Origin of the sequence: Snodgrassella sp. ESL0323 (assembly GCF_013346865.1) — a bacterium.
GTDB lineage: Bacteria > Pseudomonadota > Gammaproteobacteria > Burkholderiales > Neisseriaceae > Snodgrassella > Snodgrassella alvi.
In genome coordinates, this window is the sequence record NZ_JAAEDT010000020.1 from 230685 (window position 1) to 324008 (window position 93324).

74 protein-coding genes and 2 pseudogenes (1 of these 76 cut by a window edge) are annotated in these 93324 nt (G+C 42.8%); 26 read left to right on the plus strand and 50 right to left on the minus strand.

Annotation, left to right across the window (positions count from 1 at the left end; all coding sequences use genetic code 11):
• On the minus strand, positions 1 to 339 hold the start of the coding sequence (locus GY065_RS09700) for a 3'-5' exonuclease (protein WP_174833942.1). The gene continues 459 nt to the left of window position 1, outside the view; 339 of the gene's 798 nt are visible here — the first part of the coding sequence; it begins with the start codon at positions 337 to 339; the stop codon falls past the left edge of the window.
• Positions 340 to 672: 333 nt separating this feature from the next.
• Here GY065_RS09700 and GY065_RS09705 point away from each other — a divergent pair, with 333 nt between their 5' ends.
• Positions 673 to 1521, plus strand: coding sequence for a DsbC family protein (locus GY065_RS09705; RefSeq protein ID WP_174833943.1), 849 nt, complete (start codon positions 673 to 675; stop codon positions 1519 to 1521).
• Positions 1522 to 1747: 226 nt separating this feature from the next.
• The gene (locus GY065_RS09710; RefSeq protein ID WP_174833944.1) at positions 1748 to 2095 is read left to right on the plus strand and encodes a DUF488 domain-containing protein; all 348 of its coding nucleotides are present in this window, start codon (positions 1748 to 1750) and stop codon (positions 2093 to 2095) included.
• Between the two features lie 108 nt (positions 2096 to 2203).
• Here the strand turns inward: GY065_RS09710 and accD are convergent, their stop codons facing one another.
• From accD to GY065_RS09755, 9 genes are all read right to left on the minus strand, one after another.
• The gene (accD, locus tag GY065_RS09715; protein WP_174833945.1) at positions 2204 to 3076 is read right to left on the minus strand and encodes an acetyl-CoA carboxylase, carboxyltransferase subunit beta; all 873 of its coding nucleotides are present in this window, start codon (positions 3074 to 3076) and stop codon (positions 2204 to 2206) included.
• A gap of 67 nt (positions 3077 to 3143) precedes the next feature.
• Positions 3144 to 3929: a tryptophan synthase subunit alpha gene (gene trpA, locus GY065_RS09720; protein WP_174833946.1), complete on the minus strand. Its 786-nt coding sequence runs from the start codon at positions 3927 to 3929 to the stop codon at positions 3144 to 3146.
• A gap of 156 nt (positions 3930 to 4085) precedes the next feature.
• On the minus strand, positions 4086 to 5447 hold the full coding sequence (locus tag GY065_RS09725; protein WP_078475379.1) for a PFL family protein: 1362 nt from the start codon (positions 5445 to 5447) through the stop codon (positions 4086 to 4088).
• Between the two features lie 9 nt (positions 5448 to 5456).
• Positions 5457 to 5732 carry an ACT domain-containing protein gene (locus tag GY065_RS09730; protein ID WP_025331370.1) on the minus strand — a complete coding sequence of 92 codons (276 nt, stop codon included), beginning with the start codon at positions 5730 to 5732 and terminating at the stop codon, positions 5457 to 5459.
• Positions 5733 to 5821: 89 nt separating this feature from the next.
• Positions 5822 to 7000, minus strand: a complete 1179-nt coding sequence (locus tag GY065_RS09735) for an MFS transporter (RefSeq protein ID WP_084548352.1) — start codon at positions 6998 to 7000, stop codon at positions 5822 to 5824.
• Positions 7001 to 7018: 18 nt separating this feature from the next.
• Complete coding sequence (gene trpB, locus GY065_RS09740) at positions 7019 to 8221, minus strand: tryptophan synthase subunit beta (RefSeq protein ID WP_174833947.1); 1203 nt, start codon at positions 8219 to 8221, stop codon at positions 7019 to 7021.
• 707 nt (positions 8222 to 8928) lie between these two features.
• Positions 8929 to 9552, minus strand: coding sequence for a phosphoribosylanthranilate isomerase (locus tag GY065_RS09745; RefSeq protein WP_174833948.1), 624 nt, complete (start codon positions 9550 to 9552; stop codon positions 8929 to 8931).
• A 37-nt stretch (positions 9553 to 9589) separates the two neighbouring features.
• Positions 9590 to 10441, minus strand: a complete 852-nt coding sequence (truA, locus tag GY065_RS09750) for a tRNA pseudouridine(38-40) synthase TruA (RefSeq protein ID WP_174833949.1) — start codon at positions 10439 to 10441, stop codon at positions 9590 to 9592.
• A 469-nt stretch (positions 10442 to 10910) separates the two neighbouring features.
• The gene (locus GY065_RS09755) at positions 10911 to 13190 is read right to left on the minus strand and encodes a FimV/HubP family polar landmark protein (RefSeq protein WP_174833950.1); all 2280 of its coding nucleotides are present in this window, start codon (positions 13188 to 13190) and stop codon (positions 10911 to 10913) included.
• A gap of 388 nt (positions 13191 to 13578) precedes the next feature.
• Between GY065_RS09755 and GY065_RS09760 the strand changes: the two genes are divergently transcribed.
• Genes GY065_RS09760 through GY065_RS09780 form a run of 5 tightly spaced genes read left to right on the plus strand, consistent with a single transcriptional unit; the run spans position 13579 to position 16400 of the window.
• Complete coding sequence (locus tag GY065_RS09760; RefSeq protein WP_174833951.1) at positions 13579 to 14115, plus strand: septation protein A; 537 nt, start codon at positions 13579 to 13581, stop codon at positions 14113 to 14115.
• Positions 14115 to 14408 carry a YciI family protein gene (locus tag GY065_RS09765; protein ID WP_174833952.1) on the plus strand — a complete coding sequence of 98 codons (294 nt, stop codon included), beginning with the start codon at positions 14115 to 14117 and terminating at the stop codon, positions 14406 to 14408. Before GY065_RS09760 ends, GY065_RS09765 begins: the two co-directional genes overlap by 1 nt.
• Complete coding sequence (locus GY065_RS09770) at positions 14401 to 14676, plus strand: BolA family transcriptional regulator (protein ID WP_100117225.1); 276 nt, start codon at positions 14401 to 14403, stop codon at positions 14674 to 14676. Before GY065_RS09765 ends, GY065_RS09770 begins: the two co-directional genes overlap by 8 nt.
• Positions 14677 to 14717: 41 nt before the next feature.
• Positions 14718 to 15584 (plus strand): SurA N-terminal domain-containing protein, encoded by an 867-nt coding sequence (locus GY065_RS09775; RefSeq protein ID WP_174833953.1) that lies wholly within the window; start codon positions 14718 to 14720, stop codon positions 15582 to 15584.
• 54 nt (positions 15585 to 15638) lie between these two features.
• Positions 15639 to 16400 (plus strand): peptidyl-prolyl cis-trans isomerase, encoded by a 762-nt coding sequence (locus GY065_RS09780; RefSeq protein WP_037474436.1) that lies wholly within the window; start codon positions 15639 to 15641, stop codon positions 16398 to 16400.
• Positions 16401 to 16484: 84 nt separating this feature from the next.
• On the opposite strand, the gene GY065_RS09785 is transcribed toward GY065_RS09780, so the two are convergent.
• From GY065_RS09785 to rlmD, 3 genes are all read right to left on the minus strand, one after another.
• Positions 16485 to 16940, minus strand: a complete 456-nt coding sequence (locus tag GY065_RS09785; RefSeq protein WP_174833954.1) for a GNAT family N-acetyltransferase — start codon at positions 16938 to 16940, stop codon at positions 16485 to 16487.
• 332 nt (positions 16941 to 17272) lie between these two features.
• Positions 17273 to 17848, minus strand: coding sequence for a YceI family protein (locus GY065_RS09790; RefSeq protein ID WP_174833955.1), 576 nt, complete (start codon positions 17846 to 17848; stop codon positions 17273 to 17275).
• 161 nt (positions 17849 to 18009) lie between these two features.
• Positions 18010 to 19323, minus strand: a complete 1314-nt coding sequence (gene rlmD, locus GY065_RS09795) for a 23S rRNA (uracil(1939)-C(5))-methyltransferase RlmD (RefSeq protein WP_174833956.1) — start codon at positions 19321 to 19323, stop codon at positions 18010 to 18012.
• Positions 19324 to 19440: 117 nt separating this feature from the next.
• Between rlmD and GY065_RS09800 the strand changes: the two genes are divergently transcribed.
• Positions 19441 to 20457 (plus strand): L,D-transpeptidase, encoded by a 1017-nt coding sequence (locus GY065_RS09800; protein WP_174833957.1) that lies wholly within the window; start codon positions 19441 to 19443, stop codon positions 20455 to 20457.
• 37 nt (positions 20458 to 20494) lie between these two features.
• On the opposite strand, the gene GY065_RS09805 is transcribed toward GY065_RS09800, so the two are convergent.
• Together GY065_RS09805 and GY065_RS09810 are read right to left on the minus strand one after the other, a co-directional pair.
• Positions 20495 to 20815 (minus strand): GIY-YIG nuclease family protein, encoded by a 321-nt coding sequence (locus tag GY065_RS09805; RefSeq protein WP_174833958.1) that lies wholly within the window; start codon positions 20813 to 20815, stop codon positions 20495 to 20497.
• A 103-nt stretch (positions 20816 to 20918) separates the two neighbouring features.
• Positions 20919 to 21128, minus strand: a complete 210-nt coding sequence (locus GY065_RS09810) for a hypothetical protein (protein ID WP_174833959.1) — start codon at positions 21126 to 21128, stop codon at positions 20919 to 20921.
• Between the two features lie 64 nt (positions 21129 to 21192).
• Between GY065_RS09810 and GY065_RS09815 the strand changes: the two genes are divergently transcribed.
• Positions 21193 to 21612: a DUF4124 domain-containing protein gene (locus GY065_RS09815; protein WP_174833960.1), complete on the plus strand. Its 420-nt coding sequence runs from the start codon at positions 21193 to 21195 to the stop codon at positions 21610 to 21612.
• Positions 21613 to 21931: 319 nt separating this feature from the next.
• Here the strand turns inward: GY065_RS09815 and GY065_RS09820 are convergent, their stop codons facing one another.
• The 5 genes from GY065_RS09820 to GY065_RS09840 all read right to left on the minus strand — a co-directional run bounded on the left by GY065_RS09820 (position 21932) and on the right by GY065_RS09840 (position 30174).
• Positions 21932 to 22879 (minus strand): hypothetical protein, encoded by a 948-nt coding sequence (locus GY065_RS09820; protein ID WP_174833961.1) that lies wholly within the window; start codon positions 22877 to 22879, stop codon positions 21932 to 21934.
• A gap of 110 nt (positions 22880 to 22989) precedes the next feature.
• Positions 22990 to 24555: a glycine betaine/L-proline transporter ProP gene (proP, locus tag GY065_RS09825; RefSeq protein WP_174833962.1), complete on the minus strand. Its 1566-nt coding sequence runs from the start codon at positions 24553 to 24555 to the stop codon at positions 22990 to 22992.
• A 193-nt stretch (positions 24556 to 24748) separates the two neighbouring features.
• The gene (gene yccS / locus GY065_RS09830) at positions 24749 to 26905 is read right to left on the minus strand and encodes a YccS family putative transporter (protein ID WP_174833963.1); all 2157 of its coding nucleotides are present in this window, start codon (positions 26903 to 26905) and stop codon (positions 24749 to 24751) included.
• Positions 26906 to 27033: 128 nt separating this feature from the next.
• Complete coding sequence (locus GY065_RS09835; protein WP_174833964.1) at positions 27034 to 28725, minus strand: glutamine--tRNA ligase/YqeY domain fusion protein; 1692 nt, start codon at positions 28723 to 28725, stop codon at positions 27034 to 27036.
• Positions 28726 to 29367: 642 nt separating this feature from the next.
• Positions 29368 to 30174 (minus strand): DUF3304 domain-containing protein, encoded by an 807-nt coding sequence (locus tag GY065_RS09840; RefSeq protein WP_174833965.1) that lies wholly within the window; start codon positions 30172 to 30174, stop codon positions 29368 to 29370.
• Positions 30175 to 32797: 2623 nt separating this feature from the next.
• Here GY065_RS09840 and rnz point away from each other — a divergent pair.
• On the plus strand, positions 32798 to 33715 hold the full coding sequence (rnz, locus tag GY065_RS09850; protein ID WP_174831613.1) for a ribonuclease Z: 918 nt from the start codon (positions 32798 to 32800) through the stop codon (positions 33713 to 33715).
• Positions 33716 to 33978: 263 nt separating this feature from the next.
• On the opposite strand, the gene GY065_RS09855 is transcribed toward rnz, so the two are convergent.
• Positions 33979 to 34539, minus strand: coding sequence for an NAD(P)H-dependent oxidoreductase (locus tag GY065_RS09855; protein ID WP_174833967.1), 561 nt, complete (start codon positions 34537 to 34539; stop codon positions 33979 to 33981).
• A gap of 114 nt (positions 34540 to 34653) precedes the next feature.
• On the opposite strand from GY065_RS09855, the gene GY065_RS09860 reads away from it, so the two are divergent.
• Complete coding sequence (locus tag GY065_RS09860; RefSeq protein ID WP_084563288.1) at positions 34654 to 35001, plus strand: helix-turn-helix domain-containing protein; 348 nt, start codon at positions 34654 to 34656, stop codon at positions 34999 to 35001.
• Positions 35002 to 35938: 937 nt separating this feature from the next.
• Here the strand turns inward: GY065_RS09860 and mqo are convergent.
• The 3 genes from mqo to uvrB form a co-directional block, all read right to left on the minus strand.
• The gene (gene mqo / locus GY065_RS09865) at positions 35939 to 37450 is read right to left on the minus strand and encodes a malate dehydrogenase (quinone) (RefSeq protein ID WP_174833968.1); all 1512 of its coding nucleotides are present in this window, start codon (positions 37448 to 37450) and stop codon (positions 35939 to 35941) included.
• Between the two features lie 398 nt (positions 37451 to 37848).
• Positions 37849 to 38283, minus strand: coding sequence for a hypothetical protein (locus GY065_RS09870; protein ID WP_174833969.1), 435 nt, complete (start codon positions 38281 to 38283; stop codon positions 37849 to 37851).
• A gap of 162 nt (positions 38284 to 38445) precedes the next feature.
• Positions 38446 to 40473 carry an excinuclease ABC subunit UvrB gene (uvrB, locus tag GY065_RS09875; RefSeq protein ID WP_084553346.1) on the minus strand — a complete coding sequence of 676 codons (2028 nt, stop codon included), beginning with the start codon at positions 40471 to 40473 and terminating at the stop codon, positions 38446 to 38448.
• Positions 40474 to 40968: 495 nt separating this feature from the next.
• Between uvrB and GY065_RS09880 the strand changes: the two genes are divergently transcribed.
• Positions 40969 to 42384 carry a P-loop NTPase fold protein gene (locus GY065_RS09880; protein WP_174833970.1) on the plus strand — a complete coding sequence of 472 codons (1416 nt, stop codon included), beginning with the start codon at positions 40969 to 40971 and terminating at the stop codon, positions 42382 to 42384.
• A 133-nt stretch (positions 42385 to 42517) separates the two neighbouring features.
• Here GY065_RS09880 and GY065_RS09885 read toward each other — a convergent pair whose 3' ends face one another.
• The 9 genes and pseudogenes from GY065_RS09885 to GY065_RS09920 all read right to left on the minus strand — a co-directional run bounded on the left by GY065_RS09885 (position 42518) and on the right by GY065_RS09920 (position 52806).
• The gene (locus GY065_RS09885; protein ID WP_174833971.1) at positions 42518 to 43066 is read right to left on the minus strand and encodes a hypothetical protein; all 549 of its coding nucleotides are present in this window, start codon (positions 43064 to 43066) and stop codon (positions 42518 to 42520) included.
• Positions 43067 to 43340: 274 nt separating this feature from the next.
• Positions 43341 to 44165 carry an amidohydrolase gene (locus GY065_RS09890; protein WP_174833972.1) on the minus strand — a complete coding sequence of 275 codons (825 nt, stop codon included), beginning with the start codon at positions 44163 to 44165 and terminating at the stop codon, positions 43341 to 43343.
• Between the two features lie 22 nt (positions 44166 to 44187).
• Entirely contained in the window at positions 44188 to 45456 is a 1269-nt protein-coding gene (locus tag GY065_RS09895; protein ID WP_174833973.1) for an MFS transporter, read from the minus strand.
• A 1110-nt stretch (positions 45457 to 46566) separates the two neighbouring features.
• Complete coding sequence (locus GY065_RS09900; protein WP_174833974.1) at positions 46567 to 47484, minus strand: lysine exporter LysO family protein; 918 nt, start codon at positions 47482 to 47484, stop codon at positions 46567 to 46569.
• Positions 47485 to 47596: 112 nt separating this feature from the next.
• Positions 47597 to 48373: a ferredoxin--NADP reductase gene (locus tag GY065_RS09905; RefSeq protein WP_025329998.1), complete on the minus strand. Its 777-nt coding sequence runs from the start codon at positions 48371 to 48373 to the stop codon at positions 47597 to 47599.
• Positions 48374 to 48642: 269 nt separating this feature from the next.
• A pseudogene (locus GY065_RS13635) lies at positions 48643 to 48753 on the minus strand (SEC-C metal-binding domain-containing protein); the annotation flags it as partial.
• A 65-nt stretch (positions 48754 to 48818) separates the two neighbouring features.
• A pseudogene (secA, locus tag GY065_RS09910) lies at positions 48819 to 51312 on the minus strand (preprotein translocase subunit SecA); the annotation flags it as partial.
• A gap of 353 nt (positions 51313 to 51665) precedes the next feature.
• Positions 51666 to 52202, minus strand: a complete 537-nt coding sequence (locus GY065_RS09915) for a hypothetical protein (RefSeq protein ID WP_037474998.1) — start codon at positions 52200 to 52202, stop codon at positions 51666 to 51668.
• Positions 52203 to 52389: 187 nt separating this feature from the next.
• The gene (locus GY065_RS09920; protein ID WP_037475000.1) at positions 52390 to 52806 is read right to left on the minus strand and encodes a DciA family protein; all 417 of its coding nucleotides are present in this window, start codon (positions 52804 to 52806) and stop codon (positions 52390 to 52392) included.
• Between the two features lie 501 nt (positions 52807 to 53307).
• Here GY065_RS09920 and GY065_RS09925 point away from each other — a divergent pair.
• Positions 53308 to 53682, plus strand: a complete 375-nt coding sequence (locus GY065_RS09925) for a CHAP domain-containing protein (RefSeq protein WP_174833976.1) — start codon at positions 53308 to 53310, stop codon at positions 53680 to 53682.
• Between the two features lie 81 nt (positions 53683 to 53763).
• Here the strand turns inward: GY065_RS09925 and GY065_RS09930 are convergent, their stop codons facing one another.
• From GY065_RS09930 to GY065_RS09940, 3 genes are read right to left on the minus strand one after another with little or no spacing between them, the layout of a single operon-like run.
• A complete protein-coding gene (locus GY065_RS09930) occupies positions 53764 to 54540 on the minus strand; it encodes a ferredoxin--NADP reductase (RefSeq protein ID WP_174833977.1) in 777 nt (258 codons plus the stop codon).
• Positions 54541 to 54587: 47 nt separating this feature from the next.
• Positions 54588 to 55370, minus strand: coding sequence for a J domain-containing protein (locus tag GY065_RS09935; protein WP_037475008.1), 783 nt, complete (start codon positions 55368 to 55370; stop codon positions 54588 to 54590).
• Positions 55371 to 55390: 20 nt separating this feature from the next.
• Positions 55391 to 56548 (minus strand): PLP-dependent aspartate aminotransferase family protein, encoded by a 1158-nt coding sequence (locus GY065_RS09940; protein ID WP_174833978.1) that lies wholly within the window; start codon positions 56546 to 56548, stop codon positions 55391 to 55393.
• Between the two features lie 256 nt (positions 56549 to 56804).
• On the opposite strand from GY065_RS09940, the gene folE2 reads away from it, so the two are divergent.
• Together folE2 and dsbD are read left to right on the plus strand one after the other, a co-directional pair.
• A complete protein-coding gene (gene folE2 / locus GY065_RS09945) occupies positions 56805 to 57578 on the plus strand; it encodes a GTP cyclohydrolase FolE2 (protein WP_037475470.1) in 774 nt (257 codons plus the stop codon).
• 148 nt (positions 57579 to 57726) lie between these two features.
• A complete protein-coding gene (dsbD, locus tag GY065_RS09950) occupies positions 57727 to 59589 on the plus strand; it encodes a protein-disulfide reductase DsbD (RefSeq protein ID WP_174833979.1) in 1863 nt (620 codons plus the stop codon).
• A 77-nt stretch (positions 59590 to 59666) separates the two neighbouring features.
• On the opposite strand, the gene GY065_RS09955 is transcribed toward dsbD, so the two are convergent.
• Positions 59667 to 60038: a hypothetical protein gene (locus GY065_RS09955; protein WP_037475473.1), complete on the minus strand. Its 372-nt coding sequence runs from the start codon at positions 60036 to 60038 to the stop codon at positions 59667 to 59669.
• 247 nt (positions 60039 to 60285) lie between these two features.
• On the opposite strand from GY065_RS09955, the gene recC reads away from it, so the two are divergent.
• The 6 genes from recC to GY065_RS09985 all read left to right on the plus strand — a co-directional run bounded on the left by recC (position 60286) and on the right by GY065_RS09985 (position 72465).
• Complete coding sequence (gene recC, locus GY065_RS09960) at positions 60286 to 63510, plus strand: exodeoxyribonuclease V subunit gamma (protein WP_174833980.1); 3225 nt, start codon at positions 60286 to 60288, stop codon at positions 63508 to 63510.
• Entirely contained in the window at positions 63510 to 67136 is a 3627-nt protein-coding gene (gene recB / locus GY065_RS09965; protein ID WP_174833981.1) for an exodeoxyribonuclease V subunit beta, read from the plus strand. Before recC ends, recB begins: the two co-directional genes overlap by 1 nt.
• Before the next feature lie 54 nt (positions 67137 to 67190).
• Positions 67191 to 67592 carry a hypothetical protein gene (locus GY065_RS09970; RefSeq protein ID WP_037475481.1) on the plus strand — a complete coding sequence of 134 codons (402 nt, stop codon included), beginning with the start codon at positions 67191 to 67193 and terminating at the stop codon, positions 67590 to 67592.
• Between the two features lie 482 nt (positions 67593 to 68074).
• Positions 68075 to 68704 (plus strand): hypothetical protein, encoded by a 630-nt coding sequence (locus tag GY065_RS09975; RefSeq protein WP_174833982.1) that lies wholly within the window; start codon positions 68075 to 68077, stop codon positions 68702 to 68704.
• A 257-nt stretch (positions 68705 to 68961) separates the two neighbouring features.
• Positions 68962 to 70278: a DUF445 domain-containing protein gene (locus tag GY065_RS09980; RefSeq protein WP_174833983.1), complete on the plus strand. Its 1317-nt coding sequence runs from the start codon at positions 68962 to 68964 to the stop codon at positions 70276 to 70278.
• Positions 70279 to 70383: 105 nt separating this feature from the next.
• Positions 70384 to 72465, plus strand: a complete 2082-nt coding sequence (locus GY065_RS09985) for a TonB-dependent copper receptor (protein WP_174833984.1) — start codon at positions 70384 to 70386, stop codon at positions 72463 to 72465.
• Positions 72466 to 72545: 80 nt separating this feature from the next.
• On the opposite strand, the gene GY065_RS09990 is transcribed toward GY065_RS09985, so the two are convergent.
• The 3 genes from GY065_RS09990 to GY065_RS10000 all read right to left on the minus strand — a co-directional run bounded on the left by GY065_RS09990 (position 72546) and on the right by GY065_RS10000 (position 77266).
• Complete coding sequence (locus tag GY065_RS09990) at positions 72546 to 73067, minus strand: Spy/CpxP family protein refolding chaperone (protein WP_174833985.1); 522 nt, start codon at positions 73065 to 73067, stop codon at positions 72546 to 72548.
• Between the two features lie 170 nt (positions 73068 to 73237).
• Positions 73238 to 75646: a membrane-bound PQQ-dependent dehydrogenase, glucose/quinate/shikimate family gene (locus tag GY065_RS09995; RefSeq protein ID WP_174833986.1), complete on the minus strand. Its 2409-nt coding sequence runs from the start codon at positions 75644 to 75646 to the stop codon at positions 73238 to 73240.
• A gap of 444 nt (positions 75647 to 76090) precedes the next feature.
• Positions 76091 to 77266 carry a phosphoglycerate kinase gene (locus GY065_RS10000; protein WP_174833987.1) on the minus strand — a complete coding sequence of 392 codons (1176 nt, stop codon included), beginning with the start codon at positions 77264 to 77266 and terminating at the stop codon, positions 76091 to 76093.
• A gap of 253 nt (positions 77267 to 77519) precedes the next feature.
• Here GY065_RS10000 and GY065_RS10005 point away from each other — a divergent pair, with 253 nt between their 5' ends.
• The 3 genes from GY065_RS10005 (at position 77520) to GY065_RS10015 (ending at position 79005) form a co-directional block, all read left to right on the plus strand.
• Positions 77520 to 77903: an MAPEG family protein gene (locus tag GY065_RS10005; RefSeq protein ID WP_025329980.1), complete on the plus strand. Its 384-nt coding sequence runs from the start codon at positions 77520 to 77522 to the stop codon at positions 77901 to 77903.
• A gap of 55 nt (positions 77904 to 77958) precedes the next feature.
• Positions 77959 to 78378, plus strand: a complete 420-nt coding sequence (locus GY065_RS10010; protein WP_174833988.1) for a GFA family protein — start codon at positions 77959 to 77961, stop codon at positions 78376 to 78378.
• Between the two features lie 156 nt (positions 78379 to 78534).
• Positions 78535 to 79005: an ester cyclase gene (locus tag GY065_RS10015; RefSeq protein WP_174833989.1), complete on the plus strand. Its 471-nt coding sequence runs from the start codon at positions 78535 to 78537 to the stop codon at positions 79003 to 79005.
• 118 nt (positions 79006 to 79123) lie between these two features.
• Here the strand turns inward: GY065_RS10015 and GY065_RS10020 are convergent, their stop codons facing one another.
• The 6 genes from GY065_RS10020 to GY065_RS10045 all read right to left on the minus strand — a co-directional run bounded on the left by GY065_RS10020 (position 79124) and on the right by GY065_RS10045 (position 84842).
• Positions 79124 to 80305 (minus strand): acetyl-CoA C-acetyltransferase, encoded by a 1182-nt coding sequence (locus GY065_RS10020; RefSeq protein ID WP_084552787.1) that lies wholly within the window; start codon positions 80303 to 80305, stop codon positions 79124 to 79126.
• A gap of 30 nt (positions 80306 to 80335) precedes the next feature.
• Entirely contained in the window at positions 80336 to 81001 is a 666-nt protein-coding gene (locus tag GY065_RS10025; RefSeq protein ID WP_037392084.1) for a 3-oxoacid CoA-transferase subunit B, read from the minus strand.
• 13 nt (positions 81002 to 81014) lie between these two features.
• On the minus strand, positions 81015 to 81668 hold the full coding sequence (gene atoD / locus GY065_RS10030) for an acetate CoA-transferase subunit alpha (RefSeq protein ID WP_025329975.1): 654 nt from the start codon (positions 81666 to 81668) through the stop codon (positions 81015 to 81017).
• 123 nt (positions 81669 to 81791) lie between these two features.
• Complete coding sequence (locus GY065_RS10035; RefSeq protein ID WP_025329974.1) at positions 81792 to 82094, minus strand: hypothetical protein; 303 nt, start codon at positions 82092 to 82094, stop codon at positions 81792 to 81794.
• A 2-nt stretch (positions 82095 to 82096) separates the two neighbouring features.
• Positions 82097 to 83434: an acyclic terpene utilization AtuA family protein gene (locus tag GY065_RS10040; protein ID WP_037475501.1), complete on the minus strand. Its 1338-nt coding sequence runs from the start codon at positions 83432 to 83434 to the stop codon at positions 82097 to 82099.
• Between the two features lie 43 nt (positions 83435 to 83477).
• Entirely contained in the window at positions 83478 to 84842 is a 1365-nt protein-coding gene (locus tag GY065_RS10045; protein ID WP_037475502.1) for a CitMHS family transporter, read from the minus strand.
• Between the two features lie 230 nt (positions 84843 to 85072).
• Between GY065_RS10045 and GY065_RS10050 the strand changes: the two genes are divergently transcribed.
• Complete coding sequence (locus tag GY065_RS10050) at positions 85073 to 85960, plus strand: LysR family transcriptional regulator (RefSeq protein ID WP_084550722.1); 888 nt, start codon at positions 85073 to 85075, stop codon at positions 85958 to 85960.
• A gap of 22 nt (positions 85961 to 85982) precedes the next feature.
• On the opposite strand, the gene GY065_RS10055 is transcribed toward GY065_RS10050, so the two are convergent.
• Positions 85983 to 86303, minus strand: coding sequence for a ComEA family DNA-binding protein (locus GY065_RS10055; protein ID WP_244895671.1), 321 nt, complete (start codon positions 86301 to 86303; stop codon positions 85983 to 85985).
• 324 nt (positions 86304 to 86627) lie between these two features.
• Between GY065_RS10055 and tkt the strand changes: the two genes are divergently transcribed.
• Positions 86628 to 88613, plus strand: a complete 1986-nt coding sequence (gene tkt / locus GY065_RS10060; RefSeq protein WP_174833990.1) for a transketolase — start codon at positions 86628 to 86630, stop codon at positions 88611 to 88613.
• Between the two features lie 62 nt (positions 88614 to 88675).
• Here tkt and GY065_RS10065 read toward each other — a convergent pair whose 3' ends face one another.
• From GY065_RS10065 to GY065_RS10075, 3 genes are all read right to left on the minus strand, one after another.
• The gene (locus GY065_RS10065) at positions 88676 to 89962 is read right to left on the minus strand and encodes an MFS transporter (protein WP_174833991.1); all 1287 of its coding nucleotides are present in this window, start codon (positions 89960 to 89962) and stop codon (positions 88676 to 88678) included.
• 40 nt (positions 89963 to 90002) lie between these two features.
• Positions 90003 to 91190: a M20 aminoacylase family protein gene (locus GY065_RS10070; RefSeq protein WP_174833992.1), complete on the minus strand. Its 1188-nt coding sequence runs from the start codon at positions 91188 to 91190 to the stop codon at positions 90003 to 90005.
• A gap of 479 nt (positions 91191 to 91669) precedes the next feature.
• Positions 91670 to 92869, minus strand: a complete 1200-nt coding sequence (locus GY065_RS10075; protein ID WP_174833993.1) for an MFS transporter — start codon at positions 92867 to 92869, stop codon at positions 91670 to 91672.
• Between the last annotated feature and the right edge of the window lie 455 nt (positions 92870 to 93324).

Genomic DNA, 93324 nt, shown 5'->3' on the forward strand with positions numbered 1-93324 from the left:
TACTGGTAAATCAAAGCCGCCACCGTTCCAGCTCACCAGCTGAGGTGTATGGGTTTCAATCAGCTCAAAAAAACGCGCAATTAAAGTTTCTTCGCTGTCTTCCGGCGTTCCGATACTACCCACATGAATTTTATCTGCGCCCCAGCGCATACAGCAGGAAATAGCCACTACCTGCTGCAAATGCAGCTGCATAAAATCGTTACCGTTTTTGGCTCGTCGCTGCTGCAAGGCAAATTCCACCACATCAGCATCACTGACCTCTGCCGGCAAATGATTCAGAATACGAATGCCGGCTACATCCGGCACAGTTTCTATGTCGAAAGCCAAAATCGGAGTCATAGCAAGAATTCACATTAATTATCGGATTAAGTATTGTGGCATGAAGCCATTGCCTGCGCTAGCCGTTTAATCGCAAAACACTATTACACTTTGCACATGATTGCTTTATACTAACAAGTAGCCAGACAGGTCTAAGATAAAAAACAGATTATATAGACCACAGATTCCGTTGTATTCATGCAGCAACTTTTTCAGTTCTGCCTGTTTCATTCTGTTTGGTGGCAAAACAGCAGAATTTTCTACTTAAACACTTTTATGCTTTTCTCAGCTTAGGCATAATAACAACATATGAATCCGCAATAATTGATTAACAAACAACAAAAGAATTCTAATATGAAAAAATCTTACTTATGGCAATGGCTTGCTCCTTTGCTGACCATACCATTAATCACATCCTGCGACGGCACTCCTGTACACAATGCTGATTCTGCAGCAAGTTCAGCCTCTGGTACTACAACCTCTATATCTGCTAAAAATGTGGCTGAATCCGGTAGTTCTGCTAATGCAGATATCAGTAAAAAAATAAGTACCAATCTGGCCAGCAAAATGCGTAAAATGCTCAAGGGTGCTGAATTAAATATTCAAGGTGTTTATACCACGCCGTTACAAGGTATTTATGAAGTAGTAATTACCGGTAATCAGATTATCTATACCGACGAAAATGCCAGCTATATTATGATTGGTAATTTAATTGATCTGGAACATCAGAAAAATCTGACTGAACTGCGTGTCAGTGACTTATCAAAAATAGACTTTAAAGAATTGCCTTTAGATAAGGCAATTAAAGAGGTTCGCGGTAACGGACAGCGAGTACTGGCTGTATTCTCCGATCCTGACTGCCCATTCTGCAAAAAACTTGAAGAAGAAATTGCCCAGATTGACAATATTACCATCTATACTTTCCTGATGCCGGTGCCTGATCTGCATCCGAACGCACAGAAAAAAGCTGTACAGATATGGTGTCAGAAAGATCGTACAACCGCATGGACCGAGTGGATGCGCAATGGGAAAGAGCCGGCTGCTGTGGCCAATTGTGACAACCCTGTAGCAGACACTATGAAGCTGGGCAATAAATTTGGTATTGATGGTACACCGACTTTAGTTTTCCCGAATGGCAAAACCATTTCCGGGCTAATGCGTAAAAATGATCTAGAGCAGGAACTGAGCAAAAATCAGAAATAATTATCATCCATATCTATAGTCAAAAGCAGCCGTACCGGCTGCTTTTTTATATTTTTTCATAATAATACTGCCCATTACATTACAATCACCATACTGATTAAAATAAATCATACTATTTTAATACTACATCAGCATACATATGTAGTTACGGGTTTACCGACATGCCTGCCGATACAATTATTAAAAATTTATGATTGATAATTTATTATAGTTAAGCTCAATCGCCATGTATAACATTCAACGTGTATATACCTATCAGCATCAGCAGCCGGCAGTATTAATAGACCGCCTGTGGCCACGCGGTATCAGTAAAATCAGACTAAGCGGAGTTGAGTGGATTAAAGCTGTTGCCCCGTCCGGCCCGCTCAGAAAATGGCTGCACCAGAATCCTGAAAATCATTATCAGGAATTTTGCCGGCTGTATCAGCAGGAACTCAGCCTGCCACAACAACAGGAAGCATTGCGCACACTGAAGCAACTGCATGAGCAGCATCAGCAACTATGGCTGCTTACGGCGGCCAAAGATATTGCTCGCAGCCATGTACCAGTATTACTGGCACAATTACAGGCATAGCTCAAAATTAACTGATGTATCCTTTTAGTATCTATCAATAAAAATGCCCTGAAAAATATATCAGGGCATTGCTATAACCATTATTCGATTATACAGATACAAACTGTGTCAGGCGGCATCCGCATTGGCTTCTGAGCGTAACAAACCAATCAGTCGAACAATTCGATTTTTTAATTCACGCCGGTCAACAATCTGATCGATTGCCCCTTTATCCAGTAAAAACTCCGAACGCTGGAAGCCTTCCGGTAAAGTTTCACGTACAGTTTGTTCAATCACCCGCGGACCGGCAAATCCAACCAGAGCATTCGGCTCAGCCAGAACAACATCACCGATAAACGCAAAGCTGGCAGACACACCGCCCATAGTCGGATTGGTTAATACTGATATGAAAGGCAGTGATTTATCAGCAAGCAAATGTAATGAAGCACAGGTTTTAGCCATTTGCATTAATGAATTGAGACCTTCCTGCATGCGTGCACCACCGGAAGCGGCCACACAGATAAAGGTACAGTTATGTTTTACCGCCTCACGTACGCCGCGAACAAAGCGCTCACCCACAACAGAACCCATTGAACCGCCGATAAAATTGAATTCAAAAGCGGCCACAACCACAGGTACACCATTCATGGTTCCGCGTACCACCAGCAGCGCATCATCTTCCTGCGTCAGCTTACGGGCAGCACTTAAGCGGTCAGTATATTTCTTGCTGTCACGGAATTTGAGAATATCAACTGGTTTGATGTCTTTACCAATTTCATACAGTTTGGTTTCATCCAGCATCATACTGATACGTTCCCGTGCTGACACCGGATTATGATATCCGCACTTCGGGCACACTTCCATATTCTTTTTCAAATCCGTGGCATATAAAGTTGCCGCACAGGACGGACATTTCTGCCACAATCCCTCAGGGATACCTGCGGATTTAACCGCTGCATCTTTTTTAATCTTAGGCGGCAGGATTTTATCTAACCAACTCATTCTTTTATTCCCGGTTATTGCCGGCAGCCGGAACAGGCCGCCATACAGAATTAGGATGTTACACAGATTATTCCAGAGCCTGTCTGAGCTCAGCGACAACAGGAGCCAGAGCTTCGGCCTCATGACCAGTATGCTCGGCTATTGTCTGCACAAAGCGGCTGCCAACGATTACAGCATCCGCTACTGCTCCGATACGGCGGGCACTGTCGGCATCGCGAATACCAAAACCCACACCGATAGGCACCTGTATAAACTGGCGTAAATGATCAATTTTACGCGAAACTTCGGCCGTATCCAACCGTGATGAACCGGTCACTCCCTTAAGTGATACATAGTAAACAAAACCACTGGCCTTACTGCCAATCAGTTTAATCCGCTCATCTGTAGTAGTAGGGGCAATCAGAAAAATGCAGTCAAGCCCGTATTTCCTGAGCTGCTCATGCAAATCATCAATCGTTTCGGCCGGACAGTCTACTGTCAGCACACCATCCGCACCAGCCTGCGCAGCAGCACTGGCAAAACGTTCATAACCCATATGATAAACCGGATTCAGATAACCCATGAGCACCACTGGTGTTGTCTGATTTTCCTGCCGGAACTGACTAACCACCTGAAATATATCACTCAGAGACACATTCTGGCGTAAAGCACGCTCGGCAGCTGACTGAATCACCGGTCCGTCGGCCATCGGATCAGAGAAAGGCACACCCAGTTCAATAATATCTGTACCATTGGCTACCAGCGTTTTCATCAGCTGTACTGTTGTAGCCAGATCCGGATCACCACAAGTGATATACGATACCAGAGCAGTCCGTCCATGCAGCTGCTCAAACGTATGTTGAATTCTACTCATTATGTTCTCAACTCATTTCCGAACACTTTAGCAGTGTATTGATTCAGCCAGCCATCATCCTGCCGCTCCCTGCGGACAGTCAGATTTTATCTGCCTGCAACACTGCCAGTGCTGATTATCATAGCCTGCATCATACCATGCGGTACAGCACATCCCTTAATTTTTCATTGACTGCACTGGTGCCGGTACTCGTCCGCCACGATTAATAAATACCTCACAGGAACCGGATTTCACCGGCATAACTGGAGCTCGGCCGAGTAAACCGCCAAACTCTACGTAATCACCGACATCCTTACCGGTAACCGGAATCACCCGCACTGCTGTAGTTTTACTATTAATCAGGCCGATAGCAGCTTCATCCGCAATAATTCCCGCCAATGTGCTGGCCGGAGTGTCGCCCGGTACAGCAATCATATCCAGCCCGACCGAACATACCGCCGTCATAGCTTCCAGTTTATCCAGCGTCAGCACACCGGCTTCTACCGCTGCTATCATACCTTCATCTTCAGATACCGGAATAAACGCACCGCTTAATCCGCCTACTGCGCTGGAAGCCATCATACCGCCCTTTTTCACAGCATCATTCAGTAATGCCAGCGCCGCAGTCGTGCCGTGCGTTCCGCAGACACTCAACCCCATCGCTTCCAGAATCCGGGCAACACTGTCCCCCACTGCTGGAGTAGGTGCCAGAGATAAATCCAGAATACCGAACGGAATACCCAGCATTTTACTGGCTTCATGGCCGATCAGTTCACCCACACGGGTAATCTTGAATGCGGTTTTTTTCACCAGCTCGGCAACTTCGGTCAGGGACAGCCCTTGTGTATTCTGCAACGCAGCACATACTACGCCCGGTCCGGATACACCAACATTAATGACGCAGTCTGCTTCTCCCGCACCATGAAAGGCACCGGCCATAAACGGGTTATCTTCTACCGCATTACAAAAAACTACCAGCTTGGCACAGCCAAAACCTTCTGGCGTGATTGCCGCAGTCTGGCGGATGGTTTCCCCCATCAGCCGTACAGCATCCATATTAATGCCGGCACGGGTAGAACCGATATTTACCGAGCTGCATACGACATCTGTGCAGGCCATAGCCTCAGGAATTGATCGGATTAATATCTCATCAGCAGCACTCATTCCTTTGTGCACTAATGCAGAAAAGCCGCCGATAAACGAAATACCAATGGCTTTTGCTGCTTTGTCCAGTGTCTGTGCTATCGATACATAAGAATCAGCACCGGTAGCAGCACCAATCTGAGCAATAGGTGTTACAGCAACGCGCTGATTCACAATTGGTACACCATATTTAGCCGACAGCTCAGTTGCCGTCTGTACCAGATTTTTACCGACACGGGTAATCTTGGCATAAATTTTTTCATTCAGGCGCTTGATATCTGTATCAATACAATCATGCAAATCAATGCCAATAGTTATCGTACGCACATCGAAATGCTGGTCGGATACCATTCGTACAGTTTCCAGAATTTCATTATTCTGAATAGAAAAAGACATAAATAACTCCTAAATCCGGTGCATGGCATTAAACAATGCTTCATCCTGCACACGGATGTGCAATCCCCGTTTTTCGCCTTCACTATCCAGAAATTTACTGAACTCTAAGCGCGGTAAAGTACATTTTTCCGCATCCAGCAAAATAATCATAGTGAAATAATCATCCATTAACTGCTGACTGATATTCACAATACTAACCTGATGCTCTGCCAGCAGCGTGGCTACCTCAGCAACTATACCAATACGGTCTTTACCAATCACTGTCATCACAGCATGATTAGACATAAATAATCCTATTCACAATAATAATTATTACCAACCACAGAAACTAATCCGTCGCCAGCCGGCAGCCAGATCAGTTCAGCAGCACAGATTTAAGATATACGTTCACATTTAAAGAATAGTGCACACAGCAAAATCAGCGTTGCCACTCCTCCGCCCAGTAACGAAACCCCGTTCCAGCCATAATGTGCATAAGCCATAGCAGAAGCAAGTGAGCCGAGTACACCACCGATAAAATACATACTCATATAACCGGAAGTAATCCGGCCTTTGAGCGCCGGATCAGAACGATAAATCAGCGACTGGTTACTGATATGCAATGCTTGAATCGCAAAATCCAGCAAAATTACCCCGCCGATCAATGCCCATAAATGCACCCCTCCGGCATACAGCAGTGACCAGCTAAGCAAAAACAGTAAGGCACAAACTATTGTCATCGCATAAGTGTGGCCTTTATCCGCAGCCCAGCCCCCCACATTGGAACCAAAAATCCCCAGCGCACCAAATAAACCAAATAAACCAATTGTACTCAAACTGAAATGATAAGGTGCATGGCTGAGCAACAACGTCAATGGTGTCCACAACACTGAAAACAAACAGAAATCCAGCGCCCCGAGCACACCACGTTGCCGCAATAATGGTGTACGCCATAATAACGACCAAACCGATACCAGCGTTTTCCAGTAACCCAGAGTACTGTGTTCACGCTGCACATGAGGCAGTTTGCATTGCAAAATCAGTGCCATTAACAGCAGCATTGCCGCACCGAGCATATATACTGTACGCCAGCCCCACCAATGGGCAACCATACCGGAAAAAGTACGTGACAACAGAATACCCAGTAACAGCCCGCTCATCAGCGTACCGATTACCCGCCCGCGCTGTTCGGGTTCTGACAGACTGGCGGCTAGCGGCATCAGCACCTGAGCCACCGTACAAAAGGCACCGACCATCACCAGACCGGCAATAAACAGCCATAAATCAGGAGCAAATGCTATCAGCAGCGCACTGATACCCACTACAACATACAGCGATACAATTAGCTTTTTGTTATCGAGCAAATCACCCAGCGGTACCAGAAAAATCAGCCCCAGCGCATAAGCAAGCTGCGTCAGCGTAATCAGCATGCCGCTACTGGCAACATTCATACCAAAATAGCGTGCAGTTACTTCTATCAGCGGAAAGACAAAATAATTACTGGCTACGGCCAGACCGATGGCCAGAGCCATCATAAAAATCTGACCGGAAGACAGTTTAATACTCTTATTCATACATACAACAAATATTTACTACAAACTAATTCCGTCCAGCCGGGCAACCGTATTAATATCTTTGTCCCCTCGGCCGGACAGATTCACCAGAATGACTTCATCTGGACTCATTTTCGGTGCATTGGCTACTGCCCATGCCAGCGCATGGCTGGATTCAAGTGCAGGAATAATACCTTCCTTATGACACAGTAAATGAAACGCTTCCATAGCAGCTTCATCACCCATGGCTTCGTACTCTACCCGGCCAATATCATGCAGCAGACCATGCTCTGGCCCCACACCGGGATAATCTAGACCGGCGGAAACAGAATGAGTATTCATCACCTGTCCGTTTTCATCCTGCATCAGATAACCCCGGAATCCGTGCAATACCCCCATCGGGCTGTGCGAGCTGATAGGCGCGGCATGCTGAGAACCGGATAAGCCCAGACCACCCGCCTCAACCCCTACCAGACGAGTTTCAGTCACATTAATATAAGGATAAAACAAACCAATCGCATTCGAACCGCCGCCGACACAGGCTACTGCTACATCAGGCTGACGACCGATGGCTTCCTGCATCTGCTGTATTGCTTCATTTCCGATAACACACTGAAAATCTCGCACCATTTCCGGATAAGGCATCGGACCGGCTGAGGTACCAATAATATAATAGGTATCATCTACCCGTGCCACCCACTCACGCAATGCTTCATTCATGGCATCTTTCAGCGTACATGAGCCGGAATCCACCCCAACCACCTGAGCACCAAGCAGCTTCATCCGGTACACATTTGGTGCCTGACGGCGGATATCCTCAGTACCCATAAACACCGTACATTCCAAACCGAAACGCGCGGCTACCGTAGCAGAGGCCACACCATGCTGACCAGCACCGGTTTCAGCGATAACCCGCTTTTTACCCATTCGCTGTGCAAGCAAAGCCTGACCAATCGTGTTGTTAATTTTATGTGCACCGGTATGATTTAAATCTTCCCGTTTCAGATAAATCTGCGCTCCGCCCAGATAGTCAGACAAGCGCCGTGCATAGTAAACCGGACTGGGACGGCCTACATAATATTTTAAATCCTCATGATACTGTGCCCAGAATGCCGGATCAGCTTTCGCTTCATAATAAACCTGTTTTAATTCAGCCAAAGCTGCAATCAGTGTTTCCGATACAAACAGCCCGCCGTGCTCACCAAAAAAACCCTGTTCGTCAGGATAGTGATAATTTTTCATATTTTTTTCCATTGAGCGACAATTTACCCGCAAAGTAAAACTATCCGGCCATATTATCACCTTTTAAATCCATTATCCCGTTATCTATACTTAATCCGGAATAAATAAAAGAGTTCTGCTTCTGTGCCAATAAAAAATGCAGGTTATTAATTTCACAAATAAGAGCTGCTTAAAATAACAACATGAATTTTGATTACATACTTATTGTTATATCTGTCATCATTTAAAAAACCTAATCTTAATAAATCAATATTGGCTGTCAGATAATCTAGCGCCAGCATCAATGACATTACTTCCAATAAAAATCTGAGAAAATAGAATCACTTTGCAAAATTTACTTTTATACCTCTGTTTTAAAACAGAAAAAACAAATCATTCATACTGATTAGTATTATTTTTTATCGGGTCTGTTATGATGATCTGTCAATAAAACGTAAAATAGCTAGTTTCAGCTCCAGAATATCCACAAGCTCAATCATTTCAGCCATATTTGTTTGAGTACAAAAATAATATTCAAACAGAATAATTTCACTTTCCGGCTTTTCATCTTCAAAACCAGAACCACTCTTATTTTATAAATATATTTTTATTGCCCAGTAATAAACTAGATAAAATTCAGGCTTGCAGATATTGCTTTCAGTTTCTATGCCAAAATAATAAATACCGCATAAAAATTCTTATTTTTTATTATAAAATCAGATTATTACTTATTCAGAAAACTGATTAACAGCCGCCATCAGAGCCCGCATTTTTCGCTCATCTTTAATTCCGGGCGATGCTTCCACACCACTGGATACATCAATAGCCATAGCTTTGCTTTGTCTGATAGCCAAAGCAATATTTTCCGGCTTCAGACCACCAGAAAGTATCCATGGAATATCCAGCCTGTCTGGCAGCATCTGCCAGTCAAAAGTCTGACCTGTACCGCCATACTGCCCGGCAACAGCTGCATCAAACAGCAAAGCACGGGCATCTGTATATGTAGCTGCTGCAGTTTCAATATCAGCTGTTTCACCTACTCTTATTGCCTTAATATACGGACGTTGAAACTGACGGCAGAATTCAGCATTTTCATCCCCGTGAAATTGCAGTACATCCAGAGACACATGCCTCAGCACTTCCTGTACTTCAGTTGTAGCAGCATTAACAAACAACCCGACTATTGTTACAAACGGAGGTATACACTGAGTAATTGCCTGCGCCTGTTCAATAGAGACACAGCGTTTACTGCCAGAAAAAAATATCAGTCCGATTGCATCTGCCCCAAGCCGGGCAGCGAGTATTGCATCTTCAGCACGGGTCATCCCGCAAATCTTGCTTCGAATTTTCATCCTCGGCCCCTTTTCAAACTTGCCCGCAATATTGGCATTAATCCAGATATGGCCAGAGCCACACGGGTAAAGTAGCTGTTTCCACACCCCATTGCTGCGGATAATCAATACCAGTCAGATATAATCCGTCCGGCATAAATGTTGGCGGTGCCAGCCGCCGGCTTCTGGCTGCCAGCAACTGAGCAAAACCGGCCACACTCAATTTACCTGCACCCACATACACCAAAGCACCGACAATATTACGTACCATATTGTGTAAAAACGCACTGCCATAAAAATCGATTGCCATTAATTCCGGACTACCGACAAGGTTTAGTTTATATAAAGTTTTTACCGGTGATTTAGCCTGACAGTCACTGGAGCGGAAACTGGAAAAATCATGTTCTCCCACCAGCATTGCCGCAGCTTCACGCATTAGCGCCATATTCAACGGATAGTGAGTCCAACCGACACGACCACGCAGTTGCGGCATACGTACCCGGCTGGATTCAAGCATATAACGATAACGTCGCCCGAATGCGTCAAAACGGGCATGAAATTCAGCAGCCACCGGTTGTGCTTTGATAATACGAATATTTTTATCCATCGCTGTATTCGTACCGCGCAACCATGCTTCGGCACTTCGCAGCGCACACGTATCAAAATGTACCACCTGCCCCGTTGCATGAACACCGGCATCGGTACGTCCTGCTACCACAACATTGATTTGTTCAGCGGCAATGGAACTCAAAGCATCTTCCAGAACCGACTGAATAGTATACAAACCATCCGGCTGCTTTTGCCAGCCATGAAAGGCACGCCCATCATAAGCCAGAGTTAATGCCCAGCGCTGTACAGGCAAACCACCTTCATGCGTAATCACCTGATTTTCTTCTCTGTTAGCAACCATGCCTGTTTCTAATCCAAATAAATCACATCAACCACATTCATTATTATCGCATAGCCGTTAACTGCCTTCATATTTGAAAACTATGTAACTGCTCATTGCAAAGCAGCAATAAAAAATAGCCTGATAATAGACTCGCTTACATTATTAATAGACCTGTCAAATCAGAATATATATTAGTTCAGAATGATTTGATCTGGCTGCAATGCCCGTTTCTGCACGCCATTACGCACCACTATCCTATTTCTTAACAGTTACATTCAGCTTGTTTCATAAGCTGATACACCTTAAAAGCAAATTTATAACCTGCAATAAAATCAATTAATAACTGAAATTTATATGCGTAATATATTAAAAAATACGACAAATTTACAGCAAATAAAATAGCCGAATTCCATAAACAGAATTCGGCTATTTAGTGTTTCAAATACAGAAATTAATGCACCTGACAATTCAACCAAAGCAAGGAGAATCAGCCACCTAATTGCTGTAACAGATTTTGTGCCTCTGCCAGTATCGTGCCATTAGCTTCATCAACCAATTCACGCAACGTCTGACGAGCAGTAACTGCATCATCCATTTCCAGATACATTTTTGCCAGTTCCAGCTTAGCTTGTAATGGAATAGCCTGCTGTTCAGGAGTCAGAGGTTTATCAACCTGCTCAGGTTCGGCTGATTGTTCCAGCCAGTCCTGCCCACCATCACCGGTGGCAAATGAAGAGATCGGTCCTGTTGGTGCAGAAGTTGCATTAACAGCTGGTGCCGGTTCAGATTTATTCTCTTCCAGAGCAAAATCCAAGGCTGAAATATCTGTTGCATCTTCATCAGCGGCAACAGGGGATACAACAGGCTGAACTACTGAATCATCATCACTTATTCCTAATGAATCCCAATCAATATCTGTGGAAATAGCATCATCTTCTGCTGCAAATGCATGCTGATCGTGTGGTGCTAAAGTCTGCTCAATAGATGAAATTTCATGCTCCGCAGCAGAAGTTTCATGTTTGGTTTCATCATCAAATTTGAAGTCATCGTCCCATTGCAAATCAGACAGATTATTTAACGTATCGTCTTCCGATGCAGCCACAGGTTCAGATTGCGGTGCAACCTGAATGGTATCTTGACGTGTTTCAGCAGACTGTTGCTCATCTGCAACTACCCACTCCAAATCGGCATTATCTGCAACCTTTTCCTGAGCCGCAGCTGCAACCGGCTCTTGTGAAGCCAATACCTCCGGCTGCTCAGTGTCATCAAGCTGATCCAGCCAGGATAAATCATCTTCACCATTTTGCTCAGCAGCTGCCGGAGTTGCCGTATTTGTGTGTTCCTCTTCAGTGAAATTGAAATTGAGCCAGTCAGTATCTGTTTCTTCCTGTTTTGTTTCTGTCGCTTTATTATCAGAAAGCAGAGCTACAGATTCTGTTTTCACATCAGCAGCAGGTTTATCATCGGCTTTAGCTGGTGTATCTGACACCCCGGCATCATTCAACCATGACCAGTCATCATCTTCTTCTGCGGCCTCAGTGGCTGTAGTCGCCGCCACCGGAGCTGCCGCTGTTTTAGTCTGAACAGGTACAGTTTGTCGGACCTCAGGCGGCTCAGAGTTAAATACAACATCATCTTCATCCTCGTCATCATCAGATGAATAATCCTCATCATCCGCACTATTTTGTTTTTTACTTCTTTGCCAGAGTAACGCGGCAATTAACAGCACACCGGCAAAACCAGCCAGAGCATAAAGCCACCATGAAGGCAGGAAAGATTCTTTTTCGGGCTCTTCTGCCGGTTGTGTATTATTGACTTTAGGTTGTATGGGCTCAGCCTTAACCACTGATGTCGCACTTGCTGCAGGAGCTGAAGCCTGAGCAACTTCTGAAGCCTGAATAGTGGCTGAAGCCTGAGCAGGAACTGAAGACGCTGCTGATGTTTCTGCTTTAACAGTGCTTTCTTTAGTTTGAACTTCCGACGCAGCCGTATCTCCGGTATTAGCTGCTACTTTGGGATTTTCTTTTGTTACTGCCGGTGTTGTATTTTGTGTCACTTCCGGTTTTACAGCTGTTTTAAGTGGTACTTTGGATAATTTTTTCAGTTGTGAAGTAGAAGGAATATCCAGACTGATATTGCGATACATCAAATCAGGATTACCGTTACGAAAAGCATTCGGATTGGCTACCTGTATAGCATGCATGGTCTGCTCTAAACTCAGCCCTTGCGGCCGTACCTTACGTGCAACATCCATCAGGGTTTCATTATTATCGACATTATATTTCACTACCGCATTTTCGGAAGCAAGACCGTTTTGTAATGCGACAGTAGCCCGTGCTGCAGATTTTTCTTTTACAGAACGTGCCGGTGCAGGATGTACAGGTCTGTGCTGTTTGCCGGTTGCTCTGTTTTTACCGGCTGAGCGATTGCGTTCAGGAGGATCCAGCAACGCAGTATACTGTCGCCCCTGACTACCGGCAGTAAGACTGAAAGTCAGCATCGGATCATGCACAGGTTTACTGGAACGCAAATGAATCACAGCATTTTGTCCTTGTGCGGTTACACGTACCTGCAATGGTGCTCCTGCAACAGCCGGACGTCCTTTTAACGCTGCCCTAGCTTCGTCCCCTGTCACCACAACGCTACCTGAAAACGGTTCACCCAGTGCCGAACTAACTTGTAAGCTACCTAGCCCTGCCCAGGCAGGTGCACTGGCTAACATACATAAAGACAATGCGATGATTTTTAAATTATTTGCGTTTTTCAATCCCGTACCCTCATCGGTAATGCACCAATGCCGTCAGGCGTATGTGCCTATTTACTATGAAAATTTTACAAGTACTTTTAAAAAATAAATGCAATTGGTGTTTAACGTTTACTAAACCTGTTTTTATATTATCTCACGCTATAATAGCTTTTGCGACACTTTAATGCCAAGTATCCTTTACTTAACTTTCATTCAAATCCGGTTTATCTGTGGACATTTTCAGACGAATCATCATTCAGAAAGCCTGAATCCAATATACAACAATAGTTAAATTTTGTTTATTAGCTTACTTTAACACGTGCCAAGTGTAAAAACTCAGGGTATTATGGCACATATATATCCCCTTAATTACTTGTTAACCAGAAAATAAAGATATCTATTCCCGATAATGAAAGCAGTATTTGAATTCCTGGTAGTCATTCTTTTCTTTACTACCTATGCCTTAACCAAAAATATTATCCTTGCCACCGAAGTAGCCATCGCAGCAGGTATTATTCAGGCTGTGTGGTGTCTGTTTAAATACCGGCGCCTGCAAACAATGCAGTGGGTTAGTCTATTACTGGTCGTCATACTGGGCGGAGCGACTATAATCTCAAAAAATGCGCACTTCATTATGTGGAAGCCGACCGTCCTGTTCTGGGTTATGTCGGCAGGTCTGCTGATTTCACACCTGTGCGGCAAAAATGTTCTGAAAAGTACCATTGGAAAAGAAATCAGTATGCCCGACCCTGCATGGCGTAAACTAACCTATATCTGGGTTATATTCCTGCTGGCACTAGGTGCACTTAATCTCTGGGTTGCTTACACCTTTACCGAACCACAATGGGTTAATTTCAAACTCTTTGGCAGTACCACAATATTATTTTTATTTCTTGTTGGACAAACAGTATATATTAGTCAATATACTAAAAAGGATGAGTTGTAATGCTGTTTATGCTAATGGCCACTGATGCCGATAACAGTCACGAAGCGCGTATGCAAGCACGGCCAAAACATTTGGCGCGTTTAGAAGAACTAAAGGCACAGAAGCGTCTGGTTCTGGCCGGTCCTAACCCTTTACCCGAAGATGACAGTCATTTTTCCGGCAGTCTGATTGTTGCCGAATTTGATTCTCTGGATGAAGCGCAAGCATGGGCCGAACAGGATCCTTACGTTGATGCTGGAGTATTTGAAGAAATTCTGATCCGTCCTTTTAAAAAAATTCTGCCAAATGACTGATATTCAGACTATTATTCAAACGCGTCTGCAAATACTGGCTCCGCAGCAATTGGAACTGACCGATGACAGTCATTTACATGCAGGACATAAAGGTCATCGTGGTGGTGGACATTACAGCCTGCTGATTGTCAGTGATGCTTTTACTGGTTTATCTCGTCTTGCCCGGCAGCGTAAGGTTCATCAGTTACTTGAAGATTTATTCAGAACAAATACTATTCATGCCTTAAGTATCAGAGCATGCACACATAGCGAATACTTAACCAGATAATAATCTATTTTTATCTACTTAAACTAAAAAGAGAGTTAACCATGAAAAAACAATTTATTGCTGCTGCCATCATGTTCGGACTAACCGGCATTGCCGCAGCCCAGACTGTAGTTACTGTTAACGGAACCAAAATTGACAGCAAAGAAGTCGATAATCAGGTAGCCTTACTGGTACAGGAAAGCCAGAATCAGATTCAGGATTCCGCCGAATTGCGTAAAAATATCACTGACCGCCTGATTACCCGTACTTTGCTAATTCAGGCTGCAAGAAAACAGAATCTTGACAAAGATCCTGAGTATTTAAAAGCACTGAGTCAGGCTGAGGCAGAAGCCAAACGCCTGGGCGATGATAAAAAACCGGGTTTCAAGGAAGAATGGACGCTCTTCAAAGACGATCTGCTGACTCAGGCCTACCTGGTCAGCGTAGCAAAAAACAATCCGGTAAAACCTCAGGATGTAAGTAACGCATATAACGACATGGTAAAATACTACAATGGCACACAGGAAGTGCAACTAGGCGAAATTCTTACCCGTGATACAAACACAGCAAATCAGGCTATTGCTCAGTTAAAAGCGAAAAAAAGTTTCAGTACTGTAGCCAAAGAATATACGATTGATCCTGCCGGACGCGATAATGGCGGTATTGCTAAAGGTTTCGTTTCCCTTAAAGATCTGCAGGAAAGTGCTACCCCAGTATATAATGCCATTAAAGATCTGAAAAAAGGTCAGTATACTGCCACGCCGGTACAGGGTAACGGCAATATATATGCTGTGTTCTATGTAAATGATAAGCGCAATGTTAAACTACCGAGTCAGAAAGAAATGGAGCCTATTCTGTCACGTCGCTTACAAAGTGCCTTAATAGCCCAGCATATTGACCAACTGTACAAAAGTGCTTCTATCAAATAATAATTTAATTCTGAGTTATTTTATTAATCAGAACAGAAATAAGGAATACTCAACATGAAAAAAAGCATTCCTTGGCTAGCCGGCTTAAGTATCATGGCAGCCGGACTCGCTTTTGCTGATGCGCCCAAAATTGACAGCCAGCGTATTGACGTTATGCTGAAACAGTTTGAGCGTCAGATGCAGGCTCAGCCAGGTGCTCCGGTACCGGATAAGGCAGAAATTCAGAAAGAAATTACCCTGCGCCTGCAAACAGCTGATTTATTAAAAGCTGAGGCCATTAAAGCAGGACTGGATAAACAACCCGAAACTCAGGCAGCATGGCAAAATGTGCAGGCACAATTTTATGCCGCCCAATACGTAGATTATCTGGCTGCTAACATTGAAATAAAAGACAGTGATCTGCGCCGGCAGTATAGTCAGGTCAGTCAGGAAATAAATTTACTGCCAATTGTTTTTCCAAGCAAAGAAGCGGCTGAAGAAGGTTTAACCAAACTGAAAAAAGGCCTGGCTTACGAAACACTGTACAAACAGGTTAATCCGGAAGCGCCAGCCAGCAACTGGGTGAATCCTCAGCAATTGCCGCCTGAATTTGCCCAGTTAGCTTCTCAATTGAAAAATGGTCAGATTTCAGCAAATGTCATTACTATTGATGGTCATTACATTTTGCTGAAACTGGCCGGTATGCGTCAGGCACCTAACGCACCTGCATTTGACCAGATTAAAGAGCAATTGCGTGAACAAGCCAAACAGCAGAAAGTACAGGAACAAATTAATCAGCTTTTGCAAAAAAACGGTATTAATCTGGATCCGCAATAATTTTACTGAACAAAAACCGGTACACAGTACCGGTTTTTTATGGATAAAGACAAATCACTCTGTCGATCAGTCTCTGAACAATTCTCAATCTGTATTCGCCTGCTTATTTTGTGGCGGATACAACATCTCTACATAGGGTATTCCGTCAGTAATATAAGGCGCTCCCTGTATCTGAAAATTATGTCGCTGATAAAATTTAAGAACCTGCCGGTACGCCTCTATTTTGACCGGATATTCAGCATAATGATTCCTAGCATAATGCAGAATCAGATTAACAAGCTGGTCTCCGAGTCCGGTGCCGCGTACGGATGGATGCGTTACAAATCGACTAAATGTAAAATGCTCTCCTGCCAGAAACATCCTTGCATATGCCAATATCTTCCCGTCGCGCTGGTAGTAAACATGTTTAGCCTGCAAATCCCAGTCATCCAGCTCAGAACAAACGCGTTGTTGCTCCACGATAAAAGTATCAATACGCAAGCGGGCAATGTGAAAAAAATCATGTGATGAAATCTCATCAAAGTTTTTAATACACCACATAACTACTTCCATCCCTTCATATTAATAATGAATAAATGATTATTCACGCCTTAGCCTTAATCACAAAATCTAAAATACGCTAACGTAACATACTCAAATTAGCTTCTTAACAATACCACAGTTCCCGCTCCCTAATCCCGACTTCTGCTCTTTTACTTTTATCGAAAGAAGTACCTGTTTAATGAATAATTAATCCCAAAAACCAGAAAAATTCAATGATTTAAATAATCATATGAATCAAAATATGAGATATTTAAAATATGTCTGCTATAAATCAAAAACGGATTATCTGCAGCAAAGCAGATAATCCGCGTAAATTTTTTTCAATTCACTTACTGTATGGCTGCTTCAATCTGAATGTTAAGTTTAACATAACGACTGGCCGGCATAGCAGTCAGATATTCATTAATTCCCCATTGTGAGCGATCAATAATGGCCTCAAAATCACCGCCACATACCTGGGCCTGATTCATAGGGCTTTTATAACAATTAAATTTAGTCGCTCTGAGCGTAACAGAATGGGTTTGCCCGACCATCATTAACTGACCGCGCAAGGCTCTGACTTTACCCTTATTATCAAAAACCCAGTTATTCGAAACAAAATGCAGATTCGGATATTGTGCAGCATTAAAAAAAGCTTTGCTTTGCAGATGTTTTGTGAATTCACTGCGACCAGTATCCAGAGTACTGAGAGGAATAGTAATATCTACAAAACCTGTCTTCGAAGCTGCATCATATTGAAGTTTGCCATTAAGATTATAAAAACCGCCTACATTACTGGAAGTCGCAAAGTGATCAAGCGTAAAACGGGCATTGGTATGCAACGGATCAATTTTATAATCCGCAGCAACCGCCGGTACAGTTATTCCAAGCAGAGCTGCCATCAAAATACTGGCTAATTTATTCATCAATAAACTCCTCTAAATATTTGTCTGACGGCTGCAATATTAACGTGAATATTCAAACAAAAAAATCCCGAAGAGTAAAAATATTATTTCTTAATGGGAAAGAATTCCGATATATGAATATATCTTTAACCGGATAATTTTATCTATTTTACAATTAATAATTACCGGTCAAAGACTGCGATAGATTCAACATGTGCAGTTTGCGCAAACAGATTCATAATACCGCCGGCACGATAATAATAACCGCGCTTAACGAGTAAACCCGCATCTCGTGCCAGAGTAGCCGGATCGCAGGAAATATACACAATCCGTCGTGGCAACATCCGCTCTTCAATTTCATTTAAAGACTGTATCAGAGCCTGAGCGCCCGCGCGTGGCGGATCAAGCAACCATTTATGTGCATAACCTAAACTGCGTAAACGCCGTCCGTTCATAGCAAAAATATCAGCCTGCTGAAAACGCACAAGCCTGGCCAAACCATTATGCTTGGCATTACGCGCAGCACGCTGACACATGGCAGCAACACCCTCAATACCCAACACCTCTGCCTGCATCCGTGCAATCGGTAAACTGAAATTCCCCAAACCACAAAACCAGTCAATAATCCGCTCGCCGGCACATGGCTGCAACCATTGCATTGCCCGCTGTACCATAAGCGCATTAGTTGCATGATTAACCTGAGTAAAATCTTCCGGCTGATATGGAATCTCAATTTGATATTCGGGCAGACGATAAGCAAGAACCGAAGTCGCAGATGAAGATATTAAAGTGGTTTTATTACCTTTTTGTAACCAGCACTGCCACACATAACCGCTTTGCTGCTGTAACTGTTGCAGCAGACTATCAATCTGCATACACTTGGCCTGGTTTAACTCATCAGCCTGTATAGTAAGTGCAATAACATCATTACCCTGATGCAGCATAATGCCCTTAACCGTATTTGCAGACCAGTTTTGTAAAAAAAGCTTAATTGGTTTTAAAGCTTTCGATATTACCTCGGGTAATACCAGACAATAATCAATATCTACAATCGAATGGCTTTGCCTGGCCTGAAAACCGAGCTTTAACCGGCCTTTATCATAGACTGCATGCAATCGCACTCGTTGGCGATAATGCCATGCTAAGCCATAAACAGGCGGCACCAATTCATCAGGCAAAACCTTGCCCAGACGCTGCATCTGACTTAACCACGCACGCTGTTTTAGTGCCACCTGCGCAGTAAATTCAATATGCTGGCTATTACAGCCCCCGCAATCAGCATAATAATGACAAGGTGGTTGCACACGAGCAATACCGGGCATCAGTATTCGGCTGATTCTGCCTTCAGTATAGGATTTTTTTATCCGTACCGGCTGCCACTCCACCACTTCACCCGGTAATGCCTCCTCAATAAAAACCGCCTTACCGTCAACACGGGCAACACCACGCCCTTCCTGATTCCAGTCAGTAATCTGTGCCGTAAACTGCTGTTCCAAACTATAACCTCAAGCCGGATAATGGCCATAAATAAATTTAATTGTAATTAATTTATCACATTACAGACAAATTACGTTATTATTATATTCATATTGCCACACTGGATTGTCAGAATAATGTTAAAACCAATACTTTATGCGCTGACCACTACTTTGATCACTACAAGTGCATATGCTGCAATTCCTATGCCGGACTATGCTGTGCCCAGTCAGGGGCAGCAGGTTATCCTGAATGTTCCGCAACTGCGGCTATTTTTGTTTCAGGACGGAGAATTAATTAAAACTTACCCTATAACAGTAGGTAAAGCCAGTACACAAACACCATTGGGTGAATACAAAATTGGTGCCAAAGTAAACAAGCCTACCTGGAGTGTTCCGCTCAGTATCCAGAAAGAAATGGCAGCCAGCGGTAAAGCTGTACAGAAATCCGTACCACCCGGCCCGAATAATCCACTCGGACCGGTATTTGTTCGTCTTGGTGAACCACGACTCGGGCTTGGCATTCATGGTACTAATGTACCCAGCAGCGTGCCCGGTGTGCGCAGCCATGGCTGTGTGCGTTTACGCAGTCCGAATGCACTGGATTTTGCCGCAGCAGTACAAAGCGGCGCCGATGCAGCAGTTATTTACCAGCAGGCATCAGTCAATACAGATGAACAAAATGATATCTGGATTGCTGTTTACCGTGATCCTTATAACAAACGTAATCTGAATAGAAAATTGCTCAACCAAAGCATTAGCTCTTGGGCACAACAACATCAGCTGCACATCGATCAGCAACGCCTGAATAACGCTCTGAGCAAACCGGCCAATACATTGATTTGCCTCACCTGCAGTGCCGGAAAAACCAAAGTCAGCGGCAAACTAAGCTCACTGCAATGGACTAGTGGTCAAGGCAAAATTGTCGGATTCAAACACGTTAACCCAGCAAATAATAAGCCTAAACAAGTAATCACCCCAGAAAACAATAATATTGAAGTGGATGAAGATGCGGATGAATCACCCAGGCAAAATATTACCCCGTTACAGCCATCCGCTACCACACCGGCCAGAGAACAATCTGCACCGGCACAGCGGGTTCCGGTCAAAACTATTCCGCCCTCTTCCGAGCCGGGCTTTGATGCATTAATGTAACAAAATACCAGATAGTTTAATCATATCTGTACTTAATTCAGGGAAAAAAATCTTCCAGTAGCTGCCATAAAACTGCTTTGTCTGCAGCCTTAAGCCGCTTTAGCCGATATTCACATCGTGCTGCAGCGGCTTTATTAATATTCTGGCAAACCAAACGCATCCGAAGTGGCGGATACATGCGTGTATATCTGGCTCCTTTTCCGGCACAATGCAACTGCCAGCGCTGTAACGGCCGGTTAGTTATACCGCAATAAAATGCACCATTAGTACAATACAGTAAATACACCGCCCAATCAGCCCTTAGCTGTGGTAAAGGAGGTAATACAGCCAGAACACAATCAGGTAACACTAATTTCATCTCTCTGAATAACCTGCAATCTAATATCTGAGAAAAATCATTTCAGACAAAATCAAACCATCACCTGTAAGCGGGCAATTTCTGCATCAATATCGTCCACACTCTACTCAGTATGCTGATAAATCTTCACCTGCAGCTCACCCGCTTCCTGTTTATTCGAAGCAGAAGGAGACATACCGTGCAGCGGGCGGTTGGCCGTTTCTTTCAGGCAGATACCGGTAACAATACCGATAATTCCCACCAGCATCAGATAATAAGCCAGAATAAACAAATCATTAGTAGCATCCACCAGCGCAGCGGCAATAGTCGGCATTAAACCGGCAATAATAATCGCTGCACTGACCAGAGCAATGTAACTGATACACAGGTAGAAAACAATGCCGGCAGCTACTTATTTGTGTACTCTGATAAGCACTTCTGCACTGGCACAGATATATGAATGCACCGACAGCCGGGGGAATCACAGTTACAGCGAAGTTCCGAAAGGTAAAAACTGCCATTCTGTCAGCAATCTGGGCGGGAATTTCTCAACCACTTCTGCCTACAAACCTGTCGTAACCACTCCTGATACCAATTTCAAAGATGCAGATTCAGCCGCCCGCAACCAGCCTGATCAGGCCGCGATTTCTGCTGCCCGTAAAAACCTTGCCGATGCCAAAAAAGCACTGGAAGACGGTAAAAAAATTCGTATGGGAAATGAACGCAACTACGTGCGCTATCAGGAACGCATAAAAGGTCTGGAAGATGCCGTAAAATCCCGGCGGCAGGATTTGGATAAAGCTCTGAATGGCAAATAAAATCTGCTTAGAATTTACCGGCTTAAAATACTTTTTAGCCGGTAAATAACTTGAATGATTCATTAAAAGTATATATCTGAGAATTAACTCTATTATTCAGGCAGTATTATCAATTATAAATCGTAGATAAAACCATATAAAAGCATTTCTGATATAAAGTAATAACATCATCCTCAGCCTCAACGCATCAATCAAATATCTGTTAAAACTACTATCAATATTGATTAAATAATAGATAAGCATCACTATCAGTACAAAAAGATTTTTCTTTTTCTGATTAATCAATCTACGTCTGATGATTCTTTTCTCAAATTCTAACTTAATTACTTTGCGAATAATCCTTTAGATTTAATTTTATCGCACTGTTTGGTAACTCCATACGTAAACCTTTTGTCTTATTCTCTATTGACGGAATAAAAATTAAAGTTTTAGAACCAACATTAGTAAATAGAATATCTATATGTTCTAATTCGCACATGTTATCATCACATGGATTTTTTAAATCGGATTCAGACTTTTGGGAATTTAATTTATTTATTTTTTTTTGCAGTACTAAGTTGAAATAATTTTTATCTACATATAACGAAACATCAGTTTGCCTTATACCACAAAAGGCAAGAGAATATTTAATTAAATTATTTGAAAACTGACCTACTACTAATGGAGTGAAAAATAAAAGCAATATAAACATTAAATTAAATTTAACTTTTTCGTTTTTTTCTGGTTTCTTTTTCTCAATATTTTGATTTACTGTTCTTTTTGTTTTTATAATAATATGATTATTATAAAAAAATTTTCCAGCATATATTAGCAACATCAAAAATTGTATAAAAATTATTTTTGGAAAAGAAAAAACTTCTGAGCACACGCTAAAAAGTAAAATTATTTCTGCTATTACTCCATAAATATATATTATTATCCTATCACTCAATGACGGAATTCCTTTTAATTTATAATTTTTAAACTTATAAGATTTTATTTTATTATAATAAATATTAGGCCGTGATTTTACTCTTGATACATAAAGAAAAAAGAAAATTGCTAAATTTGCCCAATATAGTAAACCCACAAGTAACACATAAAGCATTCCAAAACTTATAGCTATTAATATAAATACTAACGTTTCACTAATTTGTACATCTGGAGGAATAAAATGTACCTCAATGCAGTAAAAAGTAAAAATAATAATCCCAATAGTTGGACATGTAATACCTATAATCTTAAATATATTTAGTATTAATTGAGTAATTTCTTTAATTTTTTCCATAAATAAATTTTGACATATCATCATGTTATATCAACAAAAAATCCACCAATATTAACATACACTAGTTAACATTAGTGGATTTGATTTTATTCCATCTTTTAAATTTTTATTCACTCCAGCTTCGGATGTAAATCAATATATTGCTGCTTACGCTTTTCCAGCTCACCTATCTGCTCCTGTAAGCGGGCGATTTCTGCATCAATATCATCCACACTCTGCTCAATATGCTGATAAGTCTGCACCAGCAGCTCTCGCGCTTCCTGCTTATTCGAAGCAGAAGGAGACACACCGCGCAGCGGACGATTGGCTGTTTCTTTCAGGCAGATACCGGTAACAATACCGATAATTCCCACCAGCATCAGATAATAAGCCGGAATAAACAAATCATTAGTGGCATCCACCAGCGCAGCGGCAATAGTCGGCGTTAAACCGGCAATAATAATCGCAATATTAAATGCACTGGCCAGAGCACTGTAACGAATACGGGTAGGAAACAGTGCCGGCAGCGTAGAAGCCATAACACCGGTAAAAGAATTCAGAATCAGCGCCAGAATAAACAGCCCGAGAAAAATCAGCCCTACTTTGCCACTGGTAATCAGCTGAAAACACGGAATAGCCAGAATCAGCAATGCAATTGAGCCGCCAATCACAAATGGCTTACGTCCGATTTTATCGCTGACAAAACCAATAATCGGCTGCATAAACATCATGCCAATCATAATCGCAATAATAATCAGCACACCGCGATCTTCACCATAATGCAGATTATGCGACAAATAGCTAGGCATATAAGTCAGCAGCATGTAGTAAGTGATATTTGTGGTTAACACCAACCCGACACTCACCAGCAATGTAGGCCAGAAACGCTGCACAATTCTCTTAAACGAAACTTGAGGCCGGTTACCAACGTCTTCCTGCTCGGCCTTTTCCATCATATCCAGATGTTGCTGAAAAGCCGGAGTTTCCTCCGCAGCATGGCGCAAATACAAGCCCAGCAGACCTAAAGGAGCAGCCAGAAAAAACGGTATGCGCCAGCCCCACGAGAGAAAATGTGCCGAACCCATAATATTTTCCAGCAATACCACCAGCCCTGCCCCAAGCACAAACCCGCAGATTGAACCAAAATCCAGAAAACTGCCCAGAAACCCGCGCTGCCGGTCGGGAGAATATTCTGCGACAAAAATAGCCGCTCCGGTATATTCACCGCCCACAGAAAACCCTTGAGCCAGCTTACATAACAGCAACAGCAAAGGTGCCCACATACCAATACTGTTATACGATGGAATCAGACCAATACAAAAAGTACTGAGTGCCATAATAATAATGGTAGTCGACAATACTTTCTGCCGGCCGAAGCGATCGCCAAGAATCCCGAAAAACACACCACCAAGCGGGCGCACCAGAAATGGTACAGAAAAAGTACCCAATGCGGCGATTATCTGCACACTAGGCGAAGCAGACGGAAAAAATACCTGTCCCAGCGCATAAGCCACAAAGCCATATACCCCGAAATCAAACCACTCCATGGCATTACCCAATGCAGCGGCAGAAATGGCCTTTTTAAGCTTATTCTGGTCAACAATAGTGATATCGTGTAATTCCAGCGTTCCGTTCTGAGTAGGAATCAGTGGTGGAACATGAGAAGAAGCCTCATTTTGTTCATTAACAGCTGTCATGATAATCCTCTCATTATTAATATTTAAATGATATTTCAATTATAACATGCGTCTGAAAAACGCTTTGTAATTGAATTTTAAAGAAAACTATCTACAGCATAATCGATAAAAGAGCGCTTGTGCTACAATTATTTTATTCCACACCGATTTTTTCAAACTTTTATTAATTCACTTTCACAGCCTGTTTGCCGCATTACTGAGCCGCTATCCTGCCTGCTCCGGCATCAGCCCGCAAAGCCTGTCTGTACAATGGCAGCTGTACATGAATCTGATGCAATTGCCGCCATAATACCTTTTCAACCACATCATCATCCGGCAGCGGCCTGCTCACTTTTAACAGCTCTGCCAAAGCCTCCCACTTAGTTTGAAAAAGTGCGGAATCAGGTTTCTGCTCCATCAATTCTGCCAGACTGCCGGCAATCGTCATCCAGTATTGCACCTGTTCCGGCGTCAGTTGTGGTCGCAGGCGATCCACCTGAGCACGAATCGCACCCAGTGCAGAAATACAGCTTAGCAATACATAATTCAGTTGCAGCAAGGTCTTACCCTCAGCCAGATGTTGCCCATAACGTTTTGGCTCCATCGACATATCAGCTACAGTATTACTCAGCGTAACCGCCAGCTCGTGTGCATTGCGTCGCGCCGAACGATAAACAACATCGTCGCTCAGCCCGTTCTGTAACTGCTGCGCTACCTGTCGCAGATAGACACCGTCACTGCTTAAGGCGCGCCCGGCAATCCGTCCCAACGTCAGATAACGCCAGTCCGGCCACAAATACGATACCGCACACCACGCCAGCACTGAACCAAGAATCGTATCCGTAAAGCGTGACAGCATGGCTGACTGCGTATCCATACCGATAATCGCAAAACCCACCAGCACCTGAACCGTAATAAAAAACGTGGAGAAACTGTAGCGACGAACCCTGAATGCAAAAAACAGCACCGTACTAACCACCACAATTATCAGCCTGCCAGACAGCGTAGGCACAAAATAGGGCAATGCCGAACCGACTACTACCCCCAGCAGCGTACCCACAATTCTTTGTTTCAGCCTGGCTGTTGTTGCCGAATAATTCGGCTGACAGACAATAACCCCAGTCAGCAAAATCCAGTAACCCATTTTCAGATGGAAACTTTCAACCACCACACAGGTAACAGCAGTCAGAATGGCCAAACGCACAGCATGGCGCAACACATTCGACTGAAAAGTAAAATGTGCTTTTAACGCTGGCAGAATATCGCGTATCCGGTCAACATCCAGCCCGGCAATCTGCAAATCACCGATGTTTTGTTCTTTACTGTTATTCTTTACCTGTTCCAGCCACAACAGCTGCTCATTAATCGCCAGAATATTAGCCGTTAGCTGCTGTAAACCCGGTAAATCCTCATCACTGCCATGTTCTGCACAATAACGTGCCACAGCCTGCTGCACACCTTCACCGGCACGCAGAAGCATCAGATTAAATGCATACGGCTTATCTTCCTGCAGGCATTCACTCATCTGCCGGCAAGCCTGCGCTTGTAATACAATCAGGCGCTGAATACGGTAAATTAAATCAGAGTGTGCCAGCTTGTGCGCCAGTGCCGCATAATCAACATGACGCGAACTGATACGTTCATGGATATTCTGTGCAGTCAGATAATATTGCAGCAGCATGCCAATACTACGCTGCCGGTGCTGCCGGCGCAGACGATAAAACAAAGCAGTACGGCACTGATTAAAACCATTAATCACCGCCGTATTTTTCATTGCCAGCTCAAGTTCCCTTTCTGCAAGCAAATCCACCTCATCCGGGTCAAAAAACTGAGCTTTTACCAGCATATAATCGGCCAGTCTGGCAAAAGAGCCGGCCAGATTGTCCTGCACCGGCCGGTTGGGAAACAGCAGATGCAGCACTAGCGTACACAGACTAAACAAACTGGTACCGCAAACCAGCATAATCGGATTGGTATACCAGGGTAAAAGCGGCGAATAAGTCAGCACCGTATACAGCATCACCAGCAGCGTACCAAAAGCAATCGTACGGTATCGCACATCAATAGCACCCATCATCGTCATACTGAATGCTGCCCACACCATCAGCAACGAAAACGCCAGCGGATGCCCGAATGTCCACTGCACCGCAGTAGCGGCCAGAGAAAAATGTATCAGCGTAAAAAACAGATTGCGTAAACGGCCGGTAAATCCATCATCCAGATCCACCAGCCCGCCGGCAATAATTCCCAGAAACAGCGCCGTACTTTCTGCCGTATTGCCCGTATACCATACCCACAGTGCTGCCAACATCATACTGAGCAGCATTGGTAAATTGGCCAGATAACCTGCACGTACCGGAATTGTTCGCATCAAACCGCCTCTAATGACCAGAAAACACAATCTGCTCCATTTTAGCAAGCTGCCGGATAAACCGGACAGATTATTTACAGCATAAAAAAACCGGCTTCAAAAAGCCGGTTTTCCATATACAGACACAATTATTTCTTCTCAGCCTGTGCCTGCCAGGTATCACGTAAAGTTACAGTACGGTTAAATACCGGATTTTCCGCAGTATGGTCATAGCGGTCAGTCACAAAATAGCCCAGACGCTCAAACTGATAGCGCGTTTCCGGTGCCAGCGTATTTGCTACCGGCTCCACCAGTGCATCAATTTCTGTTACCGAGGCCGGATTCAGAAACTCAGTAAAATCACGATACTGACCATCATCACCGCGTACTGCATCCGGACGTTCCACAGTAAACAGCCGGTCATACAGCCGCACTTTAGCCGGCACAGCATGGTCAGTAGACAGCCAGTGAATAACACCTTTCACCTTACGTCCTTGCGGCTTAGAAGCCAGCGTGTCATGGTCTATCGAGCATTTCAGCGATACCACCCGTCCAGACGCATCCTGCACCACTTCCTCACACTTAATCACATAGCTGTAACGCAGGCGCACTTCACCGCCCGGCGTTAAACGCTGCCAGCCTTTAGGCGGCTCCAGCGCAAAATCGTCTGCTTCAATATAAATCGTTTTCGTCAGCGGTATCAGACGTTCGCCCATTTCCGGATGATGCGGATGAAACGGTGCTTCACGGCTTTGCGTTACCGCCTCATCAAAATTAATCAGCTCAACTTTAATCGGATTGAGCACAGCTATCATTCGTGGTGCCACACTTTCCAGATCTTCACGAATAGCACCTTCCAGAACACTCATATCCACCACATTTTCGCTCTTGGAAATACCTACCCGTTTGGCAAACAGACGCAGTCCTTCCGGCGTATAACCACGGCGGCGCATACCGGAAATAGTTGGCATACGCGGGTCGTCCCAGCCGGACACATGGTCTTGCACTACCAGCTGATTCAGCTTGCGTTTGGAAGTAATCGAATACAGCAGTTCCAGCCGTGAAAATTCATACTGATGCGGCTGATGCGCAATCGTAATATTCTCCACCACCCAGTCATACAGCGGCCGGTGTGATTCAAATTCCAGCGTACACAGCGAATGGGTAATATTTTCAATCGCATCCGAAATCGCATGCGTATAATCATACATCGGATAAATAACCCATTTATCACCAGTGCGATGATGATGCACACGGCGGATACGGTAGATTACCGGATCACGCAGATTAATATTGCCCGCAGCCATATCAATTTTCAGCCGCAGCGTTTTACTGCCGTCCGGAAACTCCCCATTACGCATACGGGCAAACAAATCCAGATTTTCTTCTATCGTACGTTCACGATACGGGCTGTTTTTACCCGGCTCCGTTAACGTACCGCGATACTGACGCATTTCCTCAGCATCCAGATCATCCACATACGCCTTACCTGCTTTAATCAGCTCCAGCGCATACTCATACAGACGCTCGAAATAATCTGAAGCAAAACGTTCCTCATGCCACTGGAAACCCAGCCACTGCACATCTTCCTTAATTGAGCGCACATACTCATCCGATTCTTTCTCAGGATTCGTATCATCAAAGCGCAGATTACACAAACCATCATAAATATAAGCCAGACCAAAATTCAGGCAGATTGATTTAGCATGGCCGATATGCAGATAACCATTAGGTTCGGGAGGGAAACGCGTAATTACCTGCCGGCATTTCCCGCTTTGCAGGTCTTCCTCAATAATAGAGCGTATAAAATGATTATCGGCAAACTGATCTTTATTAAGCATAGTTCTTCTGAATATGTGCAAATGTGTTTTGCAGAATAAAAACGCCTGAAAACACCAACTAAAAGGTAATAATTATATACCCAATTTATATAAGCAATATACAATTATACTAACCAAAAACGTATCAATTAAACAGTTTAGTAATAATTAAGCAAATACTAAACCAAATCAGATGAAATACAAACAATAATTTACCGATTACCTGTATTCAGTATGCCTGTCTGCTAAAACATCCGTGTCTCATGCCCGCAAGCGGGCACCACACAATGACATAAAATATCCGGCATGAGCCGGCCGAAGCCAAAGGACTGCCATCATGTAAGAAAATAAATCAGCAAGAAAGTTTAAACTATATCTTGAGTATAATGGCTATAATAATCAATCCGTTATCAATAGCCCGCATACTTCGCCGCAAGCCGTATGAAAACATCAAACGTTATAAACAGGCACAACAGCAGTACAGCATTTCCGTATACAGCGTATAAATTGCATAATCAGCTCAGTATATTATCCGTTGTGCAGATACAATAATCATATCGTCTGCCTTCGATAAATATTTTTCTTCCGGACATTTGCTTCTCACTTTTTTTGTTTTTCAGCACACAGCCACAGATAAAAAATTAAAGTCTGCTAGTTGTTGTCCTATTTACCAGTAACCGGCAGTTTTCCCTGCTGCTCCAGTTCCTTTATATATTCCGGCAGGATTACCTGCTTAATATTAGCCCGTTCCTGCTTGATTGCATCCATCCTAGCTTTATTGCGCCGGTAGTCCGCCATGGATTTGATGGATGGGCGCGGGGTACATAATTTCTGGCTTTTCGCAAATAGTTCAAACTGTTTTTTCACCACTTCCGGTGCTCTTTCCTTCCGGGTTCCGTAATCAATCAATATCTGATTACAGGCCAGAAAATGGATGGTGATATTTTTTGCCTTACCAGAATGATTTCCTGCAAATGCCGATGGAGGTGGCAACGGTATTACTTCTGAATAGTTTTCATCATACTGATTAAGAATAGCTGCTTCTTTAGGATCTGAAAGATTCAATCCTCTGGCATGCCATTCTGGATATGGTGACACCCTCCAATTGATACGCACCATCATTCCCGGTTTCCATTTCATCGGAAGATAAGCTGCTCCACAAGAACCGCCACCATAACGTTTTTTACCTACTTCATCATCATCAACACCATTGGTATTCGGAATACAGCCATCATTGGTTGAATCACTGAAAAAATTTCTCGTTGAGCCGCCGGAAATAATTGAACCGCCGGAAATATTTTCGTCAGTGTATACAAGAACCTCAACCGGCACGGAATAGGATTGTTTTTTACCGGTCATGCCTACATAAGGGTCAACGTATTCTCCGCAGGAGGTGATCGCAGTTGCTGACAGCAGCAATAAACTCAGCCGGATAACGCGGCTTACAGTAAATATTTTTCTTCTACACATTTGATTCTCACTATTCTCAGATTAAACGCTGTGATTACTGCATTGTTGTATTTAATAATTGATTTCATAGCTGCATCTGTACCTTCCCCCTTTATTCCGGTTTTTGTTATCACCCTGTTGACGGTACCGCTTACATCTGTCAGTTTTTATGCAATGATATTACCAATATCTGGCGCAGAAACGAGAATTTTTTATTATTCAAACCGATATTTATACTGCGAATAATAAAACGCCACTGCACAATAGAGGAACAATGGCGTTATTTTCAGGAGATTCCGGCTATGGCTAAATCAGCCAGCTTTTTTACAAATGGAACAGTTCAGGATTGCATGTGCAAGCTTATTTGCATTGGTAAAATACTAGCCGGCGACTACAGCTAGCCTGCAAAACTTATTTACTGCGAACCGGCAGCTTGCCCTGCTGCTCCAGTTCCTTTATATATTCCGGCAGGATTACCTGCGGGATATTGTTACGTTCTTTTTTGATTGCATCATTTTAGCTTTGTTACGCCGGTAATCTGCCATGTTTTTACTATAGGGCATGGTGTACAAAGTTTCTCATTTTTCGCAAACAGCTGGTAATGCATCGGAATATTTCTGTCTTCTTCTATTATAATATACAATTGATTACAGGCTAAAAAATAGACAATAATATTTTTTATTTTACCAAAATCATCACCGGCATATAGTAGCGGAGGGTGTAATGGTATTACTGCCGAATGTCTCTCAAATCCAGAATTGGCTTTTTTGGCAAAAATTCTATATAAAATAAACCACCTAAAAATACAAATGATTTACGACCAAATTTATTGATACTGCGCCTATAACAAAACTATTAATCGTCTGAAGCCCAAACTTGAGATCACATAAGCAATCCCCAAAACCATTGATATAAAGAAAATTTAATAACTATTCATATCGTTATATTAAAAAAGCATTTTATTGCAATATAGTGCTTTAGCATTCATAATTGGTGAAAAATACTTAGCATAAACATTATTAACTCTATGATTATTCCCGCAACAAAAGCCGGTTGGATTTTGTTAACTAGCTATCTAGGATTGACGCTAATCCTTATGATACTTACTGATAGTATCTATCCCGATTTCAGCGATATTTATGGCTCACATGCCAAAATTGGTTATTATTTTTTTATGCCTATCCTTTGGATAGTTTATGGGATATTCATATATTATCTGGGATTAAAATTAAATTTTAAAAAAGAGTTTATTGTCCCTTTTATAATTTCTAGTGGTAAAAATTACATCAAAGTTAAAGACATTAAATACACTTTCTGCGAAATTCCGATCCAATATATAGGATTGCTATCTTTAGTATTTGGTATTGTTATGCTATTGATACAAATCGTCTATCGATTTTTATATTTATAGTATTTTAATTAATAGACAGCTATGGCAGGTTTTTGAATGATTAGCCACAAGAGTAATTTATTACTCTTGTGGATTTTTCCTGATTAATTATTTTGTTGACAGAAATTGATTATAAATACTTATTTTATTTAAGAAGGAATATATTTTATTAATATGAATGGCAAATATATAGATGGTTATACCAATATTTTGAAGGCAGAATGGTGATTGTGCTTGCTAATAGTGGCACAAAAACCGACTAGTTATGTTTTATGAAGAAATTACCTTTATCAGAATCTGTTGATAGTTTTAGATAAGAATTTGCTACCAAGTGAATGTGCAATTATCGGTAAAACCATGATTTTATGATGACTATCCGGCTATGATTTGTGGCGATGTTATCAGGACGCCACGAAATAGGATTGTTTTTTGCCGGTCATGCCGACATAAGGGTCAACGTATTCTTCGCAGGAGGTGATCGCAGTTGCCGACAACAGCAATAATAAGCTCAGCCGGATAATTCGGCTTGCAGTGAATATTTTTCTTCCGGACATTTAATGCTCACTCTACAGATACAAAAGACAATATCAGTTTCTCTGGCCTACAGATTTAATTAATGAAAGATAGCTGACAATCGTCAGCAACTGAATTGGTTGAATGCGGTTGCTCTATTTTATCTGCACCAAACCTGTTTGTTTTTAAATTAAACAAACAGCATAGTAATGATTAGTCATATTGAGCAATGCCAATTTATACTCAACAGATTGAATATTATATTTAATTTTTGATGATGAAGATTTGATTTATATCGATAGATTCTATTACTCCTCTTCAGAAGCAGAATTGACTAAATGCTTAGAAAAAAATTTTTATATCAGTCAAGCTGAGTTAAATAAATCGCAGCAGAAATTTTTTAATGCACTTTCAAATTGGTATGAAGACAAAGAGTACATCGGTAATTGCAAAAAATAAACTTAAAAAAATCTAATAAAGAATTGATTAAATATCGTGATTTACAGTGTGACTTTACTTATTCGTTAGGGGGTAGAGCAATTGGTAATGCTCTAAATATGTTAAAATACACTTATTTAGCTGAACTAAATTTTCAACGAACAAAACAACTTGATCTTTATTGGTCTGATTGTTTGTAACTGTTATAAAATTTTTTCCACTTATTGTTATTGCATAAAAATAAAGTTATATATTGTTATTCTTAGTATGTAATAAGACATTCAACAAAAGATTGATATAGTTATGAAACTAACTTTTTTAGGAACAAGCTCAGGTTCACCAACCGCCGAGCGCAATGTAAGTAGTATTATGCTCGATCTCCGACAAGAAAGAGGCCGATTATGGCTTTTTGATTGTGGTGAGGCAACTCAAATGCAAATGCAGAAAGCAAAATTTAGCTTAGCCAAATTAGAGATGATATTTATAACACATTTGCATGGTGATCATCTGTTTGGTTTACCGGGTGTTTTAACTACACGTTCATTAACCCAAAATCAATCGGAACTAACTTTGATTGGCCCTAAAGGCATCAAACAATTTATTCAAACTGTGATTGATATTAGTTATTCTTGGATAACTTATCCTTTAAACATTATTGAACTTGATCAAGATGGTTTGGTATTTGAAGATACTAAATTTCAGGTTGAAGCCAAATTATTAGCGCATCGGGTACCTTGTTTTGGTTATCGTGTTATTGAAAAGGATTCGCCACCTGTCTTAGATATCGACAAATTACAGCAAGATAATATTAATCCTGGTCCACATTATGCCTATTTAAAAGAAGGTAAAACAGTAACACTAGCCGATGGCCGTGTCATTGATGGTCGTAATTATCTTGGTGATTTTAAACAAGGGAAAAAATTGGCTATTTTAGGTGATACAGGACCCTGTGATGCTTCAATTGAATTAGCAAAAGATGTTGACGTACTTGTCCATGAAGCAACGCATGAAAATGCATTAGGACAAAAAGCAATTGAGCATGGTCATTCTACCACTGTTCATGCAGCCACGATTGCTAAACAAGCCAATGTTAAAAGATTGATTATGACGCATATAAGCCCTCGATATTCTCTCAATGACAATGCCAAATTAGTTAATGAGGCTAAGAGCATTTTTATCCATACTGAAATCGCAACTGATTTTGCCACGTTCCAAGTATAGAAAAATATGCCGACATTATCGGCTAGTTTGCTGATGTTTCAATTAGTAATAAAATTTCGCAGGAAAAGCTAATTGAGCCTGAAATTTATAGATTTTGTAAAAAATATTCAGGAGTCTATACCGTTTCATTTTTTATTCAGAATAAAATCATTAAATACCCATTACTTTAGAAAAAATTAAGAAATATGCAGCATATTTCTTAATTTTTTAATCTACAGTAGATTTATTTAGTAATAAGCATAGATGAACTTTAATGATCTGTTTTAAATTAGCATTCCTAATTTTTTCATCCAATTCACATAATCATCTGCACTTTTATCTATATCTTTTTGTGTAATTTTATCCGGATAGTCTGGCTCATTATTTGCGCCATAAATTGCAAAAATGGGCTGATAATCAGCCTGAACGTAATTTATTGTTAATTCAAAGGGTCTGAGAATTTGCTCAAGTGTATATTTATAATGTCCTGTTTGAGAATAGTCTGCTTTCTTTATACCTGCCGAAACAGCTAAACCTACTTTTTTACTCCTTAATTTATCGCCTAAAGCACCAAATGCCCATCCGTAAGTGAAAACGTCATCTAACCATTGTTTTAATAATGGTGGACAATTAAACCAATATATCGGAAATTGAATTACCAAATTTTGATGATTTTCAATTAAGTTTTGTTCGAAACTAGAGTCTATTTTATAAGAGGGATAGTAAGAATATAAATCATGTATGGTTATTTGTTCATGATACTGATTTAATCTATTAACCCAACATCGATTAACACTCGAAGAGGCTAAGTGAGGATGAGCAACAATCACTAAAGTGCGTTTCATTGTTAAATATTCCTTCTATATTATTATCAATAATTAAGTCATACTAATATTAATACGATTAATTTTGAAGTACGGTAATTACTGTTATGTACTATCTTTATGGAAAGTATCAACATGGAAAATCATCATTGTGCCGAAGATCATTTTGAGGATAGTGGATTTAATTACACACTCTCAATGATTCGAGGTAAGTATAAAATTGTTATTCTTTATTGGTTAAACGAAAATCAACCCTCAATGCGATTTAATGAACTTAAACGAAGCATTAATCATATTTCTTTTAAAACACTGAGTAATACCCTAAAAGAGATGGAAAAAGATAAATTAATTTTTAGAAAAGAATATCCGCAAATTCCACCTAAAGTGGAATATGGGTTATTAGAACGAGGTAAATCTTTAGTTCCTATTTTAGATATGCTTTGCCAATGGGGAAATAATCATAAAAATGACCCATTATCATAATCTGAAAAAACTTTATCCGCCGACATTGTCGGCGTATTTATATGACTAAAGACAAAATTTAGTGGCGGAGGGATTGGAACTTATCTTGGCGGTTTAATCTTGGAAACTTCAAATTATCAAATTCTATTTATTGTATTTCTTTGCCTGATCTTTATTCCACTGTTAATTACAGTACGCAGCAAAGATATATAAATCAATATATCAGACTATATTTAAGCTTTAGCATCAATGTAGTAGCTGATATCGATGCAGTTATACAGAATCCTTGCATAATCAATTTGTTTGTTTATCTGAAGTTTATTGTGTTATTGATATAGCGGTATTTTTTGTGTATGGATTTTTAATATAAGTTTTAGAGATAAGCACGGATATGCCGCTATTGTTTAGAAAATAAGATTACTGCTGTGTCTGATAGTGATACACGGGAAAACCAGCGTCTTATATTCGATGGATTAAGCGGTATTATCATAAATGAATATTGCTCAAGATGCCGGAATGACAGTGAATGCAGGCTCTGTCCTGCTATCAAGAAAAAATTTTATCTAACCGTATAAATCATACCTGTTGCAAGTGGCCTGATACAAAAACAACGCCACTGCATTATTTAAAATACAGTGGCGTTTATTACTGCGTTATATAGTTATAAATATTAGTTATAATTATATATTTTGTATGTCTATGTTCTTTTCTTTAAAATTATACTAAATAAAATTACTCCTCAGAGCAAGCATTATTTATATTTTAAGCTTTGGTAATAGTTTTAAAACACATTGTGTTGGATAGTAACGACAACAAAATAATAACATATTGATTATTAAACAGTATAAATGTTGAAATCAGAAATTAAGTAAATAATCAGCAAGCATAAAAAAACCAAATTCAGCAAGAATCTGGTTAGAAGGTTTAGAGATAATAAATGTTGTTAGTCCGGGTTTATTCAGCTGTTTATAATTTGTTGTTGCGGAGTATGTAAATTCAGCGATTTAATCGTCCAATCGCGAATACGCTGTACCAGATCCGGGTTTTGTTCCAGTTTCTGACCATAGCTCGGTATCCATTCATGCAGTTTTTGCTTCCATTCGCCGCTGACTTTATCGGCAAAGCAGTGTTCGAGTAATTCAAGCATAATGGATACGGAAGTAGAAGCACCCGGAGATGCGCCTAACAGGGCTGCCAGTGTACCATCGGTAGATTTCACCAGCTCAGTACCAAACTGCAACACGCCACCTTTTTGCGGATCTTTTTTGATTACCTGTACACGATTGCCGGCAACGGCCAGCTGCCAGTCTTCATCACGGGCTTCCGGATAAAAGGTACGTAATTCCTGCATGCGGTCGGCAAAGCTTAACCGTACCTGCTGTATCAGGTAATGCTCAAGAGCAAAGTTATGCACGCCGACGGTGAGCATGGGGCGAATATTGGCAATATTCAGTGTCTGAAACAGATCTTTAAATGAGCCGCATTTAAGAAATTTGGTGGTAAAACCGGCAAAAGGGCCGAAAAGCAATGCTTCTTCACCATTGATAACCCGTTTATCAAGATGCGGCACACTCATTGGCGGGGCGCCGACTGATGCTTTGCCATATACTTTGGCATTATGCTGTCTGACAATTTCGGGATTTTTACACACCAACCACTGACCGGATACGGGAAAACCGCCGTAGCCTTTGCTAGCCTCAATCTGGCTTTTCTGCAGCAGTCTGAGAGAGCCGCCACCGGCGCCGATAAATACAAAGCGGGCAGATACTTGTTGGCAGGTTTGATTAGTTAAATCTTTGATTTTCAGGTGCCAGCGGCCATTCTGCTGTTTCAAGTCGATAATTTCGTGCTGCAGATGCAGTTGGCAGCCGTGACTGGTGAGGTTATTAATCAGAATGCGGCTTAAGGCGCCGTAATTGACATCAGTACCCAGATCCGACCAGGTAACGGCTACCGGCTCGCTGTTATCGCGCCCCTGCATCATTAATGGCACCCACTGGCTAATCTGCTCTTTATCTTCGGTATAAACCATATCCTGAAACAGACGGTATTGCTGCAAGGCAGCAAAACGTTTACGCAGAAAAGCAACATCAGTTTCACCGCGTACAAGGCTCATATGCGGCACACTGCGGATAAATTCATTGGGATTGGCAATCATACCGGCATCGACAAGTGATGCCCAGAATTGTTTGGACAATTCAAACTGTTCGATAATTTTAATTGCTTTGGATACTTCGATTGTGCCGTCTTTCAGCTCAGGGGTGTAGTTGAGTTCGCACAGGGCTGAATGGCCGGTACCGGCATTATTCCATGCATCTGAGCTTTCTGTAGCCACACCAGCGAGACGTTCGTAGATATTAATCTGCCAGTCTGGCTGTAACCCCTTAAGAAAGGTTCCCAGTGTCGCGCTCATTATACCGGCGCCGATTAATACTACGTCTGCTGAGCTATCGCTATTGGTGTTTTTCATAACGCAAACTCTTTTCTCTTCTCTTCAGGCTACTTTGATTAAATGTTTATCTGGAAGTTCGCACACGAAGTAATCAATATTGGAGTGATTTATTTGTTTTTGACTTAAATCATTGACAATAACAAGTAGTTAATTTAAGCACTTTTACTAACAGGCAGCAATAGCAAAATACAGTATGTATCAGACTCTATGGCTTTTTATTAACTATTTTATTGTTTATTAAGCAAATTGTTTTTCATTAGCATGACAATGCTATTTTATAGTAACAGCAAATGATTATATCTTTATTGTTTTAAATTAATTTTTCATTTTTCAATACAAATTTTTTCAAATAAGCAACGAGGGTATTATAGCTATGCCGACCATAACCGCTGCGGTTATGGCTGATTTTTCAGTGCCTACTGTTGCAAACGGTTAACACACAGAGCACTAATGGAGGCAGCCAGTGCATTAAACAGTATCGGTATCCAGTCCAGCAGCCAACTAAATAGCCAGTTTTGCAGAAGTGCGACTGAAAAGGCAATAATGGCGGCGGCTGCGCCGAGCAGAAAGCGCGGCAGACGCCGGACAAAACAAGAGCAGAATACGGCCGCCAATAGTGAAGGGACTAACGCAAAAAGCATGCAGCCACAGATAAGTACAAGAATAAGCTTGATATCATTAGAATTAAGTAAGCTGGTCTGCATCAAGGGCAGTTCACTATTGGCGCGCCAGTAAAATAATATAGTACAGAATAAAGCAGTGATGATTACACTGCTTAGCGTTTGCAGCATAAGTGCGGGCAGTCTGGCCAAAGCTGATGGATGGTGGGTATGGATCTGCTTGTGCTGCATGATACTGTCCCGTTCTGACCGGCCGGCTGACAGGAGCCGGCTGTGTTATTCAGTGTACCTGACAATGCCGCATACAGGTATGCTGTTTGGTGTTAAATATCTCTGACTACTCCGGCATGATACTAGATACTTTACCGCAGCCGGCGCAGAAAAAACCAGTGATTAAGCTTCGCTGGCACCAAATAACAGATTTTCTTTAATCGCACGGATTTTGTCCCGAATCTGTGCTGCCTCTTCAAACTGTAAATCACGTGCAGCAGCCTGCATGGCTTTTTCCAGTTTGGCGATTTCTTTAACAGCATCATCTTCGTTACGGATTTCTCCGACTTTGAGCTTACTGCGACCACGCCCTTTACTGCCGTTTTCATCGTGGTAAACGCCATCTATCAGGTCGCGTACCTGTTTTTTAATTTGCTGAGGCACGATACCGTGTTCTGCATTAAAAGATATCTGGCGGGCACGGCGGCGCTCGGTTTCATCTATGGCGGCTTTCATGGAATCGGTAATTTTATCGGCATACAGAATAGCTTTACCGTTAACATTGCGTGCAGCGCGGCCTATGGTCTGAATCAGGCTGCGGTGACTGCGCAGAAAACCTTCTTTATCCGCATCCAGAATTGCCACCAGTGAAACTTCGGGAATATCCAGCCCTTCACGCAGCAGATTAATGCCTACCAGTACATCAAACAATCCCAGACGCAGGTCACGAATGATTTCTACCCGTTCGACGGTATCAATGTCACTGTGCAAATAGCGCACTTTTACACCCAGCTCAGCGTAGTAATCAGTAAGCTGTTCGGCCATGCGTTTGGTCAGCGTAGTGACCAGCACGCGCTCCCCCAGCTCACGGCGGATATTGATTTCCGAGAGTAAGTCGTCTACCTGTGTGGCCACAGGACGGATAATGATTTCCGGATCCACCAGACCGGTGGGCCGCACCACCTGCTCGACTACCTGACCGGCATGTTCTTCTTCATATTTCGCCGGTGTAGCCGACACAAATATGGTTTGCGGCATCACCCGCTCAAATTCATGGAATTTTAACGGCCGGTTATCCCGCGCAGACGGCAGGCGAAAGCCATAATCCACCAGATTCTGCTTACGTGAAGCATCGCCCTTGTACATACCGCCAATCTGGCTGACGGTAACATGGCTTTCATCAATAAACATCAGCGCATTTTTGGGCAGATAATCCATTAATGTAGGCGGCGGCTCTCCTTCCGGTTTGCCGGAAAAGTGGCGTGAGTAGTTTTCAATACCTTTGCAAAAGCCCATTTCATAGAGCATTTCCAGATCAAAGCGGGTGCGCTGTTCAATGCGCTGCGCTTCTACCAGACGTCCTTCATGGGTAAACCATTTAATCCGGTCGCCCAGCTCCTGTTTGATGTTTTCGCATGCCCTCAATACGGTTTCGCGCGGGGTAACATAGTGGCTGGACGGGAATACTGTATAGCGCCCGACCCGCTGTTGCAGGCTGCCGGATATCGGGTCGAACAGCTGCATGCGGTCTACTTCGTCGTCAAACAGGCTGACACGCAAAGCCAGCTCAGAGCTTTCCGCGGGAAAAATATCAATCACATCACCGCGCACGCGGAAAGAACCGCGGGCAAAGTCGATATCGCCACGCTCATACTGCATGGCTACCAGACGCGCGATGATATCGCGCTGGTCGATTTTCTGCCCTTCTTTCAGGTGCAGAATCATCTGGTGATACTCATTAGGGTCACCAATACCATAAATGGCCGATACAGTTGCCACAATCACCACATCCTGACGCTGCATCAGGCTTTTGGTGGCACTCAGACGCATCTGCTCGATATGCTCGTTAATGGCCGAATCTTTTTCGATAAACAGGTCACGGCTGGGCACATAGGCTTCTGGCTGATAGTAATCATAATAGGAAACAAAATACTCGACTGCGTTTTCCGGAAAAAACTCGCGCATTTCCGCATACAACTGGGCGGCAAGCGTTTTGTTATGCGCCATGATAATCGCCGGCCGGCCGCTTTGCGCAATCACATTGGCCATGGTGAATGTTTTACCGGAACCGGTAACGCCGAGCAGAGTCTGGCCGGACAAACCGTCTTCCAGTCCCTCCAGCAATCCTTTGATTGCAGCCGGCTGATCACCGGCAGGGGGAAATGGCTGGTGCAGTTTAAACACACTACCCGGATACTGAATAACATCCATAAGTTGGTAACCTAAATAAAATTCAACTCAGCAAAAAAATCACGGCTGAAACAGCCAAAACCGCCGGCAGCGGTTTTGGCTTACAAATAAGGCCATTACAGGTAAAAAGCAAGTTTGAACATAATGCTTTATATCACTTCTGCTTGCTGAAATACTGGCTGCTGCCAGACTTTACTTTTTATGGTGGTTTTCTAACAATTCAGTTATTTAATCAGAAAGTTAATATTTCACAGCAGCCAATTATGTATATTATGCCAAGCCTGCCCTGCCGGTGGTTTTGCGTTAGCCGACAGCAGGCAATAGATGGTTGGTGAAATCATACTGCACTGTGTCTGGCTGTGTTGTAAACCCCGCTAACGGGTCTATTTTTATGCGCTTTTCCGGATTGATTTCTGTATTACAGCTTCAGAAATATTATAATCAAATCATTGATTACACCAACCAGAATAACCGGTGAGTACCGGCAGAATATTGCTATACAGGGGAAAAAATATTATGGGTAAACTTAGTCTGAGCAAATGCCAACCGATCGAAATTGATGCCGATAATCCGTTTAAAAACGATGTACTGGGCAGAGAGGAGAATATCACCGTTCTGACTCAATTTATTACCAGCTTTGAACAGTCTATTGTACTGTGTATTGATGGTGGCTGGGGACAAGGTAAAACCACCTTTATCAAAATGTGGCAGCAGTATCTGAAGAAACGGAATATAACTACTATTTATTTTAACGCATGGGAAAGTGATTATACTGACGATGCCTTAATTGCGCTGATTGGGGAAATTAGTTTATCCATAAAGAAATTAAAGCGGCTGGATAAATCTAAAGTCGATGAAGCATTTGAGTCTATCTATAAACATGGAGCCAATCTTATTAAAGTTTGTGTACCAGCTTTGTCTAATCTACTCGTTAAAACTGTTTCAGTTGGTTTAACCAATGCTGATGAACTAGCCAAAACCTTAGGTGCATTAAGTGAATCTCTGGTAAAAGAACAGATTAATAAATATGAAGCCTCACATAGTACTCTGAAAAACTTTAAAGAAGAATTAAGTAAACTGGCAACAATTTGTGCCAATGGCGAGGAACAAAAGCCGTTGGTAATTTTTATTGATGAACTGGATCGCTGCCGCCCTAATTTTGCGATTGAAGTACTGGAAAAAGCCAAACATTTATTTAATGTGAATAATATTATTTTTGTACTGGCAACGGATAAAACTCAGCTTAGCCATTCTATCAGAGCCGTGTACGGTCAAGGGCTGGATGTTAACGGCTATCTGCGCCGGTTTATTGATTTTGATTATCTGCTTCCGCTATCATCAAATGCACCATATATTATTCACTTAATGAATAAATTTTCACTTGAAAATTATTTCCAAAAAAAAGGACTTTATCGTTTATCAACTAGAGATTTTTTAGTAGACATTGTTCACAAATACAAATTAAGCTTAAGAGAACAAGAAGCTTTTTTTAATATTTTCAATGTTGTTATTAGAACGGAAAGTAATGCTCATTTAGGCCATTGGACAGTTCTTACAATCATTTTTTTAATTATATTAAAATTAAAATTTCCAGATTTATATAAAAGTCTGGATAACAAAAATGATACTAATTTTATTTCAAATACATTAGAAAATATTCGTTCTCATTGCACTCCAAATAATGAAGATTTTAATTATTACTTAGAAATAACAGAATACTTACTTTTAGAAATCTCGAAATCGTTTCTATCTCGTTCAACTTCATCACAAGAAATTATTGAACAGTATGTTAACAAATTTCATTTTGATGAAAATAAAAAAAATAGACTTGAGACAATTGGAGCTGATTATGGAAATCCCCATATAGATTTATCACAATTGTTTAACATAAAAAAAGCCATTGAATTTTCTAATTTATTCAAATTTAATTAATTTTCCGGATAGGTACTTATCTACATTTTTTTATTTTCCGTTTAGGAATAAAGAATTAATATCCAGAAATATTGAAAACTGCTGGCAAAAATAAAATTTGAATAAAAAAACCGCCACATAGGCGGTTGAGTATTTATTTTTTCGGTGTACGTTTAGAATAATCAATGGCTTTGTAATAATCTGCGCCACTGCCTGCCGGCGGTTTAGCTGCCTTTTTAAGACAGGCATTAATCACTGTTTCATCATTCAGTCTGAACTGTTTACTGTCCAGTTTACCGCTTAAGGCCTGATTTTTGATTTTTTTAGCGATATTGATTAAATCCTCACGTGACATGAAACCGGTCAGATTATAAATCCGGTTCTCTGCAATTTCCTTTTCAAGGCCGTTTCTTTTTATCAGATTATAATATTGCAGCATACCATTATTCAGATATTCTTCCGGCGTCCCTTTCAGAAACGCCGCTCTGATTTCGGTGGAAACAACATTATCGGCAGCAGATAAAGATTTCTGCCCTTTGTAAGCCATGTCATACTGATTATTGGCTGTGGATACAAAAGCTTTTAATGTAATGCACTGCGGCGGCAGATCATTCACATCGCTGGTTTCATAATTGTATTCTTTGGCAGCAGCACCGGCGGATATACAAAACAATAAGAAAGAGGTAAGCAGCAGTTTGTTCATACAGTTTTCCTGGTTAATCAGATATTGCTTTAACTTTATTTATCAAATCAGATAAAGCCAGAGCTTTTATTCAGACAGCAGACAATAAAGCTTAAATTCTGTTTCTCTTAATCCATGATAACTTCACAATAAAAATATCAATGAATTATTAATATTTAAAGATATAGTGTGTATGGTAAATAAGTTTTATATTTTTTATCTGTCGAAGTCATTTTCTCCGCATACTGAGCTGATTAATTACCGGAGTGATTTCAGTTAGTCGAATCAGCACTTTTTAGATAAATCTGAATAGCTTTGCTGGTGTATCCCAGAGTATATTGTGTGTCAGCTGTTTATCCTGCAACAGCATATTCAGCTGCGTAGACAGATAATCAGGAGTAATCTGCTGTTCAAATTGAGTATGCGGCCAGTCGCTGCCCCACATCAGCCGGTGGCTGCCCAGATTTTCTACTAATAAAGGGATGGCAGAAGCAAAGAATTTGTGACCTTCTGCTGCGGCAGCACTAATCCGGTATGCTCCCGACAGTTTGCACCATATCATTCCGCTACGCCCCCACTCGAGCAACTGCTGAAAACCATAATCGCGGGCAGGCTGACAATCCGAAGGCCGGCCGAAATGATCAATCACCACTTTCACATCCTGTTTGAGCAGTGTTGCAATCATGTCACTGAGTTTGTTACTGCGGCAATGTACTTCTACATGCCAGTTTAGCTCTTTTACTTTATCAAGCAGATTTTGCCATGAATCGGTTTGTAAATCCGGTTGGACACCATCAATAATATTCAGGCGTATACCGACAATACCGCCTTTATCCAGGGCTTCAAGTTCGGGCATTGTGATAGAGGGCTCAACACAGGCAACGCCTCTGAGACGGAGTTTAGTCTGTACAATAGCCTGAAGCATAAAGCTATTGTCATAACCCAGAAAACTGGGCTGAATCAATACGCCATGTGTACAGCCATGAGCATCCAGATGCGCCAGATAATCTGCCAGCGGCGCATTTTGTGCCGGTGTGTAGCGGCGGCCGGCTACCATCGGCAAATCCAGCATAAAAACATGGGCATGACTGTCTATAATACCCACCGACTCTTGATTCATGTTATTTCTCTTTCTCAATCTGCTATTTGTCAGATATCTGTCCGTCCTGATCAATTTCGCTTAAGTCGCGCCCTTTGGTTTCCGGTAACAGCAATACGCTAATGACCACGATTGAATAAGCCCAGCTGGCATCTATACCGATAGCTGAACCCAGCGACATTGAAGCACTCATATGCCCGACCAGAGGCGGAAATACAGAGGAAAGAATACGGCCGAAATTATAACAGAAGCCTACTCCTGCACCTCTGTATTTCTGCGGATACAATTCATTAAATACTGCCCCAAGACTGGAGGGAATACCGGCAGCAAAGAATCCCAGCGGAAAACCTAGAAACAGCATCTGGGTATTGGTTAAGGGGACAAACAGATAAATACGTACAGTAATCACACAGCAGATAGCAAAGCAGGCAACATTAAAACGTCTGCCGATTTTATCGAGTAAAACTGAACTGGCCATACAGCCACACCAGAAGGCAACGATGATTACTGCCAGATAGGCACTGGAATTGAGCACAGAAAGGTGGCGTTCTTCTTTCAGATACGTAGGCAGCCACGACATAATTGCATAATAACCGCCATGTGCGCCCAAACCCAATAAACCGCCCAGTAAAGTAGTACGAATCAGTGAAGGAGAAAAGATGCCGAACAGTGCTTCGGTAATAGGCATGCTATTTTCGTTTTTCGAAACTACACTAGCTTGTTTTACTGGCTCCTGTACATGCCGGCGTACATAGAAAATCAGTAGTGCTGGCAATAAACCAACTGCAAACATGATACGCCAGGCGAAAGTTTCTGGAGCCAGACTGAATACAATGGAAAATAGTATAACGGCCAGTCCCCATCCCACAGCCCATGCACTTTGTACTGTTGCCATCACTTTGCCGCGATACTGGCTGGAAATGGTTTCTGCCATCAGTACAGCTCCGGCTGCCCATTCACCGCCAATACCAAATCCCTGCAAAGCTTTCAGTACTAATAACCAATAATAATCGGTAACAAATGCTGCCAGAAATGTAAAAATTGCAAACCATATAATCATGATTTGCAATGTTTTAACACGTCCGCACCGGTCTGAAAGAGCTCCTGCAAACCAGCCACCCAGTGCTGAAGTGACAAGTGTGGCACTACTGAGTAAGCCGGCCTCCTCTCTACTGATAGCAAAATATACAATTAGTGACGGAATCACCAGGCCGAACATCTGAGTTTCCAAAGCATCAAGAGCCCAGCCACTAAAGCATGCCCAAAAAGTTTTTCTTTCATTCCCTGATACTGCCCGGTACCACGTAAACATAAAGTTTCTCTTTCTTTGTCTATTTTTGAGAATATGTATTTTTTTAAAGTTGCAGCAAATTAAATTTGTTTTTTTATACTTTATATTTTTAATTTGCTTCTGACAGCTCTCAGACCAATAAAAAAATACTATTTACTTTCTAATCAGATTAAACAGATGATAATTTGGTTACCGACCTCTTCAAAAATCATTAGTTAATTAAACATTAATATATATACAATTAATAAACCCTAACATAGAAAATTAAAAATAAACCATTTTCTATATAACTACAAATATATACAATAAAGTTTTGATTTCAAGCAAATGTACAAGTCTTTATTGCTTACAAATGTTATTAATTAATAAATTATTTTAATTCTAATAAATCTAATCTGTTTTGTGCAGACTTTTTTCTATTATCGTTTTTTTAACAATAAATTCTGAATATATTGTATTATTATATAATATTGTTCTAAAAATTATAAAATTATTAGAATTAAAGACTAGTATATTGGGTATTTAATCAATCTAATTGCCGGCAAAAATTTAAATTTTTATATTATTTGTCATATTTGCTGTGTAAAAAACGATTATTATGCTATATATATATAACTATAAAATATATATCTGGTTATTTTTATATGATCTATCGTTCTAATTAAATTTTATGCACGTAGCTTTAATTTTTAACCTTAAATTAATTTTAAGATGTTTGTTATTTTATTTTTGTTTATCCTTGATATTTTAAAGATGCTTTATCGGGACAAAAATTATAATTCAATGATTTTATTATAAAATTTTCCTTCATGAGTGCTGAATTTTCTTAAGTAATTTTGAATCAGAAATAATATCTTGAAATTAACTATCAGGAAAATGACAGAAAGAGTTGGAACAAGTTCTGAATTAAAATCATTGTACTATTTGTGAATTTAATTCTGCAATTTATATAAAATTTATAATATGAATTGATTATGAAATTTATTGATAAAATTTGACTAGAAAGAAATGCCTAAAATAGTTATGTATTCTGATTCCGGTAAAAAATACGTTGAATGAAGAAAGCTGTATTTCAGGATATCATCCTGATAAAACACTTAAGTATAATCTTACGATAACAAAAAATACTCTCTAAAACTGTAGTGATGAAAAAAACACCATCAATACTGGCGAAGTAATATTAACAATAAAACCAAAGCTGATTGCCACCGGTACAGCAGTAATACCGCCGGAGGATTGAATTACTGGCAAAGTAAAATCCAGACTGGTTGCACCACCTACGCTGACTGCTGTAGTAGGATAACGACGCATCAGTACGGGAATAAAAATAAGAGCAAAGAATTCGCGTGCCAGATCATTAAACATGGCAATACTGCCCCAGACTGCCCCGTAAGCCTGACTCATGATAATGCTGGAAAGTGAATACCAGCCATAACCGCTGCTGAGTGCCAGCCCTTTACTTACAGACACATCAGGCATAATCAGAGCAAATAGCAAACCGCCAAGCAGGCTGGCCAGTGTGAACAATCCGGCACAGATAACCCCGCGGCGATTGAGAAATACCTGATGCAGGGTAATGCCGCTGCTGCGCAATTGCATGCCCACCAGTAAAAGTAAAATTATCAGCGCTTTGTTAACAGCAGCCAGCGGGCTGCCCAGCCAGTCAAAAGAGAGATAATTACCGGCGATTAGCCCGGCGAGCAAACAGCCAACCTGCTTGAGACTGCCCATAATACTGGTATTGCCGGACTGGCCTGTTTGCTGCTGCCGGTTCAGCCGCCACGGATAACGGCGGTCAAACCAGATAAATATCAGTAGATTGGCTGCGATCAGGCAGATGAATAATACCGCTACAGTTAAGCTGATATTAGCCAGTTGTGCGCCCAGATCGGGCTCTTGCGCCAGTGATAATCCTATTAGAAATAAAATCAGATATACCAGCCATGCCAGCCCATAATTCAGCCAGTTTACAACCCGTGCCGGCGTGGGTATGCAAAATCCGATAAACAAGGGAATCAGGATGATTAGCAGGGAGATTAAATGTTGCATGGATAATTGTGTACGGCAGAATTAGGGATAATAAATGATTTAGCTACAGGCAGGTACAAAACAGGCAGCACATTGTGTGACAATGGCTGCCTGTGAAATACCCGTTCAGGTTTTACTGGTCAACGAAAGCGCGTTCGATAACGTAGTCACCACGCTGCCCCATTTTCGGGGAAATAGTCAAACCAAAGCTATTAAGTGTTTCACAGCTGTCTCTGAGCATTTCGGGGCTGCCGCAAATCATCGCCCGGTCGTCAGCAGGATTAATCGGCGGCAAGCCAATGTCGGTAAACAGTTTACCCGATTTCATTAAATCAGTCAGGCGCCCGTGGTGGATAAAATCTTCCCGGGAAACCACCGGATAGTAAATCAGTTTTTCACGTACTAATTCACCCAGATATTCATGATTGGGTAACTCTGTGGTGAAATGATCATAATAGGCCAAATCTTTTTTATAGCGCACGCCGTGAATCAGAATGATTTTTTCAAACTGTTCATAGATGTCCGGGTCTTTGGTTACGCTGAGAAATGGTGCCAGACCGGTACCGGTAGACAGCAGATACAGATGTTTGCCGGGGTTAAGGTCACCGACAATCAAGGTACCGGTAGGCTTTTTACTCACCAGTACTTCGTCACCCGGTTTCAGATGCTGTAAGCGGCTGGTTAACGGACCATCCTGTACTTTAATACTGAAAAAAGCCAGCTCTTCTTCCCAATTGGCACTGGCAATACTGTAAGCTCTCATCAGGGGTTTACCGTCTACCATCAGACCAATCATCACAAACTGACCATTCTGAAAACGTAATGATTCGTCCCGTGTGCAGGTAAATGTGAAATATGCGTCTGTCCAGTGATGTACGGACAATACTTTTTGTGTGTTATAGGCTGCCATTAATTATCCATGGTTAAGGAAAGCGGTATTATTAGCGTAAACCGAAAACACGCCAGCTTTCTGTTGCCATTCAGGGACATTTTATGTTCTGACCGCTGACGTAAGATGTGAATTTTAAGACAATTTGATGTGCTGTTCAATGGGTTTTAGAGTATTCACTTTAATAAAAATACTCTGTTCCAGGCAGTTTTATCTAAACAGCAGTAAATATATCAACAGGTTGCTATATGCATAGCAACCTGTTGAAGTTAATCCGGATTTATTTGCACTTACAGACGACCATGACACAGTTTGTATTTCAGACCGCTGCCGCAAGGACACGGATCATTGCGGCGTACGATAAGACCGCGTGCTTCCAGAGCTTCGGGGCTGAAATCTTCATCTTCCGCCACTTTGTCAGCAGCAAATACTTCGTGCTGCTCTTCTTCGGAGACCGTTTCAAAACGCACTGAAATCAGCATTGAAGCAACGGTATGGCGTATATTGCTCCACATGGCCTGAAACATTTCGAATGCTTCGCGTTTGTATTCCTGTTTCGGATTTTTCTGGGCATAGCCGCGCAGATGAATCCCCTGACGCAGGTAATCCATATCGGCCAGATGTTCGCGCCAGCGGCTGTCAATAATTTGCAGCATGATGTCGCGCTCAAATTTACGCATGGTATCGATGCCAACCAGCTCAACTTTATGAGCATAATCTTTTTCAACAATATCCAGCAAACGTTCGCATATGCTTTCATTATCGAGACTATTGTCTTCTTTAAACCAGTCGCTGATGGAAACATCTATATTGTAATCAGCAGCCAGTTTGTTTTCTAGACCGGAAATATCCCACTGCTCTTCCATGCTATTGGGCGGAATAAAGCTGTCTACAGTATCAACGATAGCATCATGGCGCATTTCCTGCATCAGTCCGTCAATGTCGTTACTGGCAAGGATATCAGCACGCTGATGATAAATAACCTTACGCTGGTCGTTGGCTACGTCATCGTATTCAAGTACCTGTTTACGCATGTCGAAGTTACGGTTTTCGACTTTGCGCTGTGCTCCTTCAATCTGACGGTTGAGCATTCCGGCTTCGATGGCCACACCGCGTTCAGGAGCCAGACGATTAAGAATCGCTGTTGCACGGTCAAGTGCAAACAGACGCAATAACGGATCTTCAAACGACAGATAAAAGCGGCTGGAACCGGCATCCCCCTGACGACCGGCACGGCCACGCAGCTGATTGTCGATACGACGGCTTTCATGGCGTTCGGTACCGATAATGTGTAAACCACCGGCAGCGATTACAGCATCATGGTCAATCTGCCATTGCTGCTGTAATTTGTCGATTTCGCTTTTTTTTGCTTCTTCGGTGAGACTGTCGTCGGCATTAATGGCATCTATCTGCGGTTTGATATTGCCACCGAGCACAATATCTGTACCACGACCGGCCATATTAGTGGCAACGGTAATCATGCCGGGGCGGCCTGCCTGAGCAATAATATCTGCTTCACGCGCATGTTCTTTGGCATTGAGAACATTGTGCGGCAAGTGTTCTATATTCAGTAAACCGGATATCAGCTCAGAATTTTCAATGCTGGTGGTACCAACAAGGATTGGCTGACCTTTGCCATGGCGCTCTTTGATATCAGCAACGACAGCTTCATATTTTTCTTCAATAGAACGGTATATCTGGTCGTTCAGATCTTTACGTACCATTGGTCGGTTTGTCGGAATAATAACAGTTTCCAGACCGTAAATACTCTGGAATTCGAATGCTTCTGTATCGGCTGTACCGGTCATACCGGCCAGTTTGTCGTACAGGCGGAAGAAATTCTGGAAAGTAATGGAAGCCAGTGTCTGGTTTTCCTTGTTGATTTCCACGCCTTCTTTGGCTTCAACAGCCTGATGCAGACCATCAGACCAGCGCCGGCCAGCCATCAGGCGGCCGGTAAATTCGTCGACGATGACTACTTCACCATCCTGAACAACATAATGCTGGTCGCGCTGGTAGAGTGTATAAGCACGCAGCGCAGCCATCAGATGATGCATCAGCATAATATTGGTGGTGGAATACAGGGAATCGCCTTCCTGCAGTAATCCCATTTTGGTAAGAATCTGCTCGGCATGCTCATGCCCCTGATCGCTGAGCACTACCTGCCGGGCTTTTTCATCTACCCAGTAATCGCCCGCACCTTCTTCGCTTTTCTGGGCAATCAGCTGTGGCGGAATCTGATTCATTACCTGATAAAGCGTAACGTTGTCGTCGGCCTGACCGGAAATAATTAATGGTGTACGGGCTTCGTCAATCAGAATGGAGTCTACTTCATCAACTACTGCAAATGACAGATCACGCTGCACTTTTTCGCTCAGATCACTTACCATATTGTCGCGTAAATAATCGAAGCCGTATTCATTATTGGTACCGTAAGTAATATCAGCCATATAGGCAGCTTTTTTATCAGCATGATCCATATTACTGATAATGATGCCAACAGACATGCCCAGAAATTCATACAGCGGGCGCATGATTCCGGCATCACGTGCAGCCAGATAATCATTCACGGTAACTACATGTACACCCTTGCCGGCAAGAGCATTCAGATAAACGGCTGTCGTGGCGACCAGTGTTTTCCCTTCGCCGGTACGCATTTCGGCAATTTTGCCATAATGCAATACCATACCGCCGATAAGCTGCACATCAAAGTGCCGCATACCCAGTACACGCAGACTGGCTTCACGGCATACGGCAAAAGCTTCTACCAGCAGGCTGTCGAGTTTTTCTCCATCAGCCAGACGTTGTTTGAACTCAGCAGTTTTAGCCTGTAGCTCAGTATCGCTTAATGCCTGAATTTGTGGTTCGAGTGCATTGATTCTGGATACTTCTTTACGATATTGTTTCAAAAGCCGGTCGTTGCGGCTTCCGAGAATTTTTTTAGCTAAGTTTTTCAACATAAATCAACAGTCCGGCACCTGCAGGCGCAATAAAAAGTAAGCGTGAAATGGAGAATTTTAACACAAGCACCCACACTGCTGTGCGGCTGTTTGCATACCTGTGTTAATTATGTGCAATCTGAAACTGTTCAGAAGTTACTGATTGCTGTTTAGGTGCTTAATATAATGGTAAAACTGTTTTTTCCAAGCGCTGTCTGTGGTAAAAGATGCTGTTGCTGCTGTGGTTAATACAGCAGTGTCTATAAAAAAATATCATCTGCAATGCAGATGATAATGTGGTTAAGAAATATCGAGAATGGTTAAATTTAGCTGTAAAGGCTATGTTATTGTTACGATTTTGTTTTTTTAAATGATTAATAATCAAATCGTAAGCAGCCAAAATAAAATTCACCCTGTTTCGAAGTTTTGTCTCGTCCGATAAGAATTGTGTCTGGATAGGGATTATCAGCAGTTACGTCAGTTGTATATTGATAGTACTGGTTTATATTATCGCCCCAGGAAAGAGTCTCTTTTAACTGAACCGGTACGGGTTTGGCACCAATAGATTTAGCAAATCTGGCCATATCGCCTTTGGCTATGGCAAAAAAATATGAACCGCTATCGCCCTGATATCGAACAACAGAAACAGAAGTATTTGCAATCTGCAGCGGTTTAGTAAAGCGATATTCCAGATCAATAAGGCCGTCTTTTTCGAAATTTTTTACAGTAATTTTTTGTTTATTAAGCTGTGTAGTTATACCTGAATCACGTGCATCAACAGGTTCGGCTTTGCACAATAGCGCAGCCTTGAATTGATTGCTCAATACTGTATTAGTTTTTGCAATTGCTGCCCCCCCAGCTAAATTGAAAATAAGTAAACAACTGCATAAAAGTATATTTTGTGTTCTCATGTTTTGACCCTAATCATAAATAAATATAATAATTAGATTAAATGATATTTTTGCAAAACAAAACGTACTAGCTGATAAAGTATTATAGCTAAAATATTATCATAATAAAATCAATGTGTATATTCAAACCTCAATATGATTCATAATCAGAAATGATTAGTTTACTTATTTCTGCAAAAATCCTATTCTAATCGTTTTTTTCACTTAAGCTGCGTAATGCTGCTGCCAGTTCCGGATGATGGCTTAAAGCCTGAGCCGAACGCATCAATGCATTACGAGCTACAGGGCTTAAACTGGCATTTTTAATCACCTTCTGCTTTGAATCTGCTGGTTTTACTCTAACTTTTATATTTTCAATGGTGATATCAATTTTTTGTATTTGTGGTAATAGTGCTGGCAACACCATGCGTAAGCGTGAAGCCACCATACTATTATGAGCAATCACTACCAGACAGCCAGCACGCACACAGGCCACATTAAAATGAGCACACAGACTGGCTGGTAGCTCCTGTTTAAGGCATGCACTCAACCGCTGCCAGTGTGCAGACTGCACCAGTAAATGATTCAGCTGAGCATTCGTTTTGCCGAAACGGTTTAAATTCATTTTAAATACTAACGTAAATTATTCGAGATACAATGGCATTCACCATTTATTTAAATAGCGATGAACGTTATTTATAATCACTTTTAAATATTGATTTAAAAACAATTATTATAAATTACTAAGCTGCGTAAGCAGTAATTACTACGAACTCATCTACATCAACTATAAACAATAACATGCAGTATATTTTTATAAAAACAAATTTGCATTTATTCTTCCATGCACACAAACACAAATATTGCATAATTTTAAATAATTTAATATTATTGTAATGATTAATAGCTTTTTCTATACAAATAGCTATATATATTGACATACTTTTGCATATTATAAAAATATATAGTAAAATTGAAGGTGGTATTGAATTCAAAAATTTACTGCCTCTCAATAAAACAATAGTCTATTTAGTATTAAATTGTATTTGTAATATTTTACTGAACAATAGCAAATGATTAAATTTCATTTAATTTTTTAGGGCAATCAAAATCAGGAGAATTTCTAATGACATGGGATGTTAACAAAGCCGTCACTCACCTTAAGAACCATGCGGAGCCAAGCTCAAAAGGGTACTGTGGTAAATATGTTAGAGAAGCCATTGAAGCAGGTGGAATTCGTTTAATTAGAAAAAACTCGGCAAAAGACTATGGCTCAAGTTTAAAAACAGCTGGGTTTACTGAATATTCTTCTGTTCCCCCTGGTGGCTATGAAGCTGGCGACGTTGCTGTAATACAGAAACCGGATGATCAACATGAACATGGTCATATGCAAATGTATTCTGGCGCTCAGTGGATTTCAGATTTTAAACAACAAGATTTCTGGCCCGGTTCAATTTACACCGAAAAAACTCCTTCATATAAAATTTATCGAATGGAATAAGTAAATCCATAATGAGTCATCAACAGTAATACGTAGCTCCATTGGATCGGCTTTATGTTAAAGCAATAGTATATTAACCATTTAAAAGCCGTTTTCCATAATAATCTGTCCGGGTATTCTGTTGCGGTGCATGCTATAGCCCATATCCAGTAAGGTCTGAAAAGTATCGGTAACCATGGCCGGATTACCACACAGCATAAAACGGGTTTGTTCTTGGTTGAAATTCAAACCCAGACCTTCTGCCAGCGTACCATTCTGCAATAATTGCGGCAGACGCTGATCGAGTGCTCCGGCAGTTGGTTCACGGGTAACTACCGGCTGGTAAGTCAGTTGATCTGTATATTCGCCAATCAGAGGGTGATGGATTAACTCGTTTATATGCTGGCTGAAAATCAGTTCTTTGGCATATGAAACGGAATGTACCAGCCCGATATGCCGGAAACGTTCCCAGACAGCAGGCTGTTGCAGCATAGACAGAAACGGTGCAATGCCGCTACCGGTACTGAGCATAACCAGTTGCTCGCCATCAGTAAACCGTCCCGGCAGGAAAAAGCCAAAAGCGGTTTTATCCAGCAGTATAGAGTCGCCCGCCTGCAATTGTGCCAGCCGGGCGCTCATCGGTCCACCTTCAATCAATACTACAAAGTATTCCAGTGTATCTGCATATTCGGCAGATACAACAGAATAGGCACGCCAGATAAAACCTGCGCCGTCTCGAAAACCCAGACGCGAAAACTGACCGGCACTGAAGCGATAGGCTTCAGGCCGAGTGATGGCAAAAGTCAGCAGTTTCGGGGTATGCTGTTTAACCCAGAGTACGGCTTCTTCAGTAAACTTGGCTTCTGCGGCAGCCTGCATGCAGTTATTCCTGTGTGTGTACCACCGGCTGAACGGTGACAGTATGATTACAGTCTGATATCAATATCCTGATATTTACGGCTGGCTTCGGTATTCCTGATTTCAATACCATCACTTACAGCCCATTCACCATCGGTAATACGCTGGTATTGCAGGCTGAAACTGCCATCGCCGATTTTATGCAGGGTAAAGGTTTCGCCCGCTGGAATATAAAAAGAGCGTATAGCGGTAAATTTACCGGCACGCAATTCATATAATTGGGCAAATACCGGCGATTGCAAGGAGGTGGCATGTACAACAATATTGTTATCGCCACGCTGACGCAAAACTGGATAGCCGGAAACATAAGCAGCTTTAAGCGGGAAAGACTGCCCGTTAGGGGCCGTTGTAACTGATTTGCTGGTGTGCTCATTAACAGTATTAACCGTGGGATGAGCCAGTTTCCACCATACTCCGCCCATAGCAATCAGGATAGCAATCCCCACAATCCACAGCCAGCCATGGCCGCGATCATGCAGATCAATTATTTTCTCCTGATGGTTAGGTAATAAGACTGGTGGCGCAAATGTTGTCTGTCTGCGCGCCAGCAAGGCTGGCGAAACCCTTGCCTGCAGGCTTTGACGCGCAATCCATACATCATGATGATGGCGCTGTTCCGGATCTGATAATACTGCATATGCTTTGTTAATTTCGGCCATAAGCCGATGCGCCTGCGGATTATGCGGATTGCGATCCGGATGGTATTTTTGTGATAAAGCCCGATAGGCTGCACGAATGACTTCGTCAGATGCCCCCTGAGCAACATTTAATACTTCATAATAATTGTGCACGGATTCTTCACTTACACAGGTTAAATCAAGGTATTGAGTGCGTGATTGATATCATTCCAGATATCTTCAATGTCTTCAATACCCGCTGAAATACGCAGCAGACCTTCACGTATGCCCAATGATTCTTTAACTTCCTTACTCATGCCGCTATGCGACTGGCTGGCACTGTGATTAATCAGGCTTTCCACTCCGCCAAGACTGGCCGCCATCCGAATCATGCGCAGATTTTTTATCACACTATTGGCTGCTTCGCGACTGTTCTGATGTAAATAAATGGAAACCACTCCGCCAAAACCATGCTGCATCTGTTTACAGGCGATATCATGATGTTCATGCTCCGCCAGACCGGGATAAAATACTTTTTCTACTGCCGGATGCTGCTGCAAGCGTCTGGCCAGTTCAGCCGCATTGGACAAATGCCGGTCCATACGCACAACCAGTGTTTTGATACCGCGTAATACCAGTGCGCAGTCCATCGGACCGGCCACGCCGCCGGTATTAATACTCAAGGCACGTAATAATTTTGCATGTACAGGATCTTTTACAACAACAATACCCATCAGCACATCTGAATGTCCGCACAGGTATTTGGTTGCGGAATGAAAAACAATATCCACACCCAGATTCAGCGGATTCTGTACGTAGGGTGTCGCAAAAGTATTATCCATACCGACAATGGCACCGGCAGCTTTGGCTTTAGCAGACAGTTCGGCGATATCTATCAGACGCAGCAGCGGATTACTCGGAGTTTCCAGCCATACCATTTTTACTTTGGTCTGCTCCAGTATCCGGTCAAGGTTATCTGGATTGGTAAGATCGGCAAAAATAACATTAACACCCCACTGAGCGTATACTTCAGTTAATAAATCATAAGCTCCGCCATAAATATCAGCTACCGCAACAATGGTATCACCCGGCCGCAGAAAAGTGCGCCACACAGCATCGATTCCGGCCATACCACTGCCATAGGCAAAACCAGCACAGCCATTTTCCAGCTCGGCGACTGTGTCTTCAAGTACTTGCCGTGTCGGATTGGAAATACGCGCATAACGAAACGGAATATTTTCGCCGATTTCATTCATGGCGAACATGCTGTTCTGATAAATAGGCGGCATTAGGGCACGGTTATGCTCTTCCGGCTGATAACTGGAATGAATGGTCTGTGTGGCAAATTTCATATTTTCTCCGGTTGATTACTGGTTTTGCTGTTCAGACAGCTGTTTATACGGGTAACGACATTAGTACTGAGACTGCTAGTTTAGCACGCACTCTGGTTATCGGGCAGCATGCTGTTTCTTTTACACTAATCCCGACTGATTTGCTCGGAATTAAGGCATACAGTATAATTTTATGCCTTATATGCCGGTGGTTTATGTGGTTTAAGCATACTGCGCCGGCTGGATTTAGATTTGTTTTGCAAGGAAAATTATCAGAATGGACACTATTGCCGACGTGCAAAGCAGTGTTGATAAACGCAATATGCCAATCAATCAGGTTGGTGTGAAAGGCTTACGCCTGCCGCTGAGTATTATTTGTGCTGCAGGTAAACAACATACTGTTGCTGATTTAACCATGACTGTGTCACTGCCTGCCGAACAGAAAGGCACACATATGTCACGCTTTATTGAGTTAATGCAAACACAGCAACAAAGTATTGATTTTGCCGCACTGCGGCAGCTGACTATCGCCATGTTAGAAAAACTTCAGGCAACAGCTGGTAAAATCAGTATTCGCTTTCCTTTTTTCCGGCAAAAGCAGGCTCCGGTAAGCGGTATTTCCAGTCTGCTGGATTATGAAGTGGTACTCAGTGGCGAAATTCAGGCCGGTATTTATCAGCAGACATTGCAGGTTATCATTCCGGTTACCAGTCTGTGCCCATGCAGTAAGGAAATATCTGCTTACGGGGCGCACAATCAGCGCTCACATGTTACTGTTACGCTGGTATGTACTGAGGCAATCGCTATTGAAGAAATTATTGATCTGGTCGAACAGCAGGGCTCATGTCAGTTATACGGGTTACTGAAACGGCCGGATGAAAAGTATGTCACTGAATATGCTTATGACAATCCTAAATTTGTTGAAGATATGGTGCGTGATGTTGCTACCGCGCTAAAAGCCGATACACGTATTCAGTCTTTTACGGTGGAAAGTGAAAATTTTGAATCTATTCACAACCATTCTGCCTATGCGCTGATACAATACCCGTAAACTGATTATTCAGACTTAATTTATATCTGGATATCACAATCAGAAAGCATTAAAGGGGGATAAATGACTACCCTGTTTTGTTCTGCCGGTAGTCTTTTTCTATGTTGATTATCCAGGCTGGAATTACACTGGCTACTGTGACCATTTTATGTATCACATTCCTACTCGCTTATATGTCTGTGCGACGTCCCTGCTAAAACTGTTATTTGTGCTGCCGGCTTTGTTACTGGGTCTGAATAGTGCGGTACTGGCTGCTGACAATAATAATTTATTACCGCCTGAACAGGCTTTTATACCGGAACTGGTTGTACATGATCAGGATATCCACGTATATTTTATTATTGCCGAAGGTTATTATCTGTACCAGAATAAAATTCAGATTAATACCGAACCGGCTGATATGTTTGGTAGCGGACATTTTATCCAGCAGGGGCAGCAGAAAAACGATGAGTTTTTTGGTACACAGCAAGTTTATTACGATCATGCGGATGTCGTCTGGCGCTATAGTGCCAAAGGTGCACAGACTGTTCCGTATAAGTTAACTCTATCTTATCAGGGCTGTGCGGACGCGGGGATTTGTTATCCACCGGTTGAAAATACATTAACCATCAGCCGTACCGGCAAATATCATATTACACCCCAGCTGCCGCATAATCAGCCCGGTCTGCCGGATACTTTTACTAATCCTCCTGCTAAAGCTCCGCCACCAGAGTTGTCAGGTAGTGCAGGTGGTGACAGTTTATTTCAGCTCTCCCGTGCGACTCTGATTACCAACTTAATGACTTTTTTTATTGCCGGCATGGGTTTAAGTCTGACAGCATGCATGTATCCGCTGCTGCCGATAGTTTCAGCTATTGTGATGGGTACCCGGCAGAAAACGTCTAAATTACGGGCATTTATCCTGTCTTTTGTCTATGTACAGGGACTGGCCTTTACTTACACTATTGTCGGCATTGTCACAGCCCGTACCGGAGCCTTTCTAACCGGCTGGCTGCAACAGCCTGCAGTAGTACTGACTGCCGCAGCCATACTGGTGATTCTGGCATTATCAATGTTTGATTTATACAGTATTCAGTTCCCGGCACGCTGGCAGGCTTTTTTTCAGCAAGCAAGCGGCCGCTTTCGTGGCGGACATTTGCTGTCTGTACTGGTAATGGGAGCATTATCAGCACTGATTGTTGGTCCGTGCGTTGCCCCCCCGCTGGCTTTTGCTCTGGGTTATATCGGACAGAGCGGTGATGCCACACTGGGCGGTATGGCTCTGTATGTTATGGCTCTGGGTACCGGCATTCCGCTGATTCTGATTTCTGTATTCGGTGTGCATATCCTGCCCCGCGCCGGTAACTGGATGGTTGGTGTCAAATATCTCTTTGGCCTGATGTTACTGGGTGCAGCCACCTATATTGCCACTCCGTTTCTGAATTACTATCTGGTAATCACTATTTATACTCTGCTAATGCTGATACCGGCTATCTATTTAGGCTGGCAGTGGTATCACTCGCAAGGACGTCAACGCTGGTTTAATGCGATTACCGCTTCACTGTTTCTGGCTGGCGGGATTGGTTTTGTATCAGCCAGCATAATGAACTATGCTACTCCTCTGCATCGTTTTCTTACTTTAACTCCGCCAAGCGGTCAGCATTTCGGACGTTATTTCGATAAACCGGAACAATTACGTCTGGCCATGCAAGAGTTGTTTGATGAGGATCCGGATAAACCGGTAATAATTGATTTTTATGCTGACTGGTGTATATCCTGCAAAGAAATGACCGCATTCACCCTGAATAAAGCTTCGGTCAGACGGGTAATTGAAGAAAAGCGTTTTTTACAGATTGATGTAACCAATAATACGCCGGCTCAGCGCAGAATGTTGCAACGCTATGGTCTGTACGGACCGCCGGGATTATTTGTTGTACACAGTAACGGTTATCGCAGCCAGCCACTGATTGGCTATGTACCGGCACCAGAACTATTAAGCTGGTATGATAAACAAGTACAGAAAGTACAATAAATCAACAGCCTCTTTGTCTGCAAAGAGGCTGTTGCACAGAACACAAACAGTACACACTTATTTTTGTTTGGGTGTACTCAATCCTGATAATGACGATCAGCTACTTTCAGAGTGCGCCGTGCCAGTGCCAGATTGGCTGTTTTTCGGTCGAGTACCATAAACATAAATACACTTTTTACGTTCTTCATCGGCCTCAATAAATAATATTGTTTATGCAGGCTGATGAGAATATCATCTATAACATCTTCATTTTTGTCCTGACCATAAAGGCGCTCAATAGCCTTAACTTCTGAACGCACAATCTCGGTATTGCCGGCGGACAGAATGTCAAGGTCCATACCTGAAGGGCTGACCCCGTCTATAAACATTCCGCTTTCATAATCCACGACAGCACACGCCATGACACCTTTAGTTGCCGCTAACTCATCAATGACGCCATCAAATCTCACTGTGATATCCTTCTTTTATTACCATACAAATTTATGGCAGGGTATTTAATTATCTATTTTCCAATTTTTTCCAGCTTTTGACTAGTATTAACTATTTTTTATTAAAATTTTTTAGTTTAAATTCTGTAAATATACTTTTGTGTCAACGCAATAAAAACAGCTAAAGGCGCAAAATCATGTTTGACTAATCGCTCAATCAGCTCCAGCACAGCTATAATAACAACCTTAACTGGTGCCGGATGCTGTTATGCTGTATGTTTATCAATCCAATCAATTATCTGATTTAGCTGCTTTATTTGCCAGTGTATATCAGCATACTTCACCACAGTCAGCATGGGCAGTAACAGAAATCGTGGTACAGAGTCAGGGCATGCGCCGCTATCTGAATCACTATCTGGCACAGGAACACGGTATTGCCGCCAATCTGCATTTCAGTCTGCCTGCCAACTATATCTGGCAGTTAACTCATCTGGTATTACCGCAAACGCCGGCACTTAATCCGTTTCAGGCAGATGTACTGCGCTGGCGTTTACTGGGATTGTTTCATAGTCCGGTATTCAAACAGCCGCAATTATGTCAAACTGCTGCGGCACTGCAATCGTATCTTGATAGCAGTACACAGGCACCTTACCATCTGGCCGGAAAACTTGCTGATATGTTTGACCAATATTTAATCTATCGCAATGATTGGATAAATATTTGGCAGGAAAACAAGTCTGCTAATCTGGGTGAAGATGAACAATGGCAGGCAGAATTATGGCGCTGGCTGAGCAATGAATCAGATTTACCGCATCGTGCCGGCTTAATGCAGGATTTTCTGAGTAAACTTGGTCCGGAACATCTGCCGGAGCGGATTTTCGTATTTGGTATTGCCACACTGGCACCGGTTTTTCTGCATGCATTACAGGTAATAGCCCAATATACTGATGTGCATATATTTGCAGTAAACCCATGTGCTGAGTACTGGGGCAATGTTGTCTCAGCAGATATGCTGCTCAATAGTCAGGAAACTGACCTGAGTGTGGTTGGTCATCCTTTACTGGCCAGTCTGGGCAAACAAGGGCGGGATTTTTTTGATGCACTCAATGATATGGGTGAAGTAGTGTATATGCCTTCTGTCTATGCTCAGTGTGATGAAGTGGCAGATACTCTGTTACACCGTCTGCAAAACGATATCCAGTGCCTGCAACATCCGAAACAGCCTGAACCACCCTACCGGCTGCAGGAATATGACAATTCCATTCAGATTGTGGCGGCGCATTCCTGCCTGCGTGAACTGCAAATTCTCAAAGAGCAGCTGATTCAGGACCTGGCCGCACATCCGCACTGGCAGCCGCAGGATATTGCGGTACTTACACCACATATTGAGCCTTATCTGCCTTTTATCCACGCTGTATTCGGACAAACGCAGGGCGACACGCCTGCTCTGCCTTATAATATTGCCGACGTTAAAATCAGCCTGCATGAACCACTATTGCAATTATTCGAAAAACTGCTGCAACTGATGCAGAGCCGGTTTGATATTGAAACTGTGCTGCCTTTGCTGGATGAATCTGCTCTGCGCGCACGTTTTGATTTAAATGACAGCGATACAGAACTGATTCACCGTGTCTGGAGCGAACAGGGAGTGCGCTGGGGCGTGGATGCAGATATGCGTCATGAATATGGCGGACAGGGTAAGCACTTTACCTGGCAGCAGGTGCGCGAACGTACGGTACTGGGCTGGCTGCTGCCGGATAATAAAAATCATGCACTGTGGCAGCAACAGCTTCCATGGTTTGGTGATATCAGCCAGACTGAGACTCTGGCGCGCGCCCAACAATTAATAGACTGTCTGATTAAACATCATACCTGCTGGCAAAAAGCAGCTACCATTCCCGAATGGATTGCGCGTACACGACAACTTCTGCGGGATTTAGCCAATACCGATTCTCTGTCCGGACATGCCATGCAGCAACTGGAAACCAGTCTGGCAGACTGGCAGGCACAGGCAGCACTGGCACAATTTAATCTGACTATTGAGCCAGTCATTGCAATCGAATATTTGCAGAATCATTTATCCACTACCCGTCAGGCCGGATTTCTGCGCGGCGGGATTACCTTTTGCAGTATGGTACCGATGCGCAGCCTGCCCTTTCGCTGTCTATGCCTTCTCGGTCTGAATGACGGTGAATTTCCCCGTACTACCAAATCTGCTGCTTTCGACCTGATTGCTCAACACCCGCGCCGCGGCGATCGTGCCCGTCGCAACGATGACCGCTATCTGTTTCTTGAATCTATTTTAAGTGCGCGCGAAAAACTGTATTTGTCGTATATCGGTAAAGATATTCGCAAAAACGAAGAACTGGCCCCCTCTGCTCTGCTTTATGAGCTGACCGATGTTCTGGCCGCCATGACCGGCTGTAATCCGCTGGTATTTAATCAGCAGCATATTATCCGACACCCGTTACAACCCTTTTCCTATCGCTATTTTAACGGTGATTTAGTCAGCTGCCGCAGTGATTACGCCACAGCCCTGAATCAGAATATAGATAAGCCTGCGCCATTTTATGCAAAAATAACTGAACCGGAAAAACAGAATCAGGAAGTTGATATTGAATCCTTTATCCGGTTCTGGCGTAATCCGGTACGTCACTGGCTTCAGCAGCAGTTACAATGGCAGGCACCCTATCAGGAAACACCAGTCAGTGCAGCAGAACCGTTTGCAATTGAAAACAGTACATCGATTTATACTGCCTATACCCGTGCACGCCGGCAGCATCTGGACTTTGCTGAGGTAGATGCAGCACTGGCAGTAAGCGGACTGGTGCCTGAAGGCGAGCTGGGCGTGATTGTCAGCCAGGTTTTACGCAATCAGACACTGGCTTTGGACAGCAGCATACTGTTCAGTCCCGCTGTCGCCGATATTGCCTTTATTTTTGAACATGAACAGTTACAGCTAAGTGGCAACATCAGTCGTTTACATCAGTGCGGGCAGCTGATTGAACGGAATCACGCCCCGACAGCACCGGATAATATTGAGTTATATCTGCGCCATTTACTCCTCTGCGCTACTGAAAGCGAAGGTGCACAGGACACATATGAGCTTTATCCGGCCAAACCGCGCATGCTGGTAGCAATGAGCCAGATTGATGCACAAGCGCAACTGGCTTTATGGCTTGAGTATTACCGGCTGGGTCAAAGCCGGCCACTGCCTTTTTTTCCGAAAACCAGCCTTACCACAGCCCTTAAATGGTATCGTAACCGGCAAAAGAAAAACCGTACGCCCGAATATGGTGCCGAAGAACGCAGCACCGCGTTTAAAGTCTATGCAGACAGCCATAACGGAAAACCGCAGGCAGACTATCCCGAGGTAGCTCAGGTATTTGGCCGCGATGAAGAACTGCCGATTGACACCCCGCTGTTCTGGCAACTGATTGAAGAATTACTGCTGCCCATGACAGCAGTGTTGGAAACCGCTGATAAATTATAATGAGCCAAGCATTAAATCCGATTACCATGCCCTTAAACGGCAGCAGCCTGATTGAAGCTTCTGCCGGTACCGGGAAAACCTTTAACATTGCCGCCCTGTTTGCACGGCTGGTGTTACTGGAACGCATGCCGGTTGACGCTATTCTGGTGGTCACTTTTACCAAAGCAGCTACAGCGGAGCTGAAAACCCGTTTGCGTACCCGCCTTAATCAGGCTCTGGCTCTGTTACAAAATAATCTGCCTGCGGAACAGAATGACCCGGTACTGCAACAGCTGATTGACTGTGCCCGCAGTCAGGATGATGATGCCAGCCTGATTCTACGCCTACAGGCAGCCATTACCCAGTTTGACCGTGCAGCCGTTTACACCATTCACGGATTCTGCCAGCGCGTACTCACTGATTATGCCTTTTTATGCCAGACACCATTTGATACGGAAACTATTGAAACTGATCCGGAAATGCTGTGCCGGTTTGCCGAAGACTTCTGGCGGCAGCAAGTAAGCAATAACAGCAGCATGGCTACTCTGGCCGTCGCTTACAAACTTACCCCTGCCCGGCTTATGCAGGAAATGGGACGGCACTGCGGCATGGTAGATTTACAGGTACGCCAGCCGCCGGTTGCGGATATAGCCAGCATAAATAACTGCTGGCAACAGGCATGGCAGAGCGTATGTACACATTTCAGCCTTATTCAGGATTCATTCTGGCAGTTACATCAGCAGCTAAATGGCAAAATTTACCGCCAGAAAAGTTATCAGCAGCTTTTCACCGACCTTCAGCTGGTAATGGAAAACGAAGTAAACTGCCATACTTTTTCATCTTCTGTACTGGAAAAATGTGCCAAACTGGCTTCATCCCTGCTACAGGAAAACACCAAAAAAAATCAAACACTCAATAATGAGCTGATAGCTAACATTGCCCCACTGGTCGAACTGGCAGAAGCTGTTACTGCCATGCTGACTGCAGAAGACAGCATATCACTGCAATTACAGCTGGACTGTTTTAACTACGTGCGCCAGTGTCTGAATCAGCACCGGCGCAACAGCCACCAGCGCAGCTTTGACGATTTACTGGCAGATCTGGGGCTGGCACTGTCTGCAGATAATCCCATGTCTGAAACACTGGCCGCAGCACTGGCACAAACATGGCAGATTGCACTGGTAGACGAATGTCAGGATACTGATCCGTTGCAGTACCGAATTTTCAAAACTGCGTTTGCCGAACAAAACCGCCCGCTTATTATGGTGGGTGACCCGAAACAGGCTATTTACCGTTTTCGTGGTGCTGATATTCACGCCTATCTGCGCGCCGCTGCCGATACCCCGCCACAGCAGCGTTATACTCTGACCACCAATTACCGCAGCCATCAGGCACTGGTACAGGCCATTGGTCACCTGTTCAGCGGCAAAAAGCTGCCTTTTATTCTTGAGGGTATCAGCTATCCGCAGGTTCAGGCACAGGCAGAAAATAACCGTCTGCATTACAGTCACGGCAATACTGTTATACCAGCGGTAGTGGTGCGCTGGCTGCATGAAAAAATAGATGTCAGCGAGAAGGGAGCGGAAATTATCCCGAATAAAGACAGTCTGCGGACACGTGCGGCCGAATATTGTGCCTATGAAATTGCCGGCATGATTAATCAGGGTATGCGCGAAGAACTGCTACTGAGTAACCGGCCGTTACAGGCTGGCGATATTGCCGTATTGGTGCATTCACATAATGAAGGCCGCATGATTGCCGGCGCATTGAAACGCTGCGGCATCATGAGTGTCTCTCTTGGTAACCATTCGATTTTTTCCAGCACTGAGGCACAGGCTGTCGAGGCTCTGTTACGTTTCTGGCTGCAACCGCAGCGCACTGAAACATTACGCTTTATCCTTGGCGGTGTTCTGTTCGGCTGGACAGCAGCACAGCTGGCAGATCTGAACCAAAATGAAAATACACTGAGCGAATGGATACAGCTGGCACTGCAAACCCGCGAACAATGGCAGCAGTATGGTATTTATTCTGCCATACAGTGGTTTGCCGGCCAGACCGGTATGGAAATCAGATTACTTACGCAGCGCAATGAGCGCAGTCTGACCAATCTGTGGCAGCTGGCCGAATTACTGGCTGATGCTGAACAAACCCTGCCGACGGCCAACGCCCTGCTGAACTGGCTGACCAGTACCATCAGCAACGAGCGGTCAGCAGGTGAAAGCAGTCTGCTGCGACTGGAAAGTGATGAAGCACTGGTTAAAATTGTGACCATGCATGCTTCCAAAGGGCTGGAGTATCCGGTGGTATTCTGTCCGTTTGCATGGGATGGTAAAGAGGCCATTAATAATCAGGAACACTGGCAACGTCTGCATCAGCAGGATAAAGTGGAACTGATTGCCAATAGTTTGCTCAGTGACAGCGACCGGGAGGAGCTGGAATGCGAAAGTATGGCCGAACGTTTGCGTCTGTATTATGTAGCCTTTACCCGGGCACGCGAACAATTGATACTGTACACTGCCGCCTGCAACAATACCGCCAGTAACCCCATGGCATGGCTACTGGACGGACAGCCAGACAATACCCTGAAAGAATCCCGCCAATTCTGGCAGGAAACTCACAAGCCCAATCTGCCCAGTACTTTGCGTGCTGCATGGCATCAATGTTTGGCTGCCGGTAACCCTAAGCTGTTTCAATGGTGTGAAGGTAATGTAGACCCTGCCTGTATTGATATCAGTAAAAAACCCGAACAACCTTATCGTGCGCTAACACCGACGGTAAGAACTTTTCAATCCATACGCTATACCAGCTTCACCAGTCTGAGCCGACATGATTACAATCACCGCGAATCTGCTCCGGAAGAAGAAAAAATAGCACCTGCGCTGGATCAGGCTGAAGTACAGATTCAGCCGCTGAGCCCCGATACAGAAGCGGAAACACCTGTGCTCGCATTCGAGCGCGGTATCAATGCCGGGCTCTGCCTGCATGCCATACTGGAACAGACCGAATTCAGCCTGCCGGCTACTGCAACGGAACAGGAGCATATTCTCGACTGTCTGGCGCGTTATGGTTTCGACAGCCGACACAGCACCACCATGCAGACGCTTACTGATACCGTACGCCAATGCCAGCTGTCACCACAAACCATTATTGCAAACATACCTAAAGCACAACGAGTGGCTGAAATGAATTTCATGCTGCGGGTTGCCGATTTCAGTATCGCAGATTTACAACAGTGGTTTAACCACGCATCCGGATTACCGCAATGCTGTGTTCAGGCGGCACAAGAGCTGGATTTTTCTACGGTAAACGGATTTATCAACGGGGCTATCGATCTTCTTGGCGAAGACCGGCATGGTCAGGTATATGTTATTGATTACAAATCCAACCATTTGGGAAATTGTCTGTCAGACTATACCCAGGAAAACATGGACGAGGCTATTGCCAAACATCACTACTATCTTCAGGCACTCATTTACAGCATTGCCTGTGCACGATTTCTGCACAGTCGCCGGCAGCTGCCGCCCAGCATCAGCGTACGTTATCTCTTCCTGCGCGGACTTAATCCGCACAACCAGAATGGCATATGGAAATGGGATATAGACACAACCAGTCTTAGACCATGGCTAGTAGAACATGACAAAGTATAGCAGCTGCGGTATATTAACCATTCCAGCCGTATTTTTCGCTAAGGAAGCAACAACATGCTCAACAAACCCGAAGAATTCATCATGGCCGTACTTGCCGGCATATGGGTTGTTATCACCTTTATTATCTGCCGCTATCTGCATCTGCCAACTGATACGGGTTTATTAGTAACTACCCTGACACTGATATGGGCTCTGGTATTTTTCCTATTATGGCAGCGCGGGCGTACATGCAAAATCTGGCCGGTTTTTCTGGGGCTTCTGGTTATGTGCTGGTGGCGTGCTATTTACTACGCTTCTACTGAAATTATTCTTAACAACGACAATAGTACCACTGAACTTGTACACTGGTACGGCAGCTGGACAGCATTGATTATTTACGCACTGATTCCGGTTATTGCCGGTTACGGATTCAAGTGGTGGCAGCATAAACGCCGTAAACCACAAGTTACAGCTTGAGGTTGCAATTTACCTGAGATGGTCTATACATATTGTATGTATAAATACAATTAATGCAAAACTCCGGATTGATGAAATTACAGGTAATTAAATAAGGTTATCGCCAGGAGCTGAACAAATTGAATAAAAAAAATCAATTTATTGAATTTTTTAATACAAAAAACTCCCTGAAACTTTCGTTAATTTGTTTAACTATTTTTCATCTTTTCTGGAAGCTTCTGCCGCCACCTTTGTGGTACCCTGATTTTAATAATGGCTTAATAGCTTTTATTGAATCACTATTAATTTATGGCTGCTTATATGTCTGCGGTCTTTTACTAATATGGGTATTCGGGCTAACAATAACACAGATATTTTCTTCATACTTCAATGATATAAATAGTCCGAATAAGACACCATCAACCGTTACACTATTGTGTTATTCAATCAGTAATTTTCTGATTTTTGCCTTATCCTTTTCCTTAGGGCAAAACGCACATCCCATGTTCTTTATTTTTAATAGCTATCCTGTTTTTACTTATGCCTTTGTTAATAGCATTGGTGCTTTTATTATTTTGATATTTAAACTTATCTGTCAGGCTTTATCACTTAAACGTTGTAAAACAGCTTCTGCTTCCGATAATTATTCATTAACCATCAAAAAAGCTAACACTGATCAAAAAGCCGGCACGGGTAAATTCAGTATTAAAAAATTGCTCATTTTCGCGGCAGTTTATCTATTTGTGCTGACTTGCAGTAACAGCATAATTGGTAAAGGATTAATGACTCCTTATTTTGAAGGTAATATACTTGATATACTCTCTGTAGTAATGTTTCTGTGCTTTATACTTTACTGGATTGATATATTACTGGCCTTTGCTCTCGCTATTAAAGATAGTGTTACCCGAAAAAATCAAGTTACATGGTCCGGTTTATTCAATTATTTAATTTACAGCTCAGTCTATTATTTACTGGCACTCACTATTTTATATCCGCTAACAGGCGAATTATCTGGTACAACAGCCGGAGAACAATTCGGAATAGTATGGCTGATCAACTATTCGCTCTATATTATTTTAAATTATATTGCTGTACTCATTATTCTGCCGGTAAAAGCATTCAAAAAAGCATAATGTCATATTAATAAAATATTCATGTAATATTAAATAATATGTATTATTCAATATAGAGTCCGGGTAAAAAATTTATTATAAAATCAAATCCAGCTAACTATAGCCAACCTTTAACTGCCGGTTATTTCTCCCTTATTAAGATTGATACTTTCATTCAGTTGAGTAAATTCAGGAAATCACACCGGCAATAAGACCAATTAACCAGTAAGCTTATATACTGAAAAATTTTATCCGGATATCTAAAACACATCAATATTATGAACACAGCCACCATTACCAGCCTGATACAGCGCCGGCGTCTGCGACGCATGCGCATACTGGCTACCAGTATGCTGATTATTGCCTGTGTTTTATTTGTTTTAAGCTGCCTGCTGCAAAAACAATATCCGGCTCTGGCCTATCTTAAAGCATTCACCGAAGCCGCCATGGTAGGTGCACTGGCAGACTGGTTCGCAGTTACTGCCCTGTTTCGCCATCCCCTTGGTCTGCCTATTCCTCATACCGCAATTCTGCCTCAGAAACAGGAAAGAATCGCCAATGAATTCGGACGTTTTATTGAAAATAATTTTTTGCAGGATAAAGCAATTGCCGGACGCATCTACCGTATGCATCCGGCCAGCAGAACCCTGCAATGGCTGTGTGCTCCACAAAATCAGCAAAAATGGCTGCCTGTTCTGACCCGCCAGATTCCACTGCTGTTAAATACCGCCAGTGCCCGTGAAGTAGCCGGATTTTGCAGTCAGCTGCTAAACACCCAGTACAACGGTGCCCGTCTGGGCAAAACACTAGCTAACTTTCTTCATTTAATCCATAAACAGGGTATCGATACACTGCTAGTACAATCTTTACTGCAACAAATACGCCAATGGCTGCAAAACGAACAGACACGGGCACAACTTGAAAAGAGTCTGTTGTCATGGGTAAGTAAAATTGAAAAAAGCGACCCCAGTACTTGGGATAAATTCAAGGCTTCGCTGAAAACGACACTGACTGCACGTATTGATGACTGGGTCGCCGGCAAAGCACTCGATTGGGCAGATTCCTATATAGATGCGGTATTGGCGAACCCGAAGCATTCGTTCTGGCGCGCCTGCCGAAAACAGCTTCTCGTTACTGAACGCAAATTACGTCGCAGCCTGAGCTGGCACAGACGGCTTGCGGCTGGACGGCAGCAACTGCTGCGCTCTACAGCGTTGCAACAAAGCATAATGGATTTATGGGATAGTTTTGTGGCATGGAGTGAACACGATACCAGCCAGAGTAATTCATGGTGGCAGCAGCAGCTTGGCCGGTTATCTACCCATATACAGCAGCAAGCCATGCAAAACCCGCGATTTATGCAGCGACTGGATACCCGGATTACATTGTATGCAAAATTCATCACTCGCCAGTATAAAAATCGTGTCAGTCAGTTTATTGCCGATAAAGTCAAAAGCTGGGACAGTAAACAGATGGTTGGTAAACTCGAATTGAGTGTCGGGCGTGATTTACAGTTCATTCGTATCAATGGCACGCTTGTTGGCGGTTGCATCGGTCTGCTTATTTATATTGCATCTCAATGGATAGCCGCCTGAACATGCATAAAATTACATTGAGTTAAAAATTAAATTTATTCAAAGATTTATTTATATTTTTTAAGATATAATAAATTATCTTATTTCAGCCATTCAGGCACTCCCATGCATTATCGTGACAAATCTCTTTTTTTCCTAGCCCTGTCCTGTCTTATTTCTACAGTTCATGCCCAGCCACAATCAGACAATACAGAACCGCATACAGCAGAATTAAGTCCGGTAGTGGTGGTCGCTTCAAAACAAAATACCCCGGGAGTTGAAGTAATCAACCCCAAAACAGCCCTTCAGCCTTTACCCGCACAGGACGGTGCTGATTTACTTAAATCAGTTGCAGGAATGAGTGTCACGCGTAAAGGCGGTAGCTCCGGTGATCCCCTGCTACGCGGTCTGGGCGGTTCACGCCTGCTGATCAGTGCTGACGACCAGTTTGTACTGGGCGGCTGTCCCGGACGCATGGATCCACCTACCTCCTATCTGTTTCCGGCCAGTTACGACAGAGTCATTATTACTAAGGGACCACAAGCAGTTAATCAGGGCCCGGGGATGATTAGCGGTTCTGTACGTTTTATCCGTGATGAAAAACCACTATCTCAGCCCACCGCCAAATTAGACAGTGCCTTTACAAAAGGGTCATTCGGGCGCAGTGATGCTTATATCGACGGTACACTGGGTAATCAGTACGGCTGGCTGCGGCTCAATACCAGTCACAATGAGTCTAAAGATTACAAAGACGGTAATGGAGACACCATTCATTCTGCATTCAAACGCAATAATCAGATGGCTCAGGCAGCTCTTACCCCATTTACTGACACCCTGCTGGCTGTACAATATGAACACAGCACCGGCCATGCCCGCTATGCCGACCGCAGCATGGATGGTACCCAGTTCGACCGTCATGGCTGGTCAATGAAATTGCGCCAGCAAAATATCACCAACTGGCTGAGTCAGCTGCAGTTTGAATATGGTCGCAGCAAAATCGACCATGTGATGGATAATTTCAGTCTGCGTACTCCTGCACCGATGAAAATGACTTCCGGTATGAGCAAAATGGCATCGGATATGCCAAATATGAATGGTATGCATACCACCATGCCGGTACGCCGCATGTATTCAGTAATGAATCCTGCGCGTGAAATTAAATCAGCTAAATTGTCAGCACAGATAGAGCTGGGAAATACACACAGTGAAATTGGTGCAGACTGGCAGAATGATGAAGTCAGCACCCGACCTATGGTAATGAGTACCAGTAAACAGCAGGCAGAAAATTATTACAAACTGCCCTTTATCTGGAACCAGACTTATAAACGGCACGGTGCCTATATTCAGAGTGAATGGAATATAGATGATAATAACAGCCTCTTTGGCGGTTTTCGTCATGACTGGACCAGTACCCTATTTAATCCGCAGAAAAATGCCATTGCCTCAAAGTATTTGCGCCAGCATCAGGGACTGAATGCCGGTTTTATCCGTCTGGAACACCGCAACAATAAACTAACCAGCTATCTCGGCTATGGTATTGCCGAGCGTGCTCCTGATTACTGGGAACGCAGTAAAGCCAACGGCGAAAAATTGCGTAAGGAAACCAATCATGAAATCGATGCCGGTTTAAGTTATCAGGGTAACAGCATCAGCAGCTCAATTGATATTTTTGCAGGACAAATCAATGATTTTATTCTGATTGAAAGCATTAACAGCAAAAATTCAGCCCGCCAGATAGATGCGCGCCGCTATGGCTTCGAAGCCAGAACCAACTGGCAATTCGCACCACACTGGAATCTTGGCGGCAGCCTCGCCTATACCTATGCTAGTAACCGCAGTGATAAACGACCACTGGCACAAACCCCGCCACTGGAATGGCGTACTTATCTCAACTGGGAAAACGAGCATTTCAGCGCCGGTGCCTTGTGGCGTGTTGCTACCAGTCAGCACCGCTATGCCAAAAATCAGGGCAACATTGTTGGCATGGACTTAGGTCAGAGCAGCGGCTTTGGTACACTGGCATTAAATGCCGGCTGGAAACCCGGTAAAAATATGCTGGTACAAATCGGAATCGACAATGTTTTTAACAAAACCTATGCTGAAGCAGTAAATAAATCTGCTTATGATTTCGATACCTACTCCGTACAGCAATACCGGGTTAACGAGCCGGGACGTACACTGTGGGCGCGAGCACAAATTAAATTCTGATAAAGTTTTATCACCAGGGAAAAATAAAAACCCCGCTGTGCGGGGTTTAAATCACAAAACAGAACTACAGTAACAATGAATTATTGAGGTCTGAAGTGGAGTAATTTCTGCTGCTGACGCAGGATCCAATACTGCTGTTGCTGTCTCGGAGTCAGAATCTGGTAAATATCATGTTCACGTTTTAGCTGTAAAAAATCATAATCAGCACGTGCCTGTTGCTGTTCAGCCCAGAGATGCTGTTCCTGAGCAATCATATTTTTAGCTTTAGTATCATCAAATTGCTTATTAACTATCAGATTTCTGCGCTCCTGATGCAAATTAGCCAGAATTTGGCGATTTCCATTGCTCATAAGCGGACGCTGGCTGGCATACTGATGATCAATTTTCTGTACCAGTGCCCTTTGCTGAGCACTTAAATTCAACTTAGACAAAATCGAATGCGTAACTACCGGCCCCAAAACAGGTGTCTGCTCATGTACAACCACTGTTTCAGTTTCAGTGACTACTGCTGTCGGCGGCTGTTCTGTTCCGGCAGCAGCAAAAGCACCCATACTCATTGAAGACAAAGCAGCAAGCGTTACTACACGGATAAAAGCTTTCATAACACAACTCCTTGTTATTTGAATTGAGAATACATTCATATTTAACAGACAGTATTTCATAGCATTATGTAAAATCATGAATATAATTGAAATTAATTAGTAAACAATTTTATTAATTCTATAAAAAAACAGCACCCGGGACGGGTGCTGTTTTTTAGTGCCAGTCAGATTTACTTTTTATCCGGCAACGCATAAGCAATTACATAGTCACCAACATCATTTGAATGGCTGGTACCGCCGGCTGAAATAACCACATACTCCTTACCAGTTTTCGGAGAGACATAAATCAGCGGAGCAGCAACCGAACCCACTGGCAGGCGTACTTTCCAAACTTCCTTACCGGTTTTGGCATCTATTGCACGCAGATAATAATCCTGCGTACCGGCAAAAAATACCAGACCGGAGGCAGTGGCTGTCGGACCGCCCAGCGTAGGCATACCAATCGGCATTGGCTGTTTTGTCTTAATATTCAGAGGTCCGGTATCCTGAACTGTGCCCATTGGCACCTGCCATACTAGCTGCTTGGTGTTCAAATCAATGGCACTCAGCGTACCAAATGGCGGCTGCTGACATGGTACACCCAGCGGAGATTGCAGAATATCGATTTTCACACCGCCATAAATACCGGCAACCTGCGGCCGAATCGTACCCATAAATCCCGGTACTTCATCAGTAGAAACCTTGAACTGTTTTGCCTCCTCACGGGTAACCAACTGCATACGCAGTGCCATGCGCATATCGTTCACAAACATCAGATTCCGTGATTCATCAATTGAGATACCACCCCAGTTCATGCCGCCAAGCAGACTTGGCCATTCAATATACGGCTGAGCACTCGGTGGCGTAAATCGGCCTTTGTATACAGAATTCTTAAACAGAATACGGCAATATAACTGGTCAAACGGTGTGATACCCCACATACTGCGTTCAGTCAGCGGCTCATTACCAATATTGGGCATACCCACAGAATCAGGCTGCGTAGCAGACAAATGTTCACCTTCGGCTGCCGGAGCTGTAGGTACAGGGCTTTCCACAACTTTAGTGACAAATTCCCCGTTTCGCCGGTCAATTACAAAAATCTGCCCGGTTTTAGTAGTTTGAATCAGAGCAGGAATTTTCTGGCCTTTATCATTGGTAACATCATACAGTACAGGTTGAGAAGGCAAATCATAATCCCATACATCATGGTGAACCAGCTGACGTACCCAGCGTAATTCACCGGTGCTGGCATCCAGAGCAACCACTGCTGCCCCGAATTTTTCCTTAATATGATTGCGGTCACCACCCCAGTAATCCGGCGGTCCATTGCCGGTTGGTAAATAAACCAGATTCAGTTCTTTATCATAAGTAGGAATAGTCCAGACATTAGGTGTTTCAAGTGTGTAATTCTGACCGGGCTTAGCCAGACCTTCAGGTTTACCAATATCCCATGTCCACACCAGCTTACCGTCACGTACATCAAATGCCCGTACCGCGCCAGATGGTTCACCGTGAACAATATCGCGAACCCAGCCGCCTACAACAGTTAAATGTCCCATCATTACCGGCAGAGAAGTCGGATGATAGCGCTTACTGTTTTCAGTCGGCCCCATATAAGCCTTGAGATTCACATAACCATTGTCACCAAAACCCGGACATAACGTCCCTTTATCTGCATCCAGAGTAAACAGACGTGCATCCACTGTAGATACAACAATTCTGCGCCGGCATACAGACTGAGTATAAGCGGCTTTTTCAGCATAGGTCAGGCTATCATCCTTATCCATATCATAATAGCCTACCCCGCGGCAGGTTACATGCTCCGCAGTACGTGCTTTAGGATCAAAGTGCCAGATTAACTTACCGGTATCCGCATCAATTGCAGATACCAAATTTTCCGGTGTACATGAATACAGCTTGTCACCAATCTGCAATGGTGTATTTTCGTCTACACCGATTGCTTTACCGGAAGTACGGCGGCCAGTATGAAATGTCCATGCTACCTGCAGATTACGCACATTATCCGGATTTATCTGGGTATACGGCGCAAAGCGGGTACCCCGTTGATTTCTACCAAAAAATGCCCAGTCAGACGGATTTTGAGCATTTTCATGTGCCGCATCAGCATTCTCACTGATATTAACCTGATTACGAATCTGACCATGCGGATAAAATGACGCAATCAGCGTGGCCAGTAAAGCCAGAAATATAACAACACCGCTAAAATTATAAAAACGGCGGCCGGAAGCTGAAACACCCTGATAACCACCACCCGACCACAAAGTCATCATAAGAAACAGTGCAGGTATAACCAGACGCGGCATCAGAGCCCAATAAGTTAACTCCGTTGCATCTGTTAATGCCCAGATTAGCGTGGCCACAAACACTGCCAGCGAAAACAAAGCAGTATAAGACTTACGCAAACCAACCATTATCGAAAGTACCAGATAAGCAATACCAGCCAGTAAATAATAGCCGGAACCGCCCAGTATCAATAGCTTAATTCCGCCATAGCCTAGCGCCAGACCGCCAGCCAGCAATATCAATACAAGCAGCCAGCGTGGCAGATTACGCCAGCAACTTCCTGAAGAACCAGACATCAACTACTCCTAACCTGAATGTGTGAATAAATATTGCTAACCAATATGCAAAGTACATAAAGCTTTACTTAACAGGCAGCAATACTTTTAAATTATTTAAAATTAGTTATTTATAAATTAACAAATACAAAAAAAATACCTTAAATAAACATAAATATATTAAAGTTTACGAAGAAATTAAATTATTAACTTTTAAATAATCCATTGTCAAAAAATTAACATTCGGTTTTTTAATACAGGATGGATGTCCGAATAATGTACTTATCTCAGCACAATCCGAGTTTTATTCACATACAACAAAATATGTTTCTGCCGGAAAGGAGGTAACTTCTTATGTCATTGAATCATCATCAAAACAACAGACATGAAAAAAGCGAAATTGCGGTATTAAGCAATTTCGCCTAAAAAAGCATCCGTAACGATGCCGATAAATAAAATTAGCAATCAGGCTCGTGCAGTCAGCGCGGCAACGGCCGGTAAAGTCTTACCTTCAAGAAACTCCAGAAATGCCCCGCCACCGGTACTGATATAACTGATATCATCAGTAATACCAAACTGAGCAATTGCAGCCAGCGTATCACCGCCACCGGCAATTGAATAAGCATTACTATCGGCAATTGCCTTTGCCAGCACCTTAGTACCATGAGCAAATGCAGCAAATTCGAATACACCTACAGGACCATTCCAGACAATCGTTTTTGCCTCTTTCATCATCTCAGCCAGTCTCTGTGCTGATTGCGGACCAATATCCAGAATCATATCGTCTTCGGCCACATCGGCTACGTTTTTAATTTCAGCTGCTGCATCAGCAGCAAAACGCTTGGCTACCACCACATCAACAGGCAAAGGAATATCACCGCCCTTAGCAGCTATCTTAGCCATAATCTGCCGTGCACTATCAACCAGATCAGCTTCAGCCAGCGATTGACCTACAGGCAGTCCCTTTGCCAGTAAAAATGTATTGGCAATTCCGCCGCCTACAATTAAATGATCCACCTTATCGGCCAGACTTTCCAGAATCGTCAGTTTAGTTGATACTTTACTTCCGCCCACGATAGCCACTACCGGAGCCTGCGGATTCTGTACTGCATGAGTTAATGCTTCCAGTTCAGCTGTCAGCAGCATACCGGCACAGGCCAGCGGTGCAAATTCTGCCACTGCGGCTGTAGATGCTTCTGCACGATGTGCAGTACCAAAAGCATCATTAACATAGATATCACCAAGCGCAGCATAAGCTGCAGCCAGAGCTTGGTCATTTTCCTTCTCGCCGATATTCAGACGAACATTAGGCAGCATGATTACATGTCCGGCCTGCAACTGTGGTTTGTGTTCACGCCAGTCTTCTGCCACACTTACATTCTGACCTAATAATTCTCCTAATCGCTGCGCCACCGGAGCAACACTGTCTTCCGGTTTTGGAGCGCCGGCTTTCGGTCGTCCTAGATGTGTCAGCACTACAACTGCTGCACCCTGCTGCAAACAAAAACGAATCGAAGCTAAAGAAGCACGAATACGCGTATCATCAATAATAACACCATCTTTAATAGGCACATTCATGTCTACCCGAATCACAACGGTCTTGCCAGACACATCCTGATCAGCTAACTTTTTAAACAACATGGTTGAGTTCCCGCAATAAAAAACGCTGATAAATTTGCTATATCACTCCGTACCTCCCAAAGAATGACAACATCAGCGCATCACAAACAGATAAAATAGTTATAAATCACAAAAAGCTTGAAAAACTTTAAATTATCTTATAATTTACCCATAGGGTAAAGTCACAGACAGGATAAAACTGCCCGTACTTAACCAGCGCCATCACATAATTTATTTAATTGCAGTACACACATAACTACTGAGGTACAACATTATGACTCTTGCTTACTGGTGTGTTTTAATAGCCATGCTTCTGCCATGGATTGCAGCATCTTATGCTAAGAAAAGTGGTGGATTTAAAGCTGATGATAATCATCAGCCCCGTGAATTTATGGCTAAAGCTCAGGGTAAAGCTGCACGTGCTAATGCTGCACAGCAAAATGGTTACGAAATATTTGCACCTTTCGCTGCTGCAGTCATTATTGCCCATGCAACTGATAACGCTGCCCAGTTCACCATTAACTTCTGGAGCGTATTGTTTATTCTCAGTCGTCTTGGTTATTTTTATTGTTACATTAAAGATAAATCTTTTGCCCGTTCATGTATCTGGGGAGTGGGCGTTATCTGTATCATTGCACTTTACATAGCTGCAATCTGAATACAATACTAGCAAGTAATTTTGATAATTCAATCTGTAATAAAGGGGGGAGTATATGAGCAAACAATCAGGTTCATGTCTTTGCGGCAAAGTTAAATTTTCTCTGGAAACAGATAATCACTCACTGAGTGCCTGCCATTGCAGCACCTGCCGCAAATGGAATGCAGGTCCGCTGATGACGATTATGCATAATGGTAAGATTCAGTTTGAAAATACAGAATTCATCAAAAATTACAATTCATCAGAATGGGCGGAACGCGGATTTTGCTCAGAATGCGGTACTCATCTGTATTATCACTTAAAAAATAGCGACCAATACTACATAGCCGCATGGACACTTAACCAGTCTGACGCCCTGGATTTCAATCTTCAAGTTTATATTGATAACAAACCGGAATGCTATTCTTTCGCCAATCAGACACATAACCTGACCGAGGCTGATATTCAGCAAATGATAGCAGAGCAGCAGAAATAATCGCGGCCGGATTAGTCTATCCAACAGTTCTTATCCGAATAAATAACTATATTGTTTTATTTAGTTTAATTGCGACCATTCAAGCGGTATGCATTATAGATTAATAACGCATTATAGATAGAGTTTATCTAAATAAAAATAGGAATTGGAGTTGGTATGAATGTAATTAAAAAAAGCTTTTTAATTGGTATTTGTTTGTTGAGTTTCACAGGTGTTGTCGCAGCAAAAGATCTAAAGCAAAGAAATATCGCTCAAGAAGAAGAAAATCGTACACTAGTTATCAATTTTTATAATAACTTTTTTAATAAACATCAACTTGCTGAGGCAACAAAAACACTGGCTGAAGATTATAAACAACATAATCCTTATGTCGCTAATGGTAGAACACCTGCGATTAATTATTTCGAAGATTTCTTTAAACAAAATCCGCAATCAAATGCCATCATAATTCGTTCATCTGTGGAGGGCGATATAGTATGGTTACATGTCCATTCTAAAATCAATGAAAATGATCTTGGTAAAGCAGTAGTTGATATATTCCGAGTTAAAGATGGAAAAATAGTTGAGCATTGGGATGTGATCCAAAATGTACCAGAACAGGCAGAAAATAATAATACGATGTTTTAATGATTGATCCGATAATTTATAAGCGCCTTAACGGCGCTTTCTTCGTTCAAACAAAAACAGACTATATATGTTATATATATAGTCTGTTTTCAATTGGATATTCAGTGAAATAACTGTATTACATACGCTCAACAATCATTGCAATACCCTGACCGCCGCCGATACACAGCGTAGCCAGCCCGAACTGAACATCTTTTGCCTGCATACCATATAACAGACTTACCAGAATGCGTGTACCACTGGCTCCAATCGGATGACCAATCGCAATCGCACCACCATGGATATTGGTCTTATCCATATCAAAATGCAATTCGCGGCCTACTCCGAGGAATTGTGCAGCAAAAGCTTCATTTGCCTCAACCAGATCAATATCAGTCAGTGCCAGACCGGCCTTCTGCAAAGCTTTCTGTGTCGCAGGTACAGGTCCCAGCCCCATCAGTGCAGGACTGACACCAGCACTGGCATAACTGCGAATACGTGCCAGAGGCTGTAATCCGAGTTCTTTTGCTTTGCTTTCCGCCATCACCAACACAGCAGCAGCACCATCATTAATTCCTGATGAGTTGCCGGCAGTCACTGTTCCATCGGCACTGAATGCCGGTTTCAATTTAGCCAGTGCTTCAGCAGTTGCCTCTGCCCGCGGATATTCATCACGCGCAAATACAGCCTCACCTTTACGTGACTTAATTGTTACGGGCACAATTTCTGCATCAAATACACCAGCTGCAACCGCCTGCGCAGCCAGCTGCTGAGAACGTAAAGCCAGCTCATCCTGTTCCTGCCGGCTGATCTGATATTTCTGTGCAATATTTTCAGCAGTAATCCCCATATGATAATGATTGGTAGCACAGGTCAGCCCGTCGTGTACCATAGTATCAATTACCTGCTGATTACCCATACGATAGCCCCAGCGTGCACGGCTATCCAGCAGATATGGTGCCCGCGTCATATTTTCCATACCGCCGGCTATCACTACCTCTGCATTCTGCGCAGCAATAGACTGAGCGGCCAGTGCTACCGTTTTTAATCCCGAACCGCATACTTTATTAACAGTATATGCTGGTACACTATCAGCCAGTCCGGCTGCCAGGGCTGCCTGTCGTGCCGGATTCTGTCCCAGCCCGGCCTGCAGCACATTTCCCATCACTACTTCATCAACCAGCCCGCTTTCAACACCGGCACGGTTTAAAGTTTCAGCAATAACCAGCTTACCCAAATCTACCGTACCTACACTGGCCAGCGAACCATTAAAGCTGCCTACAGGTGTACGAGCTGCACTGACAATAACTGCATTTTCCATATTTAACTCCTAAATCTGACTGTTACCAGCCTATAAACCACGCTGGCTGATTGCCATTTCACGGAAATCTTCAGCCACAGTAAATTCAGCCTGAGTTTTAGCCTTAATTGTTTCCAGATCAACGCCTGGTGCATGTTCCAGTAAAACCAGTTGTCCGTCTTTAAAGCCAAACACAGCCAATTCAGTAACAATCAGATTAACTTTGTTTTTTGCTGTTAGCGGCAAAGTACATTCTTTCAGAATCTTGGATTCACCATTTTTAGTACAATGCTCCATACCAATAATAACCCGGCGCGAACCGGTTACCAGATCCATTGCACCACCCATGCCCGGTACCATTTTGCCCGGCACCATCCAGTTTGCCAGATTTGCCTGCTGATCGACTTCCAGACCACCCAGCACACAAGCATCAACATGGCCGCCGCGAATCAGTGCAAATGAAAATGCACTGTCAAAAGTACAACCGCCGGCAGCAATACCACATGGCTGACCACCTGCATTCACCAGATTAGGATTGGCTTTTTCAGGGTCCAGTGCAGCCAGACCGAGAAAACCGTTTTCAGACTGCAAAGTAATATGAATATCTTCCGGTACATAATTGGCTACCTGAGTTGGCAGACCAATACCCAGATTCACCACATCCCCATCATTGAATTCCAATGCAATTCTGCGTGCAATTAATTCTTTTGCATTCATGGTGACTCTTCCTTTATTCCGGATAAACAATATAATCAACCAGCGCTGCCGGTGTAGTCGCCGCATCAGGTGAAATTTCACCCACTTCAACCACATTACCTGCTTCAACAATTACCTTTTTCGCAGCCAGAGCAACCAGCGGATTAAAATTCTGAGCAGACAGTTCATACACCAGATTACCCAGCTTATCTGCCGTTTTTGCTTCCACAATGGCCAAATCAGCCTGTAAAGGCAATTCAAGCAGGTATTCCTGTCCGTTTACCGCGATTTTCTGTTTGCCTTCTTCGACAATTGTTCCCAATCCGGTAGGTGTCAGCACACCACCCAAACCTGCGCCGGCAGCACGAATCCGCTCTGCCAGCGTACCCTGCGGTACCAGTTCAACTTCAATCTCACCGGCAATCATTTTCTTACCGGTTTCCGGATTAGTACCGATATGCGAAGTAATAACTTTTTTGACACGATTATTCGTAATCAGCGGGCCGACACCGGTTTCTACAAACGCAGTATCATTTCCAATAATAGTTAAATCCTTAACCCCTGAATCCAGAATAGCCTGTACCAGTCTGGCGGGCGTACCGATTCCCATAAAACCGCCAAACATAATGGTCATTCCATCCCACAGATGATTTTTTACATCCGCTAAACTGAGCTGTTTTGTTTTCATACTCTTCTAACCTGAGATAAACCAAAGACCGGACAAATACATAACAACTGATTTTGTTATAGATCTATGACAATATTTGATTTGCCGGCGATACCCTGAAAAGCACCGCCGGCAAGTGATTAATTACTCAATGTCCATATCCAGAATTGCTGCACTCAAACCTTTACCATGCATATCATGTGCCAGCGTACGGGTAACACCGCCGCCCAAAGCACCATACATAACAAAATTCAGTGCACCGATATTCGGTAATTCATAGCGCACAACATCACCAGTCACGATGTCTGCAAAAAACGCTTTAACCTTTTCCGCAGTCACTGCTGCTTTAATACGTTCATAATCTTCAGGCCGATATGCAATTACCGAAATATTTGAAGTATTACCTTTATCACCAGTACGAGAGTGTGCAATTTCACGTAACTTCATTATCAAACCTCCAGATAGTCAATACTGGTTGTCACCAGATTACGGGGAATAAATGTTGAATCCATAGCCACAATTTCTTTTACAGATTTCATAGCACCGCCGCCGCCGGCCGGACCATTGGTATATAAAGTTTCAACTTCATTACCCACTACTGCTGCCGCAGCTTTGGTTGCGAAACGTCCGGCTACACGCACACGAACTTCATACGGCTGACTGCTCTGTGACAAAGTTGCACCGTGCAGTGAATCGATACCAATCAGATCAAAACGCACCTCTTGTGGTTCTGCATGTGCGATTTCAAACCGCTCTTTTACGATGGCCAGTGCCAGACGACCGCGCTCTACCGCTCCCGGACCGGCATAGCTCATCTCACCTTCACCAATAAAACCATCTTCATAACCTACAGAGACCTTCAGCGTCTCAGGACGGGCACGACCTGTACCGCCAGTAACTGCAACACGGTCTTTACCTACTTGTGTAAAGGTTACCTGCGTGAAATCTGCGGTGACATCCGGTGTTTTATATTCATCCGGGCGATGAATTTCATACAGCATCTGTTCCTTACAGGTATCAGGAGTAACCATGCCGCCAGAGCCTTCAACTTTAGTAATTACTGCATCACCATCGGCACTGATTTCGGCAATCGGAAAGCCCAGACGTGCCAGATCGGGCACATCGCGGTAACCCGGATCAGCAAAATAACCACCAGTAATCTGGCCGGCACACTCAAGCAAGTGTCCCAGAATAGTGCCCTTACCCAGATGCTCCCAATCTTCTGCACCCCATTTAAACTCATGCATCATGATTGACAGGAACAGAGACGGGTCAGAAACACGGCCGGCAATAACAATATCAGCACCATTGTCTAGCGCCTGTACCATTGGTTCAGCGCCGATATAAGCATTGGCTGAAACAATTTTCTTACCGCATTGTGAAACCGGTTTTTGCAGCTCATCCAGTGGCAGATCCTGCTGCATAACCTGTTCGTAAACATCATCGCCTTCAATAATGGCAATTTTCAGATTTTTTGCGCCCAGAGAACGTGCGATTTCGGCAGTTACTTTGGCTGCTGCACGCGGATTGGCAGAACCCATATTAGTAACAATCTTGATTCCCTTTTCCAGACAGGCCGGTAATACTGCCTGCATACGCGCGGCCAGTAATTCATTAAAACCGGTTTCCGGATTATGCTTTTTCTGGCGCTGACCGATAGCAATCGTGCGTTCAGCCAGACATTCAAATACCAGATACTGAATATCCCCTTTTTCCGCCAGCTCTACAGCCGGTTCAATCCGGTCGCCACCATATCCGGCACCACAACCAATTCTGATTTTTTTCATACGTCATACCCTTTTTACATTTAACAACTTAAAAACAACCTGTTTATATCGGGAATACTCCGAATAACATCGCGCCTACAGCCATCACGATAGAAGCCAGCCAAAGTATCGGAATAGAGAATTTCTGATGGTCAGCCAAATCAACGCCGGACAGACTGCACAACAGGAAGGTAGCCGGAGTCAGCGGACTTACCGGGAAACCAGTAGTCATCTGTCCAAGTAAAGAAGCCTGAGCCACCTGAATAGGTGGGAAACCACCAATATTGGCTACCACCGGCATAATGCCGAAATAATAGGAGTCAGGGTCAAACACCAGACTCAGCGGCATTGCTACCAGACTGACAATAAACGGAATATGAGAAGACAAACTGTCAGGTACAAAATGACCGGCTGAATTTGCCATAGCTTTGAGCATACCGGATTCACCCATAATGCCTGTGAACACACCGGCAGCAAACAAAATAGATGCCATCATCAGCGCGCCCTTAGCATGAGCATTAATCCGTGCAGATTGTTCAGCAGGCTTGCGGTAATTTAATGTCAGCGCAATACAGCAGGCCACCATAAAAATAACCACTGGTGATATTTTTGTGGCTACCATACCCGTAATTACCAGAATCACCAGAGTAATATTCGCCCAGAATAAATGTGGACGACGCAGCTTTTGCTCTTCTTCGGTTAATTCTTTTGGCGCAAAATGTGTTGCTGTTTCTTCATTTTCACCACCGATTACCGCACCAGCACCAGCTCCGGCCAGACCTAAGCGTTTTTCTTCTTTACGTCCCCAGTACCAGCCCATAAACACCATAAACGCCAGCCCGCAAATCTGTGCCGGAATCAGTGGCGTAAACAGATCATGTGTAGATACCTCCAGCGCTGCGGAAGCACGAATCATCGGTCCTGTCCATGGCAGGAAATTTACACCGGCACTCAGTGCTGTAATCCCGGCAAGAATTCGCTTATCAATACCAAGTTTGTTATATAAAGGCAGCATGGCCGGTACTGTAATCAGAAATGTCACTGCTCCATTACCATCCAGATGCGCAATCAGTGCCAGAACACCAGTACCAATAATAATTCTCTTAGGATTAGTACCTACCACCTTCAGAATCTTGGCGATAATCGGATCAAACATCCCGGCATCACTTACCACACCGAAGAAAATAATGGCAAACACAAACATCGCTGCCATAGGTGCCAGTTTGGATATTCCTGTCACCACCATTTTCGGTATAGCGGTGTAATGAGGCAGTACTTCCTGACCACCCTGAAACAACGGTACGATATATAGTGCGATTACAGCCCCTAGAATAGGAATAATAATCAAAGCCACTATCGGCGATAACCGCTTGCTCATAATGCAAAATAGCAAAGTTGCAATAGTTAATATGCCTATTAAAGCCAGCATAAGAATCCCCTTTTTGGGTTGTTATTAAAAAGAATGAATAAATATTTAAGAAAGCCTTTGCATTCTCACCATAACGGCACACCCTGTCTAATCGATAATAAAAATCGATTCATAAGCAAAATCGATAAATCTTCCAGCATATGAAAAATTTGATAAAACTCAATATGTATTAACGCTAAATATGCTATTGTAGATAACAGTATGGATTAAAATACGGCAAATAATGCTATATGAATATATCAATCAAGCAGATAAAAGCCTTTCTGGCGCTGGTAGAAGAAGATAACTTCACCCGTGCAGCCCAGAAGATCCATTTGTCTCAGCCTGCATTCAGTAGCCTGATTGCCAATCTGGAACAGGAAATCGGCTACCGCCTGTTTGACAGGGATACCCGTAAAGTTCAGCTGAATGAAGACGGAATCCACTTCATCAAACTGGCACGTGAACTTATGTTCGCCTATGAGCGAACTACCAAAGAAATTCGCTCACATGCCAATAATCATAAAGAAAAACTGGTACTGGCAGTTATGCCGTCTATCGTCGTGCAATGGGTTTCACAGCTGCTGGCTACTTTTCATCATAAACATGCCAATGTCAAAGTTGAATTACTCGATACTCAATGGGATCTGTGTCTGCAAGCACTATTACAAGGACATGCAGAACTGGCATTAACCGCAAAATCTCCCTCTCTGACTGAAATTTCTGCCGAGTTTCTTTTTTCAGATAAGTTCCATCTCATATGTCATATCAATCACCCACTGGCCAGCAAAGCAGATATTGAATTAAAAGATTTACTTGAATATGGCATGATCGGATTTACTAAAGGTACCAGCATCCGCCATTACGTTGATAAAATTGTAGATTTGTTTGGAATGAATTATGTAGTTGAAGTTAGCCAGCTCACCACCATGATGGGACTGGTAGCGGCTAATTACGGCATTGGCATAGTGCCGAGATTAACATTATTTCAATTTGAACATAAAAATCTTGTAGTCAGAGAGGTCAGAGACATGAATCTGGAACGTTCCATTTATCTGATCAAGCATAAAGAACGCAAACTGTCACCGCAGGCCGAAAATTTTTATCATCATATTAAAGCCAATATATTCAGTGATTAATTATATGTAACCTTAACTAATATTATCTGGATACAGCAGTAGCGGGTACGGCTCGACGGTATTTTGCATCCGGTATATTTGAACTAACCGTTACACCGCTGACACTAATATCATTTTGCAATTTCTCATAAGTCGCTTTACCAATACCTTTAACACGCATAATGTCTTTTGTAGAACGAAAAGGACCGTGTGCATTGCGATAATCAATTATTGCCTGCGCTTTAACTGCACCAATATGCGGTAATGATTGCAACTGCTGTGAAGAAGCAGTATTAATATTAACAGCAGCCCACACCGAAGCCATAGCAAACAACAGTACCAAAATCATACCAATCTTTTGCACTCTGTATTCTCCTTTGATTGATAAAGTTACCTGATCAAATCATACTTATGAATTGACAATAGCATAAAATATAAGATTAATTTATGCAATCATTATTTTATTTACTGAAAATACGATATTTTTAATCATTTCCAGCATATACCTCAGCTTAATTAATCAACCGTTTCAAACCATCAGAATCAGACAAAAAACAGTCTTTCCTTGAAAGGTTTGTGCAGATTCAGGATAATTCGCACTGGATACCTTTGTCTCTTGCGGCGGAGTACAGTCCATTAACTCACATCGCTATTGCAACCAGCAATCCCCTCATCAAAAGGCAACTTCATGGCTTCACATCTCGCTAATGCTATTCGCTTCCTGGCAATGGACGCAATTGAACAGGCTAACTCAGGGCATCCGGGCGCACCAATGGGTATGGCCGAAATGGCTACTGTAGTGTGGCGCGAATTCCTGCAACACAACCCAGCTAACCCCAAGTTTTACAACCGCGACCGTTTCATCCTTTCGAACGGACACGCGTCCATGCTGCTGTATAGTCTGCTGCATCTGAGCGGTTACAATCTCAGTATTGAAGATCTGAAAAATTTTCGCCAGCTGCACAGCAAAACCCCGGGACATCCGGAATACGGCTACACTGATGGTGTAGAAACCACAACCGGACCATTAGGACAAGGAATTGGTAATGCCGTTGGTATGGCACTAGCAGAAAAAATTCTGGCTGCCCGATTTAATAAACCGGGCTTGAATATTGTTGATCACCATACTTACGTATTTGTCGGCGATGGCTGTCTGATGGAAGGAATATCCCATGAAGTATGTTCACTGGCCGGCACGCTTAAACTGGGCAAACTCATTGTTCTGTATGATGACAACAACATCTCAATTGATGGCAAAGTAGACAATTGGTTCAGCGAAAACATTCCTGAACGCTTTACCTCTTACGGCTGGCACACAGTTGCCAATGTAGACGGCCATGATGAAGCTGCTATCCGTGCAGCCATTACCGCAGCAAAAGCCGAAACCGAGAAACCATCGATTATCTGCTGCAAAACCAGAATCGGCAAAGGTGCCGCTAACAAAGAAGGCAGTCATAAAACCCATGGCGCACCATTAGGTGCCGAAGAAATTGCCGCTACCCGCGCTGCCTTGAACTGGACACATGAACCATTTACCATTCCGCAGGAAATCTATGACGACTGGAGTGCGCTTAAAGCCGGTACTCAACTGGAACAGCAGTGGCAAAATCTGTTTAACCGTTATCAGCAACAATACCCTGCTGAAGCAGCTGAGTTTATCCGCCGTATGGACGGTAAACTGCCGGAAAATTTTGAAGAACACGTTCAAAATGCATTAAATGAAGTATGCAGCAAAGCTGAAAAAGTGGCCACCCGCAAAGCCAGTCAGAACAGCATCGAAATTCTGGCACAAATTCTACCTGAATTTGTAGGCGGATCTGCAGATCTTACCCCCTCAAACCTGACCGACTGGTCTGGCAGTACTGCCGTGACAGCCACCAGTGGCGGCAATTACATCCATTATGGCGTGCGAGAATTTGGTATGGCAGCCATTATGAATGGTTTGAGCCTGCACGGTGGTATCAAACCATTCGGAGCTACTTTCCTGATGTTCAGTGAATACGCCCGTAATGCTTTGCGCATGGCTGCACTAATGAAAATCAACCCGATATTTGTATTCACACACGATTCTATCGGCTTGGGAGAAGATGGTCCGACACACCAGCCGATTGAACAAATTGCTACCCTGCGTCTGATTCCGAACATGAGTGTATGGCGACCGTGTGACAGTGCCGAATCACTGATAGCGTGGGCAGATGCCGCCGCTGCAACCAATCACCCCAGTTGCCTGATATTCAGCCGTCAGGGGTTACCATTTATGCCACGGGATAACCAGCAGCTAGCCAATATCCGTCGTGGCGGTTATGTACTGAAAGCACCCGATACAAAGGCTGCACAGGCGGTACTTATTGCCACAGGATCTGAAGTGGAGCTGGCTATCAATGCTCAGAGCAAATTAGCTGAACAAGGTATTGCCACAACAGTTGTATCTATGCCTAATACCCATATTTTTGATCAGCAGGATCAAGCCTACCGTGACAGCGTCTTACCTGCTCATCTGCCTCGTATTGCCATTGAAGCCGGTGTCAGTGATTCATGGTATAAATACGTGGGTACGAATGGTGCCATTATTGGTATTAATCGTTTTGGTGAATCCGCACCAGCTGAGAAACTCTTTCAGGAATTTGGTTTCACTATCGAACAGGTTGTTGAAGTAGTGAAAAATATCATTTAAATGAGCATATAAAAAAAACGCCGGCATTGTTTGCCGGCATTTTTTATATCATTATGATAGATTTAATCTTTTACATTTATATGACGTGTTTCCGGCATCATCAGAATAGCTATTACAGATAATAAACTGGTACCTGCTACATAATAAGCCGGCGATACTGCATCAAAATGCTTGATCAGCCAAGTAATCACAAATTGTGCCGTACCACCAAACAAAGTTATACTAATAGCATAAATTAGTGATACAGCGGTTGCGCGTAGTTTAAACGGTATCATTTCCGGAATAGCCACTAAACTACTGGCACCGCTCATCCCTGTTAACAACGTTACCATCATTGTTACCAGCAACAGCATCGCCACACTTTCAGTTTTTACCAACAGATAAAACATCGGCACAATCAGCAACATTAAAGCCACCCGTGGCCATAATATAATACTTTTACGACCATATTTATCAGCCAGCATACCTGCCAGTAATGAAAACACAAACATCATCAATCCACCCGAAGTAGTGCAGATTTGCGCAATATTTGGTTTAAGTTTAAACGTATCGATAGCAAAAGTAGTCATATAATTACCTACCTGAGCGGTAATAGCCGTCGACATCAGCACCATAACTCCCAGTATCACCTCGTTCCTATAACGGGAAAATATGATTTTTATCATCTGAGTACCACTGTGATGAGTCGGTTCTTCCAGTGTTTCCGGTAAGGCTCGGCGAATATACAGAGCAATCGGAATTAATACCAGACTTATCAGAAAAGGTATGCGCCAGCCCCATGCATTCAACTGTTCCAGAGTCAGAATACTGGAAACAGTAAAACCAACCAAACCACCAACCACTACCGCAATTCCCTGACTGGCCATTTGCCAGCTGGCATAAAAAGCACGTTTATCTGGCGGAGCAGATTCAATCAGCATTGCTGAAGCCGGACCTACTTCTCCACCTAAAGCCAGCCCCTGAACCATACGTGCAATAACCACAATAATAGGAGCTGCAATCCCGATCACCTCATAGCTGGGTGTAACAGCCAGTCCCAGTGTTCCCAGCGTGATTAATGCCACTGTCAGCATCATCGCTGCCCGGCGACCTTTCTTGTCTGCATAAGCACCAATAAGTAAACCACCCAACGGTCGCGTAAAAAAACCGACACCATATACAGCTACTGCAGCAAGCAAACTGGTGTATTTATCATTATTGGTTGAGGGAAAAAATGATTGCGCAATATACACTGCAAAAAATGAATAAATAATAAAATCATAAAATTCCAATGCATTCCCTGCCACCGCCGCCGCAATCGCTTTCGCCGGTGGCTTATTATGCTCTATAGCTACTTGTCCTGTATTCATATCATTACTCCAATTATTTTATAAAATATTCAAATTAGATTTATTTTAAAAAGCGCTCAGCCAGTGCTACCCAGTATGTCGCACCAATAGCTATATTTTTATCATTGAAATCATAATAAGGATTATGCAAATCAAAACCCGAAGCAGCATCCACTTCTTTCAGACCATTACCAATAAACAAATAACTTCCCGGACATTTTTCCAGCATAAATGCAAAATCTTCACTTCCGGCCATTGGTTCAGTCTGATCGACAATATTTTCTTCCGCTACCACTTCACGTGCTACCTGACGCGCAAACTGAGTTTCTTTACTGGTATTAAATACAGGAGCATATCCATGCTGATAATCCACTTCAGCCACAACATTAAAGCTTTGAGCCTGAGCCTGAGCGATTGCCACAATACGTTGCTGTAACAGCTTACGTACTTCAGGCTTGAAGCAACGCACAGTCAGCTTTAGCTCAGCCTGTTCAGGAATTACATTATTCGCCACACCGGCATGAAACATACCCACTGTAACCACAGCCGAATCCAGCGGACTGACATTACGTGACACAATTGTCTGTAAAGCCATTACGATAGAAGATGCAGCCACAATCGGATCATGCGTATTGTGCGGTTTCGCGCCATGCCCGCCCACACCTTTTACTGTAATAGTGGCCACATCAGATGAAGCCATCATCCAGCCATCATAAAAATGTAACTGTCCCTGCGGATAACCCGGCATATTATGCATACCATATACGGCATCACACGGATAGTTTTCAAACAGACCATCAGCAATCATCCGCATAGCACCACTACCAGATTTGCCATATTCTTCCGCCGGCTGAAAAATCAGATTCAATGTACCATTAAACGATTTTCTGCTGGCTAATACCTTAGCCGCAGCCAGTAGCATTACAGTATGTCCATCATGGCCACATGCATGCATTTTGCCTGTATGCTGGCTTGTATGCGCAACACCACTTTCTTCAGTAATCGGCAATGCATCCATATCAGCCCGGATACCAATACGTCTGTCACCATTTCCGGCTTGAAGTTGTGCTACCAGACCAGTACCACCAATACCCCGTTCAACTTTATATCCCCACTGCTCCAGCAAAGCGGCAACTTTATCGCTGGTTCGATTTTCTGCAAAAGCTAATTCAGGGTGTTGATGAATATCATGACGCAGCTGAACAAAAGTACTTAACTCAGCTTCGATCAGTTCACGGATTTTTTTCATAAACATAACCTTACATTTTTAATGAATTTAGAAAGCTATAGCTTAACAAACAAAATTATTATTGACAAAATAAAAAAAATTAATACTAAATTTAAATAAATTCATATTTCATATATGACAAAATTATTTGATAGCATTGTTATACTATTAATGAATAGCAAACTGACAAAAGTTCGATTTACTGGATTAAAATAATTAAATATCTATTTATAATGCATAATAATTGAAATTATACTTATATACTATACAATTAAATAAATTTATTATATTTATCATAATATTATAAAAAATAGAATGTTTAAAGTACCACTACAATATTTTTTATCTCATTTTCTATATAAACAATTTGATTAAAATCTAGTTCACAATACTTGAATTCTCTATACTATTTAAAATATTTTTTTAAAATTTCAAACTATCTGATCAATCTCTGCAATATTAATGAAAAGAAAAGGCCATTAACAATGGCCTTTTATCATTTAATTTTTATACTGCTCAACATCGGGTAACAAAATTGTCAGTATTCCAAGTAATGGCAGGAAAGAACAAAATTTAAAAATAAGTTGTAAGCTGGTTTTATCGGCTACATATCCTAAAACTGCTGCTGCAATTCCACTCATCCCGAACATAAAACCAAAAAACAGACCGGCAATCATGCCGACGCGTCCGGGAATCAACTCCTGAGCATAAACCACAATTGCCGAAAAAGCTGAAGATATAATTAAACCAATCAAACAGCTTAACAGCGCCGTACCCCAGAGATTTGCATAAGGTAAGGCCAGGGTAAAAGGTGCAGCACCTAAAATAGAGAACCAAATAACATATTTCCGACCAATACGGTCACCTACCGGACCTCCGATAAACGTACCAATTGCTACGCAGGCCAAAAATAAAAATAGAAATAACACTGCAGACTGTTTAGTTAGAGCAAATTTTTCAATTAGATAAAAGCTATAATAATTGCTCATACTGGCCATATAAAAAAATTTAGAAAAAATTAATACGGCAAGAATGAATAAGGCCAGAATAGTCTTATTTTTATCATAAGGTAAAGTACAATTTACTGCTGCCTTATGCTTATTTGCTGCCAGATGACGAGCACTCCATGCACTGATGCGCCACAAAAGCAAAATAGCAATTACACCAATGGCGATAAACCACAGAATATTACTTTGCCGGTTAAATCTCAGCACGACCAAACTCACCAGTAACGGCCCGAGTGATGAACCCAGGTTACCGCCTACCTGAAATGCCGACTGAGCCAAGCCAAACCGACTTGCAGAAGCATTACGTGCAACACGGGATGCCTCAGGATGGAAAGTAGATGAGCCTACTCCCAGAAATGCTGCAGCCAGTAATAATAAATAAAACTGACTAGCAAAACCCAGCATGCACAAGCCAAATGTCGTTGAAACCATACCTAGGGGTAATAAATAAGGTTTCGGATGCTTATCTGTGTAATAACCGATTGCGGGTTGTAAAATTGAAGCTGTAAGCTGATATACCAGACTAATACAACCCACCTGAGCGAAACTTAAACGATATTTTTCCTCCAATAAAGGATAAGTAGCTGTCAGCATCGACTGAATCAGGTCATTACATAGATGTGCGCCTGCTACCATTAAAATAACCGAAAGAAATAATTGATTAGATGAGAACTGACTATCTTGCTGATTCATTATTTTCAACCAAAGTGAATAAATAATAATTTTGATATGATATATTACTGAATGAGTGCTAATAATTGGCACATTTTTTCTATCTATTCTAATCTGGGATCTGATAAAAATTTAATTTGTTTATACTGGCTGTCACAAGCATTTACCTTGACCTAAATAGAACAGTGACTGCGAATTCCGCAGTCAGAGCACATCCGCTCACTAAACCTGTCCAATGCCGCCGCCATCGTCCTCTATGAAGCACTGCGTCAGCAGTCCTTCCCCTCTCTAACCTAGATACAGCAACAGCAGCCATATGGCTGCTGCGGTATTGTTCTCTTCTCAGTAGTTAAAGTAAGAAACCCGGCTGACTAATCAACCGGGTTCTTCTATGGGGAGTCTGGCGGTGTCCTACTTTCACATGGGCAATCCATACTATCATCGGCGCTAGGTCGTTTCACGGTCCTGTTCGGGAT

Excerpts from the sequence above, each read along its gene's own strand:
- GY065_RS09705 (WP_174833943.1), top strand. The coding sequence starts at position 673 with ATGAAAAAATCTTACTTATGGCAATGGCTTGCTCCTTTGCTGACCATA.
- GY065_RS09710 (WP_174833944.1), top strand. The coding sequence starts at position 1,748 with ATGTATAACATTCAACGTGTATATACCTATCAGCATCAGCAGCCGGCA.
- accD (WP_174833945.1), bottom strand. The coding sequence starts at position 3,076 with ATGAGTTGGTTAGATAAAATCCTGCCGCCTAAGATTAAAAAAGATGCA.
- trpA (WP_174833946.1), bottom strand. The coding sequence starts at position 3,929 with ATGAGTAGAATTCAACATACGTTTGAGCAGCTGCATGGACGGACTGCT.
- GY065_RS09725 (WP_078475379.1), bottom strand. The coding sequence starts at position 5,447 with ATGTCTTTTTCTATTCAGAATAATGAAATTCTGGAAACTGTACGAATG.
- GY065_RS09730 (WP_025331370.1), bottom strand. The coding sequence starts at position 5,732 with ATGTCTAATCATGCTGTGATGACAGTGATTGGTAAAGACCGTATTGGT.
- GY065_RS09735 (WP_084548352.1), bottom strand. The coding sequence starts at position 7,000 with ATGAATAAGAGTATTAAACTGTCTTCCGGTCAGATTTTTATGATGGCT.
- trpB (WP_174833947.1), bottom strand. The coding sequence starts at position 8,221 with ATGAAAAATTATCACTATCCTGACGAACAGGGTTTTTTTGGTGAGCAC.
- GY065_RS09745 (WP_174833948.1), bottom strand. The coding sequence starts at position 9,552 with ATGAAAATTCGAAGCAAGATTTGCGGGATGACCCGTGCTGAAGATGCA.
- truA (WP_174833949.1), bottom strand. The coding sequence starts at position 10,441 with ATGGTTGCTAACAGAGAAGAAAATCAGGTGATTACGCATGAAGGTGGT.
- GY065_RS09760 (WP_174833951.1), top strand. The coding sequence starts at position 13,579 with ATGAAAGCAGTATTTGAATTCCTGGTAGTCATTCTTTTCTTTACTACC.
- GY065_RS09765 (WP_174833952.1), top strand. The coding sequence starts at position 14,115 with ATGCTGTTTATGCTAATGGCCACTGATGCCGATAACAGTCACGAAGCG.
- GY065_RS09770 (WP_100117225.1), top strand. The coding sequence starts at position 14,401 with ATGACTGATATTCAGACTATTATTCAAACGCGTCTGCAAATACTGGCT.
- GY065_RS09775 (WP_174833953.1), top strand. The coding sequence starts at position 14,718 with ATGAAAAAACAATTTATTGCTGCTGCCATCATGTTCGGACTAACCGGC.
- GY065_RS09780 (WP_037474436.1), top strand. The coding sequence starts at position 15,639 with ATGAAAAAAAGCATTCCTTGGCTAGCCGGCTTAAGTATCATGGCAGCC.
- GY065_RS09785 (WP_174833954.1), bottom strand. The coding sequence starts at position 16,940 with ATGTGGTGTATTAAAAACTTTGATGAGATTTCATCACATGATTTTTTT.
- GY065_RS09790 (WP_174833955.1), bottom strand. The coding sequence starts at position 17,848 with ATGAATAAATTAGCCAGTATTTTGATGGCAGCTCTGCTTGGAATAACT.
- GY065_RS09800 (WP_174833957.1), top strand. The coding sequence starts at position 19,441 with ATGTTAAAACCAATACTTTATGCGCTGACCACTACTTTGATCACTACA.
- GY065_RS09805 (WP_174833958.1), bottom strand. The coding sequence starts at position 20,815 with ATGAAATTAGTGTTACCTGATTGTGTTCTGGCTGTATTACCTCCTTTA.
- GY065_RS09810 (WP_174833959.1), bottom strand. The coding sequence starts at position 21,128 with ATGCCGACTATTGCCGCTGCGCTGGTGGATGCTACTAATGATTTGTTT.
- GY065_RS09815 (WP_174833960.1), top strand. The coding sequence starts at position 21,193 with ATGCCGGCAGCTACTTATTTGTGTACTCTGATAAGCACTTCTGCACTG.
- GY065_RS09820 (WP_174833961.1), bottom strand. The coding sequence starts at position 22,879 with ATGGAAAAAATTAAAGAAATTACTCAATTAATACTAAATATATTTAAG.
- proP (WP_174833962.1), bottom strand. The coding sequence starts at position 24,555 with ATGACAGCTGTTAATGAACAAAATGAGGCTTCTTCTCATGTTCCACCA.
- yccS (WP_174833963.1), bottom strand. The coding sequence starts at position 26,905 with ATGCGAACAATTCCGGTACGTGCAGGTTATCTGGCCAATTTACCAATG.
- GY065_RS09835 (WP_174833964.1), bottom strand. The coding sequence starts at position 28,725 with ATGCTTAATAAAGATCAGTTTGCCGATAATCATTTTATACGCTCTATT.
- GY065_RS09840 (WP_174833965.1), bottom strand. The coding sequence starts at position 30,174 with ATGTGTAGAAGAAAAATATTTACTGTAAGCCGCGTTATCCGGCTGAGT.
- rnz (WP_174831613.1), top strand. The coding sequence starts at position 32,798 with ATGAAACTAACTTTTTTAGGAACAAGCTCAGGTTCACCAACCGCCGAG.
- GY065_RS09855 (WP_174833967.1), bottom strand. The coding sequence starts at position 34,539 with ATGAAACGCACTTTAGTGATTGTTGCTCATCCTCACTTAGCCTCTTCG.
- GY065_RS09860 (WP_084563288.1), top strand. The coding sequence starts at position 34,654 with ATGGAAAATCATCATTGTGCCGAAGATCATTTTGAGGATAGTGGATTT.
- mqo (WP_174833968.1), bottom strand. The coding sequence starts at position 37,450 with ATGAAAAACACCAATAGCGATAGCTCAGCAGACGTAGTATTAATCGGC.
- GY065_RS09870 (WP_174833969.1), bottom strand. The coding sequence starts at position 38,283 with ATGCAGCACAAGCAGATCCATACCCACCATCCATCAGCTTTGGCCAGA.
- uvrB (WP_084553346.1), bottom strand. The coding sequence starts at position 40,473 with ATGGATGTTATTCAGTATCCGGGTAGTGTGTTTAAACTGCACCAGCCA.
- GY065_RS09880 (WP_174833970.1), top strand. The coding sequence starts at position 40,969 with ATGGGTAAACTTAGTCTGAGCAAATGCCAACCGATCGAAATTGATGCC.
- GY065_RS09885 (WP_174833971.1), bottom strand. The coding sequence starts at position 43,066 with ATGAACAAACTGCTGCTTACCTCTTTCTTATTGTTTTGTATATCCGCC.
- GY065_RS09890 (WP_174833972.1), bottom strand. The coding sequence starts at position 44,165 with ATGAATCAAGAGTCGGTGGGTATTATAGACAGTCATGCCCATGTTTTT.
- GY065_RS09895 (WP_174833973.1), bottom strand. The coding sequence starts at position 45,456 with ATGTTTACGTGGTACCGGGCAGTATCAGGGAATGAAAGAAAAACTTTT.
- GY065_RS09900 (WP_174833974.1), bottom strand. The coding sequence starts at position 47,484 with ATGCAACATTTAATCTCCCTGCTAATCATCCTGATTCCCTTGTTTATC.
- GY065_RS09905 (WP_025329998.1), bottom strand. The coding sequence starts at position 48,373 with ATGGCAGCCTATAACACACAAAAAGTATTGTCCGTACATCACTGGACA.
- GY065_RS09915 (WP_037474998.1), bottom strand. The coding sequence starts at position 52,202 with ATGAGAACACAAAATATACTTTTATGCAGTTGTTTACTTATTTTCAAT.
- GY065_RS09920 (WP_037475000.1), bottom strand. The coding sequence starts at position 52,806 with ATGAATTTAAACCGTTTCGGCAAAACGAATGCTCAGCTGAATCATTTA.
- GY065_RS09925 (WP_174833976.1), top strand. The coding sequence starts at position 53,308 with ATGACATGGGATGTTAACAAAGCCGTCACTCACCTTAAGAACCATGCG.
- GY065_RS09930 (WP_174833977.1), bottom strand. The coding sequence starts at position 54,540 with ATGCAGGCTGCCGCAGAAGCCAAGTTTACTGAAGAAGCCGTACTCTGG.
- GY065_RS09940 (WP_174833978.1), bottom strand. The coding sequence starts at position 56,548 with ATGAAATTTGCCACACAGACCATTCATTCCAGTTATCAGCCGGAAGAG.
- folE2 (WP_037475470.1), top strand. The coding sequence starts at position 56,805 with ATGGACACTATTGCCGACGTGCAAAGCAGTGTTGATAAACGCAATATG.
- dsbD (WP_174833979.1), top strand. The coding sequence starts at position 57,727 with ATGTATCACATTCCTACTCGCTTATATGTCTGTGCGACGTCCCTGCTA.
- recC (WP_174833980.1), top strand. The coding sequence starts at position 60,286 with ATGCTGTATGTTTATCAATCCAATCAATTATCTGATTTAGCTGCTTTA.
- recB (WP_174833981.1), top strand. The coding sequence starts at position 63,510 with ATGAGCCAAGCATTAAATCCGATTACCATGCCCTTAAACGGCAGCAGC.
- GY065_RS09970 (WP_037475481.1), top strand. The coding sequence starts at position 67,191 with ATGCTCAACAAACCCGAAGAATTCATCATGGCCGTACTTGCCGGCATA.
- GY065_RS09975 (WP_174833982.1), top strand. The coding sequence starts at position 68,075 with ATGTTCTTTATTTTTAATAGCTATCCTGTTTTTACTTATGCCTTTGTT.
- GY065_RS09980 (WP_174833983.1), top strand. The coding sequence starts at position 68,962 with ATGAACACAGCCACCATTACCAGCCTGATACAGCGCCGGCGTCTGCGA.
- GY065_RS09985 (WP_174833984.1), top strand. The coding sequence starts at position 70,384 with ATGCATTATCGTGACAAATCTCTTTTTTTCCTAGCCCTGTCCTGTCTT.
- GY065_RS09990 (WP_174833985.1), bottom strand. The coding sequence starts at position 73,067 with ATGAAAGCTTTTATCCGTGTAGTAACGCTTGCTGCTTTGTCTTCAATG.
- GY065_RS09995 (WP_174833986.1), bottom strand. The coding sequence starts at position 75,646 with ATGTCTGGTTCTTCAGGAAGTTGCTGGCGTAATCTGCCACGCTGGCTG.
- GY065_RS10000 (WP_174833987.1), bottom strand. The coding sequence starts at position 77,266 with ATGTTGTTTAAAAAGTTAGCTGATCAGGATGTGTCTGGCAAGACCGTT.
- GY065_RS10005 (WP_025329980.1), top strand. The coding sequence starts at position 77,520 with ATGACTCTTGCTTACTGGTGTGTTTTAATAGCCATGCTTCTGCCATGG.
- GY065_RS10010 (WP_174833988.1), top strand. The coding sequence starts at position 77,959 with ATGAGCAAACAATCAGGTTCATGTCTTTGCGGCAAAGTTAAATTTTCT.
- GY065_RS10015 (WP_174833989.1), top strand. The coding sequence starts at position 78,535 with ATGAATGTAATTAAAAAAAGCTTTTTAATTGGTATTTGTTTGTTGAGT.
- GY065_RS10020 (WP_084552787.1), bottom strand. The coding sequence starts at position 80,305 with ATGGAAAATGCAGTTATTGTCAGTGCAGCTCGTACACCTGTAGGCAGC.
- GY065_RS10025 (WP_037392084.1), bottom strand. The coding sequence starts at position 81,001 with ATGAATGCAAAAGAATTAATTGCACGCAGAATTGCATTGGAATTCAAT.
- atoD (WP_025329975.1), bottom strand. The coding sequence starts at position 81,668 with ATGAAAACAAAACAGCTCAGTTTAGCGGATGTAAAAAATCATCTGTGG.
- GY065_RS10035 (WP_025329974.1), bottom strand. The coding sequence starts at position 82,094 with ATGAAGTTACGTGAAATTGCACACTCTCGTACTGGTGATAAAGGTAAT.
- GY065_RS10040 (WP_037475501.1), bottom strand. The coding sequence starts at position 83,434 with ATGAAAAAAATCAGAATTGGTTGTGGTGCCGGATATGGTGGCGACCGG.
- GY065_RS10045 (WP_037475502.1), bottom strand. The coding sequence starts at position 84,842 with ATGCTGGCTTTAATAGGCATATTAACTATTGCAACTTTGCTATTTTGC.
- GY065_RS10050 (WP_084550722.1), top strand. The coding sequence starts at position 85,073 with ATGAATATATCAATCAAGCAGATAAAAGCCTTTCTGGCGCTGGTAGAA.
- tkt (WP_174833990.1), top strand. The coding sequence starts at position 86,628 with ATGGCTTCACATCTCGCTAATGCTATTCGCTTCCTGGCAATGGACGCA.
- GY065_RS10065 (WP_174833991.1), bottom strand. The coding sequence starts at position 89,962 with ATGAATACAGGACAAGTAGCTATAGAGCATAATAAGCCACCGGCGAAA.
- GY065_RS10070 (WP_174833992.1), bottom strand. The coding sequence starts at position 91,190 with ATGAAAAAAATCCGTGAACTGATCGAAGCTGAGTTAAGTACTTTTGTT.
- GY065_RS10075 (WP_174833993.1), bottom strand. The coding sequence starts at position 92,869 with ATGAATCAGCAAGATAGTCAGTTCTCATCTAATCAATTATTTCTTTCG.